Origin of the sequence: Paraniabella ginsengisoli (genome assembly GCF_022513635.1) — a bacterium.
Lineage (GTDB): Bacteria > Bacteroidota > Bacteroidia > Chitinophagales > Chitinophagaceae > Niabella > Niabella ginsengisoli.
In genome coordinates this window covers 1-112666 of sequence record NZ_JAKWBL010000004.1, presented here as the reverse complement: position 1 = coordinate 112666, position 112666 = coordinate 1, and the positions used below count along the sequence as shown (strand labels likewise).

The 112666-nt window shown below is 38.6% G+C and carries 136 protein-coding genes, 2 tRNA genes, 5 pseudogenes and 1 riboswitch; of the genes and pseudogenes, 75 read left to right on the top strand and 68 right to left on the bottom strand.

From position 1 onward, the window contains the following. Positions 1–147 precede the first annotated feature (147 nt). The 3 genes from MKP09_RS17595 to miaA all read left to right on the top strand — a co-directional run bounded on the left by MKP09_RS17595 (position 148) and on the right by miaA (position 1763). Positions 148–339, top strand: coding sequence for a hypothetical protein (locus MKP09_RS17595; protein ID WP_240831633.1), 192 nt, complete (start codon positions 148–150; stop codon positions 337–339). Between the two features lie 38 nt (positions 340–377). Then, positions 378–710, top strand: a complete 333-nt coding sequence (locus tag MKP09_RS17590; protein WP_240831632.1) for a plasmid pRiA4b ORF-3 family protein — start codon at positions 378–380, stop codon at positions 708–710. Positions 711–779: 69 nt separating this feature from the next. Then, positions 780–1763 (top strand): tRNA (adenosine(37)-N6)-dimethylallyltransferase MiaA, encoded by a 984-nt coding sequence (miaA, locus tag MKP09_RS17585; protein WP_240831631.1) that lies wholly within the window; start codon positions 780–782, stop codon positions 1761–1763. A 100-nt stretch (positions 1764–1863) separates the two neighbouring features. Here miaA and MKP09_RS17580 read toward each other — a convergent pair whose 3' ends face one another. Next, positions 1864–2916, bottom strand: coding sequence for an IS110 family RNA-guided transposase (locus MKP09_RS17580; protein WP_240831630.1), 1053 nt, complete (start codon positions 2914–2916; stop codon positions 1864–1866). A 523-nt stretch (positions 2917–3439) separates the two neighbouring features. Here MKP09_RS17580 and MKP09_RS17575 point away from each other — a divergent pair. Next, positions 3440–3829, top strand: a complete 390-nt coding sequence (locus tag MKP09_RS17575; RefSeq protein ID WP_240831629.1) for a hypothetical protein — start codon at positions 3440–3442, stop codon at positions 3827–3829. A 43-nt stretch (positions 3830–3872) separates the two neighbouring features. Continuing rightward, the gene (locus MKP09_RS17570; RefSeq protein ID WP_240831628.1) at positions 3873–4112 is read left to right on the top strand and encodes a hypothetical protein; all 240 of its coding nucleotides are present in this window, start codon (positions 3873–3875) and stop codon (positions 4110–4112) included. A 373-nt stretch (positions 4113–4485) separates the two neighbouring features. Here the strand turns inward: MKP09_RS17570 and MKP09_RS17565 are convergent, their stop codons facing one another. Beyond that, a complete protein-coding gene (locus MKP09_RS17565) occupies positions 4486–5043 on the bottom strand; it encodes an RDD family protein (protein WP_490355054.1) in 558 nt (185 codons plus the stop codon). Next, positions 5043–5441 (bottom strand): RDD family protein, encoded by a 399-nt coding sequence (locus MKP09_RS28920; protein WP_490355053.1) that lies wholly within the window; start codon positions 5439–5441, stop codon positions 5043–5045. Before MKP09_RS28920 ends, MKP09_RS17565 begins: the two co-directional genes overlap by 1 nt. A 95-nt stretch (positions 5442–5536) precedes the next feature. Between MKP09_RS28920 and MKP09_RS17560 the strand changes: the two genes are divergently transcribed. The 18 genes from MKP09_RS17560 to MKP09_RS17480 all read left to right on the top strand — a co-directional run bounded on the left by MKP09_RS17560 (position 5537) and on the right by MKP09_RS17480 (position 18096). Continuing rightward, positions 5537–6076: an RNA polymerase sigma-70 factor gene (locus tag MKP09_RS17560; RefSeq protein ID WP_240831627.1), complete on the top strand. Its 540-nt coding sequence runs from the start codon at positions 5537–5539 to the stop codon at positions 6074–6076. Between the two features lie 240 nt (positions 6077–6316). Continuing rightward, entirely contained in the window at positions 6317–6529 is a 213-nt protein-coding gene (locus MKP09_RS17555; RefSeq protein WP_240831626.1) for a hypothetical protein, read from the top strand. A gap of 26 nt (positions 6530–6555) precedes the next feature. Then, positions 6556–6801, top strand: coding sequence for a FecR family protein (locus tag MKP09_RS28335; RefSeq protein ID WP_394801127.1), 246 nt, complete (start codon positions 6556–6558; stop codon positions 6799–6801). After that, a complete protein-coding gene (locus tag MKP09_RS17550; protein ID WP_240831625.1) occupies positions 6774–7028 on the top strand; it encodes a DUF4974 domain-containing protein in 255 nt (84 codons plus the stop codon). The genes MKP09_RS28335 and MKP09_RS17550 overlap by 28 nt, the downstream gene beginning before the upstream one ends. Positions 7029–7252: 224 nt before the next feature. Beyond that, positions 7253–8668, top strand: coding sequence for a carboxypeptidase-like regulatory domain-containing protein (locus MKP09_RS17545; RefSeq protein ID WP_240831624.1), 1416 nt, complete (start codon positions 7253–7255; stop codon positions 8666–8668). Between the two features lie 54 nt (positions 8669–8722). Continuing rightward, on the top strand, positions 8723–9553 hold the full coding sequence (locus tag MKP09_RS17540; RefSeq protein ID WP_240831623.1) for a hypothetical protein: 831 nt from the start codon (positions 8723–8725) through the stop codon (positions 9551–9553). 29 nt (positions 9554–9582) lie between these two features. Beyond that, positions 9583–9735, top strand: coding sequence for a hypothetical protein (locus MKP09_RS17535; RefSeq protein ID WP_240831622.1), 153 nt, complete (start codon positions 9583–9585; stop codon positions 9733–9735). Positions 9736–9778: 43 nt separating this feature from the next. Beyond that, entirely contained in the window at positions 9779–10489 is a 711-nt protein-coding gene (locus MKP09_RS17530) for a head GIN domain-containing protein (RefSeq protein WP_240831621.1), read from the top strand. Between the two features lie 124 nt (positions 10490–10613). Next, a complete protein-coding gene (locus MKP09_RS17525) occupies positions 10614–10778 on the top strand; it encodes a hypothetical protein (protein WP_240831620.1) in 165 nt (54 codons plus the stop codon). Next, positions 10775–11395, top strand: coding sequence for an SDR family NAD(P)-dependent oxidoreductase (locus MKP09_RS17520; protein WP_240831619.1), 621 nt, complete (start codon positions 10775–10777; stop codon positions 11393–11395). Before MKP09_RS17525 ends, MKP09_RS17520 begins: the two co-directional genes overlap by 4 nt. Beyond that, positions 11392–12357: an NAD-dependent epimerase/dehydratase family protein gene (locus MKP09_RS17515; RefSeq protein WP_240831618.1), complete on the top strand. Its 966-nt coding sequence runs from the start codon at positions 11392–11394 to the stop codon at positions 12355–12357. Before MKP09_RS17520 ends, MKP09_RS17515 begins: the two co-directional genes overlap by 4 nt. 101 nt (positions 12358–12458) lie before the next feature. Then, positions 12459–12782, top strand: a complete 324-nt coding sequence (locus tag MKP09_RS17510) for a stage II sporulation protein M (protein ID WP_240831617.1) — start codon at positions 12459–12461, stop codon at positions 12780–12782. A gap of 127 nt (positions 12783–12909) precedes the next feature. Continuing rightward, positions 12910–13281, top strand: a complete 372-nt coding sequence (locus tag MKP09_RS17505) for a stage II sporulation protein M (RefSeq protein ID WP_262915497.1) — start codon at positions 12910–12912, stop codon at positions 13279–13281. A gap of 309 nt (positions 13282–13590) precedes the next feature. Next, positions 13591–13989: a hypothetical protein gene (locus MKP09_RS17500; RefSeq protein ID WP_240831615.1), complete on the top strand. Its 399-nt coding sequence runs from the start codon at positions 13591–13593 to the stop codon at positions 13987–13989. Further along, the gene (locus MKP09_RS17495; RefSeq protein ID WP_240831614.1) at positions 13893–14321 is read left to right on the top strand and encodes a DUF4129 domain-containing protein; all 429 of its coding nucleotides are present in this window, start codon (positions 13893–13895) and stop codon (positions 14319–14321) included. Before MKP09_RS17500 ends, MKP09_RS17495 begins: the two co-directional genes overlap by 97 nt. Before the next feature lie 8 nt (positions 14322–14329). Further along, entirely contained in the window at positions 14330–15547 is a 1218-nt protein-coding gene (locus tag MKP09_RS17490) for a DUF4350 domain-containing protein (protein ID WP_240831613.1), read from the top strand. A gap of 114 nt (positions 15548–15661) precedes the next feature. Next, a complete protein-coding gene (locus MKP09_RS17485; RefSeq protein ID WP_240831612.1) occupies positions 15662–16534 on the top strand; it encodes an AAA family ATPase in 873 nt (290 codons plus the stop codon). A gap of 467 nt (positions 16535–17001) precedes the next feature. Then, complete coding sequence (locus tag MKP09_RS17480; protein WP_240831611.1) at positions 17002–18096, top strand: DUF58 domain-containing protein; 1095 nt, start codon at positions 17002–17004, stop codon at positions 18094–18096. Positions 18097–18538: 442 nt separating this feature from the next. Here the strand turns inward: MKP09_RS17480 and MKP09_RS17475 are convergent, their stop codons facing one another. From MKP09_RS17475 to MKP09_RS17465, 3 genes are all read right to left on the bottom strand, one after another. Next, entirely contained in the window at positions 18539–18904 is a 366-nt protein-coding gene (locus MKP09_RS17475; protein ID WP_240831610.1) for a PadR family transcriptional regulator, read from the bottom strand. An 83-nt stretch (positions 18905–18987) separates the two neighbouring features. After that, a complete protein-coding gene (locus MKP09_RS17470) occupies positions 18988–19347 on the bottom strand; it encodes a helix-turn-helix domain-containing protein (protein ID WP_240831609.1) in 360 nt (119 codons plus the stop codon). Between the two features lie 10 nt (positions 19348–19357). Further along, positions 19358–19651, bottom strand: a complete 294-nt coding sequence (locus MKP09_RS17465) for a type II toxin-antitoxin system HigB family toxin (protein ID WP_240831608.1) — start codon at positions 19649–19651, stop codon at positions 19358–19360. Between the two features lie 151 nt (positions 19652–19802). Here MKP09_RS17465 and MKP09_RS17460 point away from each other — a divergent pair, with 151 nt between their 5' ends. Genes MKP09_RS17460 through MKP09_RS17450 form a run of 3 tightly spaced genes read left to right on the top strand, consistent with a single transcriptional unit; the run spans position 19803 to position 22934 of the window. Continuing rightward, entirely contained in the window at positions 19803–20765 is a 963-nt protein-coding gene (locus tag MKP09_RS17460; RefSeq protein WP_240831607.1) for a UvrD-helicase domain-containing protein, read from the top strand. Beyond that, a complete protein-coding gene (locus MKP09_RS17455; protein ID WP_240831606.1) occupies positions 20749–22281 on the top strand; it encodes a 3'-5' exonuclease in 1533 nt (510 codons plus the stop codon). The genes MKP09_RS17460 and MKP09_RS17455 overlap by 17 nt, the downstream gene beginning before the upstream one ends. Further along, entirely contained in the window at positions 22278–22934 is a 657-nt protein-coding gene (locus MKP09_RS17450; protein ID WP_240831605.1) for a PD-(D/E)XK nuclease family protein, read from the top strand. The genes MKP09_RS17455 and MKP09_RS17450 overlap by 4 nt, the downstream gene beginning before the upstream one ends. Positions 22935–23094: 160 nt before the next feature. Here MKP09_RS17450 and MKP09_RS17445 read toward each other — a convergent pair whose 3' ends face one another. After that, entirely contained in the window at positions 23095–24462 is a 1368-nt protein-coding gene (locus MKP09_RS17445; protein ID WP_240831604.1) for a M20/M25/M40 family metallo-hydrolase, read from the bottom strand. A gap of 327 nt (positions 24463–24789) precedes the next feature. Between MKP09_RS17445 and MKP09_RS17440 the strand changes: the two genes are divergently transcribed. Then, positions 24790–25137, top strand: coding sequence for a glycosyltransferase (locus MKP09_RS17440; RefSeq protein ID WP_240831603.1), 348 nt, complete (start codon positions 24790–24792; stop codon positions 25135–25137). Continuing rightward, positions 25107–25916, top strand: coding sequence for an N-acetyl-alpha-D-glucosaminyl L-malate synthase BshA (bshA, locus tag MKP09_RS17435; RefSeq protein ID WP_240831602.1), 810 nt, complete (start codon positions 25107–25109; stop codon positions 25914–25916). The genes MKP09_RS17440 and bshA overlap by 31 nt, the downstream gene beginning before the upstream one ends. 46 nt (positions 25917–25962) lie before the next feature. On the opposite strand, the gene MKP09_RS17430 is transcribed toward bshA, so the two are convergent. The 5 genes from MKP09_RS17430 to MKP09_RS17410 form a co-directional block, all read right to left on the bottom strand. Next, the gene (locus MKP09_RS17430) at positions 25963–26565 is read right to left on the bottom strand and encodes a DUF417 family protein (protein WP_317235437.1); all 603 of its coding nucleotides are present in this window, start codon (positions 26563–26565) and stop codon (positions 25963–25965) included. Between the two features lie 75 nt (positions 26566–26640). After that, positions 26641–27216: a helix-turn-helix domain-containing protein gene (locus tag MKP09_RS17425; protein WP_240831600.1), complete on the bottom strand. Its 576-nt coding sequence runs from the start codon at positions 27214–27216 to the stop codon at positions 26641–26643. A 307-nt stretch (positions 27217–27523) separates the two neighbouring features. Beyond that, positions 27524–28189: an ABC transporter ATP-binding protein gene (locus MKP09_RS17420; protein ID WP_317235436.1), complete on the bottom strand. Its 666-nt coding sequence runs from the start codon at positions 28187–28189 to the stop codon at positions 27524–27526. A gap of 149 nt (positions 28190–28338) precedes the next feature. Then, entirely contained in the window at positions 28339–28899 is a 561-nt protein-coding gene (locus MKP09_RS17415; protein ID WP_240831599.1) for an ABC transporter transmembrane domain-containing protein, read from the bottom strand. A gap of 139 nt (positions 28900–29038) precedes the next feature. Beyond that, a complete protein-coding gene (locus MKP09_RS17410) occupies positions 29039–29329 on the bottom strand; it encodes a hypothetical protein (protein ID WP_240831598.1) in 291 nt (96 codons plus the stop codon). Positions 29330–29632: 303 nt separating this feature from the next. On the opposite strand from MKP09_RS17410, the gene MKP09_RS17405 reads away from it, so the two are divergent. The 3 genes from MKP09_RS17405 to MKP09_RS17395 all read left to right on the top strand — a co-directional run bounded on the left by MKP09_RS17405 (position 29633) and on the right by MKP09_RS17395 (position 31229). Continuing rightward, a complete protein-coding gene (locus MKP09_RS17405; RefSeq protein ID WP_240831597.1) occupies positions 29633–29884 on the top strand; it encodes a hypothetical protein in 252 nt (83 codons plus the stop codon). Next, positions 29821–30819, top strand: coding sequence for a GTPase HflX (gene hflX, locus MKP09_RS17400; protein WP_240831596.1), 999 nt, complete (start codon positions 29821–29823; stop codon positions 30817–30819). Before MKP09_RS17405 ends, hflX begins: the two co-directional genes overlap by 64 nt. Positions 30820–30899: 80 nt before the next feature. Continuing rightward, on the top strand, positions 30900–31229 hold the full coding sequence (locus MKP09_RS17395; RefSeq protein ID WP_240831595.1) for a Rieske (2Fe-2S) protein: 330 nt from the start codon (positions 30900–30902) through the stop codon (positions 31227–31229). A 49-nt stretch (positions 31230–31278) separates the two neighbouring features. Here the strand turns inward: MKP09_RS17395 and MKP09_RS17390 are convergent, their stop codons facing one another. From MKP09_RS17390 to MKP09_RS17385, 3 genes are read right to left on the bottom strand one after another with little or no spacing between them, the layout of a single operon-like run. Beyond that, entirely contained in the window at positions 31279–32055 is a 777-nt protein-coding gene (locus MKP09_RS17390) for a YoaK family protein (protein WP_240831594.1), read from the bottom strand. Between the two features lie 4 nt (positions 32056–32059). Next, positions 32060–32191 carry a hypothetical protein gene (locus MKP09_RS26545; RefSeq protein ID WP_262915496.1) on the bottom strand — a complete coding sequence of 44 codons (132 nt, stop codon included), beginning with the start codon at positions 32189–32191 and terminating at the stop codon, positions 32060–32062. Next, positions 32191–32517, bottom strand: a complete 327-nt coding sequence (locus MKP09_RS17385) for a hypothetical protein (RefSeq protein WP_240831593.1) — start codon at positions 32515–32517, stop codon at positions 32191–32193. Before MKP09_RS17385 ends, MKP09_RS26545 begins: the two co-directional genes overlap by 1 nt. A 396-nt stretch (positions 32518–32913) precedes the next feature. On the opposite strand from MKP09_RS17385, the gene MKP09_RS28680 reads away from it, so the two are divergent. The 9 genes from MKP09_RS28680 (at position 32914) to MKP09_RS28330 (ending at position 38576) form a co-directional block, all read left to right on the top strand. Further along, entirely contained in the window at positions 32914–33267 is a 354-nt protein-coding gene (locus tag MKP09_RS28680; RefSeq protein WP_317235398.1) for a DEAD/DEAH box helicase family protein, read from the top strand. Positions 33268–33296: 29 nt separating this feature from the next. After that, a complete protein-coding gene (uvrB, locus tag MKP09_RS17380) occupies positions 33297–34952 on the top strand; it encodes an excinuclease ABC subunit UvrB (protein ID WP_317235397.1) in 1656 nt (551 codons plus the stop codon). 12 nt (positions 34953–34964) lie between these two features. Then, positions 34965–35687, top strand: coding sequence for a hypothetical protein (locus tag MKP09_RS17375; protein WP_240831592.1), 723 nt, complete (start codon positions 34965–34967; stop codon positions 35685–35687). A gap of 8 nt (positions 35688–35695) precedes the next feature. Beyond that, complete coding sequence (locus MKP09_RS17370) at positions 35696–35878, top strand: hypothetical protein (protein ID WP_240831591.1); 183 nt, start codon at positions 35696–35698, stop codon at positions 35876–35878. A gap of 874 nt (positions 35879–36752) precedes the next feature. Beyond that, a riboswitch (TPP riboswitch) is annotated at positions 36753–36849 on the top strand. A gap of 34 nt (positions 36850–36883) precedes the next feature. Beyond that, entirely contained in the window at positions 36884–37519 is a 636-nt protein-coding gene (gene pnuC, locus MKP09_RS17365) for a nicotinamide riboside transporter PnuC (RefSeq protein ID WP_240831590.1), read from the top strand. Further along, positions 37500–37853 carry an acyl-CoA dehydrogenase family protein gene (locus MKP09_RS17360; RefSeq protein ID WP_240831589.1) on the top strand — a complete coding sequence of 118 codons (354 nt, stop codon included), beginning with the start codon at positions 37500–37502 and terminating at the stop codon, positions 37851–37853. The genes pnuC and MKP09_RS17360 overlap by 20 nt, the downstream gene beginning before the upstream one ends. Further along, entirely contained in the window at positions 37811–38014 is a 204-nt protein-coding gene (locus MKP09_RS17355; protein WP_240831588.1) for a hypothetical protein, read from the top strand. Before MKP09_RS17360 ends, MKP09_RS17355 begins: the two co-directional genes overlap by 43 nt. Before the next feature lie 23 nt (positions 38015–38037). Continuing rightward, a complete protein-coding gene (locus tag MKP09_RS17350) occupies positions 38038–38418 on the top strand; it encodes a hypothetical protein (RefSeq protein ID WP_240831587.1) in 381 nt (126 codons plus the stop codon). Next, entirely contained in the window at positions 38364–38576 is a 213-nt protein-coding gene (locus tag MKP09_RS28330) for a hypothetical protein (RefSeq protein ID WP_394801094.1), read from the top strand. The genes MKP09_RS17350 and MKP09_RS28330 overlap by 55 nt, the downstream gene beginning before the upstream one ends. A 135-nt stretch (positions 38577–38711) precedes the next feature. On the opposite strand, the gene MKP09_RS17345 is transcribed toward MKP09_RS28330, so the two are convergent. From MKP09_RS17345 to MKP09_RS17325, 5 genes are all read right to left on the bottom strand, one after another. Beyond that, a complete protein-coding gene (locus MKP09_RS17345) occupies positions 38712–39077 on the bottom strand; it encodes a hypothetical protein (RefSeq protein WP_240831586.1) in 366 nt (121 codons plus the stop codon). Beyond that, complete coding sequence (locus tag MKP09_RS17340; protein WP_240831585.1) at positions 39065–39922, bottom strand: FUSC family protein; 858 nt, start codon at positions 39920–39922, stop codon at positions 39065–39067. The genes MKP09_RS17345 and MKP09_RS17340 overlap by 13 nt, the downstream gene beginning before the upstream one ends. An 86-nt stretch (positions 39923–40008) precedes the next feature. Beyond that, the gene (locus MKP09_RS17335) at positions 40009–40668 is read right to left on the bottom strand and encodes a YccS/YhfK family membrane protein (protein WP_240833294.1); all 660 of its coding nucleotides are present in this window, start codon (positions 40666–40668) and stop codon (positions 40009–40011) included. 8 nt (positions 40669–40676) lie between these two features. After that, positions 40677–40919, bottom strand: coding sequence for a hypothetical protein (locus tag MKP09_RS17330; RefSeq protein ID WP_240831584.1), 243 nt, complete (start codon positions 40917–40919; stop codon positions 40677–40679). Positions 40920–40960: 41 nt separating this feature from the next. Continuing rightward, complete coding sequence (locus MKP09_RS17325; RefSeq protein ID WP_240831583.1) at positions 40961–42040, bottom strand: mandelate racemase/muconate lactonizing enzyme family protein; 1080 nt, start codon at positions 42038–42040, stop codon at positions 40961–40963. 132 nt (positions 42041–42172) lie between these two features. On the opposite strand from MKP09_RS17325, the gene MKP09_RS17320 reads away from it, so the two are divergent. From MKP09_RS17320 to MKP09_RS17295, 7 genes are all read left to right on the top strand, one after another. Continuing rightward, a complete protein-coding gene (locus MKP09_RS17320) occupies positions 42173–42703 on the top strand; it encodes an SET domain-containing protein (RefSeq protein WP_240831582.1) in 531 nt (176 codons plus the stop codon). Between the two features lie 180 nt (positions 42704–42883). Continuing rightward, complete coding sequence (locus MKP09_RS28325; RefSeq protein ID WP_394801126.1) at positions 42884–43285, top strand: glycosyl-4,4'-diaponeurosporenoate acyltransferase CrtO family protein; 402 nt, start codon at positions 42884–42886, stop codon at positions 43283–43285. 17 nt (positions 43286–43302) lie between these two features. Continuing rightward, the gene (locus MKP09_RS17315; protein WP_240831581.1) at positions 43303–43956 is read left to right on the top strand and encodes a hypothetical protein; all 654 of its coding nucleotides are present in this window, start codon (positions 43303–43305) and stop codon (positions 43954–43956) included. A gap of 203 nt (positions 43957–44159) precedes the next feature. Then, the gene (gene obgE, locus MKP09_RS17310; protein ID WP_240831580.1) at positions 44160–45164 is read left to right on the top strand and encodes a GTPase ObgE; all 1005 of its coding nucleotides are present in this window, start codon (positions 44160–44162) and stop codon (positions 45162–45164) included. A 28-nt stretch (positions 45165–45192) separates the two neighbouring features. Further along, complete coding sequence (locus MKP09_RS17305) at positions 45193–46053, top strand: hypothetical protein (RefSeq protein WP_240831579.1); 861 nt, start codon at positions 45193–45195, stop codon at positions 46051–46053. A 201-nt stretch (positions 46054–46254) separates the two neighbouring features. After that, the gene (locus tag MKP09_RS17300; RefSeq protein WP_240831578.1) at positions 46255–46737 is read left to right on the top strand and encodes a glycoside hydrolase family 78 protein; all 483 of its coding nucleotides are present in this window, start codon (positions 46255–46257) and stop codon (positions 46735–46737) included. 32 nt (positions 46738–46769) lie between these two features. After that, a complete protein-coding gene (locus tag MKP09_RS17295; RefSeq protein WP_240831577.1) occupies positions 46770–48950 on the top strand; it encodes an alpha-L-rhamnosidase in 2181 nt (726 codons plus the stop codon). 101 nt (positions 48951–49051) lie between these two features. Here MKP09_RS17295 and MKP09_RS17290 read toward each other — a convergent pair whose 3' ends face one another. From MKP09_RS17290 to MKP09_RS28915, 3 genes are read right to left on the bottom strand one after another with little or no spacing between them, the layout of a single operon-like run. Beyond that, the gene (locus MKP09_RS17290) at positions 49052–51937 is read right to left on the bottom strand and encodes a TIM-barrel domain-containing protein (RefSeq protein WP_240831576.1); all 2886 of its coding nucleotides are present in this window, start codon (positions 51935–51937) and stop codon (positions 49052–49054) included. 8 nt (positions 51938–51945) lie between these two features. Next, a complete protein-coding gene (locus MKP09_RS17285; RefSeq protein ID WP_240831575.1) occupies positions 51946–52155 on the bottom strand; it encodes a hypothetical protein in 210 nt (69 codons plus the stop codon). Positions 52156–52193: 38 nt separating this feature from the next. Next, positions 52194–52868: a hypothetical protein gene (locus MKP09_RS28915; RefSeq protein WP_240831574.1), complete on the bottom strand. Its 675-nt coding sequence runs from the start codon at positions 52866–52868 to the stop codon at positions 52194–52196. A gap of 175 nt (positions 52869–53043) precedes the next feature. On the opposite strand from MKP09_RS28915, the gene MKP09_RS17275 reads away from it, so the two are divergent. Then, positions 53044–53574, top strand: coding sequence for a hypothetical protein (locus MKP09_RS17275; protein WP_240831573.1), 531 nt, complete (start codon positions 53044–53046; stop codon positions 53572–53574). Between the two features lie 71 nt (positions 53575–53645). Here MKP09_RS17275 and MKP09_RS17270 read toward each other — a convergent pair whose 3' ends face one another. Both MKP09_RS17270 and MKP09_RS17265 read right to left on the bottom strand, forming a co-directional pair. Next, positions 53646–55802, bottom strand: a complete 2157-nt coding sequence (locus MKP09_RS17270) for a PspC domain-containing protein (RefSeq protein ID WP_240831572.1) — start codon at positions 55800–55802, stop codon at positions 53646–53648. A 31-nt stretch (positions 55803–55833) separates the two neighbouring features. Further along, complete coding sequence (locus tag MKP09_RS17265) at positions 55834–56166, bottom strand: PadR family transcriptional regulator (protein ID WP_240831571.1); 333 nt, start codon at positions 56164–56166, stop codon at positions 55834–55836. A gap of 485 nt (positions 56167–56651) precedes the next feature. Between MKP09_RS17265 and MKP09_RS17260 the strand changes: the two genes are divergently transcribed. Next, positions 56652–58964 carry a TonB-dependent receptor gene (locus tag MKP09_RS17260; RefSeq protein ID WP_240831570.1) on the top strand — a complete coding sequence of 771 codons (2313 nt, stop codon included), beginning with the start codon at positions 56652–56654 and terminating at the stop codon, positions 58962–58964. A 100-nt stretch (positions 58965–59064) separates the two neighbouring features. Here MKP09_RS17260 and MKP09_RS26540 read toward each other — a convergent pair whose 3' ends face one another. Together MKP09_RS26540 and MKP09_RS17250 are read right to left on the bottom strand one after the other, a co-directional pair. Continuing rightward, positions 59065–60297: an ATP-binding cassette domain-containing protein gene (locus MKP09_RS26540; protein WP_262915494.1), complete on the bottom strand. Its 1233-nt coding sequence runs from the start codon at positions 60295–60297 to the stop codon at positions 59065–59067. Positions 60298–60371: 74 nt separating this feature from the next. Beyond that, a complete protein-coding gene (locus MKP09_RS17250; protein ID WP_262915493.1) occupies positions 60372–60662 on the bottom strand; it encodes an ATP-binding cassette domain-containing protein in 291 nt (96 codons plus the stop codon). 320 nt (positions 60663–60982) lie between these two features. On the opposite strand from MKP09_RS17250, the gene MKP09_RS17245 reads away from it, so the two are divergent. Both MKP09_RS17245 and MKP09_RS17240 read left to right on the top strand, forming a co-directional pair. Then, entirely contained in the window at positions 60983–61957 is a 975-nt protein-coding gene (locus tag MKP09_RS17245; RefSeq protein ID WP_240831569.1) for a 2-hydroxyacid dehydrogenase, read from the top strand. Between the two features lie 20 nt (positions 61958–61977). Continuing rightward, complete coding sequence (locus MKP09_RS17240; protein ID WP_240831568.1) at positions 61978–62655, top strand: YceH family protein; 678 nt, start codon at positions 61978–61980, stop codon at positions 62653–62655. Positions 62656–62737: 82 nt separating this feature from the next. Here MKP09_RS17240 and MKP09_RS17235 read toward each other — a convergent pair whose 3' ends face one another. The 4 genes from MKP09_RS17235 to MKP09_RS17220 form a co-directional block, all read right to left on the bottom strand. Further along, positions 62738–63334 (bottom strand): LURP-one-related family protein, encoded by a 597-nt coding sequence (locus MKP09_RS17235; protein ID WP_240831567.1) that lies wholly within the window; start codon positions 63332–63334, stop codon positions 62738–62740. A gap of 384 nt (positions 63335–63718) precedes the next feature. Further along, complete coding sequence (locus MKP09_RS17230; protein ID WP_240831566.1) at positions 63719–64939, bottom strand: glycoside hydrolase family 10-like protein; 1221 nt, start codon at positions 64937–64939, stop codon at positions 63719–63721. 33 nt (positions 64940–64972) lie between these two features. Beyond that, positions 64973–65125, bottom strand: coding sequence for a hypothetical protein (locus tag MKP09_RS17225; protein ID WP_240831565.1), 153 nt, complete (start codon positions 65123–65125; stop codon positions 64973–64975). A gap of 81 nt (positions 65126–65206) precedes the next feature. Continuing rightward, positions 65207–65428 (bottom strand): hypothetical protein, encoded by a 222-nt coding sequence (locus tag MKP09_RS17220; RefSeq protein ID WP_240831564.1) that lies wholly within the window; start codon positions 65426–65428, stop codon positions 65207–65209. Between the two features lie 127 nt (positions 65429–65555). Between MKP09_RS17220 and MKP09_RS17215 the strand changes: the two genes are divergently transcribed. Together MKP09_RS17215 and MKP09_RS17210 are read left to right on the top strand one after the other, a co-directional pair. After that, a complete protein-coding gene (locus tag MKP09_RS17215; RefSeq protein WP_240831563.1) occupies positions 65556–66452 on the top strand; it encodes an aldo/keto reductase in 897 nt (298 codons plus the stop codon). 72 nt (positions 66453–66524) lie between these two features. Continuing rightward, a tRNA-Asn gene (locus MKP09_RS17210) sits at positions 66525–66598 on the top strand. A 74-nt stretch (positions 66599–66672) separates the two neighbouring features. Here MKP09_RS17210 and MKP09_RS17205 read toward each other — a convergent pair. Then, positions 66673–66828 carry a hypothetical protein gene (locus MKP09_RS17205; RefSeq protein WP_240831562.1) on the bottom strand — a complete coding sequence of 52 codons (156 nt, stop codon included), beginning with the start codon at positions 66826–66828 and terminating at the stop codon, positions 66673–66675. Positions 66829–66863: 35 nt separating this feature from the next. Then, entirely contained in the window at positions 66864–67037 is a 174-nt protein-coding gene (locus MKP09_RS17200) for a helix-turn-helix domain-containing protein (RefSeq protein ID WP_240831561.1), read from the bottom strand. A 126-nt stretch (positions 67038–67163) separates the two neighbouring features. Here MKP09_RS17200 and MKP09_RS17195 point away from each other — a divergent pair, with 126 nt between their 5' ends. The 4 genes from MKP09_RS17195 to MKP09_RS17180 all read left to right on the top strand — a co-directional run bounded on the left by MKP09_RS17195 (position 67164) and on the right by MKP09_RS17180 (position 69660). Then, positions 67164–67529, top strand: a complete 366-nt coding sequence (locus MKP09_RS17195; RefSeq protein WP_240831560.1) for a helix-turn-helix domain-containing protein — start codon at positions 67164–67166, stop codon at positions 67527–67529. Continuing rightward, complete coding sequence (locus MKP09_RS17190; RefSeq protein WP_240831559.1) at positions 67526–67906, top strand: hypothetical protein; 381 nt, start codon at positions 67526–67528, stop codon at positions 67904–67906. Before MKP09_RS17195 ends, MKP09_RS17190 begins: the two co-directional genes overlap by 4 nt. Beyond that, complete coding sequence (locus MKP09_RS17185) at positions 67887–69011, top strand: replication initiation protein (protein ID WP_240831558.1); 1125 nt, start codon at positions 67887–67889, stop codon at positions 69009–69011. Before MKP09_RS17190 ends, MKP09_RS17185 begins: the two co-directional genes overlap by 20 nt. A gap of 181 nt (positions 69012–69192) precedes the next feature. Then, positions 69193–69660, top strand: a complete 468-nt coding sequence (locus tag MKP09_RS17180; RefSeq protein ID WP_240831557.1) for a JAB domain-containing protein — start codon at positions 69193–69195, stop codon at positions 69658–69660. Between the two features lie 737 nt (positions 69661–70397). Here MKP09_RS17180 and MKP09_RS17175 read toward each other — a convergent pair. The 5 genes and pseudogenes from MKP09_RS17175 to MKP09_RS26530 all read right to left on the bottom strand — a co-directional run bounded on the left by MKP09_RS17175 (position 70398) and on the right by MKP09_RS26530 (position 73373). Then, positions 70398–70700: a hypothetical protein gene (locus MKP09_RS17175; RefSeq protein ID WP_240831556.1), complete on the bottom strand. Its 303-nt coding sequence runs from the start codon at positions 70698–70700 to the stop codon at positions 70398–70400. A gap of 55 nt (positions 70701–70755) precedes the next feature. After that, positions 70756–71681: pseudogene (locus MKP09_RS17170) on the bottom strand (lysine N(6)-hydroxylase/L-ornithine N(5)-oxygenase family protein). Next, complete coding sequence (locus tag MKP09_RS17165; protein WP_240831555.1) at positions 71671–72738, bottom strand: heparan-alpha-glucosaminide N-acetyltransferase domain-containing protein; 1068 nt, start codon at positions 72736–72738, stop codon at positions 71671–71673. The pseudogene MKP09_RS17170 and the gene MKP09_RS17165 overlap by 11 nt, the downstream one beginning before the upstream one ends. 33 nt (positions 72739–72771) lie before the next feature. Next, complete coding sequence (locus MKP09_RS26535) at positions 72772–72969, bottom strand: GNAT family N-acetyltransferase (protein ID WP_317235396.1); 198 nt, start codon at positions 72967–72969, stop codon at positions 72772–72774. Beyond that, positions 72966–73373, bottom strand: a complete 408-nt coding sequence (locus MKP09_RS26530; RefSeq protein WP_262915492.1) for an acetyltransferase — start codon at positions 73371–73373, stop codon at positions 72966–72968. Before MKP09_RS26530 ends, MKP09_RS26535 begins: the two co-directional genes overlap by 4 nt. A gap of 324 nt (positions 73374–73697) precedes the next feature. Here MKP09_RS26530 and MKP09_RS17155 point away from each other — a divergent pair, with 324 nt between their 5' ends. Both MKP09_RS17155 and MKP09_RS17150 read left to right on the top strand, forming a co-directional pair. Continuing rightward, positions 73698–74489: a helix-turn-helix domain-containing protein gene (locus MKP09_RS17155; protein ID WP_240831554.1), complete on the top strand. Its 792-nt coding sequence runs from the start codon at positions 73698–73700 to the stop codon at positions 74487–74489. Between the two features lie 294 nt (positions 74490–74783). Continuing rightward, complete coding sequence (locus tag MKP09_RS17150) at positions 74784–75110, top strand: hypothetical protein (RefSeq protein ID WP_240831553.1); 327 nt, start codon at positions 74784–74786, stop codon at positions 75108–75110. Positions 75111–75233: 123 nt separating this feature from the next. Here the strand turns inward: MKP09_RS17150 and MKP09_RS17145 are convergent, their stop codons facing one another. The 4 genes from MKP09_RS17145 to MKP09_RS17130 all read right to left on the bottom strand — a co-directional run bounded on the left by MKP09_RS17145 (position 75234) and on the right by MKP09_RS17130 (position 80810). Next, positions 75234–75623 carry a RagB/SusD family nutrient uptake outer membrane protein gene (locus MKP09_RS17145; protein ID WP_240831552.1) on the bottom strand — a complete coding sequence of 130 codons (390 nt, stop codon included), beginning with the start codon at positions 75621–75623 and terminating at the stop codon, positions 75234–75236. 32 nt (positions 75624–75655) lie between these two features. Beyond that, positions 75656–76498: a RagB/SusD family nutrient uptake outer membrane protein gene (locus tag MKP09_RS17140; protein WP_240831551.1), complete on the bottom strand. Its 843-nt coding sequence runs from the start codon at positions 76496–76498 to the stop codon at positions 75656–75658. 179 nt (positions 76499–76677) lie between these two features. Continuing rightward, positions 76678–79857, bottom strand: coding sequence for a SusC/RagA family TonB-linked outer membrane protein (locus tag MKP09_RS17135; RefSeq protein WP_240831550.1), 3180 nt, complete (start codon positions 79855–79857; stop codon positions 76678–76680). Then, entirely contained in the window at positions 79854–80810 is a 957-nt protein-coding gene (locus tag MKP09_RS17130) for a hypothetical protein (protein WP_240831549.1), read from the bottom strand. Before MKP09_RS17130 ends, MKP09_RS17135 begins: the two co-directional genes overlap by 4 nt. Positions 80811–81639: 829 nt before the next feature. Between MKP09_RS17130 and MKP09_RS17125 the strand changes: the two genes are divergently transcribed. Beyond that, positions 81640–81879 carry a helix-turn-helix domain-containing protein gene (locus tag MKP09_RS17125; protein ID WP_240831548.1) on the top strand — a complete coding sequence of 80 codons (240 nt, stop codon included), beginning with the start codon at positions 81640–81642 and terminating at the stop codon, positions 81877–81879. 409 nt (positions 81880–82288) lie between these two features. On the opposite strand, the gene MKP09_RS17120 is transcribed toward MKP09_RS17125, so the two are convergent. The 7 genes and pseudogenes from MKP09_RS17120 to MKP09_RS17095 form a co-directional block, all read right to left on the bottom strand. After that, positions 82289–82741: a beta-barrel domain-containing protein gene (locus MKP09_RS17120; RefSeq protein ID WP_240831547.1), complete on the bottom strand. Its 453-nt coding sequence runs from the start codon at positions 82739–82741 to the stop codon at positions 82289–82291. After that, positions 82726–83091 (bottom strand): hypothetical protein, encoded by a 366-nt coding sequence (locus MKP09_RS17115; protein WP_240831546.1) that lies wholly within the window; start codon positions 83089–83091, stop codon positions 82726–82728. The genes MKP09_RS17120 and MKP09_RS17115 overlap by 16 nt, the downstream gene beginning before the upstream one ends. Positions 83092–83934: 843 nt before the next feature. Then, positions 83935–84483, bottom strand: coding sequence for a hypothetical protein (locus MKP09_RS17110; protein WP_240831545.1), 549 nt, complete (start codon positions 84481–84483; stop codon positions 83935–83937). Between the two features lie 12 nt (positions 84484–84495). Continuing rightward, positions 84496–84918 (bottom strand): hypothetical protein, encoded by a 423-nt coding sequence (locus tag MKP09_RS28315; RefSeq protein ID WP_394801125.1) that lies wholly within the window; start codon positions 84916–84918, stop codon positions 84496–84498. Then, a complete protein-coding gene (locus MKP09_RS17105) occupies positions 84915–86018 on the bottom strand; it encodes a hypothetical protein (RefSeq protein WP_240831544.1) in 1104 nt (367 codons plus the stop codon). The genes MKP09_RS28315 and MKP09_RS17105 overlap by 4 nt, the downstream gene beginning before the upstream one ends. Before the next feature lie 1530 nt (positions 86019–87548). Next, positions 87549–88035, bottom strand: a pseudogene (locus MKP09_RS17100) (transposase); the annotation flags it as partial. A gap of 189 nt (positions 88036–88224) precedes the next feature. Next, positions 88225–88662, bottom strand: a complete 438-nt coding sequence (locus tag MKP09_RS17095; protein WP_240831542.1) for a DUF6904 family protein — start codon at positions 88660–88662, stop codon at positions 88225–88227. A gap of 752 nt (positions 88663–89414) precedes the next feature. On the opposite strand from MKP09_RS17095, the gene MKP09_RS17090 reads away from it, so the two are divergent. The 3 genes from MKP09_RS17090 (at position 89415) to MKP09_RS17080 (ending at position 90958) form a co-directional block, all read left to right on the top strand. Then, on the top strand, positions 89415–89807 hold the full coding sequence (locus MKP09_RS17090; protein ID WP_240831541.1) for a single-stranded DNA-binding protein: 393 nt from the start codon (positions 89415–89417) through the stop codon (positions 89805–89807). Positions 89808–89878: 71 nt separating this feature from the next. Next, entirely contained in the window at positions 89879–90283 is a 405-nt protein-coding gene (locus tag MKP09_RS17085; protein ID WP_240831540.1) for a hypothetical protein, read from the top strand. Between the two features lie 279 nt (positions 90284–90562). Next, complete coding sequence (locus MKP09_RS17080; RefSeq protein ID WP_240831539.1) at positions 90563–90958, top strand: helix-turn-helix domain-containing protein; 396 nt, start codon at positions 90563–90565, stop codon at positions 90956–90958. Between the two features lie 9 nt (positions 90959–90967). Here the strand turns inward: MKP09_RS17080 and MKP09_RS17075 are convergent, their stop codons facing one another. Continuing rightward, positions 90968–92080, bottom strand: a complete 1113-nt coding sequence (locus MKP09_RS17075; protein WP_240831538.1) for a tyrosine-type recombinase/integrase — start codon at positions 92078–92080, stop codon at positions 90968–90970. A 602-nt stretch (positions 92081–92682) separates the two neighbouring features. Here MKP09_RS17075 and MKP09_RS17070 point away from each other — a divergent pair. From MKP09_RS17070 to MKP09_RS26525, 5 genes are all read left to right on the top strand, one after another. After that, positions 92683–93732 (top strand): hypothetical protein, encoded by a 1050-nt coding sequence (locus tag MKP09_RS17070; RefSeq protein WP_240825110.1) that lies wholly within the window; start codon positions 92683–92685, stop codon positions 93730–93732. A 781-nt stretch (positions 93733–94513) separates the two neighbouring features. Continuing rightward, positions 94514–94936, top strand: a complete 423-nt coding sequence (locus MKP09_RS17065) for a carboxypeptidase-like regulatory domain-containing protein (RefSeq protein ID WP_240825118.1) — start codon at positions 94514–94516, stop codon at positions 94934–94936. Further along, positions 94873–95910, top strand: a complete 1038-nt coding sequence (locus MKP09_RS17060; RefSeq protein ID WP_317235435.1) for a TonB-dependent receptor plug domain-containing protein — start codon at positions 94873–94875, stop codon at positions 95908–95910. The genes MKP09_RS17065 and MKP09_RS17060 overlap by 64 nt, the downstream gene beginning before the upstream one ends. A gap of 59 nt (positions 95911–95969) precedes the next feature. Then, positions 95970–97754 (top strand): TonB-dependent receptor domain-containing protein, encoded by a 1785-nt coding sequence (locus MKP09_RS17055; RefSeq protein ID WP_240825132.1) that lies wholly within the window; start codon positions 95970–95972, stop codon positions 97752–97754. 250 nt (positions 97755–98004) lie between these two features. Further along, positions 98005–98133, top strand: coding sequence for a hypothetical protein (locus tag MKP09_RS26525; RefSeq protein ID WP_262915491.1), 129 nt, complete (start codon positions 98005–98007; stop codon positions 98131–98133). A gap of 51 nt (positions 98134–98184) precedes the next feature. On the opposite strand, the gene MKP09_RS26520 is transcribed toward MKP09_RS26525, so the two are convergent. From MKP09_RS26520 to MKP09_RS17030, 6 genes are all read right to left on the bottom strand, one after another. Further along, complete coding sequence (locus MKP09_RS26520) at positions 98185–98316, bottom strand: hypothetical protein (RefSeq protein WP_262915490.1); 132 nt, start codon at positions 98314–98316, stop codon at positions 98185–98187. A 19-nt stretch (positions 98317–98335) separates the two neighbouring features. Continuing rightward, the gene (locus MKP09_RS17050) at positions 98336–98527 is read right to left on the bottom strand and encodes a GTP-binding protein (RefSeq protein ID WP_240831537.1); all 192 of its coding nucleotides are present in this window, start codon (positions 98525–98527) and stop codon (positions 98336–98338) included. Further along, the gene (locus MKP09_RS17045; protein WP_240831536.1) at positions 98524–98739 is read right to left on the bottom strand and encodes a GTPase; all 216 of its coding nucleotides are present in this window, start codon (positions 98737–98739) and stop codon (positions 98524–98526) included. Before MKP09_RS17045 ends, MKP09_RS17050 begins: the two co-directional genes overlap by 4 nt. A 635-nt stretch (positions 98740–99374) precedes the next feature. Further along, on the bottom strand, positions 99375–99620 hold the full coding sequence (locus MKP09_RS17040; protein WP_240829792.1) for a GIY-YIG nuclease family protein: 246 nt from the start codon (positions 99618–99620) through the stop codon (positions 99375–99377). Positions 99621–99679: 59 nt separating this feature from the next. Next, positions 99680–99751: transfer RNA gene (locus MKP09_RS17035), tRNA-Met, on the bottom strand. Between the two features lie 218 nt (positions 99752–99969). Further along, positions 99970–100863, bottom strand: a complete 894-nt coding sequence (locus MKP09_RS17030) for a 3-keto-disaccharide hydrolase (RefSeq protein ID WP_240831535.1) — start codon at positions 100861–100863, stop codon at positions 99970–99972. A 142-nt stretch (positions 100864–101005) separates the two neighbouring features. On the opposite strand from MKP09_RS17030, the gene MKP09_RS17025 reads away from it, so the two are divergent. Both MKP09_RS17025 and MKP09_RS17020 read left to right on the top strand, forming a co-directional pair. Beyond that, complete coding sequence (locus MKP09_RS17025) at positions 101006–101215, top strand: hypothetical protein (RefSeq protein WP_240829768.1); 210 nt, start codon at positions 101006–101008, stop codon at positions 101213–101215. 20 nt (positions 101216–101235) lie between these two features. Beyond that, a complete protein-coding gene (locus MKP09_RS17020) occupies positions 101236–101517 on the top strand; it encodes a hypothetical protein (protein ID WP_394801057.1) in 282 nt (93 codons plus the stop codon). 400 nt (positions 101518–101917) lie between these two features. Here MKP09_RS17020 and MKP09_RS17015 read toward each other — a convergent pair whose 3' ends face one another. The 7 genes and pseudogenes from MKP09_RS17015 to MKP09_RS26505 form a co-directional block, all read right to left on the bottom strand. Continuing rightward, the gene (locus tag MKP09_RS17015) at positions 101918–102202 is read right to left on the bottom strand and encodes a dihydroneopterin aldolase (protein ID WP_240829764.1); all 285 of its coding nucleotides are present in this window, start codon (positions 102200–102202) and stop codon (positions 101918–101920) included. A gap of 84 nt (positions 102203–102286) precedes the next feature. Further along, positions 102287–103231: a thioredoxin-disulfide reductase gene (trxB, locus tag MKP09_RS17010; RefSeq protein WP_240829758.1), complete on the bottom strand. Its 945-nt coding sequence runs from the start codon at positions 103229–103231 to the stop codon at positions 102287–102289. A gap of 105 nt (positions 103232–103336) precedes the next feature. Then, positions 103337–104190: pseudogene (gene bla / locus MKP09_RS28310) on the bottom strand (subclass B3 metallo-beta-lactamase). A gap of 261 nt (positions 104191–104451) precedes the next feature. Next, positions 104452–104658: a prolyl oligopeptidase family serine peptidase gene (locus tag MKP09_RS26515; protein WP_317235434.1), complete on the bottom strand. Its 207-nt coding sequence runs from the start codon at positions 104656–104658 to the stop codon at positions 104452–104454. Continuing rightward, positions 104652–105046 (bottom strand): annotated as a pseudogene (locus tag MKP09_RS26510) (prolyl oligopeptidase family serine peptidase). Before MKP09_RS26510 ends, MKP09_RS26515 begins: the two are co-directional and overlap by 7 nt. Positions 105047–105258: 212 nt before the next feature. Beyond that, positions 105259–106346: pseudogene (locus MKP09_RS16990) on the bottom strand (prolyl oligopeptidase family protein). Beyond that, a complete protein-coding gene (locus MKP09_RS26505) occupies positions 106246–106455 on the bottom strand; it encodes a hypothetical protein (RefSeq protein WP_317235433.1) in 210 nt (69 codons plus the stop codon). Before MKP09_RS26505 ends, MKP09_RS16990 begins: the two are co-directional and overlap by 101 nt. 321 nt (positions 106456–106776) lie before the next feature. On the opposite strand from MKP09_RS26505, the gene MKP09_RS16985 reads away from it, so the two are divergent. The 5 genes from MKP09_RS16985 (at position 106777) to MKP09_RS16965 (ending at position 109192) form a co-directional block, all read left to right on the top strand. Continuing rightward, positions 106777–107901 carry a 6-phosphofructokinase gene (locus MKP09_RS16985; RefSeq protein ID WP_317235432.1) on the top strand — a complete coding sequence of 375 codons (1125 nt, stop codon included), beginning with the start codon at positions 106777–106779 and terminating at the stop codon, positions 107899–107901. A 355-nt stretch (positions 107902–108256) separates the two neighbouring features. Then, positions 108257–108490, top strand: coding sequence for a pyruvate kinase (locus MKP09_RS26500; RefSeq protein ID WP_262915489.1), 234 nt, complete (start codon positions 108257–108259; stop codon positions 108488–108490). 52 nt (positions 108491–108542) lie between these two features. Then, positions 108543–108758, top strand: coding sequence for a pyruvate kinase (locus MKP09_RS26495; protein WP_262915488.1), 216 nt, complete (start codon positions 108543–108545; stop codon positions 108756–108758). A 25-nt stretch (positions 108759–108783) separates the two neighbouring features. After that, positions 108784–109053, top strand: coding sequence for a pyruvate kinase (locus MKP09_RS16970; protein WP_240831531.1), 270 nt, complete (start codon positions 108784–108786; stop codon positions 109051–109053). After that, positions 109043–109192 carry a pyruvate kinase alpha/beta domain-containing protein gene (locus tag MKP09_RS16965; protein ID WP_240831530.1) on the top strand — a complete coding sequence of 50 codons (150 nt, stop codon included), beginning with the start codon at positions 109043–109045 and terminating at the stop codon, positions 109190–109192. Before MKP09_RS16970 ends, MKP09_RS16965 begins: the two co-directional genes overlap by 11 nt. A 255-nt stretch (positions 109193–109447) precedes the next feature. Here MKP09_RS16965 and MKP09_RS26490 read toward each other — a convergent pair whose 3' ends face one another. The 5 genes from MKP09_RS26490 to MKP09_RS16945 form a co-directional block, all read right to left on the bottom strand. After that, the gene (locus MKP09_RS26490) at positions 109448–109810 is read right to left on the bottom strand and encodes a 3-keto-disaccharide hydrolase (RefSeq protein ID WP_317235395.1); all 363 of its coding nucleotides are present in this window, start codon (positions 109808–109810) and stop codon (positions 109448–109450) included. After that, positions 109711–110088 (bottom strand): 3-keto-disaccharide hydrolase, encoded by a 378-nt coding sequence (locus MKP09_RS28305; protein ID WP_394801124.1) that lies wholly within the window; start codon positions 110086–110088, stop codon positions 109711–109713. The genes MKP09_RS26490 and MKP09_RS28305 overlap by 100 nt, the downstream gene beginning before the upstream one ends. A 791-nt stretch (positions 110089–110879) precedes the next feature. After that, entirely contained in the window at positions 110880–111080 is a 201-nt protein-coding gene (locus MKP09_RS16955; protein ID WP_240831529.1) for a hypothetical protein, read from the bottom strand. Positions 111081–111173: 93 nt separating this feature from the next. Beyond that, the gene (locus tag MKP09_RS16950; RefSeq protein WP_240833289.1) at positions 111174–111293 is read right to left on the bottom strand and encodes a hypothetical protein; all 120 of its coding nucleotides are present in this window, start codon (positions 111291–111293) and stop codon (positions 111174–111176) included. Between the two features lie 28 nt (positions 111294–111321). Next, complete coding sequence (locus tag MKP09_RS16945) at positions 111322–111564, bottom strand: hypothetical protein (protein WP_240831528.1); 243 nt, start codon at positions 111562–111564, stop codon at positions 111322–111324. Positions 111565–112666 lie beyond the last annotated feature (1102 nt).

Sequence of the window (112666 nt, the reverse complement as noted above, 5' to 3'; positions counted from 1 at the left end):
TACAAAATATCTATTTATATTTATATCTGAAAGCAATTCACAATAAGGATTATTCCGTTGTGAAAACATTCAAGGCGGCGCAAGTCGCCTTCTTTTTTGTCCTGTCACAAACCCTCCAATCTCCACACATTTCCGTAAATTCGCTTCATGGCAATTTTAAAATTCAGGATATATTTCGAGGAAGATGACAGCATTTATCGCGATGTGGTGATAAAGCATACACAAACTTTTTTAGATTTGCATGAAGTCATTTTGAAAGCCTATGAGTTTGATAATAAACATCAGGCTATTTTTACCGCAGCAACGACAATTGGTTACAGGGACGTGAGATTTCGTTAGAAAAATACGATAAAAAGTACCGCGTAGACCCTTTGATCATGAGCCAGACAAGCATTGGCTCGGAGGTTAAAAATACCAATCAAAAATTTACCTATACCTACGATTTTCATAAGCAATGGAACTTTTTGATAGAATTGATCAATGTGTCGAAAGAAGCGGATAGCCGCCAGGAATATCCCGCCATGGTGCGCAGCGAAGGAATTGGTCCTAAACAATACGGCACAAAAGGGCTATTGGGCGATAAATTTGCCGATATTGAAGAAAAATACGATCTGACCCGCGGTGCAGAAGGCTTCAATGAAAAAAATGAAGAAGGGGAAGATCTGGGTGTTGAAGAATCGACCGACGAATTTCAGGAAGACGAAGATTAATTTTTTTATTAGCCCGGCGTATAACAAATGGCATCAGTATTGCGTCGCACAGCGTCATCTGCACAATAAATGGCAACGCACATAAACGTAGCCAAAAAGAAACAACGCATAATCATCAACAAACTATCCATCTCAAATCAAAAAACATTACTTGTAATTGCAGGACCAACTGCTGTAGGTAAAACGGCACATGCAATTGAAGTAGCCCGTCATTTTAAAACGGTTATTCTTTCGGCAGACAGTCGCCAGTGTTATAAAGAATTAAATATCGGTGTTGCCCGGCCTTCCGTACAAGAACTTAACGAGGTTCCTCATTATTTTATAGCTTCTCATTCAATACATGACGATATTAATGCGGCATGGTATGAGGCTTATGCGCTTAATTTATTGAAGCAGCTTTTTAATGAACATGACTTAATTGTTGTTACTGGCGGAACCGGTTTATATATAAAGGCTTTGGTGGAAGGGTTGGATGTCATTCCTGCGGTTGATGATAAGATACGACAACATGTTATTGATAATTACAATGCAAACGGATTGAACTGGCTGCAACAGCAGTTACAATTTCACGATCCACTTTTTTCAGCCGAAGGCGAAATGCAAAATCCGCAGCGTATGATGCGCGCGCTGGAAGTTGCCTTAGCTAGCGGCCAGTCAATTTTGACATTTAGAAAAAAGCCAAAAGATCCAAGGGCGTTTAATATTTTACAGGTTGGGCTCGAACTTCCCCGGCCCATTCTAAATGAACGCATCAACGCGCGAGTTGAAATGATGATGCGGTCCGGACTGGAATCTGAGGCCAGGCAACTGTTGCCCCACCGACATCTTAATGCCTTACAAACGGTAGGCTACAAAGAAATTTTTGAGTATCTGGATAGTAATGTAACACTCAATGAAGCGGAGGAACAGATAAAGCAGAATACCCGGCGTTATGCCAAAAGACAAATGACCTGGTTTAAAAGGCAGCCCAATATGCATTGGATCAATTTGCAGGAAGAAAAAGAAATCACACCTCATATACTGTCACTAAGGAACTACGGACAAATAACTTAACCACATAGATTCTGTGTTAAAAACCAAAGATTTTTTAATTAATTTCGAATTTTAGGCGGCTATGCGCCAGCCTGTGTAGGGAGCAATATTTATTTGCTTCCTACTCCTTTTTTCCATCTTCTGTATCATGTTCTCCAGTATTGTTGTTAAAATAGTTTTTATCATATTTTTCTTGCTTTTTATAGAGCGTGTACATTAGTTCTAGCAGCTTTCTTTGTATAGCTACTACAGCTTTCATTTTAATGCCGTGCCTGGCTACTAATCTTGCAAATATGGCTTTAAATCTTTCATCATGGCTTATTGCGCCCAACGCCGGCATGTGCAAAGATTTTCGCAAATACTTGTTGCCTCTTTTTGATATTTTGGGTTTTCCTTTTACCGAAGTACCCGATTGCTTTTCCTTTACATCTAAGCCCGCATAACTAGTCAGTTGTTTTTTATTCTTTATCAAATCAAAACCATTCGTTTCTGCCAGCACAGTTGAAGCGGTTAATAACCCCACTCCGGGAATGGAACATAATAAATCAACCGCAACTTTTATTTTTTCATTTGACTTTATCAATACATTGATCTCTTGAACCACTTCTGTTATTTGTTTATCGAAAAACGTGATCTGCTTTTTTAGCCTGCTTACGGTATTTTTAAGTGGTATCGCTTCTGCCTGTTCTGCATGAAGCTGATTCTTGGCTACAGTGCGTGCCTGCACTATCTGATCTCGTTCCCTTACCAACTGCCGCATTTGCTTAAATACAGGATCGGGAGGACTCCAGGGCTCTGATTTTCGCTCTAATCCGAACTGTGTAATAGCTTCGCTGGCTGTTTTGTCCGTAACCGTTTTGACTTCTAATGAGCGGGCATAGTTGCTGATTTTATTGGGTAACACAATGTTCACTTGCTGATTATTCAGATAAAGATGATACGCAAGCTTTTCATGATAAACACCCGTTGCTTCCATAAAAAATAGAACTTCAATAACTTCCTCTGACAACTTTTTTACCCAGCTTAATAAAGAATCGAATCCTTTTACATTGTTCACAAATGTTTTGTGGGCATACACTTGCGAGCTAAAATCATCGTACATACGGCCAAATGCCACTACCAATTCTTTCTGCGCTACATCAATACCGCAAACCTGTTTTACAATTTGTTTCATACCAATACTTTTGAAAATAAAAAAGTAAAGTGAAAAATCCCCCTTCGTTTTGTCTCCTGCTTGGATATTCTGGATACAAAGCTTTGCCCTGTTCCTTACATTCTGTTCAAACTCGAAGAGATAAAAAAGGATGAGGCTATATCTATGTGAGAGCATACTTAACGTTGCTTAGGTACATATTCGCTCTCATCCTTTTTCACTTTATAAACTCAAATCTATTGGTATCTTTAATCAAAATCTCAAAGAACTATTTTTATAAAAACAAACATAGGAGACACATAGATTTATTCCTTTTTAAGGATGTATAGAATCCGCCGAAGGCGGAACATAGTGTCCACGCGATAAAACGATAATGTGTTTTTATGTCTCCTTTTTAGCATGACATTCTATGTGCCTATGTGTTTTGTATTTAGAAATAGCGAAGTTATATTGTCACGATTACTAATGCATTAATGCACGCCCTTCTTTACAATAAAAACAGCTAATACCAAGCCACAACAATCAATAACAGTATCTTTGCCGGATGATGCAGGAAGAAGAAGAAAAAGAGCAAAGTATTTTCAATAATAGCCCTTCAAAAGAAGAAGCCGAGGCTTTATTACAGGTAAGTAAGTGGACACGGATTATTTCTGTAATCGGTTTTGGATTAGGCGCATATGTTGTGGTTTCAATGTTGCTCGAAGGAGAGCAGAAACTCAAAGCATTTGCGGCTACTATGCCAGGTGCTGTTGGTTTTACTTATCCTGTTGTAGTTGTTGGCTTTTTCATCATCTTTTTCGTGGCAGCCCTTGTGCTTTATTATCTGTACAAATCATCGTTGCTTTTGTTGCAAGGTTTGCAACAAAAAGTGATGTACTCTTATCCCAGGCCTTCATTTATCTTAGAAATTTCTTTATTGCCCTGCTTGTTTTAGGAATTTTGCAATTAGCAGGCAATCTTACAAATTTGTTATAAACATGGATCAGTTTTCGCAACAAGAAATCGGCAGCAACATGCCGTCTTCTCTATATAGAAATATTTACGCTACCGCAAAAGTAGCGGGCATAGCAGCAATTGTATTCCTTGCGGCTGCATTGGTTGGAGCAATTGGAGCTTTTTCCAAACCATTGCCAGTAATGAATGTGCCCGTGGCAGAAGGTTTTAATGAAGAAGAGGCGCAGCAGATGATAACAGGTGGCGTGTATTTTTTGTATTAATTTCTTTGGCCATCAGCATTTTGATTTTTTATTTTTTGTTCAGGTTTTCATCGCTTGCCAAAAAAGCAATAAACACTAACGATGATAAAAAACTTGCTGTTGCGCTAAAAAGCCTGTCCGGATATTTCAAAGTGGGCGGAATGATCATGATTTTTATTGTAATCTTTTTTACGCTTTCTCAAATTGGTTCAGCCTTAGGAGGATAATGTTGCCGGCTTCCTGCATGTGGCATCAGTCTTGCCACGCTCGGTTCAACTGTGGTACATGTGGCAACCTATACGTGTCTGCCGCAGGCTGATAAACGAGTAATTCTTCTGCTACAAACTGGTCAGACGGAGACCGTCAGACTGCGTTGCTTATATTCTGTCGTATTCTACTCCCTCTCCTTTGGAGAGGGCTGGGGTGAGGCCAAATAATTATAATCTTTCAATAATTTCTCTAAAAAATCTTCAGGGTACATATCCGTCTGTATCTGCAAGTAGCCTTTAACTTTTGCCGCCGCAATCGCCAGATCTTCCTGGTGTCCAGCTCTTTTATTATTACTTAGTAGTGTTTTTATAACGTTGAGGTCTTTATCGCTAATGCGCATCACTTCGGGGAAGGCCGGTTTGTAGCCATCTTCCACTTCACGGAAAACAGTATTGTCCAGACTTTCCTTAACCGATGTTTTAATAACAATAGTTTGTGCCAGTATATCTCCAACCCGTTGTGCTTTTTTCGAATTGGCAACTAATATGATATCTGTGAGCAAAAAGCCCATTCCAAACAAAAATGCAAGCGCTGTTTCAACACCGCCGTCCCCAACATTCATAGACATCAGCATAAAAATCAGGATCACAATCCAAAGATCAGATACGCGCAATAACCAGCGAATAAGCAACTGGCTTAACGACGCACGGCCTCCGTTAATGCTCACTACGCGCAGTTTCATTATTTTTTTCCAATGCTTTGTCCGTTGGTAGTCGTTTCCATAATAATATGGTATAGAAAGACTGGTGATACCAATATAAGGCCAATCGCCCAACTATTAAATCCAGACATGCCAAAAGTGATCTGGCTCATTAAATAGCTTACGAGCGTTAAATAGAGATACTGCACCAACATATCGATAAAAAGCGATGCCATACGTTTGCCCAATCCCGGAGCATCAAATTCAAGGCTTATATTAAAACTAGTTGGTACGGTAACAACCGGCATGTGTGATGTTTGCTGTAAAATAACAAGTTTGATCGAAATACAAAAAAGAATGTACGGTATGCAGGTTTTGATGTGCGAATTTCCATCGGAACTCGTGCACGATACGTACACCGAACTTTGTACATCGTACATAACGCTAGTATTTTTTAACAATTTTTTCTTCGATCATAGGGGTAACAACAATTCAGGTTGTATTATAAGTAGTGATGTTATTTTTGTAGTATAAGATGGCTTTGGACAGTGTTCAATACAAAAGTGTTTTTGACCTTCATTATGAAGCGTTATATGGTTACGCCTGCTCTATGCTGAAGGCGGAAACCTACGTGGACGATATTCTTCAAAACATTTTTATAAAACTTTGGCAAAGCAAAGAAAAGATCAAGCCGGAAACGGTCAAGTCCTATCTGTACACATCCGTGAGAAATGAATGCCTCAATCATATAAAGCATAAAGGCGTACAGGCAACTTATGCCCAAACAACAATGATGGCTGGAAGCACCAGCGATCATAATAATCAGACAGAACAAAAAGAATTACATGAGAAAATACAATATTTGGTTAACCAGCTTCCCGAAAAGTGCGCTGCGGTTTTTTACCTGTGCAGGCAATCGGGGTTTAGTTATAAAGAAGTAGCTGAAGCGTTGGACATTTCCGTTAAAACTGTAGAAAATCAAATGTCAAAAGCATTGAAGTTTTTACGCAGCGGCTTATCGGAATACCTGGTGAGTTGGTTGCCATTATTCATTCTTCACCTCATCAATTTATAATATTATGGAGCATAAATTGATAGCCTTTTATGAACAGACGTTGAATGCTTCGGAGCAAAAAGAAGTGGAGCAATGGCTTGAGGCTGATGCTGAAAACAAAAAATATATATAGGATACGATTGCTATTTGGGAACATGCTAAAACAGATTCCCATTACAGCCAGCTAAATAAACAAGTCGCCTGGGAAAAACTTCAGCAACAACTCGGATCAGAAACCGTAGTACAAAAAAGGTACACCGGTTGTCTTCTAACAGGTGGAAACTTAGTGCCATTGCCGCCTCTATTGCTGCAATCATCGTACTGTTTGTTTTTATCAATCAACCGAAACCAACTCAATTTACAGCACAGGTAAAGCATGAAAGTTTTGAGCTGCCTGACAATAGCCACATCACTTTATTTTCCAATGCCGAACTTTTAGTAGCTGCCGATTTTAATAAGGAAAAAGAACAGTAACATTAAAAGGCAACGCCTTTTTTGATATTGCTAAAAATCCACAAAAACCATTCATTATTCATAATAAAGATATAGATGTAGAAGTGCTTGGAACTTCTTTTACTATTCAACAAAATGCGATGTTCAATACAGTATTTGTACATAGCGGAAAAGTAAAGGCCACATTTGAAAATCAATCTGTAATAGCTACGGCGCAGCAAAAAATCGTAAAAGATAATACAACGAATCAACTAAGGTCGTTAATATGCAAACCAATATTGATGAGGTATTAAAAACCCAGCTGCTTAGGGTTAAAGACCTTCGTGTCGACAGTATTGGCAAAATGATGGAAGAGTTGTATAACATTGATATTGTGACTACACCAGAACTAAGCGGTAAAAAAATAACAAGTACTTATCTTATTGGTTCTGAAACATCCGAACAAATCATTGAGAATATTGCACTTACCATTGGTGCATCATGGAGTAAAAAAAACAACCAATACATCATCACTAAATAAGCCTTCGTTGAAAAAATATGTCATCCTGATTTTGTTGTCCATTGCCTGTCATTTAGTGTTTGGGCAAAACAATATGTTGCAACAAAAAATATCTGTCGACTTCAGAAACGTTACTATGTATGACGCTTTGATGCAGATAGAAAAGAAGGCTGGGTTCTTTTTTCTTACGATAATCAGTTCATAAAAAATCAAAAAAAATATCTTTTACCGCTGATGAAAAAACGGTGAAGGAAGTGTTGGATATGATTCTGGACAGAGATTATTATTATATTGTAAATAACAACAAAATTGTTATCAGGCGTAAGGAGCAGGAATATATTACCGTGCAAGGTGATTTTTTTGATAATACTGATCAAAAACCTATTGAGTATGTAACGCTGTATGAACCTACTTTGAAATTGGGTACGATGTCGAACGAACAAGGACATTTTTCCCTTAAAGTGCCTGTAAACAGTGCTGTCACACTTTTGGTAAATCGTGTTTCCTATTACGACACCAACTTTACAATATCTGGTAAAAGCAATACAAATATAAAAATCGGTCTTACTCCTAATATTACAACCGAACAAGCAGTAACAATCCGATCTGTAGAAAAGCATTGGCTGGCGCGCAGCGTAATTAGTACCAAACAGAAGTTCAGTAGCCTTAATTTGAAAAACTATTTTTATCAACGTAAGTTTCAGCTTGGCTTTTGGCCGGGCATTGGAACCAAAAATGCGTTAAAAGGCCAACAGGAAAATAAGATTTCTTTTAATGTGTTTGGAGGATATGCCGCTCAAGTTGATGCTTTAGAAATTGGAGGCCTTTTTAATATTGTAAAAAAGCATGTTCGTTCGGTTCAGGTTGGCGGGTTATTTAATGTTGTTGGCGGAACGATGGATGGCGTGCAGGTGGCTGGCTTGTATAATGATGTGGGCGGAAATGTAAGCGGATTGCAAATCGGCGGATTAGTCAACATTAACAAAAGCAATACCAAAGGCTTGCAAATTGGCGGCATCTATAACCAAGATCGAATCTTTAATGGTTTGCAAATTGCAGGCATTATGAACAATTCTAAGATAGTTTCTAAAGGAGCACAAATAGCAGGCCTTGTAAATAGAGCCCAAAAAATAAACGGATTTCAATTGGGGTTTATAAATATCGCCGACACAATGAATGGTGTATCTATCGGTCCTTTTAATTATAGCCGGAATGGCAAACATTCCTTGTCTGTATCAACACAAGAGAATGGCCAATTGAGTATGAGTTATAAATCGGGCGGCTATCGGTTGTATAATATACTACAGGTGGGAACGCTAAATACTGACATTGGACAACATTATTTTTTTGGTTATGGTTTAGGTAGTGAATGGTTTTTAAAAAGGAAATTAAAAATGGCTGCTGAGTTGTCAAATCTGTACTTTACTTCAGCTAAAGAATTTGATACTGATTATAGCACCATATCATTACAGCCTTTGTTGGTCTATCAACTACATAAAAAAGTTCAGCTATTTGCTGGCCCGAGATTGCAATATCAGTTGCCCGTTCATAATCATAGCAATGATTATTACAAAAGCCTTAATAAGAATATGATCCCTTTGAAAGAAGGCTCTAAAGATGCGCTGCACCTGGGTTTTAGTGTCGGTGTAAATATTTTTTAATAAAGCGTAGGGGTGAAAAGCATTTAATGTGTATTAGGTATATACATTAAAAATATGCAAATCAGAAAGAACGTTTTATTCATTGCTTTTTACATTATTAGTTTAAAATGCAGTGCGCAGGAACCGGCAATTAACAGTGTCCATCTTGGAGTAGTTACACCAGTCAGTACACAAGGAAAGTATGCAAAGGATATTAGCCCTTCTTTTGCCCTACACGCACTTCAGGGAGTAAATCTTAATAATAGAGGGATGTCTATTGGAGGCTTATACACCAAGCTTTATGGAAACAATAAAGGAGTAATGATAAGCGGACTGGTTAATAAAGTAAATGGTTCTGACAAAGGACTCGCTATTGCAGGTTTATATAATGGTGCAGCTAACGGAAGAAGTGTTCAAGTTGCAGGGTTGCATAATCAGAAATCTGGAAATGGATTTATTCAGATAGCAGGATTGAGTAACTGTAGTCAATACGAAATACTACAAATTGCAGGCCTCGTCAATATTAATAAAAATGTCAACACACAAATTGCCGGACTTGTTAACGTAGCGAAAACCGTTAAAGGTGTACAAATTGCCGGACTTATTAATATAGCTGATACTTCTGATCATCCCATTGGATTATTAAACATTATTAAAACCGGGGAGCAGCAAATAGGCATTCAGATATATGATGATGCCTCGGCAAATATAGTGTTGCGTACTGGTGGCCGCAAAACATATGGCATCATAGGTGTTGGTGCTGGTAACGAATTAAAAAGGACAGTGCTTCAAATGGAGGCCGGCATTGGTTATCATATACCGCTTAGTCAACAGTTTCGTGTAAATGCTGAAGTTGTAGCAATGTCGAAAACTGACTTTACTTTTTCAAACACACACAATCGCTAAGAACTTTGTTAGCATATAAAGTAAGCCCGATGATTGAAATCACAGCTGGCCCGGCGTTGAACACCTATAAATATTCGGACTCTAAAATTTTTGGAAACAATTATCTCTGGAGGTATAGCGATAACGAATCTTCTTTTGCCATAACAGTAGGCGCTTTAGCCGGTGTAAATATTAATCTTTAAAACAAAAAAATGCGGCGACGCTGCAAACTAAAAAGTACACAAAATGAAACAATTATCATTTTTCGCTTTCGCAATAACATTATTAATTATTGCCCCAGGCTGTAAGAAAGTATTTCCGGATGGGCCAGCTGTTAAAGAGGCAAGATCAGTATCTGATTTCACAAAGATTGAAGCAGCCTTCAGCGGAGATGTTCAATTTGTACAAGGAGCAACAAAGTCTGTGGAGGTTGAAGCAGCTCAAAACATACAAGATTATATCCTGACAGAAGTAAGCGGTAACACACTTATTTTAAAGACGAAGCCAAACATAAATATAAAAAGAGGCAGCGTTACTATTTACGTGTCTAATCCTGATCTTGTTGGAGCAACACTTTCAGGGTCCGGTAATATTTCTATAAATACAGATATCTCCACATCGGCAATTGATTTGCGGGTTAGCGGTAGCGGCAATATCTCTCTGCCAAAGCTAACAGCTACTACAATAAATGCTAATATTACTGGATCGGGAAATATTTCCATAAACGGCGGCGCCACGCAAACGCAGGAAATTACTATAAGTGGTAATGGAAACTATCATACGAACCAAATGCAAAGTGAGCAGGCGAAGGTAAAAGTTACCGGATCTGGAGAGGCAAAACTGTGGGCAGACGATGCACTTGATATTAAAATTTCAGGCAGTGGTGATGTATGGTACGTCGGGGAGCCAACTATCAATACTTCCATATCCGGATCAGGTAGAGTAAGGAAGATGTAAACATATCAGGAAAAATAATCGTTATGCTGATTACAGGTATCATACTTTATTTTATCAGAAAGTACAGAAGAAGAATAACAAGTTGACACGCCTTACTCTTGTTAATCATTAAATCCCATAAATCATGGTTCAGACAAATAGATATGCAGTAATTACTGGTGCGAGCCAGGGATTAGGCAGCGCTTTCGCAAAAGTGTTAGCTGCACAACGATTAAACCTGGTGTTGGTAAGTTTGCCTGGCCAAGGCCTTTCTGGTTGGCAGTACAGCTTTCTGAAACTTATAAAGTGAAAGTTGAATATTACGAAACAGATCTCTCTGTTAAGCAGAACGTAATAGCGCTATGTAATTGGTTAAACAAAAATTTTGATATTTATATTTTAATAAATAATGCAGGCGTTGGAGGCACTAAAAAATTTACGGAAGCATCGATCCACTACATCGATAGCATTATGCAGGTAAATGTAGTCGCCACTTCCTTACTTACACATCAGTTGCTGCCCAATCTACTTCGCCAGCAACAGGCATATATCCTCAATGTTTCCAGCATGGCTGCTTTCTCTCCCATTGGTTATAAAACGGTTTATCCCGCTTCAAAAACTTTTATTCATTCTTTTTCACGTGGGTTAAGTGAAGAGCTGAAAAATACTGGTGTGGTTGTAAGTGTTGTCAATCCTGGCGCAATGGCTACTAATGAGGATGTATGTCAACGTATCAAAAATTTGGGAATAATTGGGCGTATGACTTTATTGCAGCCAGACAAAGTGGCCGCCTCATGTATTAAGAAGTTATTTAAAAGAGACAGGGTCATAATGGTAAATCCCTGGAGTTGGCTGGCCATTGCATTACTGCCGATCTGGATCAAACTACCTTTGCTTACATATAACATAAAAAAGGAAATACGATGACTGTATTTGTTACTGGTGTTAGCGGGTTGTTGGGTACAAATCTTGTGTTGCTTTTATTACAAAAGGGTTATACGGTTAAGGGGTTGGTGCGATCTAAAAGCAGCTATAAACATATATCGCACGATAGGTTACAGATTATAGAGGCAGAATTAAATACAGATTTATCTGTGTATTTGCAGAACGTTGACATCGTTATACATGTGGCAGCTGTAACACGCCAGGATTTAATTTCTTATAAAGATTATCAGATAAACTACAACGCCACTGAAAATATATTATGTGCCGCGGTCAAAGCCAAAGTAAAAAAGTTTATTTACGTAAGCACGGCAAACACTATTGGCTATGGTATAGTATCAAACAATGAAGTGCCGGAATATAAAACTATGTTATGGCCATTTACACGATCTCTTTATGCCAGAAGCAAGGCCGCAGCAGAAGCGCATGTTCTATCAAAGCAAGGCGATATTACCGTGCATATTGTAAATCCAACATTTATGATTGGCCCCAACGATAGCAAGCCCAGCAGTGGTAAAATAATTCTAATGGCTATGAAAAATGGGATTTTGTTCTATCCACCCGGAGGAAAAAATTTTGTAGCAGTAAAAGATGTGGCCATTGGAATTGAGAAGTGTATACAAGTTGGTAAAAATGGTCATCGATATTTATTGGCCGGAATAAATATGAGTTATGAAGATTTTTTCAGATTAGTTAAAATGTTTACCAAACGAAGGCAGGTATTGTTTCCTATACCATCTTTACTACTTCTGGTTGCAGGACTAATTGGAGATATACTTAGATCTTTTAAAATTAAGACCAGCCTTTGCACAAACAATATGCAGATTCTCCGTGTAAAAAATTATTATGACAATAAAACTTCTATTGCCGAATTAGGAATCCAGTACCAAAGTATTGAAAAGGCTGTTGCTGAAAGTGTGGAATACTTTAGGCAAGAATGTAAATAAACATTACCACTTGTCTTCTTAGCGATTGTTGTGTCATCAAACGCAATAAAAAACTTTGCCTGCTCTATAAATTTTGTATTTTAGTTTCCAAACAACGTTAATTGAGAGAGGCACTATTTATCAGGAAGAATAAAGATCGCTGGTTGAAGAATGAAACCGAGCCACCTACATCACCCGATGAAATGGCCAGCGCCTTTACGCAAACCGTTGACGACCTGGCTTACGCTAAAACTTTTTATGCCGGAAGTAAAACAGCAAACTATCTCAATAAGCAAGCGGCGAAAATGTATCTCGACATTTACCGCAACAGGAAAGAGGAATCCAGCCGGTTAAAAACATTCTGGAAATATGAATTACCGCTAACCATTCAAAAGCATCATAAAACCCTGCTATTCTCTTTCATCGTTTTTGCAATATTTTTTTAATAGGATTTTTTATCTCCAGGCAGGACGTGGAAGTAGCGCGAAATTTTTTCGGCAATGAATATGTATCTCAAACTATTGAGAATATTGAAAGAGATAATCCTTTTGGTATTTACGAAGGGGTAACCCATTGTTAAGTTGGTTGGGTATCATGATCAATAATATCAAAGTCGCATTTATCTTCTTTGTGTCCGGCATATTCTGTGGTATTCCCACCATGTATAAGCTGGCCGAAACCGGCGCAATGGTTGGTATTTTCGATGAACTATTCGCTTCACATGGATATGGCCTGCAGTTTTGGCTGGTGGTATTTGTGCATGGAACGCTCGAAATCACAGCTATCATTATTGCTGGTGCTGCCGGTTTTATATTGGGTAAAAGTTTTTTGTTTCCCGGAACGAAAAATAGAATAGAGGCTTTTAGAGAAGGTGCGAAAGATGGTGTTAAAATAATGATTGGTATTGTTCCCGTTTTTATTGTAGCAGCTTTTTTGAAGGACTGATTACAAGATTGTATAACGATGCGGCTTGGCTGACGAACCTTGTTACTGCGGCTTCTACAGTTTTTGTCGTTTGGTATTTTATCATTTATCCCATTCAGCTAACCAAAAGAGCTCTGCAAAAGTGAAGATTTATTCTATCCAAATATTAAAACTTCGATTACGCAGGCACTACGCCCCTCTCCCTTGGAGAGGGGCTGGGGGTGAGGCCTCAAAGCTATTGCAGAGCGGGCACGACTTATGAGAATAATCAGAACATATCTTATTATAATCTTATTCATCCTGTTAGCGTCAATAGGCAGTAATGTTGCTTTGGCACAAACAGGCAGTGTCGATTCTATTGAAATAATTGAGCCGCCTGTCGTTGATAGTTTTTATTCAGACGATGAAGAATACCTGGAAGAAGAAACTTATGAAGATTCAACAAAAAGAGCTAAAGCAAATGCCTTTGATGCAATGGATACGCTGGCAATAGCTAGCGTTAGCTGGCGTAAGTCGGACAACAATTTTGTAAACAGTCTGAAAAATTCGCCGGATTTTGAATATGTAAAAACAGGGCTTTCTGAACCAAAGAAAAAATCCGTTAAACACAGTGATATTGACCTGGGTAAAATATGGCTGTATATAGCAATTGTTTTATTCCTGTTTATTCTTGTCTGGTATTTAAAAGACAACAACCTGCTATTGTTCAGAAAAAAGCAGCAAGTATAGAAACTGGGAGCTTTGAAGAAGAACAAAAGGATATTTTTTCTATTCAATTTGCTGAGGCAATTCAAGATGCTTTAAAAGCAAATAATTATAGGCTTGCTATAAGGCTACAATATTTGCAGCTATTAAAAACCCTTTCAGAAAAAGGAATTATAAAGTATCAGCCTGATAAAACAAACTTTGATTATTTACTGCAAACAAGATCTACATCGCACTATCAAGATTTTTTAAGTGCAACGCGTAGCTACGAATATAGTTGGTACGGATTATTTCCCATCGATGAAGATCATTATAGGAATATAGAAAATTCATTTAGTGATCTGCATAAAAAATAAAAGCATAGGTGAAGAAAGCGCTGATATATATAATGTGCGGAGTGCTTATATGCGCTGTGGTAATTTATCTGTTCAGCCTTCGAACATCTGATAAAAAAGAAATCAGTACTTACATTTCTTTGAATAAAAAAGATAAAAATCCTTATGGAGCTTTTGTCTTTCATGAATGCTTAAAGAAATTTTTTCCGAAAGCGGCATTTAAAATCAATTACAGTCCCCCTGGAGATGTTAAAATTTTTGGTGATAATAAACCGGATCAGCTTTATGTGATTTTGCAGCCCGAATTTCAACCAAATTCTTATGAAGTGGATGACCTGATTACTTTTATTGACAGAGGTAATAATATTTTCATTAGTACATTCTATATCAGTTCTGAATTGTATCGTTTCTTGAACGCTAGGGTGCAAACCAAAAACTATACTTATTTTCCTTACGGAAGTTATGATAGTGACACGATGAATGTCCGGTTGTCCGCACCGCCGTTTGTTGAAAAAACAGATTATCGTTACCCCGGCATTTCTATCGAAAGTTATTTTAAAGATACGGATAGCTCCATTTCAAAAATTATTGGGTATGCTGATGATGGAGCACCTAATTTTATTCATCTTAAAAAGGGTAATGGCAACTTATATATTCATTTGTCGCCCATGTCGTTCAGCAATTATTTTTTATTGTACAATGATAACATTCAATATTTCGAAAAAGTGTTTTCGCAATTTCCTACAGGTACGCCGTTAGTTATTTGGGATGAATATTTCAGAACGCCTCATTCCCGCAGTGGCGACAGAGGATGGTTTAACGCGGTCATGAAGAATCCTTATTTCCGAGCTGGAGTGCTTACTGCGCTGGTATTGCTTTTGGTATATGCGCTTACAGAAATGCGTCGAAAGCAACGTGTGATACCAATTATGGAAAAGCCGGCAAATGATTCACTTGAGTTTGTAAAAACAATGGGATTGCTGTATTATGAGAGAGGTGATCATACAAATCTTGCGCAAAAAATGAGTGCCTATTTTTTAGAACATGTGCGCAGCAGGTATAAAATTTTCGCTAAAAAACTTGATTCAGGTTTTGTCAATGAGTTAAGCTATAAGTCAGGCGTCAGCAAAACCCTTGTTGAAAATATTGTTATACAGATCAACCGCATTAATAATGAAGGCGTTTTTACTGATACAGAGTTAATTGCGCTGCAAAATAATATGGATGAATTTTACAATAAAGAATAAAAACTAAAATATGCAAGATCCTGTTTTCGAAAACCGCATAGACCTAAGCCAGCTAAATGAGGCTGTATTAAGCATCACCGGGGAAATAAAAAAGTAATTATTGGTCAGGATGAAATGGTGAGATTGATCATTACCGCTTTGCTTGCAGATGGTCATGTATTAATTGAAGGTGTACCCGGTGTTGCAAAAACACTTACAGCCAAGTTGGTCGCAAAAGCTGTTGATGCATCCTTCATGCGGGTGCAGTTTACGCCCGATCTGATGCCTTCCGATGTAATCGGAACGCCGGTGTTTAATCCCGGCGATGCAAAATTTGAGTTTAGGAAGGGTCCTGTGTTTGGCAACATCGTGCTGGTTGATGAAATTAATCGCGCACCGGCAAAAACGCAGGCGGCGTTGTTAGAAGTAATGGAAGAGCGGCAAATTTCGATTGACGGAACAACCTATAAGATGGATGCGCCTTTTATGGTGCTGGCCACACAAAATCCCGTTGAGCAGGAAGGTACCTATCGCCTGCCCGAGGCACAATTAGACCGATTTCTTTTTAAGATTGAAGTGCCTTATCCTAAAGAAGATGAAGAGTTACAGATACTTTCATTATTTCATAAAATGGGTAATCACAATGCGCTTGACGGTATCAGTGCCGCATTGAGCGGAGCGCAGATCAACCAACTAAGGCAACAGGTAAAACAAATTCTGATTGAAGAAAAGTTGTTGGCGTTCATCGCCAAACTGGTGCACCAAACAAGAAACAACAAATCGATTTATCTGGGCGCTTCACCGCGAGCTTCGCTGGCTATAATGAACGCGGCAAAGGCAACTGCTGCTATGCAGGCACGCGACTTTGTAACGCCCGATGACATTATTGCTGTTGCCGCGCCAGTTCTGCGCCATCGCATTATTCTTTCTCCTGAAAAAGAAATGGAAGGCATCAATGAAAATGAAGTCATCAAACAAATTATTAACGGCCTTGAAATACCCAGATAAATGTAAAATTCAGAATGATGAATTTAAAATGTAAAATAAACAGTTATGTACGAAAAGTTATTGGATCAGCAGAAGAACATATCTCAACGGTCTTGCCACGCTCGCTTGTACTGATGAATATATATCAACCTACATAAACGTTAAAAAATAAAAAATTCAGAATGATAAATTTAAAAACAAACAGAAGCGGCATTTAGAATTTAGAGTTTAATATTAATTATTCACTATTCACCATTTCATTTGAAATCTTTCTACCTAAATAAAATTGTTTACTACATCGGCGGAGCCTGTGCGGCTTTGTACATGGTCGGATATTTTTTTCCACCACTTTATAATGCGGCGTCGCTGATATTATTATTACTCTGCATTGTAATATTTGCTGACCTGTTATTATTGTATTCAAAAAAACTGGCATCATTGCCACAAGGCAATTACCGGAAAGATTAAGCATTAGCGATGATAACCCCGTGTCGCTTTTTATTTCTAACCGCTACAATTATCCTATTTCAGTTTTGGTGATTGATGAACTTCCGGTTCAATTACAAATAAGAGACTGGCAGCGGTCTTTGCATATTTTGTCTGCTGCTTCCGAAACAATCAACTATCCTATTAAGCCCCTTACACGTGGCGAATATGTTTTTGATAATATTAATGTAATTGTAAATGGCCCGTTGAAGCTAACGAAACGAAGGTATTCAATCGAGGCAAAACACACAGTAAAAGTGTATCCTTCTTTTGTCCAGATGCGGCGCTTTCAGTTGCTGGCTGCTACCAACCGTTTACAGGAAGCCGGTATTAAGCGGATTCGAAGATTGGGCCATAGCAGCGAGTTTGAGCAGATAAAAGAGTATGTACGCGGCGATGATTATAGAACGATTAACTGGAAGGCAACGGGCCGCAGGGGTAACCTGATGATCAATAATTATACGGACGAAAAAAGCCAGCAGGTATATTGTATTATCAACAAAGGGCGGGTAATGAAAATGCCTTTTGACGGAATGACGCTGCTTGACTACGCGATCAATGCATCCTTGGTATTGTCTAATATTGCTATGATTAAGCAGGACAAAGCCGGCCTGGTAACTTTTGCAGAAAAATTGGATACCTTTTTGACAGCCGATAAAAAGCCCGGCCACATGAACCTGATTCTTGAATCTTTATATAAACAACAAACCAATTTTTTAGAAGCCGATTATGAAAAAATGTATGCTACTATTCGGAATCGAGTTACCAATCGGGGCTTAGTTGTGTTGTTTACCAATTTTGAATCTTTGGAGAGTCTCAAAAGGGATATTCCGGCGTTTAAAAAGATTGCTCATTATCATTTATTGCTAATCGTATTTTTTGAAAACACTGCTATAAAAGGATTGATAGAAACAAACGCCGAAGATTTGGAACAGGTTTATATAAAAACCATTGCAGAAAAATTTTCCTTTGAGAAAAAGCAGATGGTGAAAGAACTGCAACAAAACGGCATACTAAGCGTGCTAACCACACCCGAACAATTGACAGTAAATACAATCAATAAATATCTGGAGTTGAAGAATAGGAATTATATTTAAAGTGAAAGACCTTCCACAGTCTATTCAAATAAATCAGTTCTATCCAATCCATTAATTGAATTTCTTTTTACACGCATATAAATAACAAAATGGATTAATAAAAGCATTCCCCAAATGATAGCTGTATAATGTACAACTTGTATTCCTTCGTAGACCGAATTAAAGCCAAACACAAACCATGCTTCCGAAATTAGGTTATGTACCAAGTATGTTGCAAAATGAAATCTGAATCCAACATCGTATATTGGAAGATCGGTTCCCTCTTTTGACCCCCAATACAAGCCGGAGATAAACATACTGATCCCTTATAGACATGCTGAAAGAGTAATCATCAATGTTGAGCCATTCTCAATACCGCTGCTCAAAAAGTATCTGAAAGTAATGGATAAAATAATTGCAGTAATTGCAAATTTTACTAAAAATGGCGTTATTGTTTTCATGTCTAAAATTTTATTAGTTTCTTAATTTCATCCGAATAAAATAGATGAATATTTCTTTTTACAAACTGTGTAAAGAGCTTTTGTCCCAAATCGGTCAAAGAATAATATTTTCTGTCAGGGCCTTTATTGCCTTGCTTCAAATTGTGTTTAACAACTTCAATATGTTCATATTTTCGTAATACACGATACAGACTTTGCTCTTCGCAGGTCATCGTTTGCAAAGATTTTTCCTCGACAAAATTTTTAATTTCATCAACATACTTTTCTCCTTGCTGCAAAGCAAGAAATATCCACAACGTAAGCTGTCCTTTTTTATAGGTTTCTTCCCAAGCCGATAAAAGGTCATTTAGTTTTTTGTCGAATTTCATTAATATATCATTTGTATTATTCAAATTGTATAATACAAATGTAATAACTATTTTATATCATACAAAATATTTAATGATTTAAACTACAAACCCAATACTATTCCAGGTTCAATATTAAGTTCCCTGCTTATTTTTCTTGCAATTTTTAAAGTGGGTTCGCTTTTCCCTGATAAATATTCGCTAACCCTAGAACTGCTGATGCCAAGTTTTTTTGAAAGCGTTGTTTGTGATAGCTCCTTTTCGTACATACGCAATTTCATGACTTCGGCTAAAGACGGAGGTGTAACCGGAAAATGCACTTCCTCATAAGCTTCCATCCATTGAGAAAGAAGGTCCAGTTCAATCAGGTTTGAATCGCTGTTTGGCGTACGGTCTGAAACAATTTTTAAGAGTTCTTCAATACGGCGAGAAATGGCTTTATATTGTTTATTATCTTTTATCATAAGGATTGCTTTAAATATTTTTGACATCTATTCTATCGTACTCGCCATGAGTTCCGATAAATCGTATATACACGGTTTGAATCTGAAAAAGAACGATTGCTACAACCTGATAACGGTTGCCACGGATATTAAACACATACCTTTTATTTCCAACAGCATCTACGCTGTTAAAGGTTGTTTTCATTTCGCCAAAGCTTTTCCAGTTGCTGCTTTTTGTTTGGGTGTACCAATCTCTCAAAGCAATATCTGAATCTGCATATTTTTTAGAAAACTCACGAATACGGGCATAAGTGATGATTCTCATTCACACAAAATTAATAATTTTCCATAAAATGGAAAAAATATCTATTTTTGGAACAATTATCTATTTCGTATTAGAGCAAAAAACTCTTACGTTCGGCCATTTTCTTTCCCTTCTTCAGTTGCTCTTTTCCCACTTTCCACTAACTTGCCTTATGCCTGTTATAAAAGAAAAGTTAGAAACACAGTTTAGTGAAGTTTATAAAACGTTAAATACCGAACAACAAATTGCGGTGGATACGCTTGATGGCCCCGTAATGGTAATTGCCGGCCCGGGAACCGGGAAAACACAAATACTTGCAGCTCGTATCGGTAAAATATTATTAGACACAGATGCGCTTCCTGAAAATATTTTATGCCTCACTTATACCGATGCGGGCGTAGTTGCTATGCGAAAGAGGCTTCAGCAGTTTATCGGTGCAGATGCTTACAAGGTAAACATTTATACTTTCCATGCTTTTTGTAATGACGTAATACAGGACAATCTTTCATTTTTTGAAAAAACTTCGCTTGATCCAATTTCAGATTTAGAAAAGGTAGAATACTTTAAAGAACTGATTGATAATTTTTCAAAAGAACATCCCTTAAAACGATACCGGGGAGATGTGTATTACGAAGCGGATCCATTAGGTCATTTATTTTCTACCATGAAGCGGGAAGGCTGGTCGCCAGAATATATTCATGACCGAATCAATGATTACGTAAAGCAATTGGCCGATGATGAAAGCTATATTTATAAAAACACACGCGCCGGAAAATGGCAAAAGGGAGATCGCAAACCTGCTTATGATGAGGAATTGAAGCGAATGGAAAAACTGCGTGCGGCAGTCAATGAATTTCAAAATTATCAGGAAATCATGCGTGTTAATAAACGTTATGATTTTGATGATATGATCAATTGGGTGATTAAAGCATTTGAAGAAAATCAAAATTTATTGGCAGATTATCAAGAGCGATTTCAATATATTTTGGTGGATGAGTTTCAGGATACCAGCGGCACGCAAAACCGCATTGTGCAACTGTTGATCAGTTACTGGGAGCGTCCCAATGTATTTGTGGTGGGCGATGATGATCAGAGTATTTATCGCTTTCAAGGCGCTAATGTGCAAAATACTTGACTTTGCAAACCAGTATGTAAGTGATTTGCGCACCGTTGTGTTAACTAATAATTACAGAAGCATACAACCCATTCTTGATGTTTCAAAAACGCTGATCAATAGAAATGAAGAAAGGCTGGTGAAACAAATTCCCGGACTTAGCAAAGAGCTTATATCTTCCAATATTGCGATCAATCATTTACAACATGAACCTGAAATATTAGAATATAATACGATGACGGAAGAAATGGCCGGAATTGTATTCAGGGTTGAAGCCCTTATTGAGCAAGGCGTTCAGCCGGGACGCATCGCCATTATTTATAAAGAAAATAAATATGGAGAAGAATTGTCTGGTTATTTGAGACAGAAGGCAATTCCTTTTTATAGCAAGCGAAGTATTAACCTGCTGCAATATCCATTTATAAAAAAGATCATCGCTATTCTTTATTATCTGGATGCAGAACATGATACACCTTTTGGTGGAGATGAGTTGCTTTTTGAAATATTGCATTTCGATTTTTACAAAAATCCACCGATAGAAATTGCTAAACTGAACGTTGAAGTAAATAAAAAGAAATTTAAGGGAGAAGGCTCTTCTTTAAGGCAGTTATTGCACGAAAAAGCAAATACGCCTGCAAGAACATTGTTTGATGAAGGGCTGAACGAAAGCCTTAAATATTGTTCTAAAATGATAGAACAATTAATTGCTGATGTCAGTAATATTACTATTCAGCAGTTGATGGATAATATCATTCGAACGGCAGGAATATTAACTTATATCATGCAAAGTGAGCAAAAGGTAGAACTGATGCAATCGCTCACTGCTTTTTATGATTTTATAAAAGAAGAAAATCGCCGTAATCCCGCACTAAACCTTGAAACACTGGTGCAGTTGTTTATGCTAATGGAAAGAGAGAAGATACCTTTGCCATTGGTTCGAACTACCGGAAACGATAAGGGTGTGAACCTGTTAACTGCACATGGAAGCAAGGGGCTTGAGTTTGAGTATGTATTTATAGCGGGCTCCAATGCATCTTTCTGGGAAAAGAAAAGGAAGATGAACAGAGGGTATAAATTACCTGCTACTATTTTTTCTTCTCAGGCAAAAGCCAGTGATGAGGAAGAGTTGCGGCGCGTATTTTATGTTGCACTTACCCGGGCAGAAAAACATCTTTATATATCTTATGCAAAATTAAATGCGGATGGTAAGGAGCTGGAGCCTTCTATGTTTATTGCAGAGATTCAGGAGCTGCATCAACTTCCTGTACAAAAGCAACAAATAAGCTCTGAACAAATGCTGGCATTTCAGCATTTAATGTTTGCCGGACAGCGGCCTATAATTACTAATCTTGAAGATGATTTTATTGATGGCCTATTGTCAAGATTTGTAATGAATGTGACTGCACTCAGCAGTTATTTAAGCTGTCCTTTAAAATTCTATTATCAGAATCTTTTGCGTATTCCATCCGGAAAAAATGAAGCTACAGAATTTGGTAGTGCGATACATTTTGCACTGAAAGGCTATTCCGAAAATTGAGGGAAACCGAACAGTTTCCATTTGTTGAAACAGTGCTTGATGATTTTAGCTGGTATATGATGCGCCATCGGCAAAGTTTTACTAAAGAAACTTATGAGCGAAGAATGGAACAAGGCTCTATTATCATTCCTGCTTATTACAATAAATATATTGATAGCTGGAACAAAGTAGTATCTGTAGAAACTAACATCAATGGAGTGGTTGTAAATGGCGTTCCATTAAAAGGGAAATTAGATAAGCTGGAGTTTTTTGGAAAAGACGTAAACGTTGTCGATTATAAAACAGGGAATGTTGATAATGCGCTGAAAAAACTGAATGCCCCTGACGGTAAAAATCCTGATGGAGGAGATTACTGGCGACAGGCAGTTTTTTATAAGATATTACTGGATAACTATGAATTGAAAGATTGGCGAGTAATAAGTACAGAGTTTGATTTTATTGAACCGGACAGTAACAATAACTTTCAGAAATTAAAAGTGGTAATTGATCCTGAAGATGTTGCTACTGTAAAAACGCAGATCAAAACAGTTTGGGATAAAATTCAGGAGAAAGATTTTTATAAAGGTTGCGGTAAGGCCGATTGCCATTGGTGTAATTTTGTAAAGGACAATTTTTTGTACATAAAATTAGAGGAAGTGGAGGAGGAGGATTAAAAAATTAAAAATTACTTCTAATGGCAAAGAAAGAATTGCTGGCGTTAGTTGCAGAGCAAAAATAGAAAAACAGACACTGCCCGTACACCTCGAAGAAAAATTGGGTTTAAAAGAAGCGAGGAAGAGAGCTAATGTGCTAAACTATTAATGGACACCCGACTTACAATCCATATTGATCTACCAAATATACCAGCGCCGCCATATTCACTGCGCCCAAATCCAGCTCTCTTTTATTAACTGCTTCAAAAACATCGTTAGTGGCGTGATGAAGATCGAAGTAGCGTTGAGAGTCGGGTAAAAATCCGCATAATGGTGTTCCTATCTTTTCTTTCAGCGGAGCAATATCAGTGCCGCCGCCACCGCGCATCAACTCATTGCATCCATAAGGTGAAATAAGTGGCAGCCATGTTTTGAGTTTTTCAAATTGCGCATCATCGCAATTAAAGCTAAAGGCACGTGGTGTAAATCCTCCGGCATCACTTTCAATAGCGAGTATATGTTTTTCATTTTTGGATTGCGCAACCTCCGCATACTTACTTCCGCCTCTTGCACCATTTTCTTCGTTAGCAAATAATACAAACCTAATAGTGTGTTTGGGCTTGTAACCCAATGCTGTTAAGGCGCGCAGCACTTCGATGGTTTGTGTGATGCCCGCACCATCATCGTGAGCACCTTCACAATTGTCCCAACTATCCAAATGGCCGCCGATGGTAATATATTGATCTGGGTTTTCGCTACCTTTCAATTCGGCGATGATATTATTTCCTTCTACATCGGGCAGAAAATGGCCATTGGTTTTAAGTTCGACACGAATATTGTTATTGAATTTTAATTCCTCAGCCAGCCAGTCCGCATCTTTTATGCCAATTGCCACGGCAGGTATTTTTGCATACATCGAATCGTAAGCCAACATGCCAGTGTGCGGAATATTATCAGTGCTATGGCTCATGCTGCGAACAATAACACCAATTGCTCCATATTTAGCCGCAAGCGACGGACCCTGACTTCTGTATTTAACTGCATCACCGTAAGCTTCAAAGGTTCTAATATATCTGGGATTGAATTTATAATTGTAGAAAACGATCTTTCCTCGTAACTGTTGCTTTTTAGCTTCCAGTTCTTCAAAATCGTTCACTATTACTATCGGAGCTGTTATACCCTTTCCTTTTGTTCCAATCGAATTGCCTAAAGCAATCACATTAAGTTGTTTCTTTTTTCCAGCTATGTTAGCTGTCGCTTCATCTTTACCGCCGCGCACCCAATGCGGCACCATTACTGGCTGCTTAAAAGTATTGGAGCTACCAGATTGTTGCAGCATTTTATAACCCCACTCTTCTGCTTTATACATTCCGGGCGAACCGGCCAGTCTTGCTCCAATTGTTTTTGTAAGTGTTCGCAAATTATCATAAGTTTTGCCGTTCAGTAATATTTCATCTGCTATTTGCCTGATAAATGCTTCGTCTTTTGTTTGCGAAAAGCAGGCAACACTAAAAAATAAAAAGCCAAATAAAAACAATTTGCGTATCATGATGTTATGGTATGTGATTTGAGTAAAGATAATGTCTGAACCTTGATTTATTTGATTTTATGGATTGAGGGATGGATGAAGTTGACAAGTTGAAAGGTTGATAAGTTAACAAGGTTTTGCGTACATCGTACATTCCTGTTAATCTTCTAATCCTACAAATCATGGTTCAGACAATAGCGATCGAATATATAGGATGAGCATTGCACCACAGGTGAAGTGAGTGACACAAGATCGATGAGTTATGTTCCTCTGCTGACTCAATAAAAAATAATAATCTGCTAAAATGCAGGAACCATTTATAAATATAGAAACGGTTATCTTTAACACATGCGAATAGGTATTGTTTGCTACCCTACTTTTGGTGGCAGTGGAGTATTGGCCACGGAACTGGGAAAAGCGTTAGCTCAAAAAGGCCACCAGGTACATTTTATTACGTATCAACAACCGGTAAGGTTGAGTGCTTTTGTTCCTAATATTTTTTATCACGAAGTACAGGTGCCAACATATCCGCTATTTGATTTTCCACCTTATGAAACTACATTAGCCAGCACTATGGTTAATGTAATTAAGACCAATAATCTTGACCTGCTGCATGTGCATTATGCTATTCCGCATGCTTCGGCAGCTTATATGGCTAAAAAATATTGCAGGAGGAAGGCCGCGACATTCCTGTAATTACAACTTTGCATGGAACCGATATAACGTTGGTGGGCAAAGATAAAATGTATGCTCCTGTTGTGTCATTCTCTATTAATAAAAGCGATGTTATAACTGCGGTTTCCAAAAATCTGCGAGAAGAAACTTATGCCACTTTTGATATTAAAAAAGATATTGAAGTGGTTTATAATTTTATTGATGTAAATCGTTTTAACCGTAAGCCATTCGACGCTTTTAAGAAAGTGCTGGCGCCCAATGGTGAACGTATTTTATTACATGCATCTAATTTCAGGCAGGTAAAAAGGGTGCAGGATGTGGTACAGGTTTTTTATGAAGTACAAAAACAAATGCCCGCTAAATTATTATTTGTTGGTGATGGGCCTGAGCGACAGAATGCCGAACAGCAGGGCAAGGAGTTGGACATATTTGATAAGATGACCTTTGTTGGTAAGCAGGAGCAAATGGAAGATATTTTTGCAGTTTCAGATTTATTCCTGCTTCCATCGGAATATGAAAGTTTTGGATTAGCTGCTTTAGAGGCGATGGCATCTAAAGTGCCGGTTGTTTCATCTAATGCCGGTGGACTTGAAGAAGTGAATATAAACGGAGTTACAGGGTTTACAGCTAATGTTGGCGATGTAAAAACAATGAGTGAAAAAGCGTTGGAAATTTTAAAAGATGATGCAACGCTGAATGCATTTCGCGAACGAGCTTTTGAAAATGCGCAACAATTCAACATGGATGCGATTATCCCTCAATACGAAGCTATTTACAGGAGGTTTTGTGTAGATTGTTAGTTAACGAGTAGGTTTGGCAAGTGGCGAGTAGGACATGCCCCACTTTTTATTCACTATTTCCTACTCGCTGGTTCAATATTTTTTGAGCACTATTTGATGCAATTATAAGGCCGCCTGCCAACATTATAATATCTTTTATAACCAGTCGCCCGGCACCCGACAGATAAGGAAAACCATATTCGGGTGTGGGAAAATCTCCTCCTAGGTCAGGCACATAAACCTCAGGAGTTGTTATTAAAAAAGAAAGAGTGACGATGCTCATGACTATTGTTGATAGACCTCCAATAAGTCCGGCTTTAGGAAACCAAATGCCCAATAAAACCAGTAACCCTATTATTACTATTACAGTTCCCAATCCGTAAGAGAATACATAAGTGCCATTATTTTTGTGCCAGTCAATATTTTTCTGAACAGTTTTTCCTTCCGGATTTTTATGTAGTGTATATTCCGGAACAGCCATGCCTTTTTCATTAAGCGCTGTTTTACCGGTATTGTGATAGAAAAAGTTCATAAAAGGACTGTTGATTACAAACGGAACAATACCGTCTGCTTCGTACTGAAATGCTTTTAAGCCACCAATCCAGGCCATTACAATAAATATGGAAACTCTGATAAAATTTATAAATCCAGATTGTGCTGATGCTAAAATTTAATCATCTCTTCTTTTTAGTTTTTTACAAAACTATAAAAAAGCAGATGGTGCAAAAATGGACAAATACGGAAATTACATAGATTGTTTTGCCACAATAGAAATGCCGACTCTTTCTCTGAATTGCTTGGGAGAAACCCCAACCTGTTTCTTAAAATACCTGCTGAAATAAAACTCATCATCAAAATTTAACCGGGCTGCAATTTCTTTGATGGGATCAGTTGTTAGATGAAGCAGTTTTTTAGCTTCTAACGCAACCCTTTCCTGGATTAGTTTTGAGGGGGATTTGCCAAAGCGGTGTTTTATTTTTTTGCTAAAAGCACTTGTAGAAATGCCTTCTTTTGCAGCATAGAATGAAACGTCTTTTGATTGTAAAAAGAAAACCTCTAATATGCTTTGAAAATTTGCTGTGGCTTCAATACCATCTTCAACATCAGCAAGATTTTCAATCTGCTTTTGTTTTTCTCTGCTGCACAAAGCCAAAATTAGCTGGAGGTATGTTTTAAGAATAGAATGATCAAAACGGTTTTGCGAAGCGTTGTAATACTTCATTTTGTCAATAATTAAATTAACATCCTCAAATATCTTTTCCGACATCGATACATGTGGTTGCTGATATATATTATTGAAAAGAATTCCGTTACAGGCCACTTCTTTTTGTGATACTCGATGCAATAAAAATCGCCATGAAAAACAAGTACATCAATTAAAACGGACGCAGAGTGGATCCATTCAAAAGATTGATAGGGAGAAAGGAATAGCAGTGTTTTCCCATTACATTTATATTCTGTAAAATCAACAGAAAAAGAAACCTTCCCATCAAAAGCGAGAATGTAATAATAGGGCTCGCTTATGCGTTTAGAAAAACCTGAAGATTCGACTTTTTTAATTTCGTATAACTTATTCAAAATATCAGTCTGAAAATATCAGTATCAAAAAACCGCTCAAAAAGATGTTATTAATACATCTCCTGCATATCTACCAGCTTGCGGTAAATGCCACCTTCAATTTGCATCAGTTCGTGGTGTTTGCCACGTTCGGCAATCTCACCTTTGTTCAGCACAATAATTTCATCGGCATTACGTACCGTGCTCAGGCGGTGTGCAATAACTAAAGAAGTTCTGTTTTGCGTCATATTATTAATAGCATCCTGCACCAGCCTTTCGCTTTCGGTATCTAAAGATGAAGTGGCTTCATCCAAAATTAATATCGGAGGATTTTTTAATACCGCACGGGCTATGGTAAGGCGTTGTTTTTCGCCACCGCTTAGCTTACCGCCTCGGTCACCGATATTGGTTTCAAATTTTTCAGGCTTTGCTTCTATAAAACGATACGCATTGGCAACTTTGGCTGCATTCTCAATTTCTTCCTGGGGAGCGTCCGGATGGGCCAGTGTTATATTGTTTCCTATTGTATCATTAAATAAGATGGGCTCCTGGCTTACAATGCCTATTTTTTCGCGTATGCTTTGTATGCTGTACTCTTTAATGCTTATACCATCAAACAAAATTTCGCCATCAGTAACATCATGGAAGCGTGGAACAAGGTCTGCCAAAGTGCTTTTACCCGCACCGCTACTGCCAACTAAGGCAACGGTTTTTCCTTTTGGAATAAAAAGATTGATATTTTTAAGGATCGGGGTTTCGTTGTAAGAAAAGCAAACATTTCTGAATTCAATACCTTGTTCAAAAGATTCAAGCTTTTCGGTTCCGTTATCTTCTACATTAACAGGTGTATTTAATATTTCTTCAATACGCTCAACAGCTGCAGAGCCTAATTGTACATTAAAAAAGAAGAAGATAAGGTTTTGGCCGGGTTGATCATCATCGCGAAGATCGCAATAAAAGCTATCAGGTCACCCGCAGTTAATGAGTCGCCGGTTAAAATAAGGTTAGCCCCAAAATAAATGATAATGCACAAAACCGATACGCCCAATAGCTCTGTTAAAGGTGAAGCCAAGTCTCTTCTCGCAGCCATTTTTTTATTAATGCCCAGCAAAGTATTATTTAACGACACAAAGCGATTATTCAGAATTTTCTCTGCACAAAATGCTTTTATAATGCGAATACCGCCCAGCGTTTCGTCCAGGATCGACAGTGTATCACCAACCCTTAACGAAGCCGCATTACTTTGTTTTTTTAATGTACGGCTAATGCGTCCTATTACAAATGCAGTAGCTGGCAAAAGAATCAGCAAGAACATAGCAAGGCTGGGACTAATAGCCACCATGGCCACCAGGTAACTGATGACGGATACCGGGTCTTTAATCAAACCCTCCATTGTATTAATAATGGAACTCTCAACCAACGCTGCATCATTCGTCATGCGGCTCATAATATCGCCCTTTTTTGCTCCGAAAAATAACCAACAGGCAGCGACACTACTTTAGCGTACATGTCATTTTTCAAATGAATAATAATAGAACTTCTTACAGGTACTGACAAAAGCGAAGAAAGATATAAAAGTAGATTTTTTAAAAAACAGAAGCAATAACAAGAACACAGCAAATTAACACAGCCTGCATCTGGTGGCCACTATTTACCAGTTGCAGTAACTTCTCTCCCAAAAAATCTCCTCCCGGAAGTTTCTTAAGAATATTTTGGCCGCCAATACCAGGCTCGTTAAAAATGATCGACATGAGCGGCGCTAACATACCTAAAGAAACAACTGAAAGTGATGAACCAAGGATGGTTAAAGAAATATATAACGCGATCTTCCCCTTGTATAAACCTATGTATTTGAATATCCTACTAAATTTTTTCAACTTATTCTAAATTTAAAAGCCCCCAAAGGTAAAGATTTACAAATTGTACTGTGGAAAACAATAATTACACCTTTTTGTTCCCAGCTTTTGAACAATTATCAGCAAAATTGCGTCGCACTCTTGTACAGCAGAACAATGCTCATCCATTCTGCAAGACGATTGATTGAGGATAATCCTTTACCAATAACAGAAGATATTTTATTAAAATGCCTAAACTTAGATGCAGTACGAAGTTGTGATAACGCTCTTTCAACATTTAAACCTTTCAACTTTTTCAACTTGTATTAACTTTGCACTTTCAATATGTTAGATAAAAAGAATATTATACAGGACAAAGAGGCCGCCATTATTGTTGGCGTAGTGCAGAAAGAGCAAACGGAGCAACAAGTAAAAGATTACCTTGATGAACTGGCTTTTTTGGCTGAAACTGCAGGTGCCGAAACGAAAAAAGATTCGTTCAAAAACTACAGCATCCAGATTCCCGCACTTTTGTGGGAAAAGGTAAACTGGAAGAAATACGCCAGTATGCTATCGCCAATAACATCCAGCTGGTGATCTTTGATGATGAACTTAGTGGAGCCCAAATCAACAATATCCAAAAGGAACTGAAAATAAAGGTGATTGATCGCTCAGATTTAATACTTGATATTTTTGCCCGTCGTGCTAAAACAGCGCAGGCACGTACTCAGGTGGAGCTGGCACAATATCAATATATTTTGCCTCGCCTTCGCGGTATGTGGAGCCACCTGGAAAGACAGGGTGGTGGTATTGGCTCAAGAGGTCCTGGCGAAACGGAAATAGAAACCGACCGGCGTATTGTGCGTGATAAAATTACTTTGCTACGCAAAAAACTGGCTGAAATAGACAAGCAGGCTTTTACACAACGTAAAGATCGCGGCGAATTTATTCGCGTAGCATTAGTAGGTTATACCAACGTAGGCAAAAGCACCATTATGAACCTATTAAGCAAGCGTGATGTGTTGGCCGAAAACAAATTGTTTGCAACGTTAGACACAACGACCAGCAAAGTTGTTTTTGAAACAACACCTTTTCTTTTAAGCGATACGGTTGGGTTCATTCGCAAGCTGCCGCATCATTTAGTAGAAAGTTTTAAGAGTACACTGGATGAGGTTCGCGAAGCAGATATTTTATTGCATGTAGTTGATATTTCTCATCCTAATTATGAAGACCAGTTAGCAGTTGTAAATAAAACTTTGCAGGAGCTAAAAGCCTTTGATAAGCCCACCATTACCATTTTTAATAAGATGGATTTGTATGAATCTCAAACCTTTGACGAGTGGTTGGGTGATGAAACGAAGGAAGAAATATTGCGCGATTTGTATGAAAGATGGCAAAATGAACTTCAGGGAAATGTGGTTTTCGTTTCGGCAACCGAGCGCATGAATGTGGAAGGGCTAAGAGAAACTATTATGAACAAAGTAAAAGAACTTTATACAATTCGCTATCCTTATAAAACGATGTTTTATTAAAGTTTATGATTCATGGTTGATAGTTCATTGATTTACTATGTGTCACCTATCAACCGTCAACAGTCATCTGTCAACTTGCGATGAACAAACAACTCACCTGGCATTTATTTGCTTTACACTTAAACGAGCTAAACTTCAATCACGAAAATCTGGTAGAAATAAAAGTGGACGGTAAGCAATTATGTATTGCCCGTGTTAATGATAAAGCATTTGCCTGCGCTGCTAAATGCCCGCACGCCGCCGCATCGCTTTCATCGGGTTATGTAAATGTGCAGAACCAGATTGTATGCCCTTTACACCGCTATAAATTTAATTTAGAAAACGGCCGTAATGTTTCCGGTGAAGGCTATTTCCTAAAAACCTATCCGGTGGAAGAAAGAGAAGATGGGTGGTATGTGGGGTTATATTGAGAAAACACTTTGATCGGCCAAAGTAGCCATAGATTCTATTCACTTCCTGTTATGACCGCGATTTAGTATAAGATGGCACCAAAACATTTTTTTGCCGCCTGTTAATGCGAAAACGTTTCAACTTTACTATCCACAGTTTGTAAGAATCGTATAGAATTACCACCAGCAGGAATGCTCCAATAATATAAAACATTTTGAAATGTAGTGTTTTATAAAACAGAGCAAATAACACTCCTCCTGTAACATAAGAAATAGCGATAGAAGCTATTAAAGTGGCTTTGTCCCTCATTTCTTTTTTTCTTCTGAATTTTTTGCTGGTAAACATAGCGGCCAGTATGCCGAGGTCTGTAGTCGCTCCCGTAAGGTGCGTGGTTTTTACCGCAAAGTTTGAAATGCTGGCTGTAAGCCCATTCTGCAAACCCATTGCAAATAACAGAAAGGATAACATTATTTCAGACTCTTGTAAGGTGCCGTTATACCAATAATCGCCATAAACACCAACTGCTAAAAGGCAGCTGAGTTCTAATAAAAGCGGAATAGCATGTGCCAGATACTTGTTCTTATCCGATAGGTTTATTACTATAAAGTTGGAAACAAAACATCCAAAGAAGTACAGGAATATCCATGAACCTACCAGCGCTATTTGGTATAGGTCGCCATTTGCCAGTTCTGAAGCGAAAATGGCAAAATACCCTGTAACATTAGATGAAAAAGAAAGAAATAATAGCAAGGAAGCTACATTTACCATACCCGCCACTAATGCCGTTAGTATCCCCAATTTTACATTATCGCCTAATGATCTGCTATTGCTATATTTTCGTAACATGTTTTTATATTTTAACACAACTTACCTTGGCAATACCACGTATACCGGCGGCAGTAACAAAATTTAGCTCAAGGCTATCGTCAGTAAGTTTTGAAATATTATATTGCTCAATCTCGTTGTTTGTATAAGTAACCATTAAAATGTTTCCACGGCCTTTAATTTTCCATCTGGCTGATTTTTTTCATTTTTATTACTTAAAACAAGTGTTCCATCCGGTCTAAATATCCAGTTTTCAGCGCCGACTATGCCCATATCTGCTGTAGACATTTTCTTGATTTTTTTAGGTGTAGCAGATGACGCTTTTCCCACGTGTGCACTATAGTACACCCTTTCGTATTCCCAATGTATTTCTTTCCAATTTCCAAGAATTACTGTTTCCGGGTTATGATACGATTTAACGGTGAACGATAAACAAGCTAGCACCGCGAATACTATTGATATAATAATGATTACATTTTTCATTCGTATATTTTTTGTTTTGCGGCTACGCCGCGATTTTCCTGGTCGAATGGAACGCTATTTAAATCGCCTATATGAAAAAAATTACATGGGCGTTTCATTGTTGCTTTCCTTTGTATTTATGCGCTGCCGTACATTACAGCTGCGGTAATGCAAAACTACTTCGGGGATATTAGAACGATATAAAGCTCAAATTAGAATACGATTAGAAAAGAGCGGCTGTATATTAAAAGCACATTAAAAATGTAGCTGATAATCATTTGAGTGTCATCTTTTTCTTAAAAAATATTAAATACTATTTCTAATCGCCTCTCGGGTTTTAATCCTTAAAAAAGCACTGTAATGAGCGGTCTAAATTTATTTTCTGTAATTTGTCATTTTTATAATCAGTAACAATCCATGCCTTTCAACCTCCATACTCCATTTGCTCCTGCAGGTGATCAACCTTCCGCTATTGCTCAATTAACCGAAGGTGTGCTCGATGGTGAAAAATACCAGACATTATTAGGTGTAACCGGGAGTGGTAAAACTTTTACTATGGCCAACGTGATACAAAATACACAAAGGCCTACGTTAATCATTACTCACAATAAAACACTGGTAGCGCAGTTGTATGGCGAGTTTCGGCAATTTTTCCCTGATAATGCAGTGGAATATTTTGTTTCTTATTATGATTATTATCAGCCCGAAGCCTACTTGCCGGTCAGCGATACATATATAGAAAAAGATCTGGCAATAAATGAAGAAGATTAGATAAGTTAAGATTAAGAACGATTACCAGTTTGTTAAGTGGCCGTCGCGATATTATTGTTGTTGCTTCGGTGAGTTGTATTTACGGTGCCGGTAATCCTGCCGATTATGAAAATAGTATTATTCGCATCACCCGCGGACAAACCATTTCCCGTCAGGCATTTTTGCATGGCCTTGTTAATTCTTTATACAGTCGAACTACAATAGAATTTACACGTGGCAGTTTTCGTGTAAAAGGAGATACGGTAGATATTAACCTTCCTTATGTAGATCATGGTTATCGCATTACATTTTTTGGAGATGAAATTGAAGAGATAGAAACGATAGAAGTGGCTACAGGCAAGCGTATCAGCAAAATTGAAAATGCGGCTATCTTTCCTGCCAATCTTTATGTGGCTCCAAAAGATATGATTCAACAAGTCATTTATGAGATACAAGACGAGGTGACGTCACAGGTTGAATATTTCAACAGCATTGGAAAACTAATAGAAGCACAGCGAATTAAAGAACGGGTGGAATATGATATTGAAATGATCAAGGAGCTGGGTTATTGTAATGGAATCGAAAATTATTCCCGGTTTTTTGACAGAAGAAGCCCAGGTACAAGACCTTTCTGTTTGCTGGATTATTTCCCGAAAGATTATTTAATGATCGTTGATGAAAGCCATCAAACCATGCCGCAAATAAGCGGTATGTATGGCGGCGACCGAAGCCGCAAGCTAATATTGGTGGATTATGGCTTTCGTATTCCATCGGCTTTAGATAACCGTCCTTTAAATTTTCATGAATTTGAAAGCCTGCAAAATCAGGTCATTTATGTATCGGCTACGCCGGATACTTATGAATTAGAAAAAACAGGAGGCGTTATTGCAGAACAGGTGGTTCGGCCAACCGGTTTATTAGATCCGCCCATTGAAGTGCGTCCCAGCATTAATCAGATTGATGATTTGTTAGATGAAATTGATAAACGCGTAACAAAAGGCGACCGAGTTTTGGTAACCACTTTGACCAAACGCATGGCCGAGGAAATGGATAAATATCTGCATCGCATCAATATCAAATCAAAATATATACATAGCGAAGTAGATACGTTGGAGCGTGTAGAAATATTGCGACAGTTGCGTTTGGGCGAGATAGATGTGTTGGTTGGTGTAAACCTTTTGCGCGAAGGTTTGGATTTGCCCGAAGTGAGTCTGGTGGCTATTTTAGATGCGGATAAAGAAGGATTTTTACGTAACGAAAAATCATTAACCCAAACAGCAGGTCGCGCTGCGCGCAATGTAGACGGTTTAGTTATTTTTTATGCTGATAAAATAACAGGCAGTATGCAGCGAACGATGGATGAAACAGACCGCCGCCGCGAAAAACAAATTGCGTATAACATCGAACATAATATCACACCACGAACCATAACCAAATCAACGGAAGATGTATTTAAACAAACCAGCGTTTTAGACATTAAAGGATTTGATGAGAAAGAACCGCTTGCTATTGGTTTTGATGAAGATTTAATTACGGTTGCTGCCGAAGAAGAGGTGGTTTACAAAACCATTCCGAAAATGGAAAAAGCTATTTCCAAAACTAAAAAGGAAATGGAGAAAGCCGCGCGGGATCTGGATTTTATGGAAGCAGCAAGGTTAAGAGACGAAATGTTTAGGTTGCAGAAAGAGTTAGAAGGGATGAAATAAAAATCTATTTCTATGAAAAGCCATTTTAGATCAAGTCTATTCTTTTTTATTGTAGCTAATTTGTATTGCTTTGATGTGAAGGCGGATTTGCCCGGAACAGCGTACCAATATGATCAATATTCGCAAAAAGGAAATGTGTATTTTCGATCAATCCCTTTTTATTGGCTTGATCTAACAGATTTTGGGAAAACGATTGTTTATGACACCAAAACAAATAATGCTTTATATAAAGTTGAAAAATATATGCCGGTAGGATCTTTCATATCTAATAACGGTAAAACAATTATTTCTATCATCGACTGGATAGGACAATCGGAACCCGAAAAAGAAGATGTACTGAACGTATTTCTTGATGGAAGAAAGATTAAAACATATACTATCGGCTCGTTCATGAAAGAAAAGCTTACAATTACCTATACAACATCACACAGTTATTGGTATAAAAACATTTTTATGAATGACGACACTCTCTTTATTCAGACACTCGATGAACAGGTAATATTACTCGATGGAAATTCAGGAAGTATTTTAAAAATATCTGACGAGGAGCTGATCACACAACGGTTTGATATGGAAAAGCTACCTCTTGCAAAGCGGATTGTTTACGATAGTATTAAGTATCCTGATAGAAATACTATTCCGAATTTGAAAAATGGAAATTCTTTTACGAAATCTTTGTTGAGGCACTTGAAAAAAAGGAAACGGAAAATTATGATAGTGCTACATATTACGTAAATATTTCTGTGATAATTGATAGAAATGGGAATGCCGATATTTTTTATTTGAGAGCCAATGATAAGAAACAAGGCAAACCTTTTTCAGTTGAAAAGATAGAAGCATGGATAAGAAAGCAGAAATTCAAGACTGACCTTATCCCAATTAATGCTGATAAATGGGTTTTTGAAAAATATTTTTATTTATTTTAAATGAAAAAGTCAATAATCGTTTTCTTGCTTTTTTTGCGGAAAGATCTATTCACAATCGTCAGTACCCGACACGATTGAATTAACAAATCTAATTACTAAACTATCAGATTGCTGTAAAGACATAAAAGGAAGAGTCCTTTCTGATACGCTTAATCGTATGGAACATATATCTAAAGTAATTATTAAAGGTACGTTTGATAATATAATATACATCGGCAAAGATTCAACTTTAAATAACACATATACACCATGCTCATATTCAGCAGTAATTCGAGACAGTCTAAATGAAAATGATGCTAAAATATTAACAAGAAGCTGGAAACAGAAGCTTCACACACTTACTGATGAGCAAGCCATTTTATACTCAAATGATTTAAGAGGCTTTAATCAATAGAGCCTTTACAGATTCATTACAGCCTAAGGAAAGATGACTTGGAACTCATGGTTTACCGAGTTCAGCGCGAAGACAGAAAACTATGGTTAGTGGGATTGTTTTTTGTAAAGAGACCTTAAATGCTCGTGTGGTTTAGATTTCCAAAATGATTCTTTCGCGTATTTTATTTTCCGAAGTAAAATATTAATGGTTTCTACTTATCAACATATCGCTAGCTTTAAATTGCGTCAAATATTTTTTAATTCTGGCATTAACGAAACCTATTTCATTTTCCTGTTTTTGTAACTTCCTCCTTCGCTGTCTTCCACGCCAAAAACAGGTCTTCATTGCTTTTTAATGCCTGGCACAATCGCTCTTCCGGCGATTTCTGCAACCATATTTTTTAGCTGGAATTTTTTATATGTTCCGGCGTGTCTTGCGTTTTTTAGTAAATTCATGTCAGTAAAATTGCAAACTAAATTCTTTATTACTCCTATCTTTGCCTCACTCATGGGGTGCCTTAATATTACGGGCTGAGATCATACCCAATAACCTGATCCGGATAATGCCGGCGTAGGGACATAGATTATTCCGCTTTCTATTGCATCTCGTGGGTTTTAAATATTGTTTTAATGATGAACCTGAGCGAGTGGATTCAAATTTTTATTAATCAGTTAAAAGCTGTGCCAGTTCTGGAATGGCTGGGCGTTAGTTTTGGTGTGGCTGAAGTTTTATTTGCCAGGGCAAATAAAATCTGGCTTTATCCATGCGGTATTATAGCTGTTGTTATTTCAACATACATATTTTTTCATTCTGGGCTATACGCAGAAAGCGCGCTGAATCTGTACTATTTTGTGATGAGTGTATATGGATGGTGGTGGTGGGAAAAACGTAAAGGCCACGCAGCGCCGGATGTTACTCGTGCCAATAAAATGGATTGGGTCAAAACAATTGCAATTGTTGTTGTCGCTTTTATTACTTTATATCTCGTTCTGATAAACTTTACAGACTCGACTGTTCCTGTATTTGATTCTTGGGTAAGTGCTACAGCGTGGGCAGGCATGTGGTTACTTGCCAAAAGAAAGATTGAAAACTGGATATTACTCAATATCAGTAATGCTTTTGCCATTCCATTACTTATTTACAAAGGCTTGCCCTTGTATGCTATATTAACCCTGTTTCTATTTGTTATAGCTGTGATGGGTTATATAAAATGGAATAAGATCATTAAACAAAAAGAAAAAGTAAATGCCTTTAGTTTTGAATAATCAACGGATCAACCGTTTAAGAAGCCTTTGTGCCGATGCTGAAAAGAAGAATGCATTAACGCCGTCTTTATTAGAAATTATCTATACAGAAAAATGGTTTAAGCTGTTTCTGCCGAAAGAATACGGAGGATTAGAGTTAAGTCTGCCAGATGCTTTGAAATATGAAGAGGAGCTAGCTTACATTGACGGAAGCCTTGGCTGGACGGTAACACTTTGCGCTGGAGCGAATCTTTTTGCTGGTTATATAAATTATAAAAAATCTCGGCAAATGTTTTCCTCAAAAAAATATGTTTGGGTGGAAGCGGCGCTGTTGGCGGCATTGCAGAACAAGTGAAGGATGGTTATGTTGTTAATGGTTTTTGGAAGTATGCGACCGGCGCTCCCCATCTTACTCATTTTACAGCCAACTGTTATATTCAAAAAGATGGTAAACCTATTTTAAACGAAGATGGTTCGAAATCAATAAGATCTTTTTCTTTAAGAAAGAAGAAGTAGCCATACATCCCGATTGGAACACGATGGGCCTGAAAGCTACTGCTGGACATAGTTTCAGCGTTAAAAATCTAAATGTAGATAGTGATCAGAGTTTTTTAATTGATGAAAATTATACAACATTAGATCAGCTTATTTATAAATATCCTTTTTTGCCATTTGCAGAAACAACCACAGCCGTGAATACTTTAGGCATGACCCGCCATTTTTTTGAACTGGCTGAACAAATCCTGAAGGACCGGAAAGTTAAAATTGGTGCGCAAGATTATGAAACTGCAGCAAATGAAATAATCATCCAGCAGAAAAAAATACTGACATTATCTGAATCGTTTTATCAATCTGTGCAAACCTCTTGGAGCGAGTTATTGGCGAAAGAAAAGATCTCAAAAAAAGCACACAGAAAATAAGTGTTATTAGCAGGAAATTAGCAAAGGCTTGCCGGGAAAGCGTTTCAGCCATTTATCCTTATTGCGGTTTAGCTGCTACTTCACAACATTCTGAAATTAATCGGGTATTCAGAGATGTTTTCACCGCCAGTCAGCATGGGTTGCTGGCGTTTGCCTGAACCAGGGGTTATCAATGTACGGTGTACGATGTACGTTGCATTGCCTAAGGCAAACTTTGCGACCTTTGTTTGCGAAGAGCAGGAATACTTCTTTGCGAACTTTGCGTTAAAAATGTTTAAGATTACATTAGGTTATTATCCAAAATCTTTAGCCAGTTTTTTTATATCTCCGGTAATTCGGCTGATAAATAAAAACTGATCTACAACAGGCTTAAACTCTACAAGTACGTTTCTTGTTTCAGTGTCAATAAGGCCTTGCTGCAATTCTCTTCTTCTTTTTGAAACCAGTTCTTCCAATTCGTCTTTAAGTTCAGAAGGTGCGTTATGTGATGTCTCCTGCACTTCCTTGTGTTCTATTAATAATAAAGCTTCGTTTAGTTCGGCAATAATATCATCTTTTATAGAATGAAAATCTTCGTTCTCGTATTTATTCGTAAAACTTCTTGCAAAGCCTGCCAGTGATACGATATGGGAATTAAGCGTATAAATCAACACCACCATTTGATGTATTTTTTGATGTCGCCTTGTTTGCTTTTGGGTTCATTCATCATACGTGTAAACCCACCTGATAAATTAGCTTGTTCAATAAACGCTTCCTTGCGGCTCAGCTTATAATCCAAATCAATCAGTACGTTTGTGGCAAAAGTGGTGGCGACCATTTCAAAGTAATGCTTCGATGCCTGCAGTGCTTTTGTAACATAAGTGTTAAGCTGTGTTTTTTCCCATGAAGGCACTAATATATATGCCGCAATGAAAGCGATGATAGAGCCAACCGTTGTATCAATAAGGCGGCTTTTGAAGATCTCATAAAAACTGTGGCTGTTAAGAAGGTAGAAAAAGATCATAATATAGGCCGTCATGAAAATAACGCTGATCAGGTATTTGGTTCGCATGAAACTATACGTTATGATCATCAGGATGATCATTGCCGCAAATTTCCCGTTTTGTGTTGGAACAAGAAATAATAAAGTCAATCCGCCTAAAGCCCCAACAAATGTGCCTATAAGCCTTTGATAATTTCTTTGTCGTGTAACACTATAAGTAGGTTTTAGAATAACGATGATGGTGAGCAATACCCAATAGCTGTGTTGTAGTTGCAGTAGATGCGCTACCACATACCCAAGGACACAGGCAAGTGTAACCCTTACTGCATGCCGGAAACTATTTGATTTTAAAGAAAAATTTTCTTTGAGGATCTCAATATCCAAATCGGTTTTTGTTACAAAGTGCTCATAACCGCCTGATAGTTTATATTCCTTTATTTTTTTACGGTCATAGCGAGTGTAATGATGTAAAGTATAAATGCGAAGTGTGATCTCTTCCACTGATTGTAAAAGCTTGCGCATGTTTGAAAGTGAGTCAAATGTTTCCGGTGTCCGATATTTTTTTACAAATGCTTCATATTCCGTTTGAAGCAGTTTTAATTCATTATTCAGTTTTCGCGATGCTTTTGGTGGGCGGCGCTTTGCACAGAAAGTCCGATCTGGTGCAGTTCGTCTACAATTACATACACCATTCGCTGAAAGGAGCTCAATATTCCACTATCGTCAAAACGCTTATGCATTGCGTCATAATTGTAGAAGGTTGCGGAAGATTTTTCGAAAAGATCAATGGACTCAACAAATATGATCAGCAAAGTGCGTCCCGTTACGGTAGATTCTTTAACAATGTTCCTGCTTTTAAAAAGCATTTCGCGCAATAATGTTTGCTTATCCTGAATTTGCTGCTGTTGCTCCATCAGCATTTTGTAGATCTTGTCGTAGTCCGTTCCCTTGTCATAAAAGAGTGCGCGCGTACCAAAATAATCTCCAATCGCGATGATATTATCTCCAAGCGCTTGTTGAATAATTTTGTATGGTCTTACACCAAATAGAGCCAGGCTTAACATCATATACCACAAACCGCCGGCAAGCAGATATAAGCCATGAATAAGAACGGCCCAGCCATCGCCTTGCATGTCAAGCGTAAGAATCATGATCAAAATGCCTGCAAATCCGATTGAATTAATGCGCGATCCGTACGCACCAATTATATTCAGCAAAAAACAAAAAACAGCAATCCCTGCCCCAAGTAGTAATACGTGATGGTTTATAAAACCTGTTATAACAGATACAAAAAAATAAGCAATGCAGTTGCGAGCATGCCGTTGCGGCGCTGGTGAATAGGCCCCGGAATGTCAGAAACACTTACGGCCATTGCCCCAATGGAAAGTATTAAACCTGTTTCCAGTTTATCAAAATAACTGAAAGCAATCGCTGGCAATGTAACTCCGATGGTGATACGGATGGCTTCGTTAAAATAATAACTTGTTACAAATTTTTTATATTCTCTGATGTAATCCACAATTAAATATTAAGATAGAACCATTAATTCTTTCAGCAAAGTTATTTTAATCTCGCTCCAATACCCGGCTCGTCTGGCAATTCAATAACACCATTTTGTTTATAAATGATACCACCTTCCACCAGGTCTTCGCTAAACATCAGCGCCGTATCAAAATCAAAATAGACAATATTGTCGCTGCATAAAGCCAGATGAGCAAAGGTTGTCATACCAATGCGTGATTCGAGAAAGGCTCCGATCTGTATTTTCATACCTGCAGCTTCTGCAAGCTGTATCATTTTTAATGCTTTAAAAATACCGCCGCTTTTGCCCAGTTTAATATTGATCAGATCGCAGGCTTTTAAATCTATTAAGCGTTGCACATCATTATGGTCACAACAGGTTTCATCGCTCATAATTAGGATAGGGCTTTGTTTCCTTATTTCGGGTAATTGCATAAAAGCCCAACGCGGCAGGGGCTCTTCGCAGTGTTGAATATTGTAAGGAGCCAGTGCTTTTAATGTTTCAATGGCTTCATCAAATCCCCAGCCCTGATTAGCGTCTACACGAATAGGAATGTCGTATCCAACAGCTTCCCGTATTGCTTTGATGCGCTGCACATCTTCAGAACCATTTTTACCTATTTTAACTTTGATAACAGGAAATCCATTTTCTTTAATTTTTAACGCATCTGCTGCCATCTTTGTTGCATCGCCAATGCTTACGGTGTAATCTGTGGCAATAATTTTAAATTTACTTCCTCCCAAAAATTGATACAATGGTATGCCTGCATTTTTAGAAGCCAGATCGTAAAGCGCCATATCAAAAGCGCTTTTGATACTGTTGTTGCCATATATGAGGCTATCCAGTTCGTTGATGCGTTGCTCCATTTCTAATGCGTTCTTACCCAACCATGCCTTTTCAAAATAACCAGCTACAACCAAACCCGTTTCAGCAGTTTCGCCATTAATGCTCATAAACGGGCTGCACTCGCCCCAGCCGGCGAGTCCTTGCTCTGTATGAATTACCACCACTACATTATCTGCGCTGTAAATAGGTCCAAGTGAAATAATGAATGGTTCCTTTAGGGGAACAGATATTTTATGGAGCTCAATTCGGGAGATAGTCAATGATGCATGCATGTTTTAAAATTACGTTGTTAAGTTGATAAGTTTACAAGTTGATAAGTTGAAAAGGAACATATCATGTTAACCTGTCAACATATCAACTTGTCAACCAATTACAATATATTCGCATCCAAATTTATTCGCTGCATGAGTTTACCTGCAAAACATTTGAAAGTAAAAGCCTCAACCATCCCTCAGTCTGGAAAAGGATTATTTATTGCGGTTGATGTGCCCAAAGGCTCTGTTATAACTGAATATATTGGCCGCCGGGCTACCTGGGCTGAGGTGGAAGATGATGCAGACAATCCCTACATTTATTACATTGATGATGAAAATGTAATTGATGCTTCTAAAGACCTGAAATCTTTGGGGCGCTATGCTAATGATGCAGCGGGCCTTACACGTGTTCGTGGATTAAAGAACAATGCGGAATATCATGAAGAGGACAATAGGGTTTTTATAAAAGCTAAAGCCAACATTCCGGCGGGTAGTGAAATATTTGTTTCTTATGGCCGTGATTATTGGCGGCAGGTAAGAGATAATATTAAGTTAGACACGGCTGAAAAAAGTAAGGCAATTTTTTGTCCCGGCTTCAGTGCTACTATCAACGGTATTGCCACGCTCGGTTTATCGTCCCGATTATATTTAAACTCCATTTCCGTCTTCCTTCTCCTTTAGGAGAAGGTGGCTGAAGGCCGGATGAGGCACAAAATCGTGGTAGTTTATCCTGAGCTTTTCGAATCGCACTCTTTAACAATTGTGCAAAATTGTTAACCAATAACTACAATTTTAAATGCGGTGATATATAAATATCTAACATTTAGTATTTCAATATCATTTATTTCCTGGATAGTTGGAATGACTATAAATGCTGTTATAAGAAAAACAAAATGCTATGACAGAGGTTTATCAAATCTAAATTTTATTAAAAGTGAAAAGCTGAACCAACTTATTGGGCTTGGTGCTTTCAAGTGGATTGTAAAAAATACATTTTTTAAATTTTTTAATCAAAAGCTTAAACTAAAAAGGAAAGTTGAAAAGGCCGATTTAAATAAATTACGAAATGAAATGACAATTTCTGAAATAGATCATTTAATCGGATTTAGTTTCGTAACTATTTTTGCCTTAGTAAAATTTTTTAATTTTCACTACTTACTTGGTTTGATTATTATCTTGATAAACATACTAATGAATTTATATCCCTCACTATTACAACAGGAGAATAAAAGGCGAATTGATAAGTTGATAAAAAAATTGTAGCTAAAATATTCTAACCTATGATGCTTACCTACAAAAAAATAATCCTGCTTGTTTTGGTTTGCCTTGTTGTTAACATCAACGGGTTTGCCCAAATCAACATCGCTAATGAAGAGGCTAAGTGTGCCGCGCTGTATAGTAAACTCTTACAATTTCGGGGATCCAATTTCGACAGCACATATTTTTATTCGGAAGCATTCGAAAAAACTTTTATCAAATTGATCACCAATAATCCTGCTACTTTTAACCATAAATTTGAAAAGCTAACAGGCCGCGGTATTGGTTTTATAAGAATTTCACCAGATCAAAAGCTAAAAACATATAGCTGGGATACCTGGCAAGGCGGAACGGCCCACATGTTTAAAACTATTCGTCAATGGAAGGCAAATGGCAAGGTCTACTCTGAAGTTTCGCCAAATACACCCGAAGATTTTGGAAGCTTTTGCTCTAAAATATTTACTGTTCATATTCGTAATAAACCTCATTACCTGGTAATTACTAATAGTATTTTTTCAACTAAATATTCTAGTCAAACAGTTACGGCTTATGCTATTAACGGCAATAACCTAAGCAAAAGTTCTATTTTCCACACAAAAACGAAAACACTGCATACAATACCTGTCGATTTTGATTTTTTTAGCGTTGTGGATCGTCCTGAGCGGCGCTGGAGTTAATTACTTACGACAAAGAAAAAAGAAGTTACTCATCCCTTTGGTAGATGAGAAGGAGCAGGTAACAAAAAAGTTCCTTGTTTACCAGTTCACGGATCGGGGTTTTAATTACGTAGGTGTTCAGTGATCTTCAGCAACACTTTTAGCTTTTATCCGCGTCTTTAAGCCTTAGGCTTATCTTTGCCGCATATCAATTTTTATAGAACGTGGAGAAAAGCAATTTTGTAGACCAGATACGTGTTTTTTGCAGGAGCGGGCATGGCGGCACCGGTATCAAACATTTTTTAAGAGATAAGTTCACTGCAAAAGGTGGACCCGACGGTGGTGACGGTGGGCGTGGTGCGCATATTATTTTGAGAGGTAACCGCAACCTGTGGACTTTGTTGCACTTGCGTTATCATAAAAACGTATTAGCGGAAGATGGTGAAAGCGGCGGGCATAACAAATGCACCGGCCGAAGCGGAAAAGACATTATTCTTGAAGTGCCGCTTGGAACTGTTGTTATGGATGAAGAAACAGGCGAAAAAGAAGTAGAGATACTGGAAGACGGGGAGCAGGTTATTTGGCTGCCAGGCGGTAAAGGCGGATTAGGAAATCACAACTTTGCAACACCAACAAATCAGGCTCCGGAACATGCACAACCCGGTTTGCCCGGGGTAGAAGGCTGGAAAGTATTGGAGCTAAAAGTGTTGGCTGACGTGGGTTTGGTGGGTTTTCCTAATGCCGGTAAATCTACTTTACTTTCGGTAATTACAGCAGCAAAGCCTAAAATTGCTGATTATGCGTTTACCACGATTACTCCTAATTTAGGAATTGTAGAATATCGCGATGGGCGAAGTTTTTGTATTGCCGATCTTCCGGGAATTATTGAAGGAGCGGCAGAAGGTCGTGGCCTGGGACATCGTTTTTTAAGACATATAGAACGCAACCCGGTATTGCTTTTCCTGATTCCAGCCGACAGCGATGATCATCGAAAAGAGTTTGAAGTGTTATTGAACGAACTGGAACAATACAATGAAGAATTACTGCACAAAGAAATGCTGATCGCTATCAGCAAAAGCGATATGCTGGATGATGAGCTAAAACAGGCCATCAGCGAGGAAATGCCAAATAATATTCCTCATTATTTTATTTCTTCTGTTGCACAAAAAGGATTAATGGAGCTAAAAGATGCTTTATGGAAATCGCTTAATGAAAAGGAAGAAGAATAGATAACATGCTTTAATTTTTTGTTTTGCAATGGAATTTGTAACCGTTTCACAAGCTGTTAAGAAGGCAGGTATGATGATTGCGTTACCTGTTTGTATTGTGCTGTGTTTTCCAATGATTATTATGATAATAATGAGCACGCTGTTTAGCATTGCTCCGCTGTGGGGAATCATAACAATAGTGGGCTCTTTTATTTTAGCGATTTTAACCGGCATGTATTGCACCCTTAAATGGGAAATTTGGGCTTTGAAAAATGTTGCAGATGTGCACGCCTTGAAAAGTAGAATTGAAAGCCAGCTTTTCAGTACAGGATTCCCTTCGAAATGGATAATAGGCAGTAAACATGATAAGGAACTTATAAAACAACTTTGGGAAGATAGGGCATTAAGAAATCCGGTTTATAAGCCTGCAATATCATATGATTACACATTGCCAGAGGAAATGATAATCACCGGCTCCAGAATGCAGAACGCTATTCTTATTTTTTGCTGTGTTGGACTAATTTACATTTCTTCCACTAGTATTTTCGCAAAGGTCAAACTTTCTATTATTGTAGCAATAGAAAGTCTAATTGGCTTGTATTTTCTATATAAAACAATAGCGCCAGCTAAGAAATTTACATTGTCTGCTAAAGGTATATGGACTAAAAAAACGGGAGTTATAAATTGGGAAAATGTCTTCAAAATATATATATGGGACGATATAGGGCAAGGCTTTTCCAAAGTGGAAAAATTTTCGGTTATACAAAAAGGTCTAATAACTCAAAAGAAGAAAGCTGTAGTTTTTGCAATTAAAGATATTAATATTTCGTCGTCTCGACTAGAGTATATTATAAAAAACTACCTTTTTGTTTATAACAAAAAAGCTATTAACCCTCTTTATTTTGGATAATATTAGTTAAGATTGTCTGCGGTGAAGTGACTACAAAACTCGACTTATGAAATTACTTTTATTCTACATATTTAACAGACAGACAGTACAGGATAGTTCAATCATAAATGAAGCTATCTTAGTGCTTTAGGCTTTGCTTGTCTTTTTTCTATATCTATTTCTGGAAAGCCATACTTTATTCTAAACTTCAAAAAGAGTAAAATGAAGCAAACTGTTTTGTTACTTGCCTTATGTGCAGGATTGTCGTCTGCACATGCTCAATCTTCGGTACATGAGTTATTAGTTGAAAACAAACCTGAACCTGTTGGCTTAGGCACAGCTCAACCGCGCTTTAGCTGGGAAATACAAAATAAACAACGAAATACCCTGCAAACCGCTTATGAGATAAAAGTAACCAACGGAAAAAACACCGTATGGAATTCAGGAAAAGTTGCGGCAGATTCATCGGTACATGTAGCTTATAAAGGAAATCCTTTATTGAGTAATGAAAGATATCAGTGGCAGGTAAGAGTCTGGGACAATCATGGAAAAAATTCAGCCTGGAGTACGCCTGCATCTTTTCAAATGGGTTTGCTCAACCAAAGTGACTGGAAAGCAAAATGGATCGAGTCAGGAATAGCAGAAGATCCGGAATACAGGCCCAGCCAACTTTTCAGAAAAACATTTAATACTTCAAAAAAATAAAAGCAGCTACTGCCTACATTACAGCACACGGCATGTATGAAGCATATCTTAATGGTAAAAGAATTGGCGATGCTTGGCTAACACCCGGATGGACATCTTATAATAAAAGGCTTCAGTACCAGGCTTATGATGTAACCGGCATTATGCAAAATGGAAAAAATATCCTTGGTGCTGAATTGGGCAACGGTTGGTATCGAAGTGTTTTAGGATGGCAGAACAACGGTAATATTTATGGAAAGATACTTGGCTTGTTAATCCAGGTTCATGTAGACTATGCTGATGGAACATCGGATATTATCGTTACAGATGATAGCTGGAAATCTGAAACAGGCGCTATTGCTTATTCGCAGATATACAATGGAGAAACCATTGATGCCAGAAAAGAAAAAGGAAACTGGAAGTTGAGTTCTTATGATGATGCCGGATGGGCAAACGTTCAGGTGAAAGACTATCCGCTTTCAAATATAGTGGCTACCGTAAATGAGGCGGTAAAAAAACATGAAACATTCAAGCCTGTAAAAATATTTAAAACCCCGGCAGGTGAGCAGGTAATAGATTTTGGACAAAACCTTGTTGGTTGGGTACAAATAAAAATAACAGGTAAAGCAGGCGATTCTGTAACGCTTTCTCACGCAGAAGTGCTGGACAAGAAAGGCAATTTTTATACAGAAAATCTTCGTGCGGCAAAAGCACAAAACAGTTATATCTTAAAAGGAGGAGGGCAAGAAGTGTTCCATCCTCATTTTACCTGGCAGGGGTTTAGGTATGTAAAAGTGGATGGTTATCCGGGAACATTGAATGCAGATAATTTCGAAGCGGTTGCTTTATATTCCGCTATGCCTGAAACGGGAACTTTTACTACTTCCAACAAATTGATCAATCAGTTACAACATAACATTGAGTGGGGACAGAAAGGGAACTTTCTGGATGTGCCAACCGATTGTCCGCAGCGCGATGAACGACTTGGCTGGACGGGCGATGCACAGGCTTTCTTCAGAACGGCTTCATTCAATATGAATGTGAACAGCTTTTTTGCTAAATGGATGCGCGATGTTGAAGCTGATCAGATTGACGGCCTGGTGCCCCATGTAATTCCGAATGTTTTAGGCAAAGATGGCAACAGCGCAGGTTGGGCTGATGTTGCTACGATCATTCCGTGGGGTATGTATGTTGCTTATGGCGACAAGCGGGTTTTGCAAACACAATACAGCAGCATGAAGGCTTTTGTAGAAAGCGTGCGCCGCAGTACTAAAGATGATCTGTGGAATACAGGTGGGCATTTTGGAGACTGGCTTTTCTATCGCCCTTTTGATGATAACGACGGACGCAGTGCGGTAACTGATAAATATTTGATCGCTCAGTGTTTTTATGCAAACTCTGTGCAACTAATGATCAATGCTGCAAAAGTATTGAAGTTGGATGCCGATGTTGCAGCATATACCGAATTGCTTCAAAAAATAAAAGCGGCTTTCAATAAGGAATATGTAACCCCATCCGGACGTCTGATTTCAAGTACACAAACAGCTTATGTGTTAACGCTTCAGTTTGACATGCTTCCCGAAGCATTGCGCAAGCAGGCAGCAGAAAGACTTGCTGAAAATGTGAAGAGCTACGGCAATCATCTTACAACAGGGTTTTTGGGAACTCCGTATTTATGTCACGTTCTTACACGTTATAGCTATAATGATATAGCTTACAAATTGTTGTTACAGGAATCATATCCTTCGTGGTTGTACCCTGTAAAAATGGGCGCTACAACTATTTGGGAAAGATGGGATGGCATGAAGCCTGATAGCACTTTTCAAACACCAGGCATGAACTCATTTAACCATTATGCGTATGGCGCTATCGGCGACTGGATGTATCGCAAAATGGTGGGTATTGATACTTATGAAGACGGCCCAGGCTACAAACATATTCTTATAAAACCTCATCCTGGCGGCGGTTTTGCTCATGCAAAAGCCAGCCTGAAAACTTATTACGGCACATTAAGCAATAGCTGGAATATGGATAGCACCCGATTTGAAATGCAATCGGAAGTTCCGGCTAATACAAAGGCAACCATTTATATTCCTGCAACCGATGCTGAAAAAATAAAAGAGAATGGTAAAGCATTATCTGCTGTAAAGGATATTAAGGTAGTTGGAAAAGAAGCTGAATATGTTGTTGTTGAAGCAGGTTCGGGAATGTATAAGTTTGAAGTGGAAAGATAATCGGCTTAAAAATGCGATTTTTTTGAGCCGATTAGAAATTTTATTCGGCTCAACTATTTTTCATAGCCCACCATTTAAATGGTGGGCTATGAAAAGCGTTGTTAAAACGCAAGGGTATTCAAATCTTTATCAACCAATATTCCTTCTATCGCTTTTAGATCAAACTGCACATCTTTTTTAACTTTAAATTTAATGATAAAGAGATCTTCATTTCCGGTAAGCGGATCCTTATCTCCAATATTTACAAATGTAAGATACAACGCTTTTGTTCCGCTTGTATGTAATCTGTCATAAGTCAGGTTTTCCATTTCTTTAGTTTGAAGTGTAGTTGTCCCAACATATTCATAATCCTGCGCATCGTAAGGCAAAGCGAAACTTAAAGCATTTACGCTGGCAAGGTTTACGCCGGATACTTTGATTTCAATAATATCGCCGGTTTTATACGAAGTCTTATTAGTGTGCAGTTCAAGTTTACCGCTAAGCTTTGCTATAGAATCCGCACTCACGCCGTCTTCGAGTTGTGTGGTAACATTAGAAATATCAAAAGCGTCAATCAAATTATTTTTATTGATATCGCCATTACTAATATATCCCTCAAAATCGCCGTCACCTTTTCTCAAGCCAGTATAGTTTGTGTAAGATGTCAGATCGTTGTTGTCAATCTTGCCATCGTTATTAATATCTCCGGGAATATAGCTGGAGCTTCCGGGTACTTTGAATACATAGATTTCTCTGCCAGAGCCGAAGTTGCCAATGCCTTCCGCAACGCTCAATTTGATATACCTCACGGTAGGCTTGCCAGCAAAAGCAAATTCTTTTATATCATTATCTGCTTTCCAACTAATGTCGCCTGCTTCTGTCCAGGATTTTTTATCCATGCTATAATAGATCTTCCCTTTAGTGATTAAACCATTTTTGCCACTGATGCGTGGAATATATTGCAGCTTATCAACTTGGTTTACACTTTTCAAATCTATCACAAGGTCAAACGGTATGGCGTTGATGCCATATTTTGTATGCCAGTTGTTGCTTTCATCAAAATCGAATAATTTATTAACCCCTTCTCCGCCTTGAGACGCAGCAGTGCTGCGGCCTACAATGCCTTTTATTGCAAACTGTAAAGGATTCACTTTTGTTTCCGCTGTAATCATTGTCCAGTCCGAATATCCGGTTTTGTTCGCTGCTCTTAATTTAAAATGGTAAGCTTGCTCTGGCTGTAGTTCGTCAAACAAAAACGCTGTGTCTTTTATATGAGAGTAGAGCATATTATTAAATTCAATCTCATAAAAATCAGCATTGCGTGTTGGTCTCCACAATGGAGTTAAAGTGAACGCTTTAATATTAGAGTCGGGAACATTTGCATTTTCCGGTGCTATAAGATCTCCGCTTGTTTGTTTGTATTTGTTATCAATAGCAAAGGCATATTTTTTTATTTGGATGTTTATATCGGATTTAGTTATATCTGTTTTGGCCAGCTTAATCAGCAATTGAGGGTTTTTAGTAATCATTGTTTTTTCAAAATCACTTCCCTTTGTTGCAAATGAATTCAGACCTGGCTTTGTATCATAATAATAAACATTGGCGTGGGAAGCAAATGCCTCATCAGATGTAACAGGTTTGAGCTTTACTCTTTTACCACTTATTCTAACTTTTATTTTTCCGGTTGGATGCGATGTGTTTATTTTCAGAATCGTTTCTTTATGCTTCTCAAAACCTTCGAAATCGCCTTTCGTAGCATTGATGGCAATAGAAACATTTTGCTTTCCATCAACCGAAGTTGTGATTTGGGTTTCCGTACCTTTATTTAATTTATAATTTTCTGTCAATCCATCATCATTGTACTCTGTAAAAGATGTGCTTCCGGATGGATATAATTCATAAATGCGCAGCCCTTTATTTATCTGCGAAGGGTTGTTATTGGCATTCACCATTGGAATAATAGCGCCAGGCTTTACAAAAACAGGCAGTTTCCAAAGCGGGGCGTCAAAATAGTTAATGATGCGATCGCCTTCATATTTTTCTCCGGTATAATAATCGATCCATTCACCTTTGGGTAAATAAATGCCATTGCGTATATCGTTGCCTTCTTTATCTGCTTTGGTATCTTGATAAACAGGAGCTACCAAAAAATAAGGCCCATACATAAACTGGTATTTAGTGGCTGCGCCTAAAGTATATGTATTCGATTCTTCAAGAAACATGGCCTTTATCATTGGCATGCCGTTTACAGCCTGCTTCGCAATAGAATAGCTATATGGCAATAATTCAGATTTTAGTTTTAAATAATTTCTGTTGATGGATGTAGCAGGCTCTCCCAATGCATGCGGATACTTGGGATTAGAGCCCCAGCCATCCATATTCAATTGCATGGGCGTAAAAGCTTTCCATTGAAAATCGCGAACATTGATAGGGATATTTTTACCGCCAAAAATTCCATCCATGTCGGAAGTAATATTAGGCTGCCCCGAAAGTCCTGAGCCTATATAAGTTGGAATATGAAAACGAATATATTCCCATTGGCCGCCGGTTTGATCGCCTGTCCAAATGCTGGCGTAGCGCTGTGTTCCGGCCCATCCGTCTAAAGAAATAATAAAAGGTCTGGCGTTATTTCCATATTTAGAGGTGATCTGCGCTACATCAGCCACACCGTTTAAGCCGAAAGAATAACCGGCGCCAACCCATGCTACATCGGTTTTTAACACACGCACGCCGGCATCTTTTACTTCCTTTAAAATATCGCGCTGTAGCAAAGCGCTGACGCCTTCTTTAGGATGCAGGTCGCTCTGCGTCCACAATCCAATTTGAACACCATTTTTTCTGGCATAATCGCCGAAATTTTTTAGGTTGAGGATATTGCTGTCTAAAGTTCCTGTTTGTCCGTAACCCGCACCATATCCATCGTTGGGAAGAATCCAGCCCAAAGGCATATCTGCATTTTTATATCTGTCGATAACAGCCCTTGCCGAAAACTGGTAATTGTTTTTCAATTCTCCATTCAATGATTCTTTGATACCGCCATTATCTTTCTGACTTTCTTTATATTTTTTTCATCTTCAAAAAGAATACCTGCGCTGTCTTCTTTCCAGTAATCACGATTGTAAGCATTGAGATGTCCCTGATAAAAAGCAAACTTTGGTAACAGCACAGGATGGCCTGTAAGCTGATAAAAATCATTAAGCAATGGAACTACGCTATTATCAATCATAAAAAACAGATCTAAATAATCTGTTTCATGATATAAATTTACCTGACCTTTTTGCTCAGATCCGAAATCGTACTTTCCCTTTTTATATGTGTACCACATAATGCCGTATCCGTTGGTACTCCAGTAAAAAGGATTAGGAGATGCCACGCCCCCATCGGTCCAGCTGTTTTGATTTTCAATAGAGATCTTTTTTCCTTTATGAGAGAAGCGCCCGTTTTGCACACCACCACCAAAAAATATTCATCAGGATTTTCTTTAAGCACTAATGAAGTTCTATTCTTTTCAAAAAGAGCTGGTTGAATGGTTTCAACGATTGGCTTGTTGGTTCGCACGTCGATGATTTTAAATAAACTATTATCTTTTTCAAAAATTACATGTATGTTTTTGCTCGATATGGAAATGGTTTCGTCGGAATCAACCAGCTTTATTTGAGCGACATTCTTTCTGGGCTGATTTACTAATATCTGTGCCGCAGGTTTTGCTTCCGGTTCTCTGAATGTTTTACCAACGCTGTCGATAAATAGCCGGAATATATTTTCTCCGTAAAAATCAATAAGGATATGCCTGTTGTTGCTAAGCGTCAGTTCGGCTTTGTTTGAACCTGTCGTTTTTGCAGCCGTTATTTTTACTGTCGTTTGGGCTGATACCGCAGCCTGTAATCCCAATATAAATAATAGAAAATAGAAACTTTTTGAGAGGTAATGATGAAACATAATGATGAAAAGAATTTGTAAAAGCAATAACAACAAAAGTAGGTAAAGCCTTACGGGAGCTTATCAATCTGCACAATCGTATGCGCAAAATATAGGGTTAAATGCAACCTTTCAACTAATGATTTAATCAATTATTTTTGGCGCACTTTTAACTAACATAAAAACATAAATACAAATGAAAACAAAACAACTGCTGAACCTGGTAATAGGAATTATGAGTTCCTATGTAGCTCAGGCCCAGAATTCAAACAATATTGCTTATCGATCCCAATTTCAACGTGATTTTGTAACTGTAAAAACTGTGAATAATCAGGCTGGCATTTTTAATACAGATGCAAATGCTACTTTCAATTATAATGAGGAAAAATATCGGAAGTTTAAAAAAATGAGAACTGCCGGTATAGTGCTTACCAGTGTTGGTGCTGGCCTGATCATTGGTGGCTCAGCTCTTATTGCTGCGGGTAATAATGAAAATGATGGCCGTAATTTTGAAGGCGATTTTGATGATGATTATTATTACGATGATCTGACAGATGGAGACAGCAAAATTGTTGCCGGCGTCTTAGGAATTGCGTTTGGCGCTTTATCAACTGGCGGCGGTATTACTATGTGGGTGATCGGTAATAATAAAATGAAAAAATATGGCGGCGGGCAAATGTCTTTACAGCCGACACGAAATGGCTTAGGTTTGGCTTATAGGTTTTAAAAGGTAAGTGATGAATATGCCACGAATGCACGAATTATTATCCTTCATATTCATGCATTCGTGGCATTGGTTTATTGCCCAAGTTTCTTTTTCAACTCCTCAATTTCTTTTTGCTTTTGTTCCAGCTCTTTTGCTATTTCTTCCTTGCTTTTATTTTGTGAAGGGCTTTCGTTATAACGATAAACAGATGATGAATCGGTCGTTCCAGATTCAAGAGCGGGTGGGGCCGGAGGCGCTGGTGGTACTACTTTCGTACTGTCCCCATCCCATCTGTAATTATCGCTACCAGGCGTGCCAGAGCTTACAATGATTTCTTTTTTGTCATCTTCACTTTCAAAACTGCCGTCGCTTTGCATGATGTAATCTGTGTTCGATCGATACCTTCTGATATTATGAGTTACATACCTGGAGCTTCTTACTCTTCTTCCTCCATTGTTAAATTCTATATCAGCATCTCTTAGTTTATCAAAAACAGTTTCATCAATATTTATTTTTTTACCAACAGGAACTGAAATTAAAACCAACACATTTTGAGCTCTGTATTTACTGCTTTTATCAATAGCAAATCCGGCAGGTAAATCAAGCACACTATCAATTGAGCTTACGGAGTATTTTATTTTTTTCGCTCTTGCAAGCGCTTCGCTATCTGTTTTACCCATCGATTGTTTCACGATTGTTACATGATACAAACTGTCTTCGCTTTTGTTAAAGTCAAGATTAACTGTAGATAATTTAAGCGTGTCTTCGGTCAAACTAAACCCATCAAGGTCATTATCGTTTTCTCTCATCCATCCAAAATTCCCTTCGTAAAATAATTCAGGTTCGCTTACGCGAAAGATCATTTTATTATTCGAAGGTTGTTGTATGGCTACATTTTCTTCAACAGATTCGTATCTTTTAAAATCGTTGGACATGCTTGCCAAGAAGAACATCAGGCATATCCATCCAATAGCCCATAATCCACCAAAGGTCCAGTTCAGGTAATTGCCCGGCGTGCGCACATTTAGTATTCTTCTGATCAACCAGATTACAAGGCCAACAACAGGGGCTCCTATAAAAAGGATCAATGTGCCCCAACCCAGCATCTGCTGTGTTTCACTTGTCCATAAAAAATTGTTTACTGGCGCAAAAGCAAAACCACTAAATAAAACGGTGATGAACACGGCCAATAAAGAAACAGCAATGATTCCGCCAATGATAACAAAGATGGCTTTGAAGATCATTGCAAAAACATAACCAATACCGCGGTTGGATTTGGGTGGAACATAAGTAAACTGTCTGCCGAGATCGCTGCTTTTACTCTTGCCCCACTCGCCTGCTTTTTTACTCAGGTTGTCGGCAGATTCTTTTACTTCCTGTCCCCAATTTTTCAGGCGTTCATTGATATCGCCCATTGAATGCTGCACATTTTGTTTGATGGTATTTACATCAATATTCTGGCCGCGCATTTCCATTTTCTGATAAGGAGTTAACGCTTCCGGCAACACGATCCACAACACGATGTAGATAAAAATGAAAGTTCCCGTTAGGCCGCTAAAAACGAAGCCGGGAAAAAATCCAAAGTGTCCATTGCCAAGCACTCCGTTTAGTATACTTATGATAAGTGGCAATGCCATTATACCACGAACAGCATTTACGTTAGTATTGAAATAGGCACTTATACCTCCGGCCACGCCGCCAAACCATTTGTTTTCGGGATCGCGAAACATTCGCTTGCCTCTATAGGCTTCAAGCGTACGCGCCGGAAGAAATATCCATAAAGCGATATAAATTAAAATACCGCTACCAAACGCACCAAAAGAAACGATGATAAATAAAATTCGCACCACAGTAGGATCGATGTTTAACCAATTAGCAATTCCGCTACACACACCGCCCAACATTTTATTATTGGCATCCCGGTATAACCGGCGTTTTTCGTTAATGGTAAAATTGGGGTTATAACCTTGCGAGCCGGCATTATCCTGAGCAGCAAAATCTTCAGGGCGTCCCATTGTTGCAATCATCCCGTCCACATCAGCGTCGGTAATATGCGGCGCTCCTTTACGTATCTTATCATGCATCAATTCTGAAAAGCGCGCTTCAATATCAGCAACAATTTCGTCGCGGCCTTCTTCATTGTTAAAGTATTCGCGCAGGCTTTTAGTGTATGCCTGCATTTTTTCGTATGCAGCATCTTCAATCGCAATGCTTCTGCCGCCAAGTGTTATGTTAATGATCTGTTTCATTTCTATATTTGTTTGTTGGTTGGTAGTAATTTTATTTAGAGGAGCCGGTTAATGTATTCACTGCGCCGGAAAGTTCTTCCCAGGTTTGTTGAAGTTCCTGGTAAAAGTTCTGACCTTTTTTTGTAAGTGAAAAATATTTTCTGGGCGGTCCGCCAGTACTTTCTTCCCACCGGTAAGTAATCATTTCCGCATTTTTTAACCGGGTAAGCAAAGGGTACAATGTGCCTTCCAGTATATGCATGCCCGCGCCTTTCATTTCCTCCGCAATATCGCTGGGATAAGCCTCTCCTCGTTTTACGATGGAAAGAATACAATATTCTAATATTCCTTTCCGCATCTGGCTTTGTGTATTCTCAATGTTCATTGCTTCTTACTAATAAAGCACAAAGATATTGGTAGCAATAGGTAGTAGGCAATACAAAGTACTGTGCGTAGTATTAGAAACTCGGTAAATAGCAGAAAAGCAACGGTAAACGGCCATTATTTTTATGAGCCCGGCTTTAGAATATATGGCATCTTCGTTGCGTCGCACTCTTTATTTGTGGTGCATTGCTCATCCTGCATAAACGACAATGTCAAGACTTCCCAGATTTTCAAAACCTCGGAAGTCTTGGATGAAAGACATGGTCTGACCAATAATTAAATACAAGGTGATCTCGAATGAACATTTTCATATAACTCAATAATCCGTAAACCTAATTCCTCATTACTATTCTCTGGCTTTTAAAATATTCCCGAATGTGTAAACAATATTCCGGAATACGTAAACGACTTCACTCTTTTTGAGAATACTTTCGCGCGAAATATTTTAAAATGAGAATTTGTGGACTATTTTTTTGCGTAGTATTTATGGCTTTAAATATTAATGCCCAAACCAATGAACGAACCGGAAACATTATAGGAACCGTCGTTTCCAGCGATGACCAGCCTGCAACAGGAGCAACTGTATTATTAGAACGAGTTGGCAAAAACACTGTTGACAAGTCTGGCAATTTTGAATTTAAAAATGTTGCCGCAGGAACATACACATTGGAAATAAGTTTTATCGGTCAGGAAACTCAAAAACTACAGATTGAAGTAAAAGAAGGAGAAACCACTTCGGTACCAGTAAGGCTAAATATTTCTTCACTATTGTTGAACGAAGTATTAATTGTAGGTACTAAATATTCTATTACTGCAAAAAAACAAAGTAATTCAGTAGCGCGAATGCCGCTTACAAACCTGGAAAACCCTCAAATATATAATGTGGTGGATAAGGAACTGATAAAAGAACAAATGGCCATCCATCTTGATGAAGCTTTTCGTAACGTGCCCGGAGCAGCGCCTGCAAAAACGGGTGCTGGCATTCCGGCATTTTTCTCGCGCGGATTTACCACAAGCGACAATATGCGAAACGGCATGGCTACCTATTTCCGTTCTTCCATCGATCTTAGCACGGTAGAAAGAGTTGAAACAATTAAAGGTCCGTCTTCTACACTTTTTGGCGGAGTCATGACTTCTTTTGGCGGACTGGTTAACTATATTACCAAAAAGCCTTACGATCAGCTTGGTGGAGAAGTATCTTACACACATGGAAGTTTTGATTTGAACAGGCTTACGGCGGATTTTAATGCGCCACTCAATGCAGACCATAAAGCACTTTTTCGCATCAACATGGCTGCGCAACAAGAAAATTCCTTTCAGGATCAGGGACAGGCATCAACATTTGTAATTGCACCAAGCTTTTCGTTGCAGGCGAATGAACGCCTGACACTTAGGCTGGACGCGGATATTCATCAAACACAAGGAACGGCACATACCGCCTGGCAGGTGGGAAGTGCTATTAATGTGACATCATATGAGAAACTCCAGTTAGGTTACAAGCGATCTTTAATTGACAATTCTTTTGCAGGGCATCAAACATCAGCCAACGTATTTGCGCAAGCCGAATATAAAATTTCTGATCAATGGACTTCAACAACAAATTACACGTGGGCTACAGGTGCGTACAATAACTTTTATATGTTCACCAACACTTTTCTTACAGATACAACTGTAGCTCGTATGGTGGGTGCGTTTGCTCCAGACAAGCTGGGCCGCAATCAATTTCAGCAAAACTTTACTGGAGATTTTAAAATCGGAAACCTTCGCAACAGATTGCTCATCGGACTTGATTTTATGGATCAATACAGAAATCTTAAATACACCGGCGTAAACATGGATACAGTAAATACACTTGGCGTTGCAAAAGATGTAAGAATAGAGCAGTTGGAATTAAAGTTGGGCGCTACGTCTTCTCCGCTTAGTTTAAGCAGACAAAAAGTTTACGGAGCCTATATTTCCGATGTTCTTAACGTTACAGATTATCTGTTGTTAATGGCTAGTTTGCGAGTAGATCGTTTTATTAACGAGGGCACACTAAACAACCTTACACAAAAAACTACCGGAGATTATAATCAAACCGCGCTTTCTCCCAAATTTGGTATCGTTTTTCAGCCCATTAAAAACAAAGTAGCATTATTTGGTAATTATATGAATGGGTTTAAAAATGTTGCTAACGCTACACAACCCGATGGTACTGTTTCTTCCTTCAAGCCTCAACAAGCTAACCAATGGGAAGCTGGTGTAAAGCTTGATGTGCTTAAAAACAAACTAAGCGGTTCTGTTAGTTATTATGATATGTTAATCAGCAACACACTTCGTCCTGAAATAATCAACAATCAAACATTTACTGTGCAGGACGGAACGCAGCGCAGCAAAGGCATTGAAGCAGAATTGACGGGCAATCCTTTTCCGGGTTTCAACTTTGTTTCTGGCTATAGCTACAATGATAATAAGTATGTCAAAGCAGCGGCTAACCTGATTGGTAAACGTAATGTAGGCGCACCAAAAGAAACTGCTAACCTTTGGATGAGTTATAGTTTGTTAAAGGGTTCACTTAAAGGACTTGGTATCGGCGGCGGATTTTTATATGTGTCAGAAACTTATCTGAATACGATTAATACTTTTACGTTGCCTGCTTACACAACAGTTGATGCAACTTTATTTTACAGTGCAGGACAATATCGAATCAGCGTGAAAGCAAATAATTTAACGAGTAGTGAATATTGGGTAAGCGATGGGTTTTATGCGCGTCCCCAAAAACCGGGTAACTTCCTCGCCAGCATTGCCTGGAAGTTTTAATGGTTTCTATCATTGATATAATTGAACTGACTAAACAAAGCGCAGGAGAGATACGCTTTCTTGCGTTTTTGTTTTTACTCAGCTGTAACCGGCTAATGCATTAAGACAACTTTAGTAGCTCTATGCTTCTGTTAATACCTATCTCTTCCAAAAAATATGCATCATGAGATACAACTATTAATGTGCCCTTATATTGATTTACTGCAGTTGTTAATATTTCAGTGTTTATAATATCCAGATTATTGGTCGGTTCATCCAACACAATGATATCTGGTGGCGTGTTACTTATGGTAAGACAGCAAAGAAGAAGGCGCATTCTTTCCCCGCCACTTAAGGCTTTGCAAGGTTTGTTCCAGTGTTCCTTATCAAATAAAAACCAGGTCAACCTGATTTTAATTTCATGTTCCTGCAAAGCTCCTGTATTATATTGTTGCGCTTGCTCGTAAACGGTTAACTTGTCATCTAATAACGAATATTCCTGGTCGATATATATTGCCTGTTTATTAGCCTTGTAAACGGATCCTGTTTGAGGAGTAAGTTTTCCGAGAATAATTTTTATAAGAGAGGTTTTTCCCGAGCCGTTTGATCCTTTTAATGCAATCCGTTCGCCGCTTATGATTTCGAAACTCAAAGGTTTTTTCCAAAGGGGTTGCTTGTCGTATGTGAAATTAATATCAGTAGCCGAAAATAATATTTTGCCTTTATGTAAATTAGCATCTTCAAAACCTAATTTCATATTAGCAATATCAGGTACAGCTGCGCGCAGATATTGCAATTCATCCGAAAGATGGGTTATTTTTTCAGCATGAGCCGACTTTAATTTGGAAGAACTGTGCTCCGCCTGGTTTCGCAATGTGTTCATCATAATCCGCGCCACACCTGCTTTCTCCTGCTTGCCTTTTCCACGAGCATCCATACGCTGCTGACGTTCCATGGTTTCGCGTTCTTTTTCTTTAGCCTTTCTCAATGCCTTCTCTTTACTCTGAACACTTTCCTCCAGCGCATTGTTTTCAATCTGTTTTTGTTGCGCATAAAAATCATAATTTCCGCCATACAACGTAATGCCTTTGCTGCTTAGCTCCGCAATAGTATTTAAAAAATTCAGCAATTTTCTATCATGGCTTACAATAAGCAAAGTGGAATTTGTTTCCGATATAAACTTATACAATTGTTGTCGCGCGTCTGTATCCAGATGATTGCCGGGCTCATCAAGCAGAATAAGCTCAGGTTTATGAATTAGTATGCCTGCCAGGAACACTTTCATTTTCTGTCCGCCACTTAGTGTTTCCATTTTCTGATTCAGATCTAAACTTGATAATTGCCAATATGCCAATGCATCCTGGCACCGTTCTTCAATGGTCCAGTCATCATTTAATAGTTCTATGTTTTTTTCGCTTACATCGCCGTTTAAAATACATTGTAACGCAGTTTCTCTTCCACCTGTAATGCCTGCGCAATTGACAGATGATTGAACTGGCCAAAAACCTGTGGAACATAATAAGGTTTGGCATTTGTAATGATTTGCCCAGCCAAAGGCTCCAATTCGCCCGCGATAATTTTTAAAAGTGTTGACTTGCCTGTGCCGTTATTTCCGATCAATGCTATCTTATCGGATTTATTTATGGTGAAATGTAAGTCGCTGAAAAGAAATTCCTTGTCGGGATGTATATAGGAAATGTTTTGAAGAATAAGCATCATTTCTTTCTTTTAGAATTAAAAAATGCATGACGCGTTAACGTTAACACGTATGCGAATATTAAAGTCAGAAAGAAATGAGGTATTACATTATCAGTATTCTTTTATTTTGTGGATTGCAAAAATAGGAAAATTTGAATGAGTGAGTGAATTTCTCACTGAATACCAGGGCTGTTCAATGCTATCTGAAATAGCGAGAAGTTAACCACAGAGTGAAAGAGATTCGCACAGAGATAAGAGAGATTCCTCCTTTTCTGTGTTCTTCAGTGCTTTCTGTGAGAAGAAACTAAATCCTTATTTTTAAATGGTTCAAAATCAAAAAAATGAATGTATTTATAACAAAACCAATACCTGATGTAGGTATTAAATTAATGGAAGACGCCGGATATTTGGTAGCGATCCATAATGAAACAGAGCCTTTGCCGCAGGACAAGCTAATAGAAAAATGTCAGCAATACGATGCCTTGATCAGCGCGGGGTTCAATAAAATTGACGCCCATTTTTTACAGAAATGTAAACATCTAAAAGTGGTGTCGCTTTTTTCAGTTGGATATGACAGCGTTGACATTGATGCCGCGACACGATTAAAAATACCCGTTGGAAATACACCAGATGTATTGAGCCGTGCTACTGCTGATGTCGCATTTTTGCTGATGCTTGCTGTAAGTAGAAAGGCTTTTTTCAATTATAAAAAAATACTCGATGGTAAATGGGATGGCTTTGAACCTGTTGCTAATTTGGGGCAGGAACTGTATGGGAAAACCCTGGGCGTATTTGGTTTAGGAAATATTGGATTTGAAATGGCAAAAAAGTGTAAAGCTGCATTTGACATGAAAATTATTTATCACAACAGAAAGCCCAACGGCCACGCAGAAGCCGCGCTGGACGCGAAATATGTAAGTTTTGAAGAATTATTACAACAGAGCGACGTGCTAACATTGCACGCCAATTTCACAGAAGAGACAAAAGGAATATTCAATAAAGATGCATTTTCTAAAATGAAACGCAATGCCATTTTTATTAATACCGGTCGCGGCGGCTTACACAATGAAGTGGATTTGAAGGAGGCTTTACATGCAGGCATTATTTGGGGAGCAGGCCTTGACGTAACCAATCCAGAACCTATGGATAAAAACAATCCGCTTCTTTTTATGCCGAATGTTTGTGTTTTGCCTCATATTGGATCTGCTACGCTGGAAGCGCGCGATGGAATGGCGATGCTTGCAGCAAAGAATGTGATTGCTGCATTTAAAGGCGAACGATTGCCAACGATTGTAAATCCTGAAGTGTATGATTAATATTTTATTTTTACGATTATATGAATACAGAAGAATCAATTGATAAGAAACCATTACCGATTTTAGATAGTGAAGAAATTCGGGTGCTTGGATCGCTCATGGAAAAATCAAAAGCAACGCCTGAGTATTACCCAATGACATTAAACGGGTTGACTGCGGCATGTAATCAAAAAACTTCTCGTAACCCGGTTGTGAATTATGACGAGCAAACTGTAACGCTTTGTCTGGACAAGTTGAAGCGCCGTGGCCTGGCTGCAACTGTAACTGGCGGTAGCAGCAGGGTGGTAAAGTATAAACATAATATCGCGCTTAACTATCAGTTGACACCCGATGAACTGGCTGTGATTTGTTTGTTGTTTTTGCGAGGGCCACTTACACCAGGGGAAATTAACAGCAGCGCTGGCAGGTTATATGAATTTGATGATCTGGCTGAAGTGCTTACTGTTCTTGAAAAACTGGCAACTGCTGAAACCCCCTTCGTTAGGCAACTTGAGCGTCAACCCGGACAGAAAGAGGCGCGTTACATTCATTTATTTGGAGATGAAAATATGCTGGAAACTTATGCTACCGAAAATGTAGCGGCTTCATCTGCTGCGCAAACCAATAACAATTTGGAAGAACGTTTAACCGCTGTGGAGCAGGAATTAGCAACACTGAAAGCGGACTTTGATAAGCTGATGAAAGAATTGATGGGATAATATAATGAGTATGAATTACGATGTACGATTTACGTCGCATGCGCAAACCTGTAACCAGCAACTTGAAACCCGCAACTTTCACTTACCCTCTTCTTCTTTCAAGCAAAATCATCATCATCAACCCAAGCGCTACGCGCTCTTCCTGAGCGGGGTTCATGTTGGTGAATTGATCAACCGTAAAACGTCGGCCCCAAAATGATTTTTGTTTTTTGATCTGGGCCACTTTGGTACCATGATTATCATAAACAGTATAAGAAGGATTGAAAACGTAGCCGGTCAGTATTCCAAGAATAGGGATCTCGCTTAAAACAGCATCGCCTACTTTTATCCAGCCATTGTCTTCATTCACATGAAACTCTTTCAGATCGTTTTCGTCAAATATTTCGTAAGTAGCCTTCCAGATGCTGCGCCAGCCTTTGCGTCCAATGCGGCCTAAACTTTGACCGTCATCCGTTGTCATTTTATAACTGGTGCTCCAGTCGATCCACTGATTGGCAGATATATTAAACAGCCTTTGTGATTTGGTTTCATCCGAATACACATCCACATTATCTTTTAGCCTGAATATTTTTTCACGCACATAAGCGATCGTATTTCCATGCGCATCGGTTGCTTTAAAATCGTTAGCAATCGTTGTTATTTTGAAGGTGAATTGTAGCGGGTAAGCGAGGTTTCTCATAAAAAATAGGAATAGATTTTATATAAATGTACAGGATTTATAGATGAGAATTTTTATTCGTTCATCTGTAAATATACATCGTCAAAATTGCCCGCCCGTTCCGGTACAGGCGGTCGTCGCACTCTTCAACAGTTGTGCTTATGGCATCAGCAGGTTCTTCGCAAAACTGGTAATGCAATCTTGCCGCCACATATTCTAATGATAAAGTGATTGCGATCCTTCGACAACCTCCGGATAAACTGCTACGATTCTGTGCCTCATCCGGCCTTCAGCCACCTTCTCCTAAAGGAGAAGGAAGACGGAAATGAAGTTTAAATATAATCGGGACGATAAACCGAGCGTGGCAAGATCGATGCCATATATTCTGAAGCTGGTATCAAAAAATTAATTCCAATTGGGCCGCTTGGGTAACCAGGGCATTACCGGAACTTTTGCTGGCACACGATAATAATTGTTTCTTAGTGAATCGTTCCAGCCATTGGGGTTGCTTTTAAAAACTTTACTGCTGTAATACACACTGCCTTCAATACCGGGTGTAAACCTTGCAATTTTTATCTGGTCGGGAAGCTGGCTTGGCTTTTTCCAATTGGCGCTGTTTTCTAATGCTCTGTAAATACCATGGCCAATGTAAACATGGCGGCCAAAGCTGTGCGCAGCCCACCAGCTTACCATTTTTTCGTAAGGAACAAGATGATCGTTGATCTCCCGATATAACTGTGGCGTTACGTAATCGATCCAGCCTTTACGTAGCCACAACAAAACATCAGCATAAAGTTGATCATAATTGGTGAGGCCGGCTTTGGTATCGCTTCCTTGTGTGTCGTCTTTTAAATTGCGCCAAACACAAAACGGGCTGATGCCAAATTTTACGTAAGGTTTGATTTCTTTTATAGCGATATTAATGTTTCTGATGATGGAATCTACGTTGCTGCGTCGCCAGTCATTTTTGCTTAATGAAGTACCTGAACGTTGATACGCATAATCGTCTGGGAAGGTTTTGCCTGGGATAGGATAAGGATAAAAATAATCATCCATGTGAACGGCGTCTACATCATAACGCCTTACAATATCTTTGATAACATCAATAACAAACTGTTGCACTTGTATATTGGCTGGATTAAAATATTTAGTGGTTCCGTAAGTTAAAAACCAGTCGGGGTGTTTACGCATGATATGATCGGACGAGATTGATGATCTGCCTACAGAAAATTCTGCGCGATATGGGTTTAACCATGCATGAAACTCCATGCCTCTTTTGTGTGCTTCGGTAATCATAAAAGCCAGCGGATCGTAAAATGGATTCGGTGCCTGGCCTTGTTTGCCGGTTAACCATTGGCTCCAGGGTTCATAAGGCGACGGGTAAAATGCATCCCCGCTTGGACGAATTTGAACAATAACTGCGTTCATTCCATTGCGCTGGTGCAAATCAAGTTGTCTGATAAATTCTGCTTTTTGTGCTTCCACACTTGCTTTTTGTGGTGGCCAGTCGATATTCATTACTGTGGCGATCCAAACACCACGAAACTCATACTGAGGTTGAGCACTAACAGCATTTGCAATACTTAAATAAATAAAGACAAGTAACAGGGGCTTTAAATTTCGCATAGGCACAAAAATAGCCAAGTTGGCTTAATGGGGCTAAGTTTTGGTGTGCATTTTATCCAAAAGATTACTAATTATTGTGGCTTCCTGTTCTGTTATATTGCTTAAAAAGGTACTCATTTCCTGATCAATATCATCAAGCTTAGTTAATAATTGCAGCCCCTTTTCTGTAATACGGACTTCCACCATTCTATGGTCAGTGCGATTAATTTTTTTGTGACCAATTTTTTGATGATCAACCTGTCTACTATGCGGCTGGTATCACTCATTTTATCGATCATTCGTGCTCTTATTTGAAGCGTAGAAAGCGGTTCCGGCCCGGCTTCCTCTTAAAATGCGAAGAATATTGTATTGTTGCATGGTAAGACCATGTTCGCTAAAGCGGGTCTTTAAATATGCTTCCAGCCAGCGTGTGCTGTACAATAAGTTTAAAGCTAATTTCTCGTAAGCACTTGAAAATTTACTTTGCTGGATTTCTTCCTCAATTGTCATTGGCCCAGATTCTTTTTGGTAGGTATATAAACTGTCTTAAATGTAAATATTTTTTATACATTTCTCAAAATAAATATAAACAGGAGCGGCAACATTCTGCTAAAAAATGTATCGATAACTTTACAGGATGAAGTATAATGTTATTGGTTTGTCGGAGCTGAAAGTATCTGAAATTGGATTTGGCTGCATGTCTTTGTCAAAGGCCTCGTTGACTGATGCTGCCACCATGATCAAAAGCGCGGTTGACGTGGGGATTAATTTTTTTGATACTGCGGATCTTTATGATAAAGGAGCTAATGAAGAACTGGTAGGAACCGTTCTAAAACCGGTTAGAAATAATATTTTATTAGCGACTAAAGTAGGTAATGAATGGCGTAGGGATGGAAGCGGCTGGGATTGGAACCCCAAAAAGGCCTACATTGTTAAAGCAGTGGAAGATAGTCTTCGAAGATTACAAACGGACTACATTGATTTATATCAGCTACATGGCGGTACCATTGAAGATGCGATGGAGGATACGATTGAGGCCTTCGAAGAGCTGGTGCGTCAGGGTAAAATCAGGTATTATGGTATCTCAAGTATTCGTCCCAATGTAATTCGTAAATATGTTGAGTTGTCAAGTATTCAAAGTGTAATGATGCAGTACAGTCTTTTGGACCGAAGGCCGGAAGAGGAGATGATAACATATTTGGAAGAGAACCATAAAAGCATATTGGTTAGGGGCGCTTTGGCGCAAGGATTATTGGTTAATAAACCCGCTAAAGATTATTTGGGATATGGCGAGGATGAAGTTTCATTGTTACAAGATCACCTGGCTCAAAACAGTGAGAAAGAAACTCGTCGCATTGCCATTGCGTTGCAATATGTGTTAGGAAAACCGGTGGTTGCCAGCGCGGTTATTGGCTTTAGAACCGTTGAGCAGCTTAAAGAAGTGCTGCAAAATGATACAGATACCATTGACCAACAAGCGCTGGAAGACGCGCACAAGGTATTGGTACCCAAAAAATATGAAGCGCACCGGTAAATTTTTTTAGAAAGAGCGTAAAATAAAAAATAAAATCCCTTATTTTTGCGCTCCCGCAAGGGAAAAACAAATTCCTCCTTAGCTCAGTTGGTTAGAGCATCTGACTGTTAATCAGAGGGTCGCTGGTTCAAGTCCAGCAGGGGGAGCTGAAAATCAAGCAGTTACATATTAAAATGTAGCTGCTTTTTTTATTTCACCCACAATTTCACCCACAAAAATTTTATAGAGCTATTTTTTCACCTGCTTCGGTTTTTAATATTCGATCAATTTTATTATCCCGTAGTTCCACTGCATCTTTTAAAAGCCTAACCAAATCCTCTTTTTCCTGCAATTGTTTTTTTAACGCGTTTATTTCTCCCTCATCATTTTTTTGCATACCTGCCGTTTCTTTTGTTTCATCAAAAAGCGAATTCAGGTCAATACCATTTTGATGCAGGTAAAAAAATATTCTTCCGGTATATTTTTTCGTTTTCCCACTTCCATGTAAGAAATATCACTTTGCGGCACGCCACTCTTTTTACCTGCAACTGCCTGGGTATCACCCAATAATTTCCTCGCCTGTTTTAGTCTTTCGCCCAAACTCATATTGTTCAAAAAAATTTTGAATTAAACTGTTATTTACATAAATTTATGTAAATAACGATATTATATAGCTTTTTCAATATAAATATACGATATAAATCAAACAAAAACAAATAAAATCGAACAAAAATGAGCAGGATTATCATAGAACTGGAAAAGGAAGAACTCCGGCTTTTGGTTGAGGAAGCTGTTCAAAGTGTGATAGAGAAAAACACCACAAAAGAAAAACCTGTCGATATGCCGGAAATTTTAAATGTGGAGCAGGTGTGCCGTTTGCTAAATATGAAAAGATCCACCCTCTATCAAAAAACCCATAAGTCGGAGATTCCTTTTTCTAAAAAAGGCAAAGCCCTTTATTTTAACCGCTCGGAGATATACCAATGGCTTTCTGAAGGAAGGCATTTAACAGAAGAAGAACAGATGGAAGCAGCAGACCTGATGCTGCTACAGGCTAACAAGAGACGATTGAACCGCATGAAAAATTCACCAATATGAAACCTAATGAACTTCGACTCGGCAATCTTATCAGCCTGGCTTATGACCCCGAAAAATACGGAGTAGTGATTGCTTTGGATGCAACCGGGATGGTTCACTTAGGCAACAAAGAAAAAGTGGATGACATAAGAGATGTTATCGGCCTTACAATCACTGAAGCCCTTTTAGAAAAATTGGGTTATGAAACCACCCTCTATACCAATGATCATGAAATCACCCTTGCCTTTACCGGCAAACGGGTAACCGTTATCATTGACGAAGCCATTACCTACAACCTCCGTTTTTTTCATGAACTGCAAAATGTTGTATTTATCAATACCGGCAGGGAACTTTTAGGCCCGCCTGAGTTTGTTTATCATGAAACCCACGAATGGTAAAAACGCAACTCGCAAAAGCACCAATGCTGTCATTCTTCCAGGCTGCACAGAACTGTACCAGCCAAACCGGGTGACTTATGGTCGTGGTAAACTACACCGTCGCGAAGGAGGATTTACGCTGATGCAAAGCCGGGTACTGATTACTTTAATCAAGGAATTGCAAGAGGCCGTCCTCGCCAGCATGAACGGTAAAGACTGGCAGGCTTTGCCTGTTTATCTGTCTAAAGAGAATAATCTGATAAGAGTTCCCATCCGCTTAAAAGATATTGCCCATCCCCGCCAATACAGGGAAGTGTATGAAGCGGCATTGGAATTGGGCAAAGCAAGCATAGAGCTTCCTTCGGCTATTAGTAAAGAGTATTATTGCATCGCCACTTTATTTCCAAGAGTGGAGCTTCCCAAAGTGATAAATGGCAATAGCATCATGTACGTAGAGTTATTTAAAGATGCCGCACGTAAGTTGATTGAGATAGACCGCACGAGTAATGATCGTCCGGGATATTTCACCCGATACCTTTATGAAGTGGCAATGAAGGCCACAAACAAATACACCTACAAACTTTATATGATTATCGCAAGCTGGAAGCAAAAAGGCGGTTTTAGAATATCGTTTGATGAATTGAAACAACTACTGGGGATTTCTGCTAATGACTATACAGCGTATAAAGAATTTAAAAGAAGAGTACTGCTACCGGTGCAAAAAGATCTGGAAGGAAAATCTGATTGCTGGTTCAACTGCGCTGCTGAAGGGTTTGAGCAAAGAACGAACAAATCCGTTCAATGGCTCAACTTTAAAATCATTGTTCCCACGCCTGCTTGCGTTGTTAACGGCAGACTAAATCATATACTGCACCTTTTAAGAACTCATTTTTATTTTAATGAAGAAGAGACTAAAACTGCTGCCACTACATTAAACGATTTGCTATCCAATGAACAGCTATACCAATCATTTCTTCAAAAATTGACTTCTTTAAACGAGTATATACGCATGGCGGCACGTACTGCTAACCCAGTAAACAATATCTCACGCTATGTGCTCAAATCCATCATAGGATGGGTCAATAATAAAACAGTGACCAGACAGGCTGCAAAAAGTATAAATTAACCAAGACCATTATTGCGGTACAAAGTTCGGCTACCGGCTCCGGGCGTTAGCAAAAAATTCCCCCATAAACACAACGGCCTCGCACCGGGCCTTCTTTTATTGCGTTGCTTTTTGCTCTTACTCGCCTTTAGCCGGGCGTGAGCACCATAATTATTTTCTTAAATCTTTAAAACAGTTAATTATGGAAAGCGTATGTAACAAAGAAAACCTGAGCGTTATTGCAGAAGTAGAGTTGGTTTATAAAAACCCGTATAAAACCCAAATGCCTTTTATCAAAACCTCCCGATCAGCGTATGAGCTGCTATTAGCCCATTGGGATGAATACCGGATTGAGTATCTGGAGCAGTTCAAAATCATCCTGTTAAACCAGGCTAGCCGGGTTTTATGTATCTGTAATATATCAACCGGTGGTATGGCAGGTATTGTAGTTGATCCCAAGCTGGTTTTTACCGCCGCTTTAAAATCCGGGGCAGTGGGAGTATTGCTTAGCCACAATCATCCGAGCGGAAGCTTAAAACCAAGCCGGGCGGATGAGTACATCACAAAGCAACTTGTAGAAGCCGGACGGTTGCTGGATATAAAAATACTGGATCACCTGATTATTACTCCAGACGGATATTTTTCATTTAGTGATCAAGGGCTTTTATAGCCCCTTTTTTTGTCTTGGCAACAGCAGATTTTTCTTTACCGCTAAGGTTATCCACATTATAAAATACATGTTTGGTTTTTGTCGCGGATGCTGCTGCACTCTTCGGAATTTGTCCCGTATAGAGTTCGGTTTCTGTCGCGGAAGTATTCAGGATCTGTCGCGGCAATGTTCGGTTTTTGTCGCGGGTAATCCCTTAAAACCCTTTACAGTACTGCACTACAAGCCTCCCTACAAATCAACAAATATTTACAAATAAAGATCAAAGTAAAAATTTTTAGAAAAGATGATATTTTTTGGACTGTTGATTTGAAGTTTGTTCACAGCAAATGAACAAACCTGAAAGAGACCGAAAAAGAAAAATCATCAGAAAAAATAAAGAATACCTGGCGCGGATTTTTTGAATGTCATTTGGAGTTCTTTTTGGAGCTGCTTCCCCATAGATCATCCCATCGTTGAGACAAGGAGACATACTCTCCACACAGCATTTTATTTAATTCTTCACGTGCATAGTAACCGTTGCTGTTTTTGCAGATACCGAACTGGTTACATTTTTTGAGAAACTGCACCCGCTGAAGGTTGCAGTAAATCATCGCTTCTTCGGGCTTGAGCCAGGGCTTAAAACATAGCGAGACTGCTTTGACAAAACAAGTGGCATAATCTTTAATCATAGTATAGGGCTTTAGATATTTAATCAAAGAGGACGGCGGTGTTTTAGATAGCAGGCGGGAGCTAGAGTGCTACCCGGCAATACCAAACTGCTGAAAAGCAATTTTGGTATCAACGGGATAGTAAGCATATCCTAATATGGTATTGATGATAACGGCGTTTCTGTAAGCGCCTAATCCCAAGTCGGGGGCATTAAAGCCATGCGTATGCATTTCAGCGTTCTGCACAAAAATGCGGTTGCGATCATCTATGGAGTAATTCCTGTTCACCTTAAACTGACGATGGTCATTATAATTGATTTGCTTTAATGGATTTAAAAACGCCGGGACGCGGTACTCATATCCTGTAGCCAGTACTACAAAATCCGCAGACAACGTATATCGCTTATTAAGCAGGGTGTGATAAATCAGCAGCTTCAGGTTCCTTCTCTCATTTACTTACCCCGTCCAGCAATGAGTGGGTATGCATCGTAAGTTTAGACGGATGGCCTTCCGTAAATCGATGATATAGGGCATCATAAATGGCGTTAATCAACTGGTGATTGATACCTTTATAAAGTGTTTGCTGCTTTGACAATAAAGCCTGCTTTTGCTGCTCTGGTAACTGGTAGAAGAAGTCGATAAAATCGGGTGAAGTGAGTTCGTAATTGAGCCTTGACTGTTCCATAGCATAAAAGCGGTCAGATCTGGTAACCCATGTTATTTTTTCGATGGCGTCATTACTGCTCTGTAATAAATCGTAAACAATCTCTGCGGCGCTTTGGCCGGAGCCAATAATGGAGACCGTTTGGCAAGCAAGTATTTTTTTCTGTGATACATATAATCACCAGAATGAATCAGCTGCCTGCCTACGAACTCCCTTCCCATAGCAGGAACAATGGGCTTAGTTCCTGTGCCGATAACAATATATCTGGCACGTATGATAGTTGAACCAGTACCGGATTTACAAAACAGTTCAAAGCAGTCCATGCTGTCGTTGTAAAAAACAGCATCCACACCCGTATCAAAAAGCAGGTTGTCCATTTCACTGCACACCCATTTGCAATAGCGGTTATACTCAGCTCTTGTAATATAATTGGATTCATGGATGCCAAATTGTAACAACCTGTTTTGCTGGCGCAGAAAATTCAGGCAAGAAAATTTACTGGAAGGATCGGCAAGCGTTACGAGGTCAGCCAGGTAAGACACCTGTAAGGTAGTACCAGCAATCATCATACCTTCATGCCAGCTAAACTCCGGCTTTTGCTCTATAAAGATCGTTTGTAAACTTTCGACAGGCTGACAAAGTGCCGCCAGCCCGAGGTTAAAAGGGCCGATGCCAATACCGGCGATGTCATAAACAGTATCAGTTTGCATGAGTATTGGGTTTAGTTTTTGAAACCAGTTTTTGCAAAAGACGCGCAGTACCAAAAGAGACCACACTTGTTATAAGCAGTGCTGTCAGCGATGACAGGAGGCTTAAGCGGTTATATCCAAACAGGGGCAGCATCCAAAAGACGACCACCCATTGAAGTAGATAAATAATGGTAATGCTCCTGCTCAACCAGTCAAGCAATGAGAAAAAATGGTTTTGTTTAAAATGTTTAGCCAACCATAAAAAGAGGGCCAGCCATAACAGGACGATACCACCATGCATTAGGGTACCTCCTCTTCCCAGTCTATAAAATGTTTGTTGCCAGGCTACCGGTTCAACGTTTGTCAACAACCAACCTGACAATAGCATGGTAATCCCTGCAATAAGCAACTGGTAACCTTTAAGCTTTACTGCATATTTTTTTACCAACCCACCTGTTATCAATCCCATCAGGGGATAAAACAACCACGGAAATAAAGGGAAGAATGTCAGGGGCGGCGCACCATTTAAAAGCAGTAGTGGTGTTTTCAACAACACAGCATCTGCTTTTAGTTCCCATATCACAGGGCTAATCAATAAAACAATTGCCATCACAATAAAAGCCAGCAACAGGAATTTATTTTGTTGGGCGATCCATGCACACAACGGGTAAGCAATTGCTGCAAATTGTAAAATATCACCAACGAGCAGTAACTGTAATGGCGTATGAGAACTCACTATCAACCCATTTTCTATAAAGAACTGCGGTGGTATCCAGCCTGCATAAAAGGGGATCACCAGCTTGAACAGGTTAAGCATATATCCTGTGAACAACAATATCAGTGCGCGTTTGAGCAGGAACCTGGCTGGTTTGCGGCGTCCGGTCACGATAAATAAACCCATTAGAAACATGAATAGCTGTGCACCTGGGCCTTCGGATAGAAAGCCGAGTGTAAGCCCCAGCCATCCCTGTTTCACATCACTATTGCTGTATAACCAAACCGTGTGTACGGCTGGCATAATAAGGACAATAAATCCCCGGGCAAGGGCAAGGCCCCTGCGTTGCGCTTCGGTGAGCATAACATAAAATTTTAAAGTGGAAAGTAATAAGGCTTAAGCCTGCACCCGTTTTTGGTAGCCAACCTTGGTAATCATATAGAGCCTTGCCCTTTTATCAGGCAGCTGTACTTCTTTTTGAAACACAAACCCGGCTTTTTGGGCCAGCAGGTGCGCTGCTTTGTTGCAGCTGTCGGGTTCAGCTACCACGCGTTCTACAGATATAAATGAAAAAAGCATGTCAATAATCGTCACGAGTATGTTTTGAGATACAGGGCTCCTGTCTTTTTTAATGGGATTAATTCCCTGGGTGGCGCCATCAGCAGGTGGATGCCATAATCACTTGGGCGTGCGTCATAACAGCTGCGTAGCGCTGTCCATATTACTTGGTAGACATCAAAAAGGGCAATGGGCTGCTGTTCATTGCAAACAAAAAAAGTACTGGTAATATTTTCCTCTTTCTGTTTGAGGTAATAAGTTCGAAGGTCTTTTTTAGCTCCCTGCATTTGCCAAAACCGGTGTGCATGAGGCGCATTTACCCAGCGGTGTATTAAATCCAAATCCTGCTCCAATTGCATGGAGCGGATATAAAATGTGCTGCCATCAAACGGTTTGCTATAAAAGAAGTGATGCGGTTCTGTAAAAAGCTGATGTATCATCCCAGACGGTTTTTTAAAAATTGATTAAATTGTCCTGTCCTTTTTAGTAACGATTGATATAACAGCAAGCTACATCAGCCCGTGGCGTTTGCTGTTATCAATTCAGCTATATTATTTATCAATTCGTACGATTTAACAAAACTTGCTACCACCTTTCGATATTAAGTCGCTTAACGGCGACGTTGTTACATGGATAGATGCTCCAACTAAATCTGGCCTGTATCTTCCCGCCTGCACTGGCTTTAGCTGCGTGGGGGCTGGGGCAATATGGATTTTCAGTTTGTACAAAAAAAACAATTTAGCATTTGGCATAGCCGGTACAAAATGTTTAAAAGAGGCGGTTTTGTGGCTCGCAGTAAAGAGGCATTACTTGAGTTTTCTTTACAGATGGATCAGCCTGTCTCTTATCAGGCACTACCCTTTGACCACCAGACGGTAAAGACCTGCCAGTTTAATTTGTTTTATTTGCCTTACATGGAGAGCCGCGCCAGCTTTGAAGCCGGGCAACTCACTACAACGCTTGACATTCATTGCTGCCCTGATTATCTGGAGCGATTGACCGATTACTTTCCGGATATTCTAGTACCGTTCCTGGATAAAATAACGGCAGGTACCGCCACCAGTATTTTTCAGGCGCCGCTGTATGCAACCGGCTTCATGCTGTATGCCGCCAGAAATGTCATCAGCCTGCTACGCACGAGTCCTGTCAATGATTACCTGCTGGAACTAAATGTACGTACCCTACTCAGCTATGCACTGACCTGTAAATACGAGCTGAACCCTAAAACCAGAAAAATTTCGCTGGAGCAGATCAGCCATATCTATTCGATCCGTAACCGGTTGGATACTGATTTTTCCGGAGTACCCAACCTGGCCAAACTGGCACAGGAAGCCTATATGAGCCTGCCTGCTTTTAAAGCGATCTTTAAAAAAGAATTCCAGGTATCGCCTTATCATTACTGGCTTACCAACCGTATGAACGAGGCGTATCACCGGATTACTCATACCCAGCATAGCGTGTCTCAAATCGCTTTTGACTTGGCGTTTCCCAGCGTATCCAATTTTTCCAAAGCCTTTAAACAATACTTTGGCTTTCCTCCAACAGATTTACGATAACGCCACACTACAAGTAAAAAATATATACGAATTGATAACAATTTCGGTTTAGCGGGATCGTATATTCGATCGAGGAATGTAACGGCAATACTTCTTAACCCTCATTCATACACTTTAGGCTACATTCCTAAAACTGTTGCAACAGTAGCGCTCATTCCATCGACGGGAATAATACCCCGGACTTAACCCGCCAGCATGTTATGACAACCAAAGCGTGCTGGTAAAGCAGTTTACTATCCGGACGGTAAACAATGCTTTTAAACCAATTTTTATCATCAATTAAAATTTTACAAAATGAAAAAGTATGTTCTATTGGTGGCAGCATGTTTTTGCATGTTGTCGATAACCCTGCTTTCATTCAAAGCACAGGAACCCCAAAAAGTTATCGATCAATACTGGGTTCTAAAGCCTGGCCGCTCCATCAGTACCACGCCATCCGACTATCAATTGGGTGGCTCACCCTGCACAGGCAGCGCTGAATTCTGTGGTTTTCATGCACCCGAGAATGGCAGTACCGATGAACCCGTGATCTCCGGTGATACCGAAACAGATCTTGAAAACCTGGAAGCAGATCCTGAAACACCTTCCAATGAATCAGGAAAAATTTCTTACGAAAACTAAGCAGGCTTAAAAAGATGGGGCTGTCAAAGGTTTTGTTTCACACAACGATGACAAAGAAGGCAACGTAACAAAGATTAATTTTGAAGTAATGGCGTTGTTCCCTTTGTGTGAAACCCTACAGCCTCATCTTTTATTTTGCTCCACGCTGCCCTGATCTACCACTGCCTGCGGTATTAAAAAGGCATAATGCAAACTGCCGGGTTCCAGACTGTAGATTTGACCATCGATTAATCTTTGAGGGATTATTTTTTTGTCATCGTAAGCATTATATCTTCTGGTATCGATCCAGCGCCACATCCCTCTCAGGCATAACTCTTTTCTTCTTTCTTCCAGTATGATATCCAGCGCCGACTTTCCGTCAGGAACTACAATGGGCGTAAAACTGCTTTTATCAAATCTTTTCACCAATAACTGGTTCAACACCTGCATGGCTTCATCAGGCCGCTCTAACCTCGTTAGGCATTCTGCTTTGATGAGAAATAATTCATCTGTTGCAAATCCATTAAAGAACATACCGCTGGTGGGATAGTTATTATAATTGGATTTTAGTGTATAAGCACCAGCCGTGGCGGATGGTTTAAAAAAATGGGTTTGCGGAGATCATCAGGCAGGTAAGACCGGTATAAATTACTATCAATAATTAACCTGGAAGTGTTGAGGATGGAACTTAAACTTAGTTCTGCCTGCCAGATAATTTCTTCATTGTAGAGTGGGATGACATTATTGGTAGTTAAAGAAAAATCATTGTAATCCATCAGGTTGCTTTTGAGCGCTAATGCAGCGTTCGCATTTTGTAAGGCATCGGTAAAACGTCCCATGACAAGATACACATTGGACAAGGCTGCATAAGCGGCAATTTTATTGGGGCGCACTAAGGGTGTGCCGGATGCAGGTAGTAAAGAGATCGCCATTTGCAGATCAGCAATGATCTGATCAAAAGTGGCTGCGAGTGTAGCACGGCTGATCGGCTCATTAATATCTGAACTTAATTTTAGCGGGATGCCCAACGCTGCCGCTGCATCGTCCTGATGATAGGGCATCGCGTAAACCTGTGATAACTGGAAAAAATTAAAACCCCTGTAAAATAAAGCTTCCCCTTTAATGGCATTGCGTTCGGAAAGCGTAAACCCACCGGCATCAACATTATCAAAGTGATCCAGCACCGTATTAGCCGCAAGGATGCGTTTATAACTCTGCACCCAAATGGCATTAGGCACGGCGGATTCCTGCACCAACCCCCACGCGTAAGCGCTTTTTGACTCGGCGCTGGTATAGGTGGTGTAGGCTTTTTCGGTGATGTAATAATCATCACTTGCAATGGCTCCGACAAAAGGATAATAGCTATTCAGACTAACAGCATTATCCATCAGCGATCGGAGTTGCTGCATGGAATTAATGGTAGCTAAGGCTTCATTAGAGTGGCCTCCAGAAATTTTTTACAGGAACTCTGTAAAAAAAGAACGTGAAAAAGATCAGTAACCGAATCGTGTAGGTATTGAATATTATTTTTTGCATGGCTAAATATTTATTAGGTGATGTATTTGTCTATTGTCCATGGTCTATGGTTCTACAACTCGATCTTACACCCAAACGCATACGACGCAGGTGCAGGGCTGCTTTCGGGATAAGAAGGATCGCGTCCTTCTTTGTTGGCTCTCCAGATTAAACCCAGGTTGCTGATATAGCAATAGAGATACAAACGGCGGTTTGCAGGCTTAGAGGATGCGATATTATATCCCAGCTGGATATCCTTTAGCCTGATATGGTCTGCTTTTAAAACAGTGGCGGATGAGTTGCTGTAAAACAGGTCTCGGTAATAGTCTGTCGGATAAAACAGCGAGGGAATATGGGTGTGGGCCTCGTCTCCCGGCTGTTGCCAGCGTTTTAAATAATCACCATCAGTGCCGCCGCTTGCAAATAAGTTGGTATAGCTCAAGGCCTCTTTACGAAAATAATAGCCCAGCATATAAGTAATATTTGCCGAGACAGAAAATTTATGATAAGAAAAGGTATTTCTGATGCCGCCAAAATGTTCGGGAATAGCGCTGCCACTTACCTTAAGATCTTCCCATCCGGGGTCTTTGATGATATTAGTATAGTCTTCACTCAGGCCTTCATCAACGAAGCCTCTCGGGTTGCCGTTCTCAGGGTTTAGTCCCGCCCATTGATAACTGATGATATTATAGGGAGATTCGCCGATGATGGGATTAATCGTAGTGCCATCTCCAACGGTACTGCCTGGTTTAATATCTTCAAATATCTTTTTGACCTGAACCTTATTATAAGAATACAGAAAGCTGGTTTCCCATTTTAAAGCCCTGTTTATATTAATCGTGTTTACCGTAAGATCCCAACCGGTGCTTTTTAAGGAAGCGCTGTTTTTTAATAATGCGGTAGTGCCTGCTATCGTAATATCCACAGGCACCTGGGATATTACGTCGCTTGCATTTTTGATGTAATACTCCAGTGATCCGGTAATCACGCTGCCTTTGCTTCCAAAGTCAAGACCTAAGTTTAGTGTCCCGATCTTTTCCCACCTGAGGTCTTTATTGGGTACATTGGCTACCGATGCATAAGGAAGTGTGCTCAGGCGCGAAGTGCTTACAGATGTAAAATTCAAAGTAGTTACCGCCGGGATCGCATTGTTGACATTACCGCTATAGCCATAAGTGGCCCTGAGCTTTAGATAGGCAAGCGCATCAAAGTGGTAATAGCTTTCATTACTGATATTCCAGGCAAGCCCTGCAGACCATAGCGGTTTCCATTTATTATTGGTGCTTACACCGAGTATATTGGATGCATCCTTTCTGGCGCCTGCTGACAGGATATATCGGTTTTGATAATCATAAGATGCATTAGCGTACAAAGAAACCATACGGTCATCTGTGCCGGTATAATGGGTGTTAGCAGGAATCACATTGCCTGATAAAAGGTCGTCAAAAATGGGATAGACCTGGTCGTAATTTACATTGACAGAAGTCAGGTTGCTGCTAACCCCATAACTTCTGAATGCCGAACCTTTATGTACGGCTTTTCGGACTTCACTTCCTGCAATGGCCGCAACTGTTCCCCACCGGAACGAGTGATTGAGTGATAGCTGCCCTCTTAAAGAATGCGCTGTCAGCCGCCCTTCTGCCATATCTAAAATCCCACCCAAAGGAATACGACGCGTAACTGTAGCGCCATTGATAGCAGAATACAGGTTGATCAGGTTGCGGGTATAATAAGTTTGTTCGTTGTAATAGTTACGGGTATTAGTGCCTGCATTTTCAAACTGGTAAATCACGGAGGCTTTCAACATCTTATGAAATTGATAGGTAGTGTTCAGCATCAGTAATACATCGTGGCTGCTGCTGGTATTATCGGCATTGGACAGTTCATCCAGCGGCCGGTACTGCCAGCCCAGTAAACGACCTCCACCAGCAGTATCTTTATAGGATGAGCGGTAATCCTTATCCCAGGTGGCGGGCGTGCCATCATCATTAATTAGGCTTGAATAAGGATAGTTGAACCTGCCCAGCGCTATTTGGGGAAGTTCTCCATTATCTACAGACCGGGTAAAGGCCAGCATGGATTTAAGCTGTACTGTTAGTTTTGAAACCGGCTGTATGAATAAATCTGTATTTAGTGTGACCCGGTCATCGCTATTACCATTTATGGGCCCCATATTTTTGTCATACCCGCCCGATGCCCTGAAAGAAACCGACTCTTTTCCGCCGGACAGCGAAAGTGCATATTGCTGTTGCACAGGGTTGCGATAGTAATATTGCAAAAGATCTTTTCTGAGATCCTTATTGCGGTAGGCATCGATCTGTTGGTCAGCATCACTGCCTGTTATAACACCTGCTCTTTGTAGCGCCAGCAGTTCTACCACCGGCGATACCAGCGGCCTGTCGCCAGTATTGGTAAGATCCGCATCATAATAACCTTTGTCAAAAAGAAAACGCTCCATATCAATAAAATCTGATGAAGACATTTGTGCAGGGTAATAAAGGTTGGGTTTCTCCTGCACGGTAATATTACTATTCAGGCTTAAGCGTATGGGCTGATTGAGTTTCCCTTTTTTAGTGGTAATCACAATAACGCCATTACCGGCTCTTGCGCCCCATATAGAGGCTGCGGCAGCGTCTCTTAAAATAGTGATATTTTCAACATCATTGGGATTAATATTATTGATATCACCTTCATAAGGGAAGTTGTCTATGACGATTAAAGGATAGGCCATTTTTTCGGAAGCCGTTAAAGTAGCGATCCCGCGAATGGTAATCGGCGGTCTTGATTTATTGGGGTCAAACAGGACACTGCTGGTTACACCGTTTAACCGATCTAATACGCTGGCACCGACCGCCCTGTTAAACAGGGCGCTGTCCACCTGTACAAAAGAACCGGTACTTCTTTCCCTGGGAATTTTCTGGTAGCCGGTATTAACTACCACGCTTTCCATCATGGCTTCATCCGGTGTTAACTCAACAACTAAAGTTGTCTTATCTGTTGTAACAATGATAAGGCGGGTGTGATAACCCACTCTCGAAAAACGAAGGCTGTCACCCGCCAGCGCCCTGATCTGAAAGGCTCCGTTGGCATCACTTTTTTGGTAAACCCCGGTTCTGGTATTGTAAATCGTGATGTTGCGTAACGCGCTGCCTGTGTGCGCATCAACTGCATTGCCTGTGATGGGTATTTGCTGGGCGGAACAAAAGCTGTAACCCAGCAGCATAAAAATAAGTAGGTAAAACTGTCTGCTCATAATGATTCGGTTTTGGGTGATAAATAGCGTGCTGTATCCGCATCGCGGATAACAACCATGTTGATGGTGCGTTTGTCTTTTTCAAGGGTTAGGCCGTATGGTAATAATCCTTTGTTGAGCGTTTTAAAGTCTTTAAGCGTGTTAACTTTAATGACAAGATCCACGGGTGATGACAGGGCTGTTTCATCGATTACAATCGGCGCGTCAACACCGCCAGTGTTCAATACTTTTACCAGCCTGCTTATGGGCTGGTTGGTTAGTATCAGTTGTGGTTTGTTGGTTTTTGGTAGCGACAAAGACGGTTTGCCTCCTTTGGTTTTTAGCAATATATCAGCCGCAGTTTTTTGTAATACATAACAATCCATAGTAACAGGTTCCAGCTTTATATCAAGTCCCGAAGCAGTACCTATGTCATTAAAAAGCTGCCGGAGATAAATAGATTTGTTATAGCCTTTGGGATGGATGATTTCGTAAGAATAAAGTTTAGGTTCTTGCTTACCGAATTCCGATGGTATTAATTGTTCCGGATTTTTGGTTTTGATCATAAAGCGGTTCGCGCTGATCCGGTCGAGCGCGATTTGCAACAGGTTAAGCAGCTTCATATTAATAAAGTAGTTTTTCTCCAAACCATTTTCTACTTCTATGCTTCCATATATATTGCTTTTTGCATTGGGTATATAACCAACTGTGGAAGACTGAAAATAAATTGTTGATTTGTCTGGAACCTGCGCTACTAAAGAATTCTGTGGATCGTAGTCGAATGAACTGGTTTTTACCGGAAGTTGTAAAGCTGCTCCGGCAATCAGTTTTTCTATATTCGAAGCAGTAACATGATCGCTGCTGGTAATAGCTGCTATCTTTCCATCTCTATCTATCCAGACAACATGTGGTATAGATGCATAAGGCAGATATTTTTTAAGCAGGGTGTCATTTGAAATAACGGAAAGAGACACCTGTTTTAAAAATGGTTTATCAAATAGTGCAGTTACTTTTTCTCTATGCTCTTCTGTAACAAGAACGATATTTACCTTTCCTGCGAATTTTTTTGGAGTTCGTTTAGCCGCGGTATAGATTTTAAGCAGGTACTACAATAAGTTGCGAAAAATTCGATGACGGTAGGTTTAGAGGTAGAAACACCTTGTTGCTCCAGGTAGGTGTGAATCTTGCCTGGCAGGCCATTGCCAATGGTAAGGGGTGAAGGAGGTTGGGCATTGAGGTAATGGCAAAAGATGGTCATTACGCCCAACAGCGTTAAAATTTTCAAGAGTCAATGCGTTAAATGTTAGAGGATATGGTATGAACTCAAGTCGGGTAAGGCAGGGCTTAGCCCATGAGAAAAGGCAGCCCCACCACCCCGACGACCGTTGCTAAACAGGCTTCTTTGGCTTACGGGCATACAATACCTCAAATGCTATCGCACTCGAAACAATGTGTTGATATGATGTTTTGGCACTCATCCGTAGAGGGTTCGGAATGAGTCTCGAAGTAAGTGAGCTACAACGCGGCAAGCATAGAAAAGCGTGGAACTCAACTCACCGGATAGAGGTACTGGTATACCCATGCACGAATAAGAGAGCCCACGCCTAAACGTGGGCATTCTACTTATCATCTCGTGCATTAAAATTACCAGTTTTCTATCCGAGACTCCAAGCGAATGCTATCAATAATTTAATTGTAGTATCGCAAATATAATGTCATTCAAGAATGACAATTCAAATATAATCAATTTGCGTTAAAACACAAATTTTATTTTACCGGTTCATAAGAACTTGCCGGTAAATAATGAGTAATTATATTGATGACGAATTATTGGCATTTGGGCAAAGGCTGCGCCAGCTTAGAAAGTATCGAAATCTTACTCAAGTTGATTTAGAGATTTCATCAGGTGTGGGCAATGCCGATATTAGTAGAATCGAAAATGGCCAAAAGAATATCGAGATAATCACTGTAATAAAGTTTGCTAAAGCATTAAAGATCGCTACAAAAGACCTATTTGACTACACAGGTGATTTACCAGAATAAAAACCACTCACTGATCGTACGATAATTTTTCTCAATAATTTTGGCTAACGTTAATTTTTTTCTACTTTTTATTCCCTACCACATATATAAAAACCGGGCTGGTCAAACCTATTGTTATGAACAACAAGTGCACCGCCCGGTGGGCCGTTGCTAAACAGCTATAGGCTTATTGGGCATAAAATAATTCAAAGAAAGATAAACTAACTTTACTGTGCCGGCATGAATTTTGGCAGGGGAATTTTACGTTACACCTATTAATAGAATATTTGGATTTCACTTTATGCTATTTTTCTTTAAATATGACAGAGAATATGTTTTACATTTTTTCATTAAGATCCTTACAAACTTACAGCACAAGATGAAAAATTTTTCGTATTCACTCAATGTTAAAATCCAAAGCTCACTTTATTTATTTATTTAGCGACGTCGACTTCACTATATTATAATATAGCCTTTCCAGCAATCGCTGATCCTTAGTAATAATTAGCGCCTGCGCTTTTAAACCGGGTTTGTAAGGCAGGGCTTTTTGCTGGTTGGTGGTAAGCCCTTTGTCTAAACGTACGGTTCCTACAAAGCCACTGTCGATGGCTACTTTAGAAATATAATTCAATGTTCCTGGTACAAAGCCTGTTTCCTGGTAAGGATATGCGTCGAAGCGTAATTGTACTTTCATACCGGTATCTACTTTGCCAAAATTGTATTGGGCTAATTTGATTTCAGCATAATACTTGCTGTCAGGCGGATTAACATAGCCTAATAGCTTTCCCTGCTCAATATGCTGATTTTTTTGTACAGGTAGTATAAAAGTAATCTGCCCATCAACCGGAGCTTGCAGTGTGTATTGCCTCAACGATTTATCCACACTACTTTTGAGCGTATGCAGCGCTTGTTCAAATATTTTTGCTGTTGAATAATATCGTGATTCAGCTGATCAATTTCCTTTTGCTTATCGTATCTACTAACTTTTATAATAGTAGAGTAGTTATCCTCAAAAATGAATTTTCCATAAATATGACCCTTCCATACTGAAACCTTATCATATAATATTCTGTCATTAACAAGTTTTAATGTACGCGCATCAGTGAAAATTTTATGATCAGCAGCTGCCAGTTGTTCCGCATTTACATTCTCTTCTTTCAGTAACAGTGGTAGGGAATTATAGAGCTCCAGTCTTACTATATTTTGCTTACGAGAATCAACTTTACATGCCACAAAAAATAAGAGGCAGACAACGAACTGTCCATAAGTCTGCCATCGTATTCATCAAAAGACAAAGAAGTTTATTTAGATGTAGATCATTAATTCCTTTTAAGCTTCTCATTAGTCTTTGAAAAATGTAGCTTCAGAATAGTTGTTTAAAATAGGCAATTTTAAGCGTCCAAACCCAAGAGGATAATAAAAGACAGAATAATCCTTAAACCTCCAAATCATATTTTTCTTCTTCGCTATGCACTTTTGGGGCTGCAATAAGGTCAAACAAACGCCAATCCCATAGCCTATGTCATGTTTTAAAGAGAAAAGAATCTTCAAACAATGAGGTGTATCATAGGATGCGTCACAAACCCGATCGACAAATGGGCTATTTTTAAGATTTGAGATCAAAATACTCCAACCTTTTTTGAGTTTTGAATAGTATTTTTTCACGGCATGAGATCTCATATTCCTCTTTCAAATGAGTGCCGGTAAACATAGTTTCGGCATCTGCTCTCGAAAAAAGTAGAATCTGGAAAGTACATATTTATAATGATCTATTGTTCTTTTTTGCATTAACGTGAAGTTTAAAAAGCGCTACAGTCTTAGAGCAGATGGCAACAGAACGCGCAGTAGAATTTATCTGTGTTTGATGCCCTTCATATTGTGGAGGTTGGGATAAAGTGTAATGTTACCATGTCCGAAAATAACATTGATAATCAATGTCGACTTTAATTCACACCCAGTTTTTTACTCTATAAGAATTAGATGAATCTTTTTTTATTACGATTTGTTAAGATTGCTGAACATTATAGTGTACCAATACTCGGAAAAATCTCATCATTTTTTTCATTTTTAAAGAGTTTAGAAATTATCGGACTTACAGTATGTCTCTACCCATAATGACCATTTAGTTTTTTGTTCTCTCCCAAAAGATCTTTTTACCAACCAAGCATTTCCGATTTTTTCCAACACGTATTCAATAGAAATACCGTTATTTTTAAACCAAAGATTAATTATAGCCTCGGTATTATTTTTAAACTTGACTTTATAAGTTAATATAAAAGAAGGTAGTCGAGAGCCTACCGCTACTATTCGTCCATTAATATTTTCTTTCTTAAAATCACCAATATCAGATTTTAATTCACTTACAGAATCTAAAAGTATAACCTTTTTATCTTGCCATTTTAAATTTCGATAAGAAGCAGGTGTTGAAGATATTTGGATTATCTTAAGTACTGAATCGGCATAATTAGGAAGAAATATCGAATCCACAATTTTTGCAGTTAGAGCCAACTCCATAACTGCAAATGAATCAATAGTATTCAGGTATTGTACTTCACTTTTATTATTATTATGTTTGCAACATAACAACAAAATAGAGGTAAGAATACAAAGCAATATTCTAATCATAATTATAAGAGATTATTTTTTATAAAACTTCCAACTATATTTGCCTGCATTATCTTTATCTATTGTTACCCCATACACATCTCTTTCAAATCCTAGTCCATAATCATACGATCCCTCACTCAGCCCATTAAAGAATCTTCCATAGTGAACAAATTCATGTAATGTAGTAACAGCCAGTAAAAAAGAAGTAGCTTCTATTGTACCTTGAGCAGTTGCACGCTCAAGTCCTCTTGCAAATGCGGCATTAAGATTTAACGTATTAGGATTGTCTGTTCCATTAAATGTACCATACTTGCTATTGTCATTAAATTCTTTGATTTGTATTGTGGGACCATTGCCAAACTTAACCTTTTCAATTATTTCACTTTTGGTCAGACCTGAATAATCTATAAGAGCTTGAAGTACTGTAGGGTTATCCTTAACGTAACTTTCTATTTTTTAACCATTTGAGTTAATCGAGGATATGTTTTCTGATCAACTCTAGAAAGGATAAAAGTTGGCACCTCGGTAGGTGGAACGGCTTCTCCACTACCAACATTACCGCTACCGCCGCCACCACCACCGCCGCAATTACAAGGTTCAGTTGGGTATGGATCACCGCCTTCATCACCACCACTGCCGTCGCAGGTATCGCCCCAAAGAGGATCGCAGTCACCTGTATCAGATTCTGTTCCTGAGTCTACAGCTGTAACTACTACTGTTTCCATATTAGAATCAGGGTCGTGTGTGTCATACTCATCTGTATCGGTGTCATCTCCACCACCATACGACATTCTTACGGGTGCCTCTTCATAACTTGGGGTTACGCTTCTTGAGTGTAGAGCAACGGCTTTTGACACTTTCGCACCCGGAGCCCTTCCCAAATTAGCCACGCCATTATAAGGGACGTATGATTTTTTAACCGTAGATGAACCTGGGGAATTAAAAAAGGAACTAATTTTATTTTTGGGGAATACGCGGGCGACCATTTTCCCATTTTTATATATGGCTCCGCGGATAAACTCATTATTTATGCTGTATTTGTATACCTTGCCTGTAAACGTAGCAGGGTCTGAATACTCCCTTATATTGGCCCGCTCTCCTTTGATTCTTTTCTGATTGTTCAAATAAGCAGTGTCAAACAATTGCAATTGCACAAACGCATTAAAAGACTTAGTCTTATGATTTCTTACAATGATAATGTCTCTAAAACCCCGATAATTGGTTTTCGGGTCGAGGTAATCTAATGTAACTATCAGACTGTTAGAATTCTTTCTGAAAACCCTTGCCGTTGCCCAATCCGGAGTACCCGCAAATACACTTTCTGCATACGAAACCATTCTGGTGGAATTTCCATTCTGTACACTTCGAACGACAGTAATGTCATCACTATACTCTTTTTCAAACCAACTTTGTGCATCGGCTACAGTCAGCGGACGTTGAGCCTTTAAGTCTGAAGAGTCCCAGTATGCATCCTGATTTCTTACACAGGAAACGACAAAGGCAATAATACCAATAAGCAGTACTGGCAGCAACAGTAAAAAGCGTTTTCTCATAAAGTTATTTTTGGTGCAATCAAAAAATTTAAGTCTAACTATATAAATATATAATGATTATTTTTATATACAAAAAATAGTATCTCTGTAGCCTTCCGTGTTCCAGATAATGAGAGCTTAAGCAATGTCAATTTTCTCCCGTGATTTTGGCCAGTTATTAGAATAATGATTATCCTTTATTTATAAAGAGTCATTAATTATTATTCGCAGGACAAAAAAAGCGGCTGAACTTTTGTATCACAAATGGGAATAAAAACATCGTTAGAAGTATCACTATCACATATCTGATTTCTTTTTCAGGCTGTATGTAGATAGACCATATCAAATGTTTGGTAAACCAAGCAAAAAGTCCACCGAGTAGGGCTCCAACAATGCTTAATTGTAAATTAGTGATGCTATATTTCCACCTCAGCAAAATCAATACAATTATAATTATAAAAAAGCCACTGTAATGGCGGAATAGGAGTAGTACACAGTATAAAATCCAAATCTTTGAAAAAAATTTTCTCTTTTACAAAATGCCACCCATGTATCGAACATAAAAGATAATCACTCAAGGCAGTTAAAAATCCTGCTATAAATCCGAATGCTACAATTACTATTACAAGCCCCAAGATCCAGTCAAAGATAGATTTGATATTCATTTCCTTATTCAAATTAACACTGAATCGGCTTTTGAAAGAATAAAATCCAATGTCGAAATTACATCAACAACTCTGCGACAATAAATCTTTGTAAACGATATGTTGTTTTCTTGCAATACTGTCAGGCATAATTATTACCATCTATTATGAATAAATCTTAAAGCAAATAGCAACACACTATGAACATTTTTAAATTTTTTTTTCTACGAATAGTGCGATAATAGGCAGCCATTGCAGGCCATCCATGTGTAACGGCAAGTTTTTTATATCGGATAAGAATGCCTCAAAAGCGTCTATCCAGGCATTAGCAGGTTCAATTTTCGTTCTTCTTTTATATAACTCGCAATCAAAAATATTTGTATTTATGCCTTTGTTCTTTTGGTTGCATTTATTTGATTTTACATTTAGCTCAATTTCATTTTGAAAGTCTCTTTCTATCGACCCAATAGTGCAATGGAAGTACAAAAAACAATGTCACTAAAACAAAAGCAAAAAAATAGGAAAAGAATAATCCCCAATCAGGATACCATATATTAGTAATAAACAGACCAATTAAAACGGTAACACTAACCATTATTAGAAAAAAAATTAACAGCTTATTGTTCAAGTTTAACTGCTTTCGTTTTTCTAATCGATATATAATTAGGTTATATGGTAGCAAAACCAAAATCAGAAAGATCAACGGAGCTACCAAAAGATTAGTAGCCGTATTCATTCTTTGATATTCCCAAAATGTTCCACTAAACTTACTATGGTCTTGCAGCACTTCCATTTTTATTAAGTCTCGGGTAAAAGACAAAATTGGAATTATTAGAAAACAAAGGACAATATTGATTAAAATTCGTCGCGCCATAATCTTAGATTGTTACTTTAATTAATTAAGTTGCTAGTTATTGGTGAATTTATTTAAAGTGAAAGCCAGAATAAACATTGCCAATTTGAGTAGAAACCCTTTAAAGGTGACAGCATGTATTTTACGAAGGAATAGGGCTTTTATTTCACTAAAAGAAGTTTCTATTCCTTTTCTCCTTTGTTCTTTAATGAATCTCACCCACGGTTCATCGGGTCTTTTGGAGTTGCTTTTTCGCTGGATCATTAACTCAATCAGTTCTGCATCTTTCATGTCATCTTTCACCTGATAATCCGTGTAAGCAGAATCTCCATAAATCTTGCTTTCTGCAGCCACAGCTAGTGGCAACTTTTTCAAGGCCTGTACATCACTCTCACAACCAGGAACAAAACCAAATTCTACCTGGATACCATTAGCATTTACCAGTACCTGCACTTTTACTCCATAAAAATATCGACGCATACTGCACTGTTTGCCCCCTCCATTGCTTTCCTTTGAGTAGCTTACAACGACTGATTCGAATATATTCTGGATACAAAGCTTTGCCCTGTTCCTTACATTCTGTTCAAACTCGAAGAGATAAAAAAGGATGAGGCTATATCTATGTGAGAGCATACTTAACGTTGCTTAGGTACATATTCGCTCTCATCCTTTTTCACTTTATAAACTCAAATCTATTGGTATCTTTAATCAAAATCTCAAAGAACTATTTTTATAAAAACAAACATAGGAGGTGTTTAGCTCCGACTGCATCGTAGCTGAACATTGCTTTTTCAAGCCAATATTCGAGTAGCAAAATTTGGGCAATATCCTGCTTATTTGTTGGAGAATAGCGCATATTAAATTTTATAGCAGTCAGTGAAAATAAAAAATGAACCCAGGATATTCGGGTGCCTAAATGTCTTCCATCCGAGTAATAAAAATGTCCCCCTTCCGGTTGTTCTAGGCGGCTTCCCTGAAATGCCTTACGGATTTCATAAGAAAATGCACTGATAGCTTTATCTCGGTTTTCAGAGGCTTTCGGTTGAGGACTATTTCCTTCTTCTTTACCCCAGAATTTACCTACGATATCATGAAGCTGGTAAAGATCACCATACGTGCCCCAAAGTTCTATACCCATTCCTCTCTCGGTTGGTAACATGTAAATCATGATGTTAGTTTTTTGTTGCAAATTATAGTTTTTCTAAAACAAACTATAAACAGATTTAGAGCAGTGGGATGCGCCGGGAGATGTTGAAAGTATAGTGGTTGTCCCGGCGCCGGGTGTTCCGCTGTATTCCCCGCCGTAACTCTTTCTCCTGTTGGGGTGGATGCCGCTGCACCCCTCATCCTTTTAATAAGGCTGCTTTAAAATACCTCCACAAACTACTTGCTTACATGCACAATTGCAGCACCTGCACGGCCTCCACATCCCGTATTCGGATGCGGCCATGCACCCGCCCATGTAAGCAACAAATTTGCACACCACTATTTTAATGAAACTATCTTCTCGTGTGAATCATTACCGGATAATGAATTGCCCCGTTCTTTATAAATTTTTATTGTGCATTCATTACCGGCAATCATTCCATCTTTAAAAACACTACTGCCAGTATTTATATTATAACCAATCATAGGAGAATTTATTTTTTGATAGAAGTATTGTCTTCAAATAAAACGCGTGCAAAAGCGAAAGCAAGGTAGCGCCATGCATCTCCAATTACCCTGCTGTTAATAATCCAAAAGTGTTCGACATAATAAAAAAGCAGGCAAGGCTACACTAATATAATGCCTGCTTTTTTAGCCTCCGGCACTTATTTTACTTCCTTTTGGATAAGTGAAGCAGGCGCTGTTTAACTGCTTTCTTTTTTTCTCGTTTTTTTCTTTGAAAAAATTATTTTTTAAACCCTAAACATTTTAATTATGAACATCATTGGAAGATTAACACACAATGCAGAAGTCCGCACACTAAACAACGACAAACAGGTCGTGAATTTTTCATTGGCCGTTAATGATAGTTATAGGAATAAAGAGGGTGAGCGCATCCAGCAAACCACCTACTTTGATTGCGCCTATTGGCGTAATGTAAATGTATCGAGAATCCTCACCAAAGGTGCTTTAGTAGAATTGACTGGAAGGGTGAGCGCAAGAGCATGGACGGGCAAAGATGGGCAAATGAAATCGGGACTAAATTTTCATGCCTCTCAAATCAAATTTCATAGCTCAATGCGTTCAAGCGAAAGCGGAGATAATACTCTGCATGCCATGAACACAACGCAACAGGAGCAAAATGAAGTTGCCGACCTGCCATTTTAGAAACAAACAATAATAAACAAGAGGGTGGTTATCAGTAAGTAAAATCCGCCCTATTTTAAAATCAAACAGTCATGAAAGAATTAAGCAAAATGGACAACTTGGATAAAGGCAAATTACTGGTCGGGTTATTCCCCAAAGAACTGGAAAATTTGTTGCAGTGTATAGAAAAGCAATGTAAATATTTTCTTCAACAGGAACAGGCTTTTAGGAAAGGTTGGACGCAAGGCGGTTTTTTTACAGCAGATTTTTGGTATATGCTTGTGCGGGAAGCCGATAAATCAGTTAGCGAATTTCAATCTGAATTGAACAAGCGTTCCAACCGCTTCACCGACCAGTTTTTTGACGGGTACAATGCCTTGTTTACCTTATACTGTTTTATTGAATATGCCGATACCCCGGAGTGTAACAGGTTGTTAAGGCAGGCAATACAACTGTTTTTTGGAAATGAGAAATTCCTTTCAATAACAGCTATTTGAAAGGCGATTTTGCATATTCCGGTATGGAAGATTAAAACCTCATTCAAACAATACAAGTTGGGCGGCCCCACAGCGCCGCCTTTCTTTCATCCAGGCCATGCTCTGGGGCGAAAATGGTGCCATTCTTTGAAAAGTAGCAGGGAACATAACTTCCTTTTTTCAAAAAATAGCAGGGTCTGTTGATATTATTTTACGGACTTTTCCTAAAAATCTTCGGGAGAAGTTTTTATGGCTTCTTTTACTAAAATCAATAATTTTGATTTAATAAATAGTTTAGATATGGATCTACAGGAATTTGGAAAGCGGGTACAACAGGTAAGGGAAGAAGTTTTAAGAATAAAGCAGCATGAACTGGCTACTGAACTAAATACCCATCAGGGCATTATCTCCCGGCTGGAAAGAGGTATCGGCGGTTCGCTGGATTTGGTATTTGAATTTTTAAGTTTATTGGAAAGTAGGGGATATACTTCACATGTACTGTTCGCAAAACAGTTCTCTATCCTTTCCGTAACTGGCAGAGAAAAAATTAATAAAGTGAATGTCCCCAGCGAAGCTGTAAACGAAAAATTTAAGCTATTGAAACAAACCCTGCAACAGGGTTATGAGCAAATGGTGGCCATTGATAGTTTGTTTGAGTTTGAAAAAACACCCGCTAAAAAAGGTTCAAAAAAGTAAATACAAATATTATTTATCAACATCCTTAAAGGCGAGCAAATGTTTCGCTGCTTCCAATCGTTGTTCCTTCTCAAAACTATCTAAATAAATTTGGGTTGTTCGTATGCTGGAATGACCGAGATTTTCACTAATCATTTCTATAGGAACGCCAGCACGCTTTAATACTGTGGAATAGCTGTGGCGTGCAAAGTTGGTGGTAGGTAGCCTGTTTAATTTGAGTTTACCCGCAATTCTATTCATATACTTATTCACTGTTTTTACGGTTTGATTTACAGTTTTGTAAATTTCTTCCTGTGTAGATTTACTGGATAGCAAATCAAATACAAAGTCATTTGGAGTTCCGTTTTTCTTCGCTCTTCGTGATAAAATTGTTTTTAAATCATCAATAAGAACAACTGATATATTTTGGAGATTCGCCTTTCTGGAATTTTTTGTCTTTTGTCGTGTGAATTGAATTTCGCTTTCTCTAAGGTTACTAAATTTCAAAAGACATATATCCTTTATATTAAGTCCATTTGCAAAATAGGAAAAGAACCATAAATCTTTTGCCCATGACTCTTGCTCACTTTCAGGAGTATATGTGTACAGCTTTTGAATATCTTCTAAAGACAAAGCCTTTTTAATATTTCTGGTTGCGGGAGGTGTATAACGGTTTCTACCAAATGGATACAAATCTTGGCCGACAACTTTATCAGAAATCGCAATGTTAAAAACAGTTCTCAAGTTTCGCATGTAAATCCCGATGGAAGAATCAGACAGGTTCTTTTCCTTCATGAACTCATCAAGTTTTTTTAAATAAGCAGGATTAACAACATCCCAAGAGGGCAGTTTTTTTTCGCTAAATTTCTTCATCCAATTGATTGTGCCTTGAAAGGTATCCCTACTTTTCAATCTGCCTTCACTTTCCAAGATATGTTTATACGATTGTAATGCGTCAATAACACTATTATTCCTCGTTGATTTTACGGGTTTAACTAAAAATTCTTTTTCAAATTTTTCAAACGTAAATGTGTCTTTAAGAGTTTCTATAATCTTATCAGCCTTACTTAAATAGGATACCTTTTTATAATTCTTTTGCAAGGAACGGTCAATGTGAAATTTCTCAAACTCTTCTCTTGACAAGTCAACAGAAGTCGAATAAAATTTTTTTCTCTATTAAATATCACTTTCAGTTTGACAGGGTATTTACCGTTTGACTTTTCCCGTCTTGTGTATAAAATCGATGTTACAGATACTTTCATAGCGTATAATTTATGTTTAAAATTACTCAATCTTGTTTAAAAATTTCACCCACAATTTCACCCACAAGATTTAAAAAATACAAAAAAATCATTTTCCACTTGCTTTTAGATTTGGTTTATATCTGATTGATTTTCAATAAAATATAACGAATTTTTTTCGTTCCAAAAGAAACGAAAATGATTGAAAAATATAATTTTTTGACTGTTAATCAGAGGGTCGCTGGTTCAAGTCCAGCAGGGGGAGCAAGAATAATCAAGCAGTTACATATTAAAAGTGTAGCTGCTTTTTCTTTTAACGACTGAAATTTCCTCTTCTAATTACTACTTTTGCTAGTATATAATTAGAAATATTTGTTATAGAATTTGCTGTCTAAAAGTTTACCAAAGCCAAGAAACCATTAATAAGCCCTTTAAATTATTGCTACACCCATTCATCTATTTAATTCTCTAAACCACTTTTATTTTAAACTTTAATTCCCTGCTATGCTATTTTATGCAACTGCGCTAACTAACAGAAAGACAAAATCTACAGCTTCCTATCTAAAGGCATCATCTCTTCAGTCGGTCAAGGTTTTGGCTATTTTATTGGGTTTAATCACCTGCTATTTGCCGACGCTTAAGGCACAGATTATATATGGCACCTATGATTTTACCAGTTTTGCTGCAGGAACATTGCATGCACAAAGTACTGCAACTTCAGCTTCCTGGGATATACCTGTAAGCAGCACCAATAATGCACCTTCAGGATTAACTGCTGTTGTAGAAGGAGATGGGACAGGAGGAAGTATAAGAATTATTAATAGCGCGCTTAGCAGTGATATCTTTTTGACGTTTAACCGAACCGGTACTACGACTGCTATTTCGAAGGCTATATTAAAGAGCAGTGCGGGAGGCGAGTTTAAACTAAGCAGCATTGAATTGGCCCCTAATAATGCAAACTCTCAAACCCTAACTGTTATAGCAATGAGGAATGGAGTCCAGGTTGGCAATGCAATTACCGAAGTTTTCGCTGGAACGCCTATTGCCTCAAGAAACATAGATCTTTCTTCTAACGTAGATTTCGCCACCATAGATGCGATAGAAATAAGTACTACTGAATTAGTCGGGCTGCGTATTGACGATATTGTAATTCAACCTGCAGCAGCATTACCTGTGGTTTTTGGTAATATTTCTGCAACTGCAAATGATGGAATATTAAATATTGAGTGGTCTACTGAGTCTGAAGTAAATAATGATCATTTTGATATTGAGCTATCTCCAGACGGTAAAAATTTTATAAAACTTACATCTGTGGAAAGTAAAGCTCATAACGGAAACAGCGATCAGAAAGTTGAGTATAACTTTAAGATCGAGAAGTCTAAGGCAATATCTTTGATTAGCGGATCTCTGGCACTTGCATTGGTTTGCTTCGGATTTCGTTTCAAAAGAAAAACGAATCTGTTTGTATTAAGCATGTTTGTTTTTGGCGCAATAGCTTGTACAAAGAGAAATGCTTCAATTGACGAACATGCAAAAAAATATTTGTTCGTATAGTGCAAGTGGATAAGGATGGAGGGCAACAATATTCAAAAACGATTTCTGTGATCAATAATTAGTATGCTCCGATATCGTCCTAAAAATTTACGATTTCTTACAAAGGGTTGTTGACAACTCTTATCGGCATAAACTCTTTTAGCAACGAGCGTTAAAAATTAAGGCAGTTACAAATTAATTGTAGCTGCTTTTTCATTAGAGGCATCGTTAATTCTTTTCTGGCTAACGCACTCGGTATTTCTACTTACTATTCGTAACATACTTTCATTCTACAATATTTCAAAAATTTTGACAAATGTCTTGATCCTTACGATTGGGGCTGTAAATCCGTTGAAGAGATTTCTTATGGGCCTCTATTAATTATGTTTGAAATGTTGGAACGTTTCGACAAAAGGTTGAACAAAACCTACAAGAGATGTTCTTTTATTTTACACTTGGCGAAATGATAAGCGTTTTTATGCGATTGTACTAAGTATGGAGAATATAACGATTGATAATATAAGCCGGTAAAATTGTCGTCATAATCTTTCCTTAATGGACAATGTTGATCTATTACTTCAACATAATGACTTTTTACTAGAGCATCAGATAATTGCAAATAACTGATACAAATTAGATCAATATTATTTGTATGGATTTTTTTCAATATATATCAATTATAAAATAGATCTACTGGAATCAATGATACCCTGCATGAATTTTTATTAAAATGATTAATGACTATTATGAATAAAGAATACAAAAAATACTGGCAATGCCATGCTTTTATAATTGATGGGAAGTGGCTGGTTGCTCAATTATTTATGCCCTTCTTACTTATCTTTTTTCTTTTTGTGCTAATGCGCAGGAAAAGAATATAAACGGTAAGGTGGTTGATTCAATTGGTACTGAGGTGGAAGGCGTTACAATTAATATTAAAGGGACAAACCGGAGTGTAAACACAGACGCTCAAGGAGCGTTTGCAATTTCAGCTGTTAAAGGAGATATGCTTGAAGTAACTCATGTAGGCTACATTACAAAGGAAGTACTTATTGATGAAGAGACATCTTTGGTGATTACCATCCAACAGGTTACTAGCGATCTTGAAGATGTAGTAGTAATAGGTTATGGAACTTCTAGAAAAAAGATCTCACAGGTGCTATTACTCAGCTTAAGCCTGATAAAATTGCTGATGAAAATCCCCGAACGGTTCAGGATATTTTAAGAGGTACACCAGGTTTAACTATTGGCTTAGACGCTTCTGCAAAAAATGGCGGTAGTATCAATATTCGCGGCCAGCGCTCTGTATACACGGCTGCAAATCATAATTCGCCGCTGCTTATTCTGGACGGGATGATCTTCTATGGTGAATTATCTGAAATTAATCCTGATGATATTGAGCAAATAGATGTACTCAAAGATGCTTCGGCGGCGGCAGTATATGGTGCGCAGTCTGCTAACGGAGTTCTTATCATCACTACTAAGAAAGGAAAAAAAGGAAAACCTAAAATTAACTTCACTTCAAACTTTGGGCTTTCAACAATGGGGGCTAACCGGGTTTGGGGCCCCGAGGGATATTTACAGTATAGGGAAGATTGGTATAAATCAGATACTTACGGCATCAATCCATCTACTGGTAATTATGAGGCTTATGTAAGTGGTGAGTCTGGGGGTAAGCCCGGTTATTATGAAAAACCCACCCCTGATATGTTGGCTAAATACGGCATTACTGAAGCAGACTGGAGGGCTTATGAAGATAATCCACAAGGATGGGCTGATGATGAGGTATATGCAAGGCGTATAGGTCTTGATCATAACGTTTTATCTAATTACCTTGCCGGGAATACCTTCGATTGGTATGATCATAGTTTCCGTGATGGTTTCAATCAGGATTATAATCTCAGTGTTTCAGGTGCTAGTGACAGGATCAATTATTACATGTCTGCCGGCTATCTTTCCAACCAAGGCGTTATAGTTGGCGATAATTACAAAGCGATACGTTCTAACCTTAAGGTTGATGGCAAAATAACAGACTGGTTAAACATTGGTGCTAATATAAACTTTCAGGATCGTTCTGATGGAAATATAGCGACGGATTGGGGTAGTGCAATAACTTTTAACAGCCCTTTTGCTTCTTATAGAGATGAGAACGGAAACCTTGAGGTATATCCGCAGGGGCGGGGCTTACCGGTGTTGTAAGGGGTTACAACTATGATTTTAACAGGCAGTTTCAGGATCTTGAAAGTGGCTACACAGTTTTGAACTCTATTCTTACAGCTAAGGTAAAATTACCGTTTAATATCAATTACACTTTTAACGCATCTCCTAGGTATCAGTGGTATTACAGACGGTATTTTGCATCATCATCACATCCAAGTTGGAATCCACTTACTAATAATGCCGGTGTTGATCGTGAGCATAATAAACGTTTTGACTGGTCTATCAATAATACCATTAACTGGGAGAAAACCTTTGCTGAAAAACATCGTGTGAATGTAACCCTGGTTCAGGAGTCAGAAGAACGACAGTTCTGGCAGGATGTTATCAGAGCAAGGAATATAACACCTTCTGATGCTTTGGGCTTTCATGAAACAAGTGGCGGAGATAAGCTATTGAGCGAATTTGATACAGAAGACAGCCGTCAAACTGCAGATGGTATGCTGGGCCGCCTTTTCTATTCTTACGACGAAAGGTATATGTTTACCGGTTCTGTGCGTCGTGATGGTTACTCAGCATTTGGTACCTCCAATCCACGAGCTACATTTCTTTCAGCCGCATTGGGCTGGACCTTTACTAAAGAGAAGTTCTTTAACTGGACCCCAATGAGTAATGGTAAGTTACGTTTGTCGTATGGGCAAAATGGAAATCGTTCACTCGAAAATCCTTACATCGCATTAGCTAACCTTGCCAATGGTGTGGGTACTCAAGGTTATATAAATGCAAGCGGGGACTATATACAATTTCAATATCTGAGAATAGACCGAATGCAGAATAAGAATTTGCAATGGGAAAAAACAGCATCTTTTAATATAGGCCTGGATCTTGGCTTTCTTAATAACCGTATCTCAACAACATTGGATTATTTCCAAATGTCTACTACTGACATGATCATGAATCAATCCTTACCGGATTTTTCAGGATTCACCAGCATTACAACCAACCTTGGCGAAGTGCAAAATAACGGATTTGAAATAACAATAAACTCTCAGAATATTGTTAAGAACAACTTTACCTGGAATACCACTCTTGGGTTTTCAAAATATAAAAACATCATCAAGCACCTTTACTACAGTTATGTTGATGTGTTGGATGCAAGCGGAAATGTTGTAGCCAGTAAAGAAGTTGACGATATCGGAAATGGATGGTTCATTGGCCAGCCTATCAGCTCTATATGGAATTATAGGGTAACCGGCATTTGGCAGGTTAATGAGATTGAAGAAGCCGATAAGTACAAACAACGTCCTGGTGATCCTAAAGTTGCTAATAACTACACGGCAGATGATATTCAAAACTCGGATGGTAGCACAACATTTGTTTATAATGATAAGGACAGAGAATTTCTTGGGCAAACACAGGCGCCGATCATGTGGTCTTTGCGCAATGATTTTACTTACAAAAATTTCAATTTTGCTATCAACATTTATTCCTACATGGGGCATAAAAGTCTTAGTGGAGCTTACCTGAACCAGGATAACGGAACTTCGACAATTAGCCAGGGCCTTGCTAATACTTACGATAAGCCATATTGGACGCCGGAAAACCCAAGCGATTTTTGGGGCAGGTTAGAATCAAAAGGGCCCGCAGGTCTGAATGCGCCTCAAAGGGTATTTGACCGGTCTTTTGCAAGGCTCGATAATATAAGCCTTGGCTATACCTTGCCTAATAAATTAATTTCATCTTATAATATACAGAATCTAAAAGTTTTTGGTTCTATACGTAATGTAGCGGTATGGCGTAAAGATAAGAACTGGAGGTATTGGGATATCGAAACCGGCCAGATGGCGCCGAGAATATTCACATTGGGAATCAATTTAAGTTTTTAAAGAATTAAAATATGAAACGGAATAATTTTTATATATCGGTTTTATTTGTAATTGGTATAATCTCTATTACATTATCAGGCTGTAGCAAAGATTTTTTAAAGCCTGACCCACTTTCATTTTATGAACCTGATTTGACATTCTCAACCCGCTCTGGGTTGATGCAACAATCGCTCTGGCTGACCGGCATTTGCGTACCTATTGGAGTCATTTAGAAACAAGGGATATTTCCGTACCCATTAGCACTGAGTATATGTTGTCTGATTTGGCTGTTTCTGGCAAAACAGATGATGGAAATATTTTCGCCGATATAACTACGCGCCTTACCCCTACAGATGGTATCAATGATAATGACGTGAATATGATTGGTTCAGCCGTGTGATAAGGAATTTCTTCCTGCGCCAGTTCGTATATTTTTCTCGAATCAGTTCACTTACAAAAACTTTTCCGGCAAATCGCTAATGCTATCATCTTCGTAAAACGGTTCGCCATCCGGCAATAACTCTAAAATCGGTTGTAAGAATTTTTTATAATTGATGCCGGTCAAGGCTGATATTGCTACCAATTTTTTACAATACGGTTTTTCAGAAAAAATCTTTAGCGCCCTGAATACGCTCTTGTCCGGCACGGTCAATTTTATTTAACACCAGCACGGCTGGAACCCGCAATTTCAACGCGCTGAAAATAGCATCACAATCTTCCCAATTATCATTTACATCAACGATCAGCAAAGCCACATCAGCATCTTCCAGCGCACCTTTTACCGATTGCATCATTTTTCGTGCAACTTATATTCGGGTTTAATAATACCCGGCGTATCACTGAAAATAATCTGATAATCCTTTTCGGTAAGAATGGCTTTGATACGATGTCTTGTGGTTTGCACCTTATGTGATACAATAGCCAGCTTCTCTCCCATCAGCGCATTCAGCAAAGTGCTTTTACCCGCATTGGGTCTTCCAAATATGTTTACAAAACCTGATTTCATTTTTTGCTGGATTTTCAGGATTTGAAAATTTATACCCATAAATAAGTAAAAAACAATTATGTGCATAATTATGTATGGATAAATAGAAAATAAAGAATCCTTATTAGTAAAAAAATCAAGTATTGAGACTTCTTGATTGGGAAGCATCAAGTAAAAGACAACTATCGAAATAAAAAATGCCATTACATAGTGTATAATAGTCCTTGACCTAAAATATTCTGCACTAAAGAATATCAATAAAAACATAAAAAAGCAAATCCTTGATACATAACCGAAGGTAAAAAGAGTACTGACCCTGGTCGAATTACGTTAATAATAATGAAAGTCAAAATAAAGCACACGGGTATTTGTATAAGTACAGCCGCAGCTAATAGTTTCCTTAATAAAATATTTGCTTTCATAAAAATAGAATTACCCCAACGAATCAGGATTTATATAACGCGGCTAAAAAGGTTGAGTTGTGTAACACAAATCAAATGTGCGACGCAAGACAGTGCCAGATATTCTTAAGCCGAAACAAAAATAAACTAATCTTCAATTCAAATAAAAAAGCCGTTCACATTTAAGCGAACGGCTATTAGTTAGTTGCGAAGCCAGGGATCGAACCTGGGTCCGCCAACTGGCGGATATGAGCTCTAACCATTAACCAGCTTCCAAATCCATTCCCGTCCCTTTGCCGTTTTTAATTCTTTTTCTCTTCTCATCGCATCAGGCTTGTTGACAAACTCTTCCTGATGAATCAAATCCCAAGGCCTAAACCTTATCGTCCATCCTTTCTTTCCTAACTCATTGTGCGATAATAACCTTTCTTTAAGGTTCGAGGTAAACCCAATGTATATCTTATCAAACGATTTGCTATGTAAAACATAAACAGTAAACATAAAAAACCGATAAACTAATCTACATAAAAAAACCCGCCAAACTACGGCGGGAAATTTAGTTGCGAAGCCAGGGATCGAACCTGGGACCTTCGGGTTATGAGCCCGACGAGCTACCGCTGCTCTACCTCGCGATGCAAATATACGAGGCTTTTTTGAACCAGCAAAATGTAATTCAATTTTATTCTAAAAAATAATTCTGCAGCGAATCTGTCCGCCAACTGGCGGATATGAGTCCGACGAGCTACCGACGCTCAACCTCGGCGTTGAAAACAAACGAGGCTTTTTGAAGCAGCAAAATGTAACCCGAAATAAATTTATTTTGCAGGCGTAATTGTAATATTCCTAAATTCTATTGGGCCATGATCTCCTGGAAATAAAGCGGACCTGGTTCACCTTCTTTGCTGTCTAAAGCACCACCTGTAATACCCGGAATTTCCTGGTTAGTAATTACCGTTTTTCCATTGGCCACAACGGTGATCATTCTGCCAACCAAAGTAATGTCATAAGATTGCCATTCATTGGGGCCTTTGGAATTGATTTCGCTTGGCGCAATAAATCCGTAAATACCACTAAATAATACATTAGAAGGATGTTCTGATTTGTCGCTATCTAAAATTTGCAACTCATAACGGCCACGCAAATAAACACCACTGTTACTTCCTTTCTGATAACGGAATTCTACATGCAACTTAAAATCTTCAAATTTCTGATCAGTAATTAAGTTAGCGCCCGATTTTGGACTGGTTAATACACCATTTTTTACCACCCACTGATTTTCAGCGCCTACAGCTTTCCAACCTGTAAGATCTTTACCATTGAATAATTTAATAGGCGTTCCCCAAACCGGAGCCTCCGTTCTTTTTAAATAAGGCGCTTTTACACCTGTCCAATTATATTTCTTTCCATTTGGATAAACCATTGTTCCCTTCAATCCTTCACTTGTTAATTCTCCTTCAACAACAAGGTCGTTATCTTCTGACTGCCATTGCGGAGGAATAGCAAATGAAAATTTTCCATTATCGAATTTCACTTCTGACACAGGACGCGCGCTACCGTCGTCGCCAACAAAATAGCCAACTAAAGTTTTAATTCCTGATAATTTAACTTCCAACCAAGATGGTTTTTCCTGGCCATCTTTATCCATTGTGATATCCCATCTCCCGATTAGATCTTCCGATTTCATAGCCCATAGATTTAAAGTAAATAAACTGGCAATAGCAAAAACAACTACTTTTTTAAACATGAGAAAATTTTTATGATTTTGAATGCTACAAATATAATTTTTTAGAGGACGCAATTGTCCACTAATTTATATTGAAATTACTTTATTATTTTTTGATCAGACCGGGGCGGTAAGACCAGGTGCATATAGTATCTTTAATAGAATGAAAGAAAAGCATTACGAATTCAGTTATAAAGTAGCCAATAGTATTAATGATCTTGATAAGGATGATGCGGCTTTACTACAACAAGCCAGGGAACTTACGCCCATTGCTTACGCGCCATACTCAAAATTCCATGTAGCAAGCGTAGCGAGGTTAGCTAACGGCAAAGTTGTAAAGGCACCAACCAGGAAAACGCATCTTTTCCTGTAGGAATTTGTGCCGAGCGTAGTTTGTTGGCATCAGTTGGCACCCTTTACCCAAATGAAGTGATTGAAACTATGGCTATTACTTATCAGCCACAGGAAGCTTTAGAGGGTTTAGAGGGTTTAGAGGGTTTAAGCGACAAACCCATTTCGCCATGCGGCATGTGTAGGCAGGCATTATTGGAATATGAAACAAGAGTGAACCATCCTATCAGGCTTATACTTGCAGGAATGAAAGGCACTGTTTATATTATTGATACAGCAAAGGATTTGTTGCCTTTTGCATTTGGCGAGGTTAATCTGAAATAAGTTATATTAATTCTTTCTTTTAGGGCTTACCGCCTCAACATCTGTAACATTTTGGTTAAAATTTTCGATGGCTATTTTTTGTCCATCGCAATTATAACCTTCCTGCGGAGGGATAGTGTTACATGCGACGCAAATAATATCGATAAAGTATATCCGCTCTCCTTTATAAATTCCTTTTTGCTAAATAATTACAAGGCCCCGTCGCTGGAATTTCTGTACAGGTTATCTGATCTTTAAACTTTGCAATCATTTGAGCATCGCAGTCTGTGTTTACTTTATTATCCGATTTAGAACACGCCGAAAAAAAGAGGATCGTTAAAAGTACAAATGTGTTTCTCATAAATATAGTTTTATACAAAAACGAGCACTTGATAGCAAACGCAACAGGTATTAAAAAAAACTAATATTCTTTTTCTATCTCAACACCTATTCGTCCCTGAAAATGTGTAAGCGGCATTTGCAATTTATATAAACTCATTTTAAGTTTAACTATTTGAGGAAATTGTTCTTTTATTTTTTCGGCTAATTGAGTAAGGAAGGCTTCGAGCAACTCTCGTGGTTGCAGCATTTCAGTTTTGGCCAACTCATAAATTTCAGCATAATTAATGGTTTCGTCTATTTCAGAAACAATAGATTCAGTTGAGAAGAACGAGGCCGAAATATTTAGTTCGAACTCATTCCCCAACTTTTTTCTTCTTCATACATACCATGATATGCAAAGAATTGTAATTTTTCCAGATGTAGTGTAATGAGCATATTGTGCTAAGAATTACAACCCTTTCTCTCCCAAATATCTTTCCGCATCCAATGCCGCCATACAACCACTTCCGGCTGCGGTTACAGCCTGGCGATAAATTTTATCCTGCACATCACCCGCCGCGAAAACTCCTTCAACATTGGTTTTAGAAGTCCCGGGAACCGTTTTGATATAACCGGTTTCATCCATTTCAAGAAAATCTTTAAAGATATCTGAATTGGGTTGATGCCCGATCGCCACGAAAAAAGCACTGACTGGAATTTCACTCACTTCCTGTGTTTTATTATTTTTTACGCGTACTCCGGTCACTTTATTGTCTCCTAATATTTCTTCGGTTTCGGTGTTGAAATACACATTAATATTCGGTGTGTTGAAAACGCGATCCTGCATAACCTTGCTGGCACGCATTTCCTCTTTACGAATCAGCATGTGCACATTAGTTACAATTTTAGAAAGGTAAAGTGCTTCTTCCGCAGCAGTATCACCCGCACCAACAATGGCAGCTTCTTTTCCTTTAAAGAAGAAACCGTCACAAACTGCGCAAGCGCTCACACCAAAGCCATTCAATTTTTCCTCGCTCGGAAGACCCAACCATTTTGCCGAAGCTCCGGTTGAAATAATTACAGCGTCAGCTTCTATCAACTTTTCATCATCGATCCACACTTTATGAGGGTGGCCTGAGAAATCAACTTTGGTAGCTAAGCCGTAACGAATATCAGTACCCATACGTTTTGCCTGTTTCTCAAAATCAATCATCATTTCAGGTCCCTGCACACCTTCCGCATAACCCGGATAATTTTCCACTTCAGTAGTTATTGTTAACTGGCCGCCTGGTTGTATTCCCTGATACAAAACAGGTTTAAGATTAGCCCGTGCCGCATAAATAGCCGCAGTATAACCCGCTGGCCCCGAACCTATAATTAAACAATGAACTCTTTCTACATTCTCGTCTGCCATATATAATTTGATTTGAATAACTACAAAAATAGAGGTAAAAGGTTTAGCAAATGCAAGCAGAACCATAATTTAAGCGGTGCATGGATCTGATTTAAACCCAGCAAATTACTCATGATTATTAAAAGCGTCTGTTGCCTTTAAAAGTGCAGCTTCGTAACCTTTTCTATCAACAAAAGCAGCGGGATTATATTTATCACCGGGTTTACGTTTTGTATGAAGATCAAACTGACTGGCATGAGCCGCTACCCAAATATCAAATTCGAGGTTTTTCATAGCTTGCAAAGTGTACACGTAATCCTTTCTGATATTGGGATATGCAGGAATTTCCGAAAAGCCTTTATCCGTGATAATAGTTGGAATGTTGGCTATAAGCACTTTGTAGGTCTTTGTTGAATCTTTAACCTCAAGCAGATAACTACACGAACCTTTTGTATGCCCCGGATGATGCAACATGATAATTTTTGTATGGCCAAGCCTGATAATATCCTTATCTTTTAAAAGACGATCGGGAACAATCGGCTTAAACGCAACTCTAAGTAACTCAATTCATAATCGGATTTTCCGCCGTCTTTCAGCACTGCTGCATCTCCGACATCAGCATACAATTTTGCTCCTGTTTGCATTTTAATATCAGCTAATGCACCCGCATGATCAAAATGCGCCTGATTGGTCAATAATATTTTTATATCTGTGTATTTGAAGCCCAATTTTTCAATATTCCTTTTGATTAGTGAAAGTGAACCAGCAAGACCTGTATTGATTAGAATATTTCCTTTGTTAGTTACAACTAAATAACAAGCCAGATCATACGTACCTACATAATATAAATTACCTGCAATGCGGAACGGCTCATAAGGTGTTGACCATTCTTCAGGATTATTTTTGGGTTCGTTTACTGTTTGGGCATTTAGTGAAAACAAAAAACACAAGATGGTACAAAAGGCTATAATTTTTTTCACAAGAAATGGGGTTTATTAAAATGATCTTTAACTATTTTTTTATTGGCCGGGCTGTCGAACATAACTCATCGAAATTGCGTCGCACTCTTCAATTGTAGCACATTGCCCATCCTACATTTAAATCAGATTTACCAACATTCAATAATTGCTCAAGCCTTTTCAACCGGAAGCTACGCATCCCGCCATTATTGTTTGGCTCCTTCAGAGCTTTGCCTATTCACTATTGACCATTGACCAACATTCACTCCTTATACCCCATCCCTAAATTATACTCTCTATGGTAAATGCCCAAATATCTGCAGCTTCTTCAATCACTTTGCTGGTGGGCTTTCCGGCTCCGTGTCCTGCATTGGTTTCTATACGAATCAACACTGGGTTTTCACCTTTGTGATATTCCTGCAACCTTGCAGCAAATTTGAAGGAATGCGCAGGAACAACACGGTCGTCATGATCGCCTGTGGTTACAATTGTTGCCGGATAAGAAGTTCCTTTTTTAAATTATGATACGGAGAATATTTATACAGGTAAGGAAAATATTTTGCAGAATCGGAGCTTCCGTATTCTACAGCCCAGCCCCAGCCTACAGTAAATTTGTGATAACGCAACATATCTAAAACACCAACTTGAGGAATGGCGACTTTGAAAAGATCTGGACGCTGCGTCATTACAGCGCCAACCAGCAATCCGCCGTTGCTACCACCACGAACAGCTATTTTGTTGTTGTTGGTGTATTTACTTTTATAAGATATTCTGCTGCGCCAATAAAATCGTCAAACACATTTTGCTTGTTTAACAACATACCGGCCTTATGCCATTTTTCGCCATATTCGTTACCACCACGAAGATTTACTACCACGTAAATACCGCCCTGCTCTACAAAAATGTATTGCTTACACTAAAGCCCGGCGTCATAGGTATATTGAAGCCGCCATATCCATACAGCAAAACAGGATTATTACCATCTTTCTTTAATCCTTTTTATATGTTAAAAACATGGGAACTTTTGTGCCGTTTTTACTTGTGAAGAATATTTGCTCGGTTACAATATCAGCAGTGCTCATATTGATTTCAGTAGTTTTTGTACAATTCTGATTTGCCACTTGCAATATCATATTTATAAATAGACGGCGGCGTAGCATAAGACGAGTAACTATAATAAAAATATTTGTCATCTTTATCTGCTCCAAATCCGCCAGCAGAGCCAATTCCAGGCAATTTTATTTCACGAATTTGTTTTCCGTTATAATCATACTGATAAATACGGCTCGATGCATCTTTCAGGTAATTGGTAAATAAATTACCGCCCCCTGTGCCAACACCCAGCAATACTTCTTTCTGTTCCGCAATAATGGTTTTCCAGTTTTCACGCGCAGGATTTTTAGGATCAACTATCACCACACGATAATTAGGTGCCTGATAATTTGTTTTCACTAATAATTTATCGCCGTTGTTCTCTATCACGTCAGATTCTGTATCAAATCCTTTTACCAGCAACTCGAATTCCGTTTGCGAATCATCCTTTAAATCACGATACCATAATTCGCCACCGCTTGTTCCTTCAGATATATTTAGAATTAAAAAACGCTCATCTTCTGTAAGTCCACAACCGTAATAACGTTTGGGATGTTCTTTATCCTGATAAATCAATTGGTCTTCGCTTTGCGCGGTTCCCATTTTATGGTAATATACTTTCTGAAACTCATTGGCCTTGCTAAGCTTTGATGTTTCATCAGGCTTATCGTAAGCGCTATAATAGAACCCTTCTTCACCTTTCCATGCCGCTCCGCCAAATTTGGTCCATTCAATTTTATCACTTAATAACTTCTTGCTTTCTACATCCATCAAGAAAATTTCCTGCCAGTCACTACCCGCTTTGAAATAGAATACGCCAAAAGCTTCCCTGACTTGCTAAAAGAAATACCACTTAAAGCAACGATACCTTCTGTACTTAATGTATTGGGATCGATAAAAACTTCAGGCTCCGAGCTTAAATCTTTTGTACGGTACATTACAGATTGATTTTGCAATCCATCATTTTTAAAATAATAATACCAATCACCTTTTTTTAAACGGAGCACCAAATTTTGATAATTCCAGAGTTTTTCCAGCCGTTGCTCGTATTTTATCGCGAAAAGGGATTTTAGATAAATAGGCATCAGTAACTTTATTTTGTTCTATTACCCATTTCTTCGTTGTTTCTGCATTGTCATCTTCCAGCCAACGATAGGGGTCTTCTACTTTTGTTCCAAAATAATCATCTGTAATGGTTTCCTTTTCAGTAACCGGGTATTGAATCTGTGCATGCTATCCATTGTAGTAAAAATCGCAATAAGTGGTAATAATTGCTTCATGTGTATGTGTTTATTTCCTTTTTAGGTCACATGGAATTTACCATAAAAATTTTCGACGTCCTGATAAAAATCTACTTGAAAATTTTTATGTCTCATTTCATGATGTTTTTATTAAAATATCATCAAAAATATTGTTTATACACAATAATTAAGTTACGGGTCATCAAAATTTAAAAACAATCAAAGTGTTTTGTACACACAACGTTATTTTTAATATATTTGATGCTTACAATTTATAAAAACCAATTATGCAACAAAGTATTTTGATTCTTGCTGCCGGAGGCCCGCGCCCGGCATTAACACGGTAATTAGTTCTGTATCGAAGATTTTTTTAAAAGGTGGATTTAAAGTAATTGGCCTGCACGATGGTTACAAAAACCTCTTTACCGGAAACGCGTCAACACTTGATATAGATTTTGAAACGGCAGATACTGCTTTAACACGCGGCGGCTCTATTTTACGCATGAGCCGTTATAAACCCAAAAATGAAGAGTTTACAACCGATTTTTTTGTAAAAAATAACGTGAAATTATTGGTTACTATCGGTGGTGATGATACCGCTTCCACAGCTAACAGGATTTCTACATTTTTAACTGAAAATAAATTCCCGGTTCAAAATATACACGTCCCTAAAACAATTGATAACGATCTTCCTTTGCCAGACAATCAACCAACGTTCGGTTATCAAAGTGCAACTGAAGAAGGCGTAAGAATTACAAAAACCGTTTATGAAGATGCTAAAACATCTGCTAACTGGTTTGTAGTATCTGCAATGGGTCGCGAAGCTGGTCACCTGGCATTTAGCATTGGTACTTCTTGTCATTTACCAATGATCGTAATGCCGGAAATGTTTACAAAGGCTGCTTTAAACTTTGAAAACATTACTAAACTTATTGTTTCTGCTATTCTTAAAAGAAAAATATTAGGCATTAGTTATGGCGTTGCCATTGTAAGCGAAGGCATCTTCCACTTTATGACCGATGAAGTGATTAAAGAGTCTGGTGTACAATTTACTTATGATGCACATGGTCACCCTGAATTGGGTAATGTAAGTAAAGCACATATCTATAATATATTACTTCAGAATAAACTAAAAGAATTAGGTCTTGACATTAAATGCCGCCCTGTAGAATTGGGATACGAACTACGTTGTCTTCCGCCAGCAGCTTTTGATTTACAATATTGTACCATGTTAGGCACAGGCGTTAAAAAACTTTTTGATCAGGGTTTAACAGGTTGTGTTGTAACAGTAAACAATAAAGGTGAAGTTAACCCGTTGTTCTTAAAAGATGTAACCGGCGAAAATGGTAAAGTAAAAACAAGACTGGTAAATATTGAAGACGCTAAAACAAAATGGTGATTGAAGACAATCTTCAATATTTAACAGCAGAAGATGTAGAAGCAGCGAAGCAATTCGTAAGCAATCCTGAAGAATTTGTGTTTTCGAATATCTTAAACTGGAAATAAGAACTCACTTTTCATAAGAGCTGCTTAATGTGCTCTTATGCTTTTATATAAACACCAATAAAACATCGTTTATTAAAAAAGACAATAAATTAATATTAAAAATATCATGGCTAAAAAATTAGCATCAAAAAAAAAACCGTTACAAAAGTTGTATCGAAGGCTGAGGAAACATTCAAAGCAGAAGCTTTACATCCATTATCCCAATTTTCATAAAGATGTAAAAGTGGGCAATAAGATCATGATCGACGATGGAAAACTTGGAAGTGATTGTAAAAAGAATATTACCTAACAATGATGTTGAAGTTCAGGTTTTATTGGGTGGATTTATTTCATCTAAGAAAGGTGTAAACCTTCCTGATACTAAAATATCGTTGCCTGCACTTACTCCAAAAGATTTGAAAGATCTGGACTTTATTATAAAAGAGCAATTGGACTGGGTAGCATTGAGTTTGTGCGCCAAACGGAAGACATCAAAAAGCTGAGAAAATTCTGGATAAGCATAAAAGCAAAAGTAAGATCATAGCCAAAATAGAAATGCCCGAAGCTATTCCAAATATTCGTGACATTATCAATGCTTCTGATGGTATAATGGTAGCACGCGGAGATCTTGGTGTTGAACTTCCTGTTGAAAAAGTGCCTCTGATTCAAAAGAACATTATTAAAAAATGCATCCATCGCGCTAAGCCGGTAATTGTGGCTACGCAAATGATGGAAAGCATGATAGAACGCACCAAGCCAAAACCGCAGTGAAATTACCGATGTTGCCAATGCGGTATTGGAAGGCGCTGATGCTGTAATGTTAAGCGGTGAAACAGCTACAGGCTTGCATCCTACACTAGTTGTAGAAACAATGCGCAAAATCATTATGGAGATTGAGCGCACAGAATACAATTATGATTTGGATGAAGTATTACAACCTCAGCCCCACTCGCCTACTCTGACAAGTGATGCAGTTTGCTATAACGCTTGTAACCTGGCTAAAGACGTAGCTGCAAACGCTTTGATAGGAATGACAGAGCGGTTACACCGGATTTATGTTGAGTAGCTACAGGCCCAAAGTACCTTTGTATATTTTCACCAAGCACGAAAGCCTGATCAATCAAATGAGCCTTGCCTGGGGCGTTCGCGCCTTTTATATGATGATGATGAAAGGCAGCTTGATACCATTTTTTCTGATCAGATAAACATACTTAAGAAAAATGGCTTTTTAAACAAACACGATATTGCCGTAAGTACTGGTAGTACGCCCGTGCATTTAAAAATACCTACAAATACTATTAAGATTACGAAAATAGAGGGATAACCCTTCTTCTATGAATAGAAAAAGCTATACGTATTTAAACGTATAGCTTTTTTATTGTTTAACGAACGAGTTTACATAGGCATTAAAACGCCGCTTTTGTAAAGACAAAAGCGGCGTTTAAATAACATTCAAATATTTACAATTCTTTTATTTTGATATTTCTAAACCATACATTATTTCCGTGATCCTGCAAGCCGATGCGGCCTACTTTATATGTACCAAAATCTGAAGCTCCTTTAAATTTACTACCAGCAACAAGCCCTTTCCAGTTTTCATCCCACATGGTTGTGCTTATTACATGAACCTCGTTTAAATAAACGTCCAGCTTTCCATCTACACAACGTATCAAATAATGATTCCATTCCAGCGGAGCATTGGCTGCTTTTTTCTTTGCTGGAATCAGATCATATAAATCACCAGCCTGGTGTTTAAATATTCTTCCATCGGGGTGACCTTCGTTGTCAACAATCTGTATCTCAGGTCCTGTTTCCACATCCACCTGTATTTATCTTTATTCTCATTACTGTAAATAATTACGCCGCTATTACCGTTTTTGTCAATTTTCCAATCCAGCTGTAGTTCAAAATTCCGGTATTCCTTATCACTGACGATATCTCCACCGGTTTTAGGTGTTCCGTCTTTATTAGCATCTAAGTATAAAGTTCCATTTGCCGTTTTCCATGCTGTCCCAATAGTTTTTGAGCCATAGCCATGCCATCCGTCAGATGTAGTGCCATCAAATAAAAGTTTCCAGCCCGCTGACTTTTTCCTGCTCAGTTAACACGTTTGCCGCTGCTTCCGGCGCTGGTGCAGGGGCTGGATTTGCCGGTTCAGTTTCTGGCGCTGGTGTTGCCGGGCGGGCGCTGGCGCCGGTGCAGCGGTCGGAGGTGTATTTCTGTATACTTTAGGCGCGAAGAATACACAATAAACGCCGACGCAGCGATACACGCAATGGATGCTATATTTATTCATTTTTACTTAAGATTTAATAATTGCGAGTACAAAAGGATTTTGCAGATCGTGATTAAACTAACTTACAGAAACCTTTTTTATTTTTTCAGAAGGAGAATGTATTGTACCATTTCTTTGCCTCCTGCTCAGAAACATTCCGGATGCGGTGTCATTGAATTTCGCCCCAAACACCAGAACCGCCTTCAATGATTTTTTTTAGAAAGCTCTGCCATTTTAGCATCATCAGCACCTGGTATTTATTCGCTACTTCCTATATGCAGGACCAGTAAGCTTTTCATCGATTTTATGGCAAGTAGGACATTGATATTTTCCTGTAAGCTCAAGGCCTTTTTGATAAACAGGATTAGATGATAAATCTCTGATTCGATGTTGTTGATGTCGACGTAGATGCAGATCCTTCACCTTCAGATTTCTTGTCAGTTTCTCCTCCACCGCATGCGGCTATAACAGATAAAATAGATAACGAGTAAGATTTTCTTCATATAAAAATATTTGTAGCTAAAGTATAAATTATTATTCAAGGCCTAACACTTTTTTATTAAAATCAGTGTCAGTACCAGTTACTGCAAAATCATCAAAAGCTTTATCAGTAACCCTTAGATGATGTGATTCTTGATAAACTCCGCCCCTTCTCTGGCTCCATCTTCCGGATGCTTAAGACAGCATTCCCACTCCATCACAGCCCAGCCTTTATAGTCGTATTCAGCGAGTTTAGAAAATATCGTTTTGAAATCCATGACCATCGCCTGGGCTACGATATCGCCCCGCTCTTTTGTGCCAACTTTGATAACCACCAAAAGTTCCTTGTTTACCAGTTGAATTAAATTCTGCGTCTTTTACATGAAATGCACGTATGCGTTCATGATAAAAATCTATATATTGTATATAGTCTAATTGTTTACACAAAAATGGGAAGGATCATAAAGCAAACAAGCTCTTGCATGATTATTCACCTTTTCTAAAAACATCTCATATGTTTCACCATCAAAAAGGTCTTCTCCAGGATGAATTTCATAACAAACATCTACGCCGCATTCATCAAAATAATCCAGGATAGGTGTCCATCTTTTTTGCTAATTCAGTGAATCCTTCATCAACCAAGCCAGCCGGTCTTTGCGGCCAGGGATGAAACGTGTGCCACAATAACGAACCGCTAAAAGTAGCATGGGCATTGAGTTCCAGGTTTTGAGATGCTTTCGCTGCGTATTTCAATTGTTGTACAGCCCACTCTGTTCTGGCTTTTGAGTTGCCACGAAATTCTGGCGTGTGCAAAGCCGTCAAAAAGGTCGTCGTATGCAGGATGCACAGCTACCAATTGCCCTGTAAATGCGTTGAAAGCTCAGAAATTTCAAGACCGCAAGACAATGCACAGACCTTTTATTTCATCGGTGTAGTTTTTACTTTCCGCCAGCTTCAGATCAAAATATTAGGATCGCTAGTCGGAATCTGCACTGCCACAAAACCTTTTCTGCAGCCCAAAGACAAATCGATTCGAAATTGTTGAATGGGGTTTGTCGCCAAGAAATTGGGCAAGGAATATTCCAGGACCTTTTAATGTTGTCATGAAAATCGTTTATATATTGAGCGATAAATCTATAAAAAATAATTTTGATTAGCCGACCTCTAAAAATTATTTAAGCAGTTTTAACCCTTTGAAAGATACTCTTGCTAGCTTTAGAATATATATCTATCTACATAATTTTAATGAAAAAACTTCCAATATAAGCTGCTTAAAAAATTTCAGTTTAGTAGCCCGCATTAAATACCCAAAAGTACCTGAAGTATATATTTTATTTCTTTAGAGATACGATCGTTTGCAAAATAGTGCAGCAGAAATATTTTTTTTTCAGATTATATCAAAAGAAAAAATACAAGATTATTGATTTTACAGGAGAGTTTGGAAATGAAATACATACGTAATAATTTCACGCCTACTGGCATTATAAAAATGGAACACTTACAGACTATTTCCTTTGAGAGATACTAAGAACTATATTTCTTTTCAGAAGACCACTTAGAGCTGCATACCGAAAGAAAGAATGAAGGAAACTATAATTTTGAACTTCCGAGAATATTATAGCCAGGACTATAATATGGAGAAGTGGTTGCTGGTTCCTTTTAAAGAGAAATACAAAAAATGATATTTATCGTTATGATAAACCTATACTAATTATAGCAAACAGATATAATACAGAATGGGACGGGCCTCTGTTTCTTATTTTGTATTGAGATTTTAGATAAGATGATTTCCTTTTTTGAAGGATAGATATCAAATCATTTATAACAGGCCGCAGGCAAAAGATATAGTTAATGATAACAGTATCATTTATGATCTAAAATGAACTGGCCTGGTTGAAAGAGAAACATCCCAGTTTTATATCTT

Bases quoted from the DNA above. Each gene is read 5' to 3' on its own strand.
- MKP09_RS17595 (WP_240831633.1), top strand. From the start codon at position 148: ATGGCAATTTTAAAATTCAGGATATATTTCGAGGAAGATGACAGCATT.
- MKP09_RS17590 (WP_240831632.1), top strand. From the start codon at position 378: ATGAGCCAGACAAGCATTGGCTCGGAGGTTAAAAATACCAATCAAAAA.
- miaA (WP_240831631.1), top strand. From the start codon at position 780: ATGGCAACGCACATAAACGTAGCCAAAAAGAAACAACGCATAATCATC.
- MKP09_RS17580 (WP_240831630.1), bottom strand. From the start codon at position 2,916: ATGAAACAAATTGTAAAACAGGTTTGCGGTATTGATGTAGCGCAGAAA.
- MKP09_RS17575 (WP_240831629.1), top strand. From the start codon at position 3,440: ATGATGCAGGAAGAAGAAGAAAAAGAGCAAAGTATTTTCAATAATAGC.
- MKP09_RS17570 (WP_240831628.1), top strand. From the start codon at position 3,873: ATGGATCAGTTTTCGCAACAAGAAATCGGCAGCAACATGCCGTCTTCT.
- MKP09_RS17565 (WP_490355054.1), bottom strand. From the start codon at position 5,043: ATGAAACTGCGCGTAGTGAGCATTAACGGAGGCCGTGCGTCGTTAAGC.
- MKP09_RS28920 (WP_490355053.1), bottom strand. From the start codon at position 5,441: ATGTACGATGTACAAAGTTCGGTGTACGTATCGTGCACGAGTTCCGAT.
- MKP09_RS17560 (WP_240831627.1), top strand. From the start codon at position 5,537: ATGGCTTTGGACAGTGTTCAATACAAAAGTGTTTTTGACCTTCATTAT.
- MKP09_RS17550 (WP_240831625.1), top strand. From the start codon at position 6,774: ATGCAAACCAATATTGATGAGGTATTAAAAACCCAGCTGCTTAGGGTT.
- MKP09_RS17540 (WP_240831623.1), top strand. From the start codon at position 8,723: ATGCAAATCAGAAAGAACGTTTTATTCATTGCTTTTTACATTATTAGT.
- MKP09_RS17535 (WP_240831622.1), top strand. From the start codon at position 9,583: ATGATTGAAATCACAGCTGGCCCGGCGTTGAACACCTATAAATATTCG.
- MKP09_RS17530 (WP_240831621.1), top strand. From the start codon at position 9,779: ATGAAACAATTATCATTTTTCGCTTTCGCAATAACATTATTAATTATT.
- MKP09_RS17525 (WP_240831620.1), top strand. From the start codon at position 10,614: ATGGTTCAGACAAATAGATATGCAGTAATTACTGGTGCGAGCCAGGGA.
- MKP09_RS17515 (WP_240831618.1), top strand. From the start codon at position 11,392: ATGACTGTATTTGTTACTGGTGTTAGCGGGTTGTTGGGTACAAATCTT.
- MKP09_RS17495 (WP_240831614.1), top strand. From the start codon at position 13,893: ATGGCTGTATATAGCAATTGTTTTATTCCTGTTTATTCTTGTCTGGTA.
- MKP09_RS17485 (WP_240831612.1), top strand. From the start codon at position 15,662: ATGGTGAGATTGATCATTACCGCTTTGCTTGCAGATGGTCATGTATTA.
- MKP09_RS17475 (WP_240831610.1), bottom strand. From the start codon at position 18,904: ATGAAATTCGACAAAAAACTAAATGACCTTTTATCGGCTTGGGAAGAA.
- MKP09_RS17470 (WP_240831609.1), bottom strand. From the start codon at position 19,347: ATGATAAAAGATAATAAACAATATAAAGCCATTTCTCGCCGTATTGAA.
- MKP09_RS17465 (WP_240831608.1), bottom strand. From the start codon at position 19,651: ATGAGAATCATCACTTATGCCCGTATTCGTGAGTTTTCTAAAAAATAT.
- MKP09_RS17460 (WP_240831607.1), top strand. From the start codon at position 19,803: ATGCCTGTTATAAAAGAAAAGTTAGAAACACAGTTTAGTGAAGTTTAT.
- MKP09_RS17455 (WP_240831606.1), top strand. From the start codon at position 20,749: ATGTGCAAAATACTTGACTTTGCAAACCAGTATGTAAGTGATTTGCGC.
- MKP09_RS17445 (WP_240831604.1), bottom strand. From the start codon at position 24,462: ATGATACGCAAATTGTTTTTATTTGGCTTTTTATTTTTTAGTGTTGCC.
- MKP09_RS17440 (WP_240831603.1), top strand. From the start codon at position 24,790: ATGCGAATAGGTATTGTTTGCTACCCTACTTTTGGTGGCAGTGGAGTA.
- MKP09_RS17415 (WP_240831599.1), bottom strand. From the start codon at position 28,899: ATGAGCCGCATGACGAATGATGCAGCGTTGGTTGAGAGTTCCATTATT.
- MKP09_RS17405 (WP_240831597.1), top strand. From the start codon at position 29,633: ATGTTAGATAAAAAGAATATTATACAGGACAAAGAGGCCGCCATTATT.
- MKP09_RS17395 (WP_240831595.1), top strand. From the start codon at position 30,900: ATGAACAAACAACTCACCTGGCATTTATTTGCTTTACACTTAAACGAG.
- MKP09_RS17390 (WP_240831594.1), bottom strand. From the start codon at position 32,055: ATGTTACGAAAATATAGCAATAGCAGATCATTAGGCGATAATGTAAAA.
- MKP09_RS26545 (WP_262915496.1), bottom strand. From the start codon at position 32,191: ATGGTTACTTATACAAACAACGAGATTGAGCAATATAATATTTCAAAA.
- MKP09_RS17385 (WP_240831593.1), bottom strand. From the start codon at position 32,517: ATGAAAAATGTAATCATTATTATATCAATAGTATTCGCGGTGCTAGCT.
- MKP09_RS28680 (WP_317235398.1), top strand. From the start codon at position 32,914: ATGCCTTTCAACCTCCATACTCCATTTGCTCCTGCAGGTGATCAACCT.
- MKP09_RS17375 (WP_240831592.1), top strand. From the start codon at position 34,965: ATGAAAAGCCATTTTAGATCAAGTCTATTCTTTTTTATTGTAGCTAAT.
- pnuC (WP_240831590.1), top strand. From the start codon at position 36,884: ATGATGAACCTGAGCGAGTGGATTCAAATTTTTATTAATCAGTTAAAA.
- MKP09_RS17360 (WP_240831589.1), top strand. From the start codon at position 37,500: ATGCCTTTAGTTTTGAATAATCAACGGATCAACCGTTTAAGAAGCCTT.
- MKP09_RS17350 (WP_240831587.1), top strand. From the start codon at position 38,038: ATGGGCCTGAAAGCTACTGCTGGACATAGTTTCAGCGTTAAAAATCTA.
- MKP09_RS17345 (WP_240831586.1), bottom strand. From the start codon at position 39,077: ATGGTGGTGTTGATTTATACGCTTAATTCCCATATCGTATCACTGGCA.
- MKP09_RS17340 (WP_240831585.1), bottom strand. From the start codon at position 39,922: ATGCGCAAGCTTTTACAATCAGTGGAAGAGATCACACTTCGCATTTAT.
- MKP09_RS17325 (WP_240831583.1), bottom strand. From the start codon at position 42,040: ATGCATGCATCATTGACTATCTCCCGAATTGAGCTCCATAAAATATCT.
- MKP09_RS17320 (WP_240831582.1), top strand. From the start codon at position 42,173: ATGAGTTTACCTGCAAAACATTTGAAAGTAAAAGCCTCAACCATCCCT.
- MKP09_RS28325 (WP_394801126.1), top strand. From the start codon at position 42,884: ATGACTATAAATGCTGTTATAAGAAAAACAAAATGCTATGACAGAGGT.
- MKP09_RS17315 (WP_240831581.1), top strand. From the start codon at position 43,303: ATGATGCTTACCTACAAAAAAATAATCCTGCTTGTTTTGGTTTGCCTT.
- MKP09_RS17305 (WP_240831579.1), top strand. From the start codon at position 45,193: ATGGAATTTGTAACCGTTTCACAAGCTGTTAAGAAGGCAGGTATGATG.
- MKP09_RS17300 (WP_240831578.1), top strand. From the start codon at position 46,255: ATGAAGCAAACTGTTTTGTTACTTGCCTTATGTGCAGGATTGTCGTCT.
- MKP09_RS17295 (WP_240831577.1), top strand. From the start codon at position 46,770: ATGTATGAAGCATATCTTAATGGTAAAAGAATTGGCGATGCTTGGCTA.
- MKP09_RS17285 (WP_240831575.1), bottom strand. From the start codon at position 52,155: ATGATTGATAATAGCGTAGTTCCATTGCTTAATGATTTTTATCAGCTT.
- MKP09_RS28915 (WP_240831574.1), bottom strand. From the start codon at position 52,868: ATGTTTCATCATTACCTCTCAAAAAGTTTCTATTTTCTATTATTTATA.
- MKP09_RS17275 (WP_240831573.1), top strand. From the start codon at position 53,044: ATGAAAACAAAACAACTGCTGAACCTGGTAATAGGAATTATGAGTTCC.
- MKP09_RS17270 (WP_240831572.1), bottom strand. From the start codon at position 55,802: ATGAAACAGATCATTAACATAACACTTGGCGGCAGAAGCATTGCGATT.
- MKP09_RS17265 (WP_240831571.1), bottom strand. From the start codon at position 56,166: ATGAACATTGAGAATACACAAAGCCAGATGCGGAAAGGAATATTAGAA.
- MKP09_RS17260 (WP_240831570.1), top strand. From the start codon at position 56,652: ATGGCTTTAAATATTAATGCCCAAACCAATGAACGAACCGGAAACATT.
- MKP09_RS17250 (WP_262915493.1), bottom strand. From the start codon at position 60,662: ATGATGCTTATTCTTCAAAACATTTCCTATATACATCCCGACAAGGAA.
- MKP09_RS17245 (WP_240831569.1), top strand. From the start codon at position 60,983: ATGAATGTATTTATAACAAAACCAATACCTGATGTAGGTATTAAATTA.
- MKP09_RS17240 (WP_240831568.1), top strand. From the start codon at position 61,978: ATGAATACAGAAGAATCAATTGATAAGAAACCATTACCGATTTTAGAT.
- MKP09_RS17235 (WP_240831567.1), bottom strand. From the start codon at position 63,334: ATGAGAAACCTCGCTTACCCGCTACAATTCACCTTCAAAATAACAACG.
- MKP09_RS17230 (WP_240831566.1), bottom strand. From the start codon at position 64,939: ATGCGAAATTTAAAGCCCCTGTTACTTGTCTTTATTTATTTAAGTATT.
- MKP09_RS17225 (WP_240831565.1), bottom strand. From the start codon at position 65,125: ATGGTGGAAGTCCGTATTACAGAAAAGGGGCTGCAATTATTAACTAAG.
- MKP09_RS17220 (WP_240831564.1), bottom strand. From the start codon at position 65,428: ATGACAATTGAGGAAGAAATCCAGCAAAGTAAATTTTCAAGTGCTTAC.
- MKP09_RS17215 (WP_240831563.1), top strand. From the start codon at position 65,556: ATGAAGTATAATGTTATTGGTTTGTCGGAGCTGAAAGTATCTGAAATT.
- MKP09_RS17205 (WP_240831562.1), bottom strand. From the start codon at position 66,828: ATGCAAAAAAATGATGAGGGAGAAATAAACGCGTTAAAAAAACAATTG.
- MKP09_RS17200 (WP_240831561.1), bottom strand. From the start codon at position 67,037: ATGAGTTTGGGCGAAAGACTAAAACAGGCGAGGAAATTATTGGGTGAT.
- MKP09_RS17195 (WP_240831560.1), top strand. From the start codon at position 67,164: ATGAGCAGGATTATCATAGAACTGGAAAAGGAAGAACTCCGGCTTTTG.
- MKP09_RS17190 (WP_240831559.1), top strand. From the start codon at position 67,526: ATGAAACCTAATGAACTTCGACTCGGCAATCTTATCAGCCTGGCTTAT.
- MKP09_RS17185 (WP_240831558.1), top strand. From the start codon at position 67,887: ATGAAACCCACGAATGGTAAAAACGCAACTCGCAAAAGCACCAATGCT.
- MKP09_RS17180 (WP_240831557.1), top strand. From the start codon at position 69,193: ATGGAAAGCGTATGTAACAAAGAAAACCTGAGCGTTATTGCAGAAGTA.
- MKP09_RS17165 (WP_240831555.1), bottom strand. From the start codon at position 72,738: ATGCTCACCGAAGCGCAACGCAGGGGCCTTGCCCTTGCCCGGGGATTT.
- MKP09_RS26530 (WP_262915492.1), bottom strand. From the start codon at position 73,373: ATGATACATCAGCTTTTTACAGAACCGCATCACTTCTTTTATAGCAAA.
- MKP09_RS17155 (WP_240831554.1), top strand. From the start codon at position 73,698: ATGTTTAAAAGAGGCGGTTTTGTGGCTCGCAGTAAAGAGGCATTACTT.
- MKP09_RS17150 (WP_240831553.1), top strand. From the start codon at position 74,784: ATGAAAAAGTATGTTCTATTGGTGGCAGCATGTTTTTGCATGTTGTCG.
- MKP09_RS17145 (WP_240831552.1), bottom strand. From the start codon at position 75,623: ATGTTCTTTAATGGATTTGCAACAGATGAATTATTTCTCATCAAAGCA.
- MKP09_RS17140 (WP_240831551.1), bottom strand. From the start codon at position 76,498: ATGCAGCAACTCCGATCGCTGATGGATAATGCTGTTAGTCTGAATAGC.
- MKP09_RS17135 (WP_240831550.1), bottom strand. From the start codon at position 79,857: ATGAGCAGACAGTTTTACCTACTTATTTTTATGCTGCTGGGTTACAGC.
- MKP09_RS17125 (WP_240831548.1), top strand. From the start codon at position 81,640: ATGAGTAATTATATTGATGACGAATTATTGGCATTTGGGCAAAGGCTG.
- MKP09_RS17110 (WP_240831545.1), bottom strand. From the start codon at position 84,483: ATGATTAGAATATTGCTTTGTATTCTTACCTCTATTTTGTTGTTATGT.
- MKP09_RS17105 (WP_240831544.1), bottom strand. From the start codon at position 86,018: ATGAGAAAACGCTTTTTACTGTTGCTGCCAGTACTGCTTATTGGTATT.
- MKP09_RS17095 (WP_240831542.1), bottom strand. From the start codon at position 88,662: ATGATTTACATGTTACCAACCGAGAGAGGAATGGGTATAGAACTTTGG.
- MKP09_RS17090 (WP_240831541.1), top strand. From the start codon at position 89,415: ATGAACATCATTGGAAGATTAACACACAATGCAGAAGTCCGCACACTA.
- MKP09_RS17085 (WP_240831540.1), top strand. From the start codon at position 89,879: ATGAAAGAATTAAGCAAAATGGACAACTTGGATAAAGGCAAATTACTG.
- MKP09_RS17080 (WP_240831539.1), top strand. From the start codon at position 90,563: ATGGATCTACAGGAATTTGGAAAGCGGGTACAACAGGTAAGGGAAGAA.
- MKP09_RS17070 (WP_240825110.1), top strand. From the start codon at position 92,683: ATGCTATTTTATGCAACTGCGCTAACTAACAGAAAGACAAAATCTACA.
- MKP09_RS26525 (WP_262915491.1), top strand. From the start codon at position 98,005: ATGTTGTCTGATTTGGCTGTTTCTGGCAAAACAGATGATGGAAATATT.
- MKP09_RS17050 (WP_240831537.1), bottom strand. From the start codon at position 98,527: ATGATGCAATCGGTAAAAGGTGCGCTGGAAGATGCTGATGTGGCTTTG.
- MKP09_RS17045 (WP_240831536.1), bottom strand. From the start codon at position 98,739: ATGAAATCAGGTTTTGTAAACATATTTGGAAGACCCAATGCGGGTAAA.
- MKP09_RS17040 (WP_240829792.1), bottom strand. From the start codon at position 99,620: ATGTTTACTGTTTATGTTTTACATAGCAAATCGTTTGATAAGATATAC.
- MKP09_RS17030 (WP_240831535.1), bottom strand. From the start codon at position 100,863: ATGTTTAAAAAAGTAGTTGTTTTTGCTATTGCCAGTTTATTTACTTTA.
- MKP09_RS17025 (WP_240829768.1), top strand. From the start codon at position 101,006: ATGAAAGAAAAGCATTACGAATTCAGTTATAAAGTAGCCAATAGTATT.
- trxB (WP_240829758.1), bottom strand. From the start codon at position 103,231: ATGGCAGACGAGAATGTAGAAAGAGTTCATTGTTTAATTATAGGTTCG.
- MKP09_RS26500 (WP_262915489.1), top strand. From the start codon at position 108,257: ATGGAAAACTTGGAAGTGATTGTAAAAAGAATATTACCTAACAATGAT.
- MKP09_RS26495 (WP_262915488.1), top strand. From the start codon at position 108,543: ATGCCCGAAGCTATTCCAAATATTCGTGACATTATCAATGCTTCTGAT.
- MKP09_RS16965 (WP_240831530.1), top strand. From the start codon at position 109,043: ATGTTGAGTAGCTACAGGCCCAAAGTACCTTTGTATATTTTCACCAAG.